At 60.5% G+C, this 115,343-nt stretch carries 98 protein-coding genes, 1 pseudogene and 1 riboswitch (1 of these 100 running past the window's edge); of the genes and pseudogenes, 48 read left to right on the forward strand and 51 right to left on the reverse strand.

Annotated elements, in window-relative coordinates:
* Nucleotides 1-503 carry the 3' portion of an NAD(P)-dependent oxidoreductase gene (locus F475_RS00545; RefSeq protein WP_111452942.1) on the forward strand. The gene continues 322 nt to the left of window position 1, outside the view, so 503 of the gene's 825 nt are visible here — the last part of the coding sequence; the start codon falls outside the window, past its left edge; the stop codon is at nt 501-503.
* Between the two features lie 71 nt (nt 504-574).
* Here F475_RS00545 and gbcB read toward each other — a convergent pair whose 3' ends face one another.
* The gene (gene gbcB / locus F475_RS00550; RefSeq protein WP_018928792.1) at nt 575-1,675 is read right to left on the reverse strand and encodes a glycine-betaine demethylase subunit GbcB; all 1,101 of its coding nucleotides are present in this window, start codon (nt 1,673-1,675) and stop codon (nt 575-577) included.
* 282 nt (nt 1,676-1,957) lie between these two features.
* Between gbcB and gbcA the strand changes: the two genes are divergently transcribed.
* A complete protein-coding gene (gbcA, locus tag F475_RS00560; RefSeq protein WP_064621364.1) occupies nt 1,958-3,253 on the forward strand; it encodes a glycine-betaine demethylase subunit GbcA in 1,296 nt (431 codons plus the stop codon).
* A 48-nt stretch (nt 3,254-3,301) separates the two neighbouring features.
* On the opposite strand, the gene F475_RS00565 is transcribed toward gbcA, so the two are convergent.
* From F475_RS00565 to F475_RS00610, 10 genes are all read right to left on the reverse strand, one after another.
* Entirely contained in the window at nt 3,302-4,546 is a 1,245-nt protein-coding gene (locus tag F475_RS00565; protein ID WP_018928790.1) for a metallophosphoesterase, read from the reverse strand.
* Nucleotides 4,547-4,572: 26 nt separating this feature from the next.
* Nucleotides 4,573-6,441, reverse strand: a complete 1,869-nt coding sequence (locus F475_RS00570) for a hypothetical protein (RefSeq protein WP_111452943.1) — start codon at nt 6,439-6,441, stop codon at nt 4,573-4,575.
* Between the two features lie 191 nt (nt 6,442-6,632).
* Nucleotides 6,633-10,085 (reverse strand): GMC family oxidoreductase N-terminal domain-containing protein, encoded by a 3,453-nt coding sequence (locus F475_RS00575; RefSeq protein WP_111452944.1) that lies wholly within the window; start codon nt 10,083-10,085, stop codon nt 6,633-6,635.
* Nucleotides 10,086-11,725: 1,640 nt separating this feature from the next.
* Entirely contained in the window at nt 11,726-12,292 is a 567-nt protein-coding gene (locus tag F475_RS00580; RefSeq protein ID WP_018928787.1) for a GNAT family N-acetyltransferase, read from the reverse strand.
* A gap of 99 nt (nt 12,293-12,391) precedes the next feature.
* Complete coding sequence (locus tag F475_RS00585) at nt 12,392-13,168, reverse strand: electron transfer flavoprotein subunit beta (RefSeq protein ID WP_111452945.1); 777 nt, start codon at nt 13,166-13,168, stop codon at nt 12,392-12,394.
* 15 nt (nt 13,169-13,183) lie between these two features.
* Nucleotides 13,184-14,404, reverse strand: coding sequence for an electron transfer flavoprotein subunit alpha/FixB family protein (locus F475_RS00590; protein ID WP_111452946.1), 1,221 nt, complete (start codon nt 14,402-14,404; stop codon nt 13,184-13,186).
* Nucleotides 14,404-16,353 (reverse strand): dimethylglycine demethylation protein DgcB, encoded by a 1,950-nt coding sequence (dgcB, locus tag F475_RS00595; RefSeq protein ID WP_018928784.1) that lies wholly within the window; start codon nt 16,351-16,353, stop codon nt 14,404-14,406. The genes F475_RS00590 and dgcB overlap by 1 nt, the downstream gene beginning before the upstream one ends.
* 210 nt (nt 16,354-16,563) lie before the next feature.
* Nucleotides 16,564-18,624, reverse strand: coding sequence for a dimethylglycine demethylation protein DgcA (gene dgcA / locus F475_RS00600; RefSeq protein WP_086944436.1), 2,061 nt, complete (start codon nt 18,622-18,624; stop codon nt 16,564-16,566).
* Between the two features lie 15 nt (nt 18,625-18,639).
* On the reverse strand, nt 18,640-19,170 hold the full coding sequence (locus tag F475_RS00605) for a DUF5943 domain-containing protein (RefSeq protein ID WP_007926354.1): 531 nt from the start codon (nt 19,168-19,170) through the stop codon (nt 18,640-18,642).
* A gap of 79 nt (nt 19,171-19,249) precedes the next feature.
* Nucleotides 19,250-20,227 carry a dipeptidase gene (locus tag F475_RS00610; RefSeq protein WP_007907542.1) on the reverse strand — a complete coding sequence of 326 codons (978 nt, stop codon included), beginning with the start codon at nt 20,225-20,227 and terminating at the stop codon, nt 19,250-19,252.
* Nucleotides 20,228-20,462: 235 nt separating this feature from the next.
* Between F475_RS00610 and F475_RS00620 the strand changes: the two genes are divergently transcribed.
* The 3 genes and pseudogenes from F475_RS00620 (at nt 20,463) to F475_RS00630 (ending at nt 21,553) form a co-directional block, all read left to right on the forward strand.
* Nucleotides 20,463-20,864, forward strand: coding sequence for a lysozyme inhibitor LprI family protein (locus F475_RS00620; RefSeq protein ID WP_018928783.1), 402 nt, complete (start codon nt 20,463-20,465; stop codon nt 20,862-20,864).
* A 7-nt stretch (nt 20,865-20,871) separates the two neighbouring features.
* Nucleotides 20,872-21,105: pseudogene (locus F475_RS00625) on the forward strand (helix-turn-helix domain-containing protein); the annotation flags it as partial.
* A 31-nt stretch (nt 21,106-21,136) separates the two neighbouring features.
* Nucleotides 21,137-21,553 (forward strand): DUF3010 family protein, encoded by a 417-nt coding sequence (locus tag F475_RS00630; RefSeq protein WP_019580672.1) that lies wholly within the window; start codon nt 21,137-21,139, stop codon nt 21,551-21,553.
* A 27-nt stretch (nt 21,554-21,580) separates the two neighbouring features.
* Here the strand turns inward: F475_RS00630 and F475_RS00635 are convergent, their stop codons facing one another.
* A complete protein-coding gene (locus tag F475_RS00635; protein WP_064620848.1) occupies nt 21,581-22,528 on the reverse strand; it encodes a GlxA family transcriptional regulator in 948 nt (315 codons plus the stop codon).
* Nucleotides 22,529-22,738: 210 nt separating this feature from the next.
* Here F475_RS00635 and F475_RS00640 point away from each other — a divergent pair, with 210 nt between their 5' ends.
* The 6 genes from F475_RS00640 to F475_RS00670 all read left to right on the forward strand — a co-directional run bounded on the left by F475_RS00640 (nt 22,739) and on the right by F475_RS00670 (nt 28,261).
* Nucleotides 22,739-23,683 (forward strand): choline ABC transporter substrate-binding protein, encoded by a 945-nt coding sequence (locus F475_RS00640; RefSeq protein WP_007937989.1) that lies wholly within the window; start codon nt 22,739-22,741, stop codon nt 23,681-23,683.
* A 100-nt stretch (nt 23,684-23,783) separates the two neighbouring features.
* The gene (locus F475_RS00645) at nt 23,784-24,671 is read left to right on the forward strand and encodes a 3-keto-5-aminohexanoate cleavage protein (protein WP_019580671.1); all 888 of its coding nucleotides are present in this window, start codon (nt 23,784-23,786) and stop codon (nt 24,669-24,671) included.
* 142 nt (nt 24,672-24,813) lie between these two features.
* On the forward strand, nt 24,814-25,779 hold the full coding sequence (locus tag F475_RS00650; protein WP_018928778.1) for an L-carnitine dehydrogenase: 966 nt from the start codon (nt 24,814-24,816) through the stop codon (nt 25,777-25,779).
* 179 nt (nt 25,780-25,958) lie between these two features.
* Nucleotides 25,959-26,435 (forward strand): thioesterase family protein, encoded by a 477-nt coding sequence (locus tag F475_RS00655; protein ID WP_111452947.1) that lies wholly within the window; start codon nt 25,959-25,961, stop codon nt 26,433-26,435.
* A gap of 13 nt (nt 26,436-26,448) precedes the next feature.
* Nucleotides 26,449-27,612, forward strand: coding sequence for a gamma-butyrobetaine dioxygenase (locus tag F475_RS00660; RefSeq protein WP_111452948.1), 1,164 nt, complete (start codon nt 26,449-26,451; stop codon nt 27,610-27,612).
* A gap of 385 nt (nt 27,613-27,997) precedes the next feature.
* Nucleotides 27,998-28,261 (forward strand): hypothetical protein, encoded by a 264-nt coding sequence (locus F475_RS00670; protein ID WP_018928775.1) that lies wholly within the window; start codon nt 27,998-28,000, stop codon nt 28,259-28,261.
* 161 nt (nt 28,262-28,422) lie between these two features.
* Here F475_RS00670 and F475_RS00675 read toward each other — a convergent pair whose 3' ends face one another.
* Complete coding sequence (locus tag F475_RS00675) at nt 28,423-29,526, reverse strand: GlxA family transcriptional regulator (protein ID WP_007975492.1); 1,104 nt, start codon at nt 29,524-29,526, stop codon at nt 28,423-28,425.
* Between the two features lie 490 nt (nt 29,527-30,016).
* On the reverse strand, nt 30,017-31,393 hold the full coding sequence (locus tag F475_RS00680) for an L-serine ammonia-lyase (protein ID WP_018928774.1): 1,377 nt from the start codon (nt 31,391-31,393) through the stop codon (nt 30,017-30,019).
* Between the two features lie 436 nt (nt 31,394-31,829).
* Between F475_RS00680 and F475_RS00685 the strand changes: the two genes are divergently transcribed.
* The 3 genes from F475_RS00685 to choV all read left to right on the forward strand — a co-directional run bounded on the left by F475_RS00685 (nt 31,830) and on the right by choV (nt 34,864).
* Nucleotides 31,830-32,777 carry a choline ABC transporter substrate-binding protein gene (locus tag F475_RS00685; protein ID WP_018928773.1) on the forward strand — a complete coding sequence of 316 codons (948 nt, stop codon included), beginning with the start codon at nt 31,830-31,832 and terminating at the stop codon, nt 32,775-32,777.
* A gap of 66 nt (nt 32,778-32,843) precedes the next feature.
* Nucleotides 32,844-33,689, forward strand: coding sequence for a choline ABC transporter permease subunit (gene choW / locus F475_RS00690; protein ID WP_018928772.1), 846 nt, complete (start codon nt 32,844-32,846; stop codon nt 33,687-33,689).
* Nucleotides 33,686-34,864 (forward strand): choline ABC transporter ATP-binding protein, encoded by a 1,179-nt coding sequence (gene choV, locus F475_RS00695; RefSeq protein ID WP_018928771.1) that lies wholly within the window; start codon nt 33,686-33,688, stop codon nt 34,862-34,864. Before choW ends, choV begins: the two co-directional genes overlap by 4 nt.
* A 256-nt stretch (nt 34,865-35,120) precedes the next feature.
* Here choV and F475_RS00700 read toward each other — a convergent pair whose 3' ends face one another.
* Nucleotides 35,121-37,070 carry a BCCT family transporter gene (locus tag F475_RS00700; RefSeq protein ID WP_231380631.1) on the reverse strand — a complete coding sequence of 650 codons (1,950 nt, stop codon included), beginning with the start codon at nt 37,068-37,070 and terminating at the stop codon, nt 35,121-35,123.
* 380 nt (nt 37,071-37,450) lie between these two features.
* Here F475_RS00700 and betI point away from each other — a divergent pair, with 380 nt between their 5' ends.
* From betI to yccS, 9 genes are all read left to right on the forward strand, one after another.
* Nucleotides 37,451-38,044, forward strand: coding sequence for a transcriptional regulator BetI (gene betI, locus F475_RS00710; protein WP_018928769.1), 594 nt, complete (start codon nt 37,451-37,453; stop codon nt 38,042-38,044).
* Nucleotides 38,045-38,154: 110 nt separating this feature from the next.
* Entirely contained in the window at nt 38,155-39,627 is a 1,473-nt protein-coding gene (gene betB / locus F475_RS00715) for a betaine-aldehyde dehydrogenase (protein ID WP_111452949.1), read from the forward strand.
* A 154-nt stretch (nt 39,628-39,781) separates the two neighbouring features.
* Nucleotides 39,782-41,479, forward strand: coding sequence for a choline dehydrogenase (betA, locus tag F475_RS00720; RefSeq protein ID WP_064620863.1), 1,698 nt, complete (start codon nt 39,782-39,784; stop codon nt 41,477-41,479).
* Between the two features lie 258 nt (nt 41,480-41,737).
* Nucleotides 41,738-43,180, forward strand: a complete 1,443-nt coding sequence (locus F475_RS00725; RefSeq protein WP_018928766.1) for a TldD/PmbA family protein — start codon at nt 41,738-41,740, stop codon at nt 43,178-43,180.
* Nucleotides 43,180-44,529 carry a TldD/PmbA family protein gene (locus tag F475_RS00730; RefSeq protein WP_111452950.1) on the forward strand — a complete coding sequence of 450 codons (1,350 nt, stop codon included), beginning with the start codon at nt 43,180-43,182 and terminating at the stop codon, nt 44,527-44,529. Before F475_RS00725 ends, F475_RS00730 begins: the two co-directional genes overlap by 1 nt.
* A gap of 184 nt (nt 44,530-44,713) precedes the next feature.
* On the forward strand, nt 44,714-46,141 hold the full coding sequence (gene mdtD / locus F475_RS00740) for a multidrug transporter subunit MdtD (protein ID WP_018928764.1): 1,428 nt from the start codon (nt 44,714-44,716) through the stop codon (nt 46,139-46,141).
* Nucleotides 46,142-46,371: 230 nt separating this feature from the next.
* Complete coding sequence (gene dbpA / locus F475_RS00745; RefSeq protein WP_230139067.1) at nt 46,372-47,709, forward strand: ATP-dependent RNA helicase DbpA; 1,338 nt, start codon at nt 46,372-46,374, stop codon at nt 47,707-47,709.
* Between the two features lie 69 nt (nt 47,710-47,778).
* Nucleotides 47,779-48,957 (forward strand): NAD(P)/FAD-dependent oxidoreductase, encoded by a 1,179-nt coding sequence (locus F475_RS00750; protein WP_111453144.1) that lies wholly within the window; start codon nt 47,779-47,781, stop codon nt 48,955-48,957.
* A 212-nt stretch (nt 48,958-49,169) separates the two neighbouring features.
* Nucleotides 49,170-51,353, forward strand: coding sequence for a YccS family putative transporter (gene yccS, locus F475_RS00755; protein ID WP_086944428.1), 2,184 nt, complete (start codon nt 49,170-49,172; stop codon nt 51,351-51,353).
* Nucleotides 51,354-51,414: 61 nt separating this feature from the next.
* On the opposite strand, the gene F475_RS00760 is transcribed toward yccS, so the two are convergent.
* Nucleotides 51,415-52,152 carry an ABC transporter substrate-binding protein gene (locus tag F475_RS00760; RefSeq protein WP_018928760.1) on the reverse strand — a complete coding sequence of 246 codons (738 nt, stop codon included), beginning with the start codon at nt 52,150-52,152 and terminating at the stop codon, nt 51,415-51,417.
* A gap of 256 nt (nt 52,153-52,408) precedes the next feature.
* Here F475_RS00760 and F475_RS00765 point away from each other — a divergent pair, with 256 nt between their 5' ends.
* The gene (locus tag F475_RS00765; RefSeq protein WP_086944427.1) at nt 52,409-52,861 is read left to right on the forward strand and encodes a GNAT family N-acetyltransferase; all 453 of its coding nucleotides are present in this window, start codon (nt 52,409-52,411) and stop codon (nt 52,859-52,861) included.
* 52 nt (nt 52,862-52,913) lie between these two features.
* Here F475_RS00765 and F475_RS00770 read toward each other — a convergent pair whose 3' ends face one another.
* Genes F475_RS00770 through F475_RS00780 form a run of 3 tightly spaced genes read right to left on the reverse strand, consistent with a single transcriptional unit; the run spans nt 52,914 to nt 55,902 of the window.
* The gene (locus F475_RS00770) at nt 52,914-53,210 is read right to left on the reverse strand and encodes a helix-turn-helix domain-containing protein (protein WP_007937940.1); all 297 of its coding nucleotides are present in this window, start codon (nt 53,208-53,210) and stop codon (nt 52,914-52,916) included.
* Nucleotides 53,211-53,241: 31 nt separating this feature from the next.
* Nucleotides 53,242-53,733, reverse strand: a complete 492-nt coding sequence (locus tag F475_RS00775) for a M48 family metallopeptidase (protein ID WP_007937938.1) — start codon at nt 53,731-53,733, stop codon at nt 53,242-53,244.
* Nucleotides 53,734-53,778: 45 nt separating this feature from the next.
* A complete protein-coding gene (locus F475_RS00780; protein WP_018928758.1) occupies nt 53,779-55,902 on the reverse strand; it encodes a bifunctional diguanylate cyclase/phosphodiesterase in 2,124 nt (707 codons plus the stop codon).
* A gap of 320 nt (nt 55,903-56,222) precedes the next feature.
* Here F475_RS00780 and F475_RS00785 point away from each other — a divergent pair, with 320 nt between their 5' ends.
* On the forward strand, nt 56,223-56,891 hold the full coding sequence (locus tag F475_RS00785) for a polysaccharide lyase family 7 protein (protein WP_111452951.1): 669 nt from the start codon (nt 56,223-56,225) through the stop codon (nt 56,889-56,891).
* Nucleotides 56,892-57,414: 523 nt separating this feature from the next.
* Nucleotides 57,415-57,777, forward strand: a complete 363-nt coding sequence (locus F475_RS00790) for a DUF6124 family protein (protein WP_111452952.1) — start codon at nt 57,415-57,417, stop codon at nt 57,775-57,777.
* Nucleotides 57,778-57,873: 96 nt separating this feature from the next.
* On the opposite strand, the gene fba is transcribed toward F475_RS00790, so the two are convergent.
* From fba to tkt, 6 genes are all read right to left on the reverse strand, one after another.
* Nucleotides 57,874-58,938, reverse strand: a complete 1,065-nt coding sequence (fba, locus tag F475_RS00795) for a class II fructose-bisphosphate aldolase (RefSeq protein WP_064620888.1) — start codon at nt 58,936-58,938, stop codon at nt 57,874-57,876.
* Nucleotides 58,939-59,233: 295 nt separating this feature from the next.
* Nucleotides 59,234-59,566 carry an MliC family protein gene (locus F475_RS00800; RefSeq protein ID WP_111452953.1) on the reverse strand — a complete coding sequence of 111 codons (333 nt, stop codon included), beginning with the start codon at nt 59,564-59,566 and terminating at the stop codon, nt 59,234-59,236.
* A 57-nt stretch (nt 59,567-59,623) separates the two neighbouring features.
* Entirely contained in the window at nt 59,624-59,845 is a 222-nt protein-coding gene (locus F475_RS00805; protein ID WP_064620894.1) for a hypothetical protein, read from the reverse strand.
* A gap of 34 nt (nt 59,846-59,879) precedes the next feature.
* On the reverse strand, nt 59,880-61,043 hold the full coding sequence (locus F475_RS00810) for a phosphoglycerate kinase (RefSeq protein ID WP_007937921.1): 1,164 nt from the start codon (nt 61,041-61,043) through the stop codon (nt 59,880-59,882).
* 17 nt (nt 61,044-61,060) lie between these two features.
* Nucleotides 61,061-62,128, reverse strand: coding sequence for an erythrose-4-phosphate dehydrogenase (epd, locus tag F475_RS00815; protein WP_111452954.1), 1,068 nt, complete (start codon nt 62,126-62,128; stop codon nt 61,061-61,063).
* Between the two features lie 163 nt (nt 62,129-62,291).
* Entirely contained in the window at nt 62,292-64,289 is a 1,998-nt protein-coding gene (gene tkt / locus F475_RS00820; protein ID WP_111452955.1) for a transketolase, read from the reverse strand.
* Nucleotides 64,290-64,562: 273 nt separating this feature from the next.
* Here tkt and F475_RS00825 point away from each other — a divergent pair, with 273 nt between their 5' ends.
* The 4 genes from F475_RS00825 (at nt 64,563) to F475_RS00840 (ending at nt 69,091) form a co-directional block, all read left to right on the forward strand.
* On the forward strand, nt 64,563-65,558 hold the full coding sequence (locus F475_RS00825; protein WP_111452956.1) for a metalloregulator ArsR/SmtB family transcription factor: 996 nt from the start codon (nt 64,563-64,565) through the stop codon (nt 65,556-65,558).
* Between the two features lie 18 nt (nt 65,559-65,576).
* Nucleotides 65,577-66,767, forward strand: coding sequence for a methionine adenosyltransferase (metK, locus tag F475_RS00830; protein WP_007937912.1), 1,191 nt, complete (start codon nt 65,577-65,579; stop codon nt 66,765-66,767).
* A gap of 157 nt (nt 66,768-66,924) precedes the next feature.
* A complete protein-coding gene (gene ligB / locus F475_RS00835; RefSeq protein ID WP_018928749.1) occupies nt 66,925-68,604 on the forward strand; it encodes an NAD-dependent DNA ligase LigB in 1,680 nt (559 codons plus the stop codon).
* A 91-nt stretch (nt 68,605-68,695) separates the two neighbouring features.
* Nucleotides 68,696-69,091 carry a DUF1090 domain-containing protein gene (locus F475_RS00840; protein WP_018928748.1) on the forward strand — a complete coding sequence of 132 codons (396 nt, stop codon included), beginning with the start codon at nt 68,696-68,698 and terminating at the stop codon, nt 69,089-69,091.
* A 20-nt stretch (nt 69,092-69,111) separates the two neighbouring features.
* Here F475_RS00840 and F475_RS00845 read toward each other — a convergent pair whose 3' ends face one another.
* Complete coding sequence (locus F475_RS00845) at nt 69,112-69,561, reverse strand: cytochrome c (protein WP_111452957.1); 450 nt, start codon at nt 69,559-69,561, stop codon at nt 69,112-69,114.
* Between the two features lie 128 nt (nt 69,562-69,689).
* On the opposite strand from F475_RS00845, the gene F475_RS00850 reads away from it, so the two are divergent.
* On the forward strand, nt 69,690-70,862 hold the full coding sequence (locus tag F475_RS00850; protein WP_111452958.1) for a murein transglycosylase A: 1,173 nt from the start codon (nt 69,690-69,692) through the stop codon (nt 70,860-70,862).
* Nucleotides 70,863-70,978: 116 nt separating this feature from the next.
* Here F475_RS00850 and F475_RS00855 read toward each other — a convergent pair whose 3' ends face one another.
* Together F475_RS00855 and F475_RS00860 are read right to left on the reverse strand one after the other, a co-directional pair.
* Nucleotides 70,979-71,365 (reverse strand): MAPEG family protein, encoded by a 387-nt coding sequence (locus F475_RS00855; protein WP_111452959.1) that lies wholly within the window; start codon nt 71,363-71,365, stop codon nt 70,979-70,981.
* A gap of 50 nt (nt 71,366-71,415) precedes the next feature.
* Nucleotides 71,416-72,249 carry an EamA family transporter gene (locus tag F475_RS00860; protein ID WP_111452960.1) on the reverse strand — a complete coding sequence of 278 codons (834 nt, stop codon included), beginning with the start codon at nt 72,247-72,249 and terminating at the stop codon, nt 71,416-71,418.
* 210 nt (nt 72,250-72,459) lie between these two features.
* Here F475_RS00860 and F475_RS00865 point away from each other — a divergent pair, with 210 nt between their 5' ends.
* The gene (locus F475_RS00865) at nt 72,460-73,629 is read left to right on the forward strand and encodes an MFS transporter (RefSeq protein ID WP_111452961.1); all 1,170 of its coding nucleotides are present in this window, start codon (nt 72,460-72,462) and stop codon (nt 73,627-73,629) included.
* Between the two features lie 6 nt (nt 73,630-73,635).
* Here the strand turns inward: F475_RS00865 and F475_RS00870 are convergent, their stop codons facing one another.
* Both F475_RS00870 and F475_RS00875 read right to left on the reverse strand, forming a co-directional pair.
* Nucleotides 73,636-74,523, reverse strand: coding sequence for a formate/nitrite transporter family protein (locus F475_RS00870; RefSeq protein WP_111452962.1), 888 nt, complete (start codon nt 74,521-74,523; stop codon nt 73,636-73,638).
* A gap of 119 nt (nt 74,524-74,642) precedes the next feature.
* A complete protein-coding gene (locus F475_RS00875; RefSeq protein WP_105340847.1) occupies nt 74,643-75,047 on the reverse strand; it encodes an acyl-CoA thioesterase in 405 nt (134 codons plus the stop codon).
* 198 nt (nt 75,048-75,245) lie between these two features.
* Nucleotides 75,246-75,344: riboswitch (S-adenosyl-L-homocysteine riboswitch) on the forward strand.
* A gap of 23 nt (nt 75,345-75,367) precedes the next feature.
* Between F475_RS00875 and ahcY the strand changes: the two genes are divergently transcribed.
* The 4 genes from ahcY (at nt 75,368) to F475_RS00895 (ending at nt 80,814) form a co-directional block, all read left to right on the forward strand.
* Nucleotides 75,368-76,777, forward strand: a complete 1,410-nt coding sequence (gene ahcY, locus F475_RS00880) for an adenosylhomocysteinase (protein ID WP_018928740.1) — start codon at nt 75,368-75,370, stop codon at nt 76,775-76,777.
* A 127-nt stretch (nt 76,778-76,904) separates the two neighbouring features.
* Nucleotides 76,905-77,750, forward strand: coding sequence for a methylenetetrahydrofolate reductase [NAD(P)H] (metF, locus tag F475_RS00885; protein WP_111452963.1), 846 nt, complete (start codon nt 76,905-76,907; stop codon nt 77,748-77,750).
* Between the two features lie 169 nt (nt 77,751-77,919).
* On the forward strand, nt 77,920-78,735 hold the full coding sequence (locus F475_RS00890; RefSeq protein WP_111452964.1) for an ABC transporter substrate-binding protein: 816 nt from the start codon (nt 77,920-77,922) through the stop codon (nt 78,733-78,735).
* 222 nt (nt 78,736-78,957) lie between these two features.
* Nucleotides 78,958-80,814, forward strand: a complete 1,857-nt coding sequence (locus tag F475_RS00895) for a DEAD/DEAH box helicase (protein ID WP_018928737.1) — start codon at nt 78,958-78,960, stop codon at nt 80,812-80,814.
* 142 nt (nt 80,815-80,956) lie between these two features.
* Here the strand turns inward: F475_RS00895 and F475_RS00900 are convergent, their stop codons facing one another.
* Nucleotides 80,957-81,550, reverse strand: coding sequence for a YceI family protein (locus F475_RS00900; RefSeq protein ID WP_018928736.1), 594 nt, complete (start codon nt 81,548-81,550; stop codon nt 80,957-80,959).
* A 32-nt stretch (nt 81,551-81,582) separates the two neighbouring features.
* On the reverse strand, nt 81,583-82,134 hold the full coding sequence (locus tag F475_RS00905; RefSeq protein WP_018928735.1) for a cytochrome b: 552 nt from the start codon (nt 82,132-82,134) through the stop codon (nt 81,583-81,585).
* 282 nt (nt 82,135-82,416) lie between these two features.
* On the opposite strand from F475_RS00905, the gene F475_RS00910 reads away from it, so the two are divergent.
* Nucleotides 82,417-83,346, forward strand: coding sequence for a YncE family protein (locus tag F475_RS00910; protein ID WP_111452965.1), 930 nt, complete (start codon nt 82,417-82,419; stop codon nt 83,344-83,346).
* A gap of 87 nt (nt 83,347-83,433) precedes the next feature.
* Here F475_RS00910 and F475_RS00915 read toward each other — a convergent pair whose 3' ends face one another.
* Nucleotides 83,434-85,302 carry a flavin monoamine oxidase family protein gene (locus F475_RS00915; protein ID WP_111452966.1) on the reverse strand — a complete coding sequence of 623 codons (1,869 nt, stop codon included), beginning with the start codon at nt 85,300-85,302 and terminating at the stop codon, nt 83,434-83,436.
* Nucleotides 85,303-85,524: 222 nt separating this feature from the next.
* Between F475_RS00915 and F475_RS00920 the strand changes: the two genes are divergently transcribed.
* Complete coding sequence (locus F475_RS00920; protein ID WP_018928732.1) at nt 85,525-86,931, forward strand: adenosylmethionine--8-amino-7-oxononanoate transaminase; 1,407 nt, start codon at nt 85,525-85,527, stop codon at nt 86,929-86,931.
* Nucleotides 86,932-87,108: 177 nt separating this feature from the next.
* Complete coding sequence (locus tag F475_RS00930; RefSeq protein ID WP_018928731.1) at nt 87,109-87,828, forward strand: 16S rRNA (uracil(1498)-N(3))-methyltransferase; 720 nt, start codon at nt 87,109-87,111, stop codon at nt 87,826-87,828.
* A gap of 41 nt (nt 87,829-87,869) precedes the next feature.
* Here F475_RS00930 and F475_RS00935 read toward each other — a convergent pair whose 3' ends face one another.
* On the reverse strand, nt 87,870-88,487 hold the full coding sequence (locus F475_RS00935) for a hemolysin III family protein (protein WP_018928730.1): 618 nt from the start codon (nt 88,485-88,487) through the stop codon (nt 87,870-87,872).
* Nucleotides 88,488-88,645: 158 nt separating this feature from the next.
* Here F475_RS00935 and F475_RS00940 point away from each other — a divergent pair, with 158 nt between their 5' ends.
* Nucleotides 88,646-89,560, forward strand: a complete 915-nt coding sequence (locus F475_RS00940) for a LysR substrate-binding domain-containing protein (RefSeq protein ID WP_018928729.1) — start codon at nt 88,646-88,648, stop codon at nt 89,558-89,560.
* A 153-nt stretch (nt 89,561-89,713) separates the two neighbouring features.
* On the opposite strand, the gene madM is transcribed toward F475_RS00940, so the two are convergent.
* From madM to F475_RS00995, 11 genes are all read right to left on the reverse strand, one after another.
* Entirely contained in the window at nt 89,714-90,478 is a 765-nt protein-coding gene (gene madM, locus F475_RS00945) for a malonate transporter subunit MadM (protein ID WP_018928728.1), read from the reverse strand.
* A gap of 1 nt (nt 90,479) precedes the next feature.
* The gene (gene madL, locus F475_RS00950; protein WP_018928727.1) at nt 90,480-90,896 is read right to left on the reverse strand and encodes a malonate transporter subunit MadL; all 417 of its coding nucleotides are present in this window, start codon (nt 90,894-90,896) and stop codon (nt 90,480-90,482) included.
* Nucleotides 90,897-90,962: 66 nt separating this feature from the next.
* Entirely contained in the window at nt 90,963-91,874 is a 912-nt protein-coding gene (mdcH, locus tag F475_RS00955) for a malonate decarboxylase subunit epsilon (protein ID WP_111452968.1), read from the reverse strand.
* A complete protein-coding gene (locus F475_RS00960; protein WP_026286617.1) occupies nt 91,871-92,491 on the reverse strand; it encodes a malonate decarboxylase holo-ACP synthase in 621 nt (206 codons plus the stop codon). Before F475_RS00960 ends, mdcH begins: the two co-directional genes overlap by 4 nt.
* A complete protein-coding gene (mdcE, locus tag F475_RS00965; RefSeq protein WP_111452969.1) occupies nt 92,485-93,288 on the reverse strand; it encodes a biotin-independent malonate decarboxylase subunit gamma in 804 nt (267 codons plus the stop codon). The genes F475_RS00960 and mdcE overlap by 7 nt, the downstream gene beginning before the upstream one ends.
* Nucleotides 93,285-94,136, reverse strand: a complete 852-nt coding sequence (locus F475_RS00970) for a biotin-independent malonate decarboxylase subunit beta (protein WP_111452970.1) — start codon at nt 94,134-94,136, stop codon at nt 93,285-93,287. The genes mdcE and F475_RS00970 overlap by 4 nt, the downstream gene beginning before the upstream one ends.
* Nucleotides 94,129-94,428 (reverse strand): malonate decarboxylase subunit delta, encoded by a 300-nt coding sequence (locus F475_RS00975; protein WP_007941972.1) that lies wholly within the window; start codon nt 94,426-94,428, stop codon nt 94,129-94,131. The genes F475_RS00970 and F475_RS00975 overlap by 8 nt, the downstream gene beginning before the upstream one ends.
* Nucleotides 94,428-95,315 (reverse strand): triphosphoribosyl-dephospho-CoA synthase, encoded by an 888-nt coding sequence (locus F475_RS00980; RefSeq protein ID WP_111452971.1) that lies wholly within the window; start codon nt 95,313-95,315, stop codon nt 94,428-94,430. The genes F475_RS00975 and F475_RS00980 overlap by 1 nt, the downstream gene beginning before the upstream one ends.
* Nucleotides 95,315-96,985 carry a malonate decarboxylase subunit alpha gene (gene mdcA, locus F475_RS00985; protein WP_111452972.1) on the reverse strand — a complete coding sequence of 557 codons (1,671 nt, stop codon included), beginning with the start codon at nt 96,983-96,985 and terminating at the stop codon, nt 95,315-95,317. The genes F475_RS00980 and mdcA overlap by 1 nt, the downstream gene beginning before the upstream one ends.
* Nucleotides 96,986-97,101: 116 nt before the next feature.
* Nucleotides 97,102-97,542: a hypothetical protein gene (locus F475_RS00990; RefSeq protein WP_111452973.1), complete on the reverse strand. Its 441-nt coding sequence runs from the start codon at nt 97,540-97,542 to the stop codon at nt 97,102-97,104.
* Nucleotides 97,505-98,134, reverse strand: a complete 630-nt coding sequence (locus F475_RS00995; protein ID WP_111452974.1) for a nucleotidyltransferase domain-containing protein — start codon at nt 98,132-98,134, stop codon at nt 97,505-97,507. Before F475_RS00995 ends, F475_RS00990 begins: the two co-directional genes overlap by 38 nt.
* A 591-nt stretch (nt 98,135-98,725) precedes the next feature.
* Here F475_RS00995 and F475_RS01000 point away from each other — a divergent pair.
* Complete coding sequence (locus F475_RS01000) at nt 98,726-99,103, forward strand: DUF6124 family protein (RefSeq protein WP_064621365.1); 378 nt, start codon at nt 98,726-98,728, stop codon at nt 99,101-99,103.
* A gap of 153 nt (nt 99,104-99,256) precedes the next feature.
* Here the strand turns inward: F475_RS01000 and F475_RS01005 are convergent, their stop codons facing one another.
* Genes F475_RS01005 through pilG form a run of 6 tightly spaced genes read right to left on the reverse strand, consistent with a single transcriptional unit; the run spans nt 99,257 to nt 109,135 of the window.
* A complete protein-coding gene (locus F475_RS01005) occupies nt 99,257-99,712 on the reverse strand; it encodes a chemotaxis protein CheW (RefSeq protein WP_018928719.1) in 456 nt (151 codons plus the stop codon).
* Nucleotides 99,705-105,608: an Hpt domain-containing protein gene (locus F475_RS01010; protein ID WP_111452975.1), complete on the reverse strand. Its 5,904-nt coding sequence runs from the start codon at nt 105,606-105,608 to the stop codon at nt 99,705-99,707. The genes F475_RS01005 and F475_RS01010 overlap by 8 nt, the downstream gene beginning before the upstream one ends.
* 36 nt (nt 105,609-105,644) lie before the next feature.
* Nucleotides 105,645-107,702, reverse strand: coding sequence for a methyl-accepting chemotaxis protein (locus F475_RS01015; RefSeq protein ID WP_018928717.1), 2,058 nt, complete (start codon nt 107,700-107,702; stop codon nt 105,645-105,647).
* A gap of 40 nt (nt 107,703-107,742) precedes the next feature.
* Nucleotides 107,743-108,297 carry a chemotaxis protein CheW gene (locus tag F475_RS01020; RefSeq protein ID WP_018928716.1) on the reverse strand — a complete coding sequence of 185 codons (555 nt, stop codon included), beginning with the start codon at nt 108,295-108,297 and terminating at the stop codon, nt 107,743-107,745.
* A gap of 10 nt (nt 108,298-108,307) precedes the next feature.
* Nucleotides 108,308-108,673, reverse strand: coding sequence for a twitching motility response regulator PilH (gene pilH / locus F475_RS01025; RefSeq protein WP_007897961.1), 366 nt, complete (start codon nt 108,671-108,673; stop codon nt 108,308-108,310).
* Between the two features lie 57 nt (nt 108,674-108,730).
* Nucleotides 108,731-109,135, reverse strand: coding sequence for a twitching motility response regulator PilG (gene pilG, locus F475_RS01030; protein WP_007897954.1), 405 nt, complete (start codon nt 109,133-109,135; stop codon nt 108,731-108,733).
* A 222-nt stretch (nt 109,136-109,357) separates the two neighbouring features.
* Between pilG and gshB the strand changes: the two genes are divergently transcribed.
* The 7 genes from gshB (at nt 109,358) to F475_RS01065 (ending at nt 115,337) form a co-directional block, all read left to right on the forward strand.
* Complete coding sequence (gshB, locus tag F475_RS01035) at nt 109,358-110,311, forward strand: glutathione synthase (protein WP_018928715.1); 954 nt, start codon at nt 109,358-109,360, stop codon at nt 110,309-110,311.
* A gap of 77 nt (nt 110,312-110,388) precedes the next feature.
* Nucleotides 110,389-111,288 carry an energy transducer TonB gene (locus F475_RS01040; RefSeq protein ID WP_026286615.1) on the forward strand — a complete coding sequence of 300 codons (900 nt, stop codon included), beginning with the start codon at nt 110,389-110,391 and terminating at the stop codon, nt 111,286-111,288.
* Nucleotides 111,289-111,415: 127 nt separating this feature from the next.
* Nucleotides 111,416-111,988 (forward strand): YqgE/AlgH family protein, encoded by a 573-nt coding sequence (locus F475_RS01045; protein ID WP_018928713.1) that lies wholly within the window; start codon nt 111,416-111,418, stop codon nt 111,986-111,988.
* On the forward strand, nt 111,988-112,434 hold the full coding sequence (gene ruvX / locus F475_RS01050) for a Holliday junction resolvase RuvX (protein WP_018928712.1): 447 nt from the start codon (nt 111,988-111,990) through the stop codon (nt 112,432-112,434). Before F475_RS01045 ends, ruvX begins: the two co-directional genes overlap by 1 nt.
* 99 nt (nt 112,435-112,533) lie before the next feature.
* The gene (gene pyrR / locus F475_RS01055; protein ID WP_018928711.1) at nt 112,534-113,037 is read left to right on the forward strand and encodes a bifunctional pyr operon transcriptional regulator/uracil phosphoribosyltransferase PyrR; all 504 of its coding nucleotides are present in this window, start codon (nt 112,534-112,536) and stop codon (nt 113,035-113,037) included.
* A 27-nt stretch (nt 113,038-113,064) separates the two neighbouring features.
* Nucleotides 113,065-114,069 carry an aspartate carbamoyltransferase catalytic subunit gene (locus tag F475_RS01060; RefSeq protein ID WP_007939362.1) on the forward strand — a complete coding sequence of 335 codons (1,005 nt, stop codon included), beginning with the start codon at nt 113,065-113,067 and terminating at the stop codon, nt 114,067-114,069.
* Complete coding sequence (locus tag F475_RS01065; RefSeq protein WP_111452976.1) at nt 114,066-115,337, forward strand: dihydroorotase; 1,272 nt, start codon at nt 114,066-114,068, stop codon at nt 115,335-115,337. Before F475_RS01060 ends, F475_RS01065 begins: the two co-directional genes overlap by 4 nt.
* Nucleotides 115,338-115,343 lie beyond the last annotated feature (6 nt).

The raw sequence follows: 115,343 nt of genomic DNA on the forward strand, positions 1-115,343 counted from the left end.
TCGAACTCAAGCGCTTCGACCTGATGCACCAGATCAACACCCGCGCCGTGCTGCTGTGCAGCCAGGCCGCCCTGCCCTATCTGAAAAAATCCAGCGGCCACATCCTCAACCTGTCACCGCCGTTGAACCTGGCCACCAAATGGTTCGCCCAATACAGCCCCTACACCGTCACCAAGTACGGCATGAGCATGCTCACCCTGGGCATGAGCGAGGAATTCGCCGCCTACGGTATCAGCGTCAACTCTCTATGGCCGCAGACCATGATCGCCACGGCCGCGATCGAGTTTCAGCTCGGATCGCGCGAATCTTTCAAACATGCCCGCACACCCGCGATCATGGCGGATGCCGCCCACGTCATTCTCGACAGCAGCGGTCGCAGCATTACCGGTCGGTTGCTGATCGATGAGGAGATTTTGCGCGAGCAAGGGGTGACGGATTTTGAAGGGTATCGGTATGCGCCTGATTCCACCGACAAACTGATGCCAGACCTGTTTATCGACTGACTGAAGCGCGCCCTCTACAGGCGCTGCCGAAGGCTGCTCCTGTAGAGGTTATTCAGCGATCATCCGACCGATCAATACTCGATCCGCACGTCACCCTTCGGCACGCTGCAGCAAGACAGGATGAACCCTTCGGCTTCGTCTTCCTCGGTAATCCCGCCGTTGTGTTCCATTGCCACTTCGCCGGCAAGCTTCATTACCTTGCAGGTACCACAGATACCCATGCCGCAGGCCTTGGGGATCATCAGGCCCAGCTTGGCGGCAGCGGCGTGGACGGTTTCGCCCGGAGCCACGCGGATGCTCTTGCCGGAGGCGGTGAATTCCACCTGGTGCAGGTCGGCGGCGTCGATTGCAGGGGCGTCGGCCGCTTGTTCAGCGTGTTCCTCTGCATCGGCGATAGCCTCTGGCGGTGTGGCGCCGAAGGACTCTTCGTGGTAGCGCTTCATATTGAAGCCGGCGTTTTCCAGCAAACGCTTGACCGCATTCATGTAGGGCGTCGGACCGCAGCAGAACACTTCCCGCTCAAGGAAGTCCGGGACCATCAGTTCGAGCATCTTGTGGTTGAGATAACCGCGGTATCCGGCCCACGGCTCACCGAAACCGTGTTTCTCGCAGATCAGGTGCAGGCTGAAGTTTTCGATCCGCGCCGCCATGTGCTCCAGCTCGCGGTGATAAATGATGTCTTTCGGCGAGCGGGCGCTGTGGATGAAGGCCATATCGACATTGCCGTTGGTATCGAAGAACCAGCGCGCCATGGACATCACCGGGGTGATGCCCACGCCGCCGCTGAGGTACAGCACTTTCGGGTTCGGAAAGTCGATGGCGTTGAACAGCCCGACCGGGCCGTGCACCGCCAGTTCGTAGCCTTCATGCAGGGTGTCATGCAACCAGTTCGAGACCTTGCCGCCCGGTACGCGCTTGATCGTCACCGAGAAGCTGTACGGCACCGACGGCGAGCTGGAAATGGTGTACGAACGCATGATCTGCTGGCCTTCGATTTCCAGCTCCAGGGTGACGAATTGCCCCGGTTTGAAGAAGAACATGATCGGCTGGTCGGCCATAAAGCAGAAGGTGCGCACATCCCAGGTTTCCTGGATGACTTTGACGCAACGGACAATGTGTCGACCATTGGCCCAGGTCTGGGTGGTTACCGGGTTCAGGAAGTTGTTGGACATGCTGATCTCCACGGCCGACTACCGGCCTTTATGTTGGCGATTCTGCGTATAGCGCAGCCCCGCCATTTACCTATCTGCGACATTGACATACTTATCGCGACCAGCCCCCAATTACCGGGGGTTGGGCGTCGGGAACAGATTGGGCCATGTCGCCCATGGATAAGGTTCCGGGGAGCGCCGGCCCCACACTCGCCCCATACCAAGACACAACCTTTACACCTTGCGTAGCAAACCTGATCAGCCACTTTCGCGGCCACGCAGATGGCCTTGAGGAAACACATGATGGACGTCACCACTACCCTGAGCCTCGGCGATCCACTGGAACCCGCACGCAAGGCCACCGCGCAGATGCTGCATGAGCGCGAGCGCACTTTCTCGCTGCCGCAGCCTTTTTACTCTGACGAGCGGCTGTTTGATATCGACATGCAGGAAATCTTCCAGAAAGAGTGGTTGATTGCCGGCATGACCTGCGAGATCCCGACCAAGGGCAACTACCTGACCCTGCAAGTCGGCAAGAACCCGATCATCGTGATTCGTGGCGCCGATGGCGTGGTCCATGCGTTCCACAACGTCTGCCGCCACCGTGGTTCACGCCTGTGCACCAGTGAAAAAGGCAAGGTCGCCAAACTGGTCTGCCACTACCACCAGTGGACGTACGAGCTGGACGGTCGCCTGCTGTTCGCCGGCACCGAAATGGGCGCCGACTTCGACATGAAGCAATACGGCCTCAAACCGGTGAACGTGAAGACCGCCGGCGGTTACATCTTCATCAGCCTGGCAGAAAACCCGCCGGCCATCGATGACTTCCTGTCGACGCTCAGCCATTACATGGAACCGTACGACATGGAGAACACCAAGGTGGCGGTGCAAACCACCTTGATGGAAAAGGCCAACTGGAAACTGGTGCTGGAAAACAACCGCGAGTGCTACCACTGCGGCGGTTCACACCCGGAATTGCTGAAAACCCTGCTGGAATGGGACGACGTCACCGATCCGCGTGCCGACCAGGCCTTCAAGGACCACGTAGCCGCTTCCGCCGCTGCCTGGGAAGCCGAGAAGATCCCTTACGCCCACGCCAGTTTCGGCCTGCGTAACCGTATCGTGCGCATGCCGCTGCTCAAGGGCACCGTATCGATGACCATGGACGGCAAACAAGGCTGCGCCAAACTGATGGGCCGCATCAAGAACCCGGACCTGGGCTCGATGCGCATCCTGCACCTGCCGCACTCGTGGAACCACTGCATGGGCGACCACATCATCGTGTTCACCGTGTGGCCGATCAGCGCCCAGGAAACCATGGTCACCACCAAGTGGATCGTCCACAAGGACGCGGTCGAAGGCGTGGACTACGACGTGGAGCGCATGCGCCAGGTCTGGGATGCGACCAACGACCAGGACCGTCGCCTGGCCGAAGAGAACCAGCGCGGGATCAACTCCACCGCGTACCAGCCAGGGCCTTACTCCAAGACCTATGAGTTCGGCGTGGTGAACTTCGTGGACTGGTACAGCGAGCGGATGCTGAACAACCTGGGGGCCGAGCCTGCGCCTTACCTCAAAGGTGTTCCGGTTCAGGGTTAATCGAAATCTGATCGTTCCCACGCCAGGCGTGGGAACGATCCTTCCTCGCTAAATTGAAGACCACCGCACCGAACCATCCTCGCCAATAAACGTCTCTTCGATGTTCTCCCCCACCAGCCGCACCTTCACATAACCGTTCAACACCCGATCCGGGTACGCCTCATCCCGCGCATTTTGCGTTTCCGACCACAGCACCCCCGGATGCCCGTTCAGCTCGCTGGCATTGCCATAGGGAATCGCCCCGTGCCCGGCGCAACGTGCATGCAAGCCACCTTGAGTGGCATAGCAGATGCCGTTATGCAAATGCCCCCAATACCAGTAATCCGGCTCGCGCCCCAAGGCATCGCAGACCGGCTTGTACAGCGCGGTCTTGTCACGCCCGGTAATGTCAAAGCCCTGGTGATGACTGAGCACCATGATCTTCTTGCGTTTGGGCAGGTCTTTCATCCAGTCGATCTGCTGCTTGTTCAGCGCGCCGTCCATATACAGGTTGATTGGACTGGAGGCATAAGCCGAGTCGATCCCGACCACCAGCCAGTCATCGTTGTACAACGCAAAATAACTGGTGCCCTGCTGCGCCGGGAAACGTTTGGCCAGTTCCTTGAAGTAGCCATGGGCGCCGCTGTACATCTCGTGGTTGGAGTTGAGAGTGAATGAGCCCTGCTTGCCCATCGGCCAACCGACCATGTCGACGTCTTCCTGGGAGCGGGTGCCGGCGTAATACACATCCCCCAGATGAATGGTGAAGTCGGCCTGGGCCAGTTGCATCTGATCGGCCACCGCCACCGCCGGGGCATGACTGTCGAACGGCCCGGTGCCCCAGTCGCCGGCAATGGCCAGGGTCACGTCACTGTCCATGCGCATCAACGCCGGGTTGGTGGCGAACGGTGCGTGATGCCGCAGGTTCTCGATCCACTTGAGCAACGCTTCGCTCCACAACAGATCCAGCAGCTCCCATTTGCGACAACCGAGCAGGCTGCCATCCTTGAGCACTTGGGTCTGCAGCTCATCTACCGATTGCGGCAAGGGGCTGGCGTTGCCGATGTGCAGGATCGACAAACCGTGGGACAACTCCCACGGCACACTCGGTTGATCGTCCGGCAAGTCACCGTGCTTGAGCACGTATTGCGCCTGATCGTGCCCCCGCTGCAGCAGCGCGACGATGGCTTGGTACTCCTCCGGTTCAAGCTCGCTGACGAGCTTCTTCCAGGCCATTTCCAGCCGTGTGAACAGCCCGTGCAGGCGCACCTTCACCTTGTCGTATTCATGTTCCCAATGTCTGACCAATGACATGTCGCTTTCCTCCATCCGTAGTGGAATCACAGGGTTTTCATGAACTCGATGAGCGCCCGCTTATCGAGTTCCGACAACTGCGTGCCGTACAGGTGGCCACCGTTGTGGTTGCCCTCCAGGCGCGTGTCGTATTTGAAGTCCGCCGAGGCTTTCACCTGCTCGCCACTGGTGATGAAGCCGACCTTGTCCTTGTCGTAAATGTCGGAACCGGTGAAGAACACCTGCGGCCGCAGTTCCGGCGGCTGCAGCAAATCCCACAGGGTCGGCACCGAGCCGTTGTGCAAGTACGGCGCGCGCAACCAGATACCGTCAGTGGGCGTATTGCTGTAGCTCTGGGTCTTGCGGTAGGCACCAAAGTCGAACGGCGGTTTCTTGAAGCCGTGGAAGGCTGTCACTAAACCGGTGGTGAACGAGTTCAGTCGATGGGGATCGGTGCCCAGCTCATCAATCGTGGTGGTGACTTGACCGGTGTCGGTGCGGCCGAAGTCATGGCAACCGGCGCAATTCTTTTCCCAGACCGGCTTGCCCCGGGCGACCTTGGCCTGATCCAGTGCGAACGGCCAGGCCGGTGCCTTGTGGCCCAGCAGCCAATTGGTCACCCGGTTGAAACTGTCCGGCAGCACCGACTCCGGCGTCGCGCCCACGGCCATGGCCGCCGCGTAGTTGCGCTCATGGATATCGTTGTTGTTGCCGTCCCAGTGCAGGTACAGCGACTCCCGGGGTTTCTGGTTCCAGACTTGCGGCAAGTCGACGGTGCCGATGGTCGAGTCATCCGGAAAGCCGAACACCACCATTTTCGTCGGGTTGAAGGTGTCGGTACGCCCCGGCCCTTGCGGTGCACGCAGTTGCTGCCAGGCGTAGGCCTGTTTCTGCTTGATCAGCGCGCTGGTGGCCATCGGGATGATCAGATAACGGTTGTACAGACGCTCGAAGAACCCAAGCTGAAACTTGCTGTTGATCGCAGTCATCACCGCATCAGGCGTGAATTTCGGATCGCTCGCGCAATCGTAGGCGAACCACTGGAAGGCCTGCAGTTGCAGGGTATTGGCCGGCGCGGAGGCCACCGGGGTAGCAACGTCGCTGGCATTGGCGCGGTAGGAGCCGGTGTGGCACAGGGCGCAGTTGGGCTCCACGGTCGGGTAGCCGATCTGCCGCTTGGCCATGCCGATCGGCAGGTCCTTGCCGTTCTCGTAGAGGAAACCGAACACTTCGTAACCCCCGGGCTTCGGCAGTTTCTCCGGGCACATCTGCGGCAACACGGCGAACAGGTAATAGGGAATCCGTGCTTCGATGCCCAGGCCGATGGCGGCGTATTTGTAGTGGTCTTCGTCAGAAGCGTATTGCTCGGCCGGCACCACCCGCAGCATCTGGTACCAGGTTTCGTAACCGATAAACCCCAGCGCCAGCACTACGACCAGCGTGGCGACCTTGAAGCTGTGCCGCCGCCAGCGTCGCGCCCACGCTGCGCACCACTCACGCCAGCCATCGCGAAGCAGGGCGAACGGCCGATTGGCCGGCGCGCTGCCCAGGTACAGCAGAATCCCGAGGATCAGGAACATGCCCAGATCGCCCAGCAGCATCGGCACGAACACCTGGGCCTGGTTGCTGGTGTTGATCAGGTAAATCCAGAACGCCACGGCGACCAACCGCGACAATACGCACAGCCACGAATGCACCACGTATTTGGGGGCATTGAAGCCTGACGGCATGTAAAAAAGGCTGATCCCCACCAGCAACATGCCGGCGTTCTCCAGCCAAGGATCGGAGAGCTGCGGAGGCATCCCGAGCATCGAAGTCAGCAACGCCGGCGCGAACAGCGCCGGAATCGCGAAGACCATGTTCATTGCGATGCCTATCCAGATGAAGCGTTGAAACCAGCGGATGTAACTGTCCATGGCATCCATTTCCTTGTAGTCGCCAATCCCAAGTCAGCACACGGCTTTTGTGGCGAGGGAGCTTGCTCCCGTTCGGCTGCAAAGCAGTCGTAAAACCAGAAAACGCGGTGTATCTGATCGATCGCATCCTCAGGTTTTGGGGCTGCTGCGCAACCCAGCGGGAGCAAGCTCCCTCGCCACAAAAAGCCCGATCAACCGAGGGCGGTTTTCTCCAGGTGCTGCAGGATGATCGGGTACACATCGACCACCGCGTTCTTGCCGAACATGCAGTCGATATGCCCGTAACCCGGCACCACATGCCGGCTGTAGCGTTCCGGTCCATGGATTTTGCACACGCGCTCATAGGTCCTTAGCGTGCTTTCGGGCAAGTAGCATTGGTTGTCTTCGCCACTGATGAAGCAGATCGGCATGGTCAGCCGGTCGAAGTGCGGCATGTAGACGTCCTGGCCCTTGAAGTCCACCAGATGGCCTTTGCGCAGGATCAGCGCCAGGTGCTCGAAGGTCTGTATGTTCGACTCGCCGAACAACTCGTGCAGGTTGTCGTGCAGGGTTTCGTTGAGTGTGTCGTGGCGGTACAGCGACGCGTACATGAAGGTGATGCGGTGGCACACCGGGTTGGTGCAGTAACCTTGAGCCTCGATGCGGGCGTAGATGTTGAGGGCCTTGTCGTAGAGTTTGTTGAACCAGCTCTCCTTGTTGTCGGCATACGCGGTGAGGGATTTGATGCCGATGGCGTCGAGCATCCCCGGCAAATGCAGACCGGCCTTGAGCCCTGTTGCCGTGGCGACCACCGTGTCCGCGGCGATCTGCGAACAGACCACCGAACGCACGCCCTGCAATCCGGCCAGCAGTGACATGAAGAAGGTCGTCGCGCCGTAGCAATGCACCACGCACTGCACGTCAGCGGCGAGGGTGGCCTGCTGGATATGCTCGATGGCGGCCTTGAAGTCGTACTGGGCAATCTGGTCGCCGTTCCATTCATGTTTGCTGGCCGGCAGCAGGATGCTGACCCGGAAATCCAGGAGCCAGACGTCGTACTCGTGCTTGCACAGGTACTCCAGCAGGTTGGTCTGGATGGTGTCGGTGGAGAAAATATTCGAGCCCACACCCAAACCATGCACCAGCATCACCGGCCCCTTGCTGCCGCCCTGATAACGGGTCAGGCGGAGCTGGACGCTGTCTTCGGTCTGGAAGAACTGCACACTCGGCGTCGGCGCATCCAGCGGACGTTTCTGCCGGGGCGGCGCATCGGGGTTGAAGTAGATGTCGCCGGCGAACACCCCGCCGTAGCTCTCCCACAAGATGCCGGCGAAGAACTTGCCGAACCGCGCCAGCCCTTCAATGCGCTCACGTTCGTTGCGCGCGTTGAGCACCTTCATGGTGGTCATCTGCTTGGCAAAATCGGCCGGCTCGATGTGCATCACCCCCGAGCCGATCACCTCGCCTGTCTTGTCTGGCCCGCGATACAGCGTCACATAGAGCGTACTGGTGTCGTGCCAGACGTTCAGCACGCCGTTGTCTTCGGGCACGGTCTTGAATGCGCTGAAGTAATAATCGCTGCCGTCCTCAGCGGTCAGCTTCATGTCGTAATTCATGTGCCGCACGCCAACCTGTTCCTGATATTCCTCGAACAGATTGAACACACCATTGCTGGCGGTCAGTGGTTCCGGCGACAAGCCCGGCGCATCCAGAGAGCCGACCAGTGTCGCGGCATGTTCTGGCTCCTTGATCATGCGATTGAGGTCGTTGGCGGTGATGGTCAAGGTGAATTCGATCGGCGAGTTATCCGACTTGCCGCGTTTGGCCGCCGCTTCGTAGAGTTTGAGATCGGTGCCCTGGGGCTGGGTGAAATCTTTGGAGAAATAGCCCTTCATGGTTTCGGTGAACTGCACGCCGAGGGTCGGTGCCGCCACCGGTTTGCGCGGTGCCGAGGGCAACGTGTAGTCGATGTGCCACCCGCGATCGGCGGCCAGCAGCCCCATGTTGCGCTCGCTCACGGCAGAGATGGTCAGCAACGGATTGACCGCCAGTGAGGTCGGGATCACCGCACCGTCGGCCACGTATAGCCCGGCATAGACATCGGTGCCGCTGACGCCGCTGAACACCTGGCCCTTGTGGTTGACCACGCCTTGCGTCGCATCCTCGCCCATCACACAACCGCCCAATGGGTGCACGGAAACGATGCTGTGTTTGAGCAGCTCGGTCCAGATCGGGTTCTCGACCCAGATCCCGCCCAAGGCCTTGGTGCTCTGGTGCAGGCGCTCGTTGCCGATCTTGACGTTTTCCTGCTCGCCAACGCCCGGCCAGTCGATGCGCAACTGATCCTTGCTGTCGAGCACCATGCGCCCCTTGCCGTCGTCGTGGCTCATGATCAGGTAGGTCTGCATGTTATGCAGCGCGCCGTGATACGGGCCACGCAGGAAGCTTTCGGCTTCGCGTTCGGCATATTTGAGCTTGCCGGTGAAGCTGTCATCGGTGGGTTTGCCGATCAACCCGGCGAATGTGGCCATGCTCGGCACCATGGGCCGGCCGAGTGCGCCGGGGATCGAGCCTTCTTCGATGACCATGCGGCTGCGCCAGTCGCCTTCGGTGCGCATGTCGATGATCGAGGTGATGCACGGGCCGACCGGTTTCATCTCCTTGGCCGGATGGGCACCGAAACCGATGCCGTTGATCGTTTCATCGCAGTTGTGGCCGAAACCGAGGATGTCGCCGTTGCCGCTCATGTTTTCGCCAAGCTGATTGGACGTCGACAGGCCTTTGTCCCGAGAGCGCAGGAGGATTTCGGTGGAACCCAGAGTGCCGGCCGACACCACGACAATGTCCGCCTTGACGAACAGCGTCGGCGCGGAGAATTTCTCGCGGCCGCTGTCCAGGTATTGGAAGTGCACGATCCAGCCATCGCCGTCGCGCTCCAGATGCCGGACCTCGGCCTGGCAGAAAATCTCCGCGCCGTGGTTGCAGGCATCCGGCAGGTAATTCATCAACGTGGTGTTCTTGGCCTTGTTGTTACAGCCCGAAACGCAGTCGCCGCAGTGGTTGCACGGCAATTGCTCGACGCCGACGTGGTTGAGGTTGTTCGGCAGTTTGTCGAAGGTCACGTTGATCGGCGGCTTGTAGAAGTGTGCGCCTTGCTTGAGGTAATCGGCGGACTTCTGGTTAGCCTCGAGTTTGGGCAAGGTCGGAGCGGTTTTCGGATAGGGATTGGGCTTGAGCATCTCCCGAGCCCGGGCGTAACCGTCCTTGAGCAGCGTGTCGCGATGTTCACGCACCGCCAACGGCCAACGCGGATCATCGAACACACCGGGTTCAGGTTCCAGCGCGACGTTGGCGTTGATCAACGACGTGCCGCCCAGGCCGCAACCGACCACTACGTTCTGCTGGGCGTTGACGTGCAGGTCGAACAGCCCGGTGCGCGAGCCGATGTGCCCGTCCGGGTCATGCACTTGCAGCTCTTCAGTGGCCGCCAGCATCGTATTGGGGTATTCGCCGGGCTGGATTTCCCGGCCTCGCTCCAGCAGGCACACCCGCTTGCCGGCCCGGGACAGGCGCGACGCCGCGATCCCGCCGCCGTAGCCGGAGCCAATGACGATCACGTCGTAATGTTCCTTGATATCGCTGATGGGCGTGGCGATCCGTGTCATGGGTCATTTCCTCTCGGGCAGATGGGGCAACTCTGCGGTTGCCTGCAATCGATAGACGAACAAACGCCTGGTCACCGGGCACGGTCGGGCCTCAATGGCAGCGGTGTTATGGCATAAGGGGGCCAGGCGCTATAGACGAGCGCGCTGATTGGCGGCGCGACGATGAATCCGCTTGTGCAACGAGGTGGCGGATGTCGGAACACAGGTCACGCAGGGGCTGGGGTGCGAATGTGGCTGCGAGCGATGTGGCTGGCTATCCATCACGCGTTCTCCCTGAACCAGATGTGGATAAGTGACAGTTGTCCTTATGCGATGAGAGTGAAGACAGGCGACAGATCGAAGTCAAGGAAGTGCCTTAGAACTGTATGAAATCTGATCTATCGCGTTCCGGCCTATACGGGCCGTGGCTTACAGGGTTCAGCGAACAAGTTATCCACATCTCCACCCACAGCAAATGGGGACAACTGTGGGTGACAAGCTAAATCTATTCACAAAAACCGAAGAAAAACCGTGACTTATCCAGAAGCAGGGTTTTAGCCAGGCACTGGTTGTTTTTTAATCAGAAGCTTGCAGGCCACGTTTTACATAGCGTGCAGGGGATGGCGAACACCTTATCCACAGAAGCACCAACAGACTTTGGGGGCAACTTTGCGGTCTCTGTGGAAAACCGCTGAAACCCGCGAGTATTCCGGGTTTACGGGACGATTAGCGGAGGAAAACGCCGAATTGAACAATATTTGATCAACCCACTGAAAGCCGCGATCTGTATGGCCTGTAGCGGACAGCGAACATCTTATCCACAGAAGCGCCAACAGAGATTGGGGGCAAGTGTCGGCCAGTGAGCGACGTTACTCTGTGGAAAAAGCCCGAAAAAACCGTGGGTTAGGCTGGTTGTTTTTTGTACGGAGGGCTGCAGGCTTGATTGGCATGGGGTGTAGCGAGGGGCGAACATGTTATCCACAGAAGCGCTAACAGGGATTGTGGGTAACCCAAGTGCGTTAGGAGTACATATCCGTTTCTGCGGTAACGGCGGCTTATGGTTCCGCTCTTACAGCGGGTCACTTTGGAAAAGCGCCAAAGTAACCAAAACGCTTTTGCCCCGCCATTCGGTGCCTCGCCTAGGCTCGGCATACCCTCACTCCGGCATTGCTCCGGGGGCCCGCCGCCATCGGCCATCCATGGCCGGGGGCGGCTACCGCGGCATCCTTGCCGCGGTGCCCCCTGCGCAACGCCTGCGTTCGGCCTCTGGGAAAGGGGCGTACAGATCAAGATCAAAAACCAAAGCAAAGCAAAGCAAAAGCAAGATCAAAAGATCGCCACCTCGCTTCGCTCGACAGCTCCTACAGGGAAATGCGTGCACGTGAGATCAGGCCGGCCGGTAGGCCGCCTTGCTTTTGATTTTGACGCACCGCCCCCTCGAGAGGCCGAGTGGAGGTTCTGCGCAGTGGGCCCACGGAGCAGGACCGGAACGAGGGCATGCCGAGCCTAGGCGAGGCACCGAATGGAGGGGCAAAAGCGCTTTGGTTACTTTCGCCTGGGCCGGCATTCCGGCTTTTCGAAAGTGACTCGCTGTAAAAGCGAAACCGCCAGCCGCCGTGACCGCAGAAACGGATATGTACTCCATCAAAAACGGGAAGCCCCTAAGGCCGATGCATGAGGTAGGCATCACCCGTCACCCGAATCATCGGATGAGGAACGACCTGGCAAGTTTTGACGATCCCAAAACCATGGCGCTCATAAAAACGCCGGGCCCCGGTATTCGCTGCATAGTCGATCAGGCTCAGGCCGTTGAGTTCCAGTTGATCGGCGCGCTGTTGAGCATGCTCGAGAAAGCGCACACCCAAGCCTTTGTTGCGCCAACCTTCATGCAGGGCCAGGCTTGAAATATAGAGGGTATCGGGGACTTCCATGTCGGCGTAAGGCGCCAGGACCGGATCAGTCACGGGAGCTGCCAACGGATCGTGACGCGTCACGTAACTGTGCATCATGCCGATGACCCGCCCCTGTGCCTGCGCGATAACGCAGTTCTGATAGGAGAAATCGACATCTTCACGGGCGTAACGAATGGCCCCCACTTCCAACAGATCCTGCCCGGGCTCCGCCAGCTGGCTCCAGATGTAATCCGAAGCCCCCTCTGACGAAATCTGGAACAAACGGGCAATCTCGCGCGCATCCGTGCGCAGAGCCGGACGAAATTCAACTTCCATTGATGTAACTCCCCAGAATACGAGCGACCTGCTTAGCGTGCAGGTTGATACGTAACAACCGGCCAGGCCAACGGTTTTACGGCCGGTTGTCGCTGTCGATCAACCCTGACGGACCACGCCTTCTTCAATCAGCAACTTGAGGATGGCTTCGGCGCCCGTCTGCGCGGTCACGCCCTTGAGCACTTGCCCGCCGCCGCCACTGGCCTTGGCCGTCGCGGCCTTCATGCGGTCGGCACCGCTCTTGGCCTTGATCACTTTCAGGCGCTTGGGTCGTGGCTTGGCCGGTTGCAGCGTGGCCACTGCCAGCAGTTCATCGTCGACCACTTCAACTTCATCTGCCTGCAATACCCCGCGTCGCGCCGGACCGTAGGCACTTTGCCGAGGCTTGGGCGCTGCGTTATCCACAGTCGCCAGAAACGGCAGGCGCACTTTCAAGCGACGGCGCTGACCGCGCGGCAAGGCCTGCAGAACCAGCGCCGAACCACCGTCGATGGATTCGACTTGCGCCAAACCCACCACCAGCGGCCAGCCGAGGCTTTCGGCCAGCAGGAACGGCAACATGCCCGAGCCTTCACCGGTTTCCGCCTGGCTGCCGGTCAACACCACCTGCGCCCCGGCGTCACGCAAATAGTCGGTCAACGCTGGCAGCGCATCTGCGCCGACCGGTTGTTCCAGCACATGCAACTGTTCCAGGCCCATGCCCAGATAGGCACGCAGCGCCGGTTCCGCAACGTCGCCAGCGTGCAGCACTTGCAGGTTATCCCCAGCCAGCTGCAGACCCAGCTCAACGGCCCGCGCGTCCTGCTCGGCGCGGCGTGGCCGGCCGGAGGTCGGGTGGGCACCGATGGACACCAGGCTGATGATTTTCGTGCTCATAACCCTTTCCTTCCCTTAAGCCGCATCGCGCTTGGCGTCGTTGCGGTAAGCCTCTACCGCATCGATCAAGGCTTGAAGAATCTCGGCGCTCTCGCCGATCACCGACAGGTCGGCCCGTTTGATCATGTCGCAACCCGGATCGAGGTTGATCGCCACCACCTTGTCGCAGGCACCGATGCCTTGCAGGTGCTGGATCGCCCCGGAAATCCCCACCGCCACGTAAACCCGCGCGGTTACCCAGGTGCCGGACGCGCCGACCTGACGGTCGCGCGCCATGAAACCATCGTCCACCGCCACCCGCGACGCACCTTCGGTCGCGCCCAACGCTTCGGCCGTCCTGTGGAAAAGTCCCCAGTCCTTGACACCGTTGCCGCCAGAGAAGATGAACTCGGCTTCGGCCATCGGAATCGCCGCCGGGTCCACCGCCACCGCGCCCAGATCTTCGATCCGCGACAGGCTGCGAGCGACCGTTGTGGATAACTCCACCGGCAACGCTTCATGGCGGGTTTCGCTGACCGGTTCGGCGCATTCGGCAGCCGCCAGAATCAAGCGGGCCACCGGCCGCGCAAGGTCCTGCAAACCGGCACCGGCACGGCCGATGCATTCCTGATCCTTGACCTGCCAGACCCGTGTGGCCGGACGTTCGCCCAGTGCGGCAGCAAAGCGCCGACCCAGTTCGCCGCCACCACTGCGGCTGTCCGGCAGCAGCCAGTGACGCGGGCTGAACTGGTTATCCACAGCCCGCAGGCCCTGCACGCGTTGTTCCGGTGCATAACCGCTGAATTCGTCGCCTTCCAGTACCAGCAAGCGGTCAACGCCAGCCGTGGTGAAGGCGTTTTCCTTGTGCTCACCGAAGACCACCGCCAGTACCGCGCCGTCCTTGCCGGCCAACTGATGGGCCAGGCCGAGCAAATCGCGGTCGTGGCTGCTCAAGCGGCCGCCGACCATGTCCGGCACCACGCTGATGTAGAACGCGGGTGCAGCCACTTGATGCAGCGGCAATTGCACTTCAACCGTGGCCGAGCGTTTAGTCGCCCCGCCTTGCTGAGCGCCACTGCGGTCGATCCGTTTGATCCCGTTGGGACCGATAAAACCGATCCCGTGGGGATTCTTGCGGATGACGCCGTTAGGCCCCATCCAGCTGTGTTGCACCGGTTGCATGGCCGCGTGCAGCGGGTGCAGACGGTTGCGGGCGATCCATTCAGCGCGAGGGTCGCGGCGGATAATGTCGCTCATCAATGCACCTCCGCAGGTTCACGTTTGGCCGGTGCCGAAGGCTTTCCCGGCGCGGCGTCTTCAAGCAGCGCATCAGCCACCAGTTCGGCGATGTCCTTGATCAATGGCCGTGGCTCGACCACGCCCTCAAGCATCGCGGTGCACTGTGGACAACCCACGGCCACCAGTTCGGCGCCGGTTTCGCGGATGTCTTCCATGCGCATGTCAGGGATCCGTTGCTTGCCCGGAATGTCGGTGATCGGCGCACCGCCACCGCCGCCGCAGCAGCGCGAACGGAAACCGGAACGTTGCATTTCCTTGATCTCGATGCCCAGGGCGCGCAGCACTTCGCGTGGCGCCTCGTATTCGCCGTTGTAGCGGCCGAGGTAGCACGGGTCGTGATAAGTCACGCTGTTGCCTTTGTGCTGACCGAGGTTCAGTGCGCCTTCGCCAATGATCTCCGCCATGTAAGTGCTGTGGTGCTGCACGAGGTAGTTGCCATCGAAGGCGCCGTATTCGTTTTTCAGCACATGGAAGCTGTGCGGGTCGCAGGTGACGATGCGGTTGAAGCGGTATTTGGCCAGGGTCTGGATGTTGCGTTTGGCCAACAACTGGAACGTCGCTTCGTCGCCCAGACGCCGGGCCACGTCACCGCTGTCGCGCTCTTCTAGGCCCAGCACTGCGAAGTCGACCTTGGCCGCTTTCAGCACTTTGACGAAGGCACGCAAGGTGCGCTGGTTGCGCATGTCGAAGGCACCGTCGCCGACCCAGAACAGCACGTCGGTGGTTTTCTTTTCGCTGAGCAGGTTCAGGTTCAGATCCGCCGCCCAGTTCATCCGCCCGCCCGGCGCGAAGCCGCCAGGGTTGTCGGTGGCGATCAGGTTTTCCAGGACCTCGGCGCCCTTGTTCGGGGTCGCGCCTTTTTCCAGGGTCAGATGGCGGCGCATGTCGACGATGGCATCGACGTGCTCGATCATCATCGGGCACTCCTCGACGCAGGCGCGGCAGGTGGTGCAGGACCACAGGGTTTCAGCGTCCACCAGACCGTTGACGATCGGTTGATGCGGATTACCGGCGTGCTCACCGATCGGCTTGCCTGGGTAAGGGCTGCCGGCAAACTTGGCATCCGTACCACCGGCCAGGCCGACGACCATGTCCTGAATCAGTTTTTTCGGGTTCAGCGGCTGGCCGGCGGCGAACGCCGGGCACGCAGCTTCACATTTACCGCACTGCACGCAGGCGTCGAAGCCGAGCAGTTGGTTCCAGGTGAAATCCTTGGGTTTTTCCACGCCCAGTGGCGCGGTCGGGTCGTTCAGATCCAGCGGCTTCAAGCCAGTGGAACGACCGCCGCCAAACCGTTCGGAGCGACGGTGCCAAGCCAGGTGCAAGGCACCGGCGAAGGCGTGCTTCATCGGCCCGCCCCAGGTCATGCCGAAGAACAGTTCCGACACGCCCCACAGCACACCGACGCCGAGAATCGCCGCCAGTACCCAGCCACCGAAGTTTTCCGGAAGGATGCCCGCCACCGGCAGGGTCAACAGGAAGAACGACGCCGAGAATGCCAGCAGGCTTTTCGGCAGGCGCATCCACGGACCTTTGGACAAGCGGGCCGGCGGGTTGCGGCGACGCAGGAAGACAAAGATCGCACCGACGAACATCACTGCCGTCATCAACAGCAGTGCATAACCGAGGATGCGGTTATGCAGGCCGAAACCGTGAACCAGAATCGCCAGCACAATGGACGCCACCGCACCACCGGCCGTGGCGACGTGTGTATTGGCGATGTATTTGTCCCGCGCGACGACGTGGTGCAAATCGACCATGTAACGCTTGGGCATGGCGAACAGACCGCCGATCAGGTCGACTTTCGAAGCCCGGCCCTGACGCCACATAGCCACCCGCCGCAATGCGCCCAGGACAGCCAGGCCCAGGGCAGCGAACAACAGGATTGGAAGAAGGGTGTTCAACATGGTGGAGCTCCCAAAGACCTCGGGGTCATGTGCGTGCCGATGAGAGCGACGCACCTACTTGTGGCGAGGGAGCTTGCTCCCGCTGGAGTGCGAAGCGCTCCCAAAACAGTCTCAGGTGTACACCTGATACACCTCGACTGCAGGTTTTGGGGCTGCTTCGCAGCCCAGCGGGAGCAAACTCCCTCGCCACAGGTGATGGTGGTAAATCCGTTAGAAATCCTTGCACAACCGCAGCGCGTCGTAGATCGCCGCGTGAGTGTTGCGCTGGGCCACGCAGTCACCGATGCGGAACAGCAAGTAGCCGTCGCCCGCCTGGCTCAGCGAAGGTTGTGGCTTGATCGCGAACAGGGCTTCGATGTCCATCTGGCCTTTGTTGCGCGAGCCTTCCTTCATGGCGTAGTAGATTTCTTCGTCCGGACGCACGCCGTTCTCGACGACCACCTGGTCAACCACCCGCTCCTCTTTGGCGCCGGTGTATTCGTTTTCCAGCACCGCCACCAGCTTGTCGCCTTCGCGATAGACCTTTTCCAGCATCATGTCGCCGGTCATGATCACTTCTTTCGGGTACATGCTGCGGTAGTAAGTCGGGAACGACGTACCGCCGATGGCCACGCCCGGCTTGATGTCGTCAGTGACGATCTCGACCTGGCTGCCTTTGTCGGCGAGGAAGTCGGCTGTCGACATCCCGGTGAACTCGCAAATGGTGTCGTAGACCAGCACGTTCTTGCCCGGCGCCACTTTGCCGTCGAGGATGTCCCAGCTGCTGACCACCAGGCCTTCAGCCGCACCCCAGTGCTCGTTCTGCTCCAGGAACGGATGGCCACCAACGGCGAGCACCACGACGTCCGGACGCAGGTCGAGAATGGTCGCCGCATCCGCCGCCACGCCCAGGCGCAGGTCGACTTTCAAACGCGCCAGTTCCAGCTGGAACCAACGGGTGATACCGGCGATCTGGTCCCGTTGCGGGGCTTTCGAGGCGGTGGTGATCTGCCCGCCGATGAATTCTTTCTTCTCGAACAGGGTCACGTCGTGGCCACGTTCAGCGGATACACGAGCAGCTTCCATCCCCGCAGGGCCGGCACCAACGACCACAACTTTGCGCTTCGGCCCGGTGGATTTCTCGATGATGTGCGGCACGCCCATGTATTCACGGGAGGTCGCGGCGTTCTGGATGCACAAGACGTCCAGGCCCTGGTACTGACGGTCGATGCAGTAGTTGGCGCCCACGCACTGTTTGATCTGGTCGACCTGGCCCATCTTGATCTTGGCGATCAGGTGCGGGTCGGCGATGTGAGCGCGGGTCATGCCGACCATGTCGACGTAACCGCCTTCCAGAATACGGGTCGCCTGGTTCGGGTCCTTGATGTTCTGCGCGTGCAGCACAGGAGCTTTCACCACTTCCTTGATACCGGCGGCCAGGTGCAGGAACGGCTCCGGTGGATAACTCATGTTCGGAATAACGTTGGCCAGGGTGTTGTGAGTGTCGCAACCCGAGCCCACGACACCGATGAAGTCGATCATGCCGGTGTCGTCGTAGTACTTGGCGATCTGCTTCATGTCCTCATGGCTCAGGCCATCAGGGTGGAATTCGTCACCACAGATACGGATACCAACGCAGAAGTCCGGACCGACTTCCTTGCGCACAGCCTTGATCACTTCCAGGCCGAAACGCATGCGGTTCTCGAAGCTGCCGCCCCATTCGTCGGTACGCTTGTTGACTCGCGGGCTCCAGAACTGGTCGATCATGTGCTGGTGCACGGCAGACAGCTCGACGCCATCCAGGCCACCGGCCTTGGCCCGTGCTGCGGCGCTGGCGTAGTTGCCGATCACCCGCCAGATTTCTTCCGGCTCGATGGTTTTGCAGGTCGCGCGGTGCACCGGCTCGCGGATGCCCGACGGCGACAGCAGGGTTGGCCAATGCTCACCGTCCCAGCGGGAGCGGCGACCCATGTGGGTAATCTGGATCATGATCTTGGCGCCATGCTTGTGCATGGCATCGGCCAGATTCTGGAAGTGCGGAATAATCCGGTCGTCGGCCAGGTTGACCGACTTCCACCAGCCTTGCGGGCTGTCGATGGCCACGCTGGAGGAACCGCCGCAAATCGCCAGGCCGATCCCGCCCTTGGCTTTCTCTTCATAATACTTGACGTACCGATCGGTGGTCATGCCGCCGTCGGTGGCGTAGACCTCAGCGTGCGCGGTGCTGAGCACGCGGTTGCGGATGGTCAGTTTGCCGATCTGGATCGGCTGGAACATTGCTTCGAAAGCCATGGCGGGTTCCTCGACTTACAACGGCTTGACGGTGAACAAACCGTCGTCGTGGCCTTCTTCGGAGCCACCGTAAACTTGTTCGGCGACGGTGCGGATCTTGCTGCCGCGAGCAGCCAGGATCTGGTCCATGGCGCCGGCGAACCAGCCAGTGAACATGTAGTCGACCTTGCGCCCGACCTTGCCGTACACGTAGACGAATGCGGAGTGTTCGAGCTTGACGCTGGCGGTGCCTTTGTCGAGGTCGATGTCCTGGATCTTGAACAGACCCCAGCCGCGCTGCGACAGGCGCTTCATGTAGTGCTCGAACACCGCGACGCCTTCCAGGCCATGGCATTCAGCTTCTTTTTCACACCAGTGCCAGGCGGATTTGTAGCCGGCCTTGTAGAGGATTTCGGCGTAGGCGTCGGCGCCCAGCACTTCCTCGATGCCCATGTGGTTGTTGACGAAGAAGTGACGCGGCACGTACAGCATCGGCAGGGCATCAGAGGTCCAGACACCGGTTTCGCTGTCGACTTCGATTGGCAATTGCGGGGCGATCTTGGCCATGGAAACTTAACTCCAGAAAATTCGTTGTGTTGCCCCCGGCACGGACGGCCGGGGGAAAGGATTCTTCAGATGCGGCGGCTTATTCGCCCCAAACGTCTTTCAAAACGTTGACCCAGTTTTCGCCCATGATCTTGCGCACCACGCGCTCGGAATGGCCGCGCTTGAGCAGGGTTTCGGTCAGGTTCGGGAACTCGCCCACGGTGCGGATGCCCAGCGGGTTGATGATCTTGCCGAAGCTGGTCAGACGGCGGGCGTAGCCCTTGTCATGGGTCAGGTATTCGAAGAAGTCCTGGCCATGGCCCTGGGTGAAGTCGGTGCCGATGCCGATGGCGTCTTCGCCGACAATGTTCATGGTGTATTCGATGGCTTCGGCGTAATCGTCGATGGTCGAATCGATACCCTTGGCCAGGAACGGCGCGAACATGGTCACGCCGACGAAACCGCCGTGATCGGCTATGAACTTCAGTTCTTCATCGGACTTGTTGCGCGGGTGCACTTTCAGGCCCGACGGCAGGCAATGGGAGTAGCAGACCGGCTTCTTGGATTCGAGGATGACTTCTTCGGAGGTCTTCGAGCCGACGTGGGACAGGTCGCACATGACACCGACGCGGTTCATCTCGGCAACGATTTCACGACCGAAACCCGACAGGCCGCCATCGCGCTCATAGCAACCGGTACCGACCAGGTTCTGGGTGTTGTAGCACATCTGCACAATACCGACGCCCAGCTGCTTGAAAACCTCGACATAGCCGATCTGGTCTTCGAAGGCGTGAGCGTTCTGGAAGCCGAACAGGATGCCGGTCTTGCCCTGCTCCTTGGCTTTGCGGATGTCGGCGGTAGTGCGCACCGGGATCACCAGGTCGCTGTTCTCGCGAATCAGCTTCTGACTGGCGGCGATGTTGTTGACGGTGGCCTGGAAGCCCTCCCACACCGACACGGTGCAGTTGGCCGCGGTCAGACCGCCCTTGCGCATGTCTTCGAACAGCTCACGGTTCCACTTGGCAATAATCAGGCCGTCGATAACGATGCTGTCGGCGTGTAATTCGGCTGGGCTCATCAGGCAGTCCCCTATTAACGATTCATGCGCCGAATCGTGTGCCGGCGCTTTGGGGCCAGCATATGCCTGAGGGACGGTGCAGCCGGGTGCAAAAACGACAGGGGAATTGCCGAAAGCGTCAATCCGCGACAAAGGGTCGCCAACCGACATGATTGCCTACCTGTTCAAGCCCGTTCGCATGGGCCAGAATTCGTCGCATCACCGAATGTTTCACTGAATTAAGGGCGGCGACGCAATGAAATCCATCTTCTTGGCTTTGGCACTGATAGCGACCGGCGTACAGGCGGCCGAAGGGGCCGACGACAACCCCTGTGACGCCGTCGAAAACGAAGTCCAGACCCTGGAATGCTCGGCTTACAGCAGAAACACCGCCGAACAGCTACTGAGCGACAACTACCAAGGCCTGAACGAACGCATGCAAACGCGCTATGGCAGCAACAAGGCGCAACTGGCCGACATCACCGCAAAAATCAAAACTGCGCAACAACAATGGCTGAAGACCCGGGATGCCGATTGCGCAGTGGAAGCTTTCCCGGCGACGAGCGGCAGCAAGGCGTTCAACATTGCGCAAAATGATTGCGTGGCACGGATGAGTGACGAGCGGTCGGAGTTTTTGGAGTCGATTGGGCAGGAATAAAAACATAAAAATGGAGAATCATTTGATCCCACACGAAGTAGTCAGCCGCATCGTCGATGGCGCACCCCCTGTTCGTGCCTGGCGTGAACACCTGAACCTTACGCAGGATGAAGTGGCCAGACGCATGGGCATCTCCCAACCAGCCTTTGCCCAGCAGGAAACGGTTGCCAAGCCCCGCAAGGCCACGCGTGAGAAAATCGCCGCGGCTTTTGGCATCACCGCCAATCAACTAGAGCTGTAAGCTGCACGCCAACATCGGAAAAGGGATTGAAATGAAAATCTGCGGTATCGAAATCAAAGGCAGCGAAGCAATCCTTGCCGTGGCCTCCCTCGACGATCAGGGGCTGACACACGTCGCGCTGGCCACCAAGAAAATCGCCCTCGACGATGACGACGAAGCCGCCAACGTCAAAGTCTTTGCCGCTCAGGTGGCGTCGTTTATTCGTGAGAATTCAATCGACCGCATCGCGATCAAAAAGCGCAGCAAGAAAGGTGAGTTCGCCGGTGGGCCGACCACGTTCAAGATCGAAGGGGTTTTCCAGTTACTGGAAAATTGCGAGGTAACGCTGCTGTCGCCGCAAACCATCAATGCGCAGAACAAAAAGTTCGACTTTGAACTGCCGGCCACGCTGAACAAGTATCAGCACGAGGCCTACAAAGCGGCCTGCTCGGCGCTGATGAAGAAGTAACGACATAAATCCCCTAGGAGGTCGGTTTCAGGCCTTCTGGCTTTGTCGGCGATCCTCCCGCGGGCACCGCTCAAACCTCGCCCGATAACTGCGGGTGAAATACGACGGCGATTCAAACCCGCAGGCGATACTCACCTCCAGCACACTCATGTCCGTCTGGCGCAGCAGCTGCCGCGCCTTCTCCAGCCTTAGTCGCAGATAGAAATTGCTCGGCGTGTCGTGCAGGTGCAGGCGAAACAGGCGCTCTAGCTGACGCCGGGTCACTTTGATCGATTCCGCCAGCTCCAAAGTGCTGAGCGGCGGTTCGCTGTGCTGTTCCATCTCCCCAATGACATGCACCAGTTTCTTGTTGCTGATGCCATATCGCGTGGCGACTTCCATGCGTTGGTGATCTTTGCGCGGGCGAATGCGCCCGAGTACGAATTGTTCGCTGACCTGAATCGCCAGTTCCGGGCCATGGGCCTGACCGATGAGGTCAAGCATCAGGTCGATCGAGGCGGTGCCGCCGGCGGAGGTGATACGCCGTCGGTCAATCTCGAACAGTTCCTGGGTGACGCTCAGCTGTGGATAAGATTCCTTGAAGGCGTCGATCGCTTCCCAGTGCAGGGTCAGGCGATGGCCGTCGAGCAGGCCGGCTTCGGCGAGGATGAAACTGCCGGTGTCGATGGCGCCGAGGGTTACGCCTTCGTTGTCCAGCCGACGTAACCAATGCTCCAGGGCCGGGGTGGCGAACTTCAGCGGTTCGAAACCGGCGACCACCAACAGGGTTGCGCCTTTCTTCAGCGGCTCCAGCGCCGCATCGGCGTTGACCGACATGCCGTTACTGGCCAAAACCGCCCCGCCATCGGCGCTCAACACATGCCAGCGGTACAACTCGCCGCGAAAGCGATTGGCGACCCGCAGCGGCTCGATTGCAGAGATAAAACCGATCGCCGAAAAACCCGGCATCAACAAGAAGTAGAAATCCTGGGACATGGAGCGCACTCGACTGGCAGGCAACGAGAGGGCGGGAAGCGTGTGGACGTTGATACGCCACTTGCCAGCAGCATTCAAGTGCGCAGGTCGCCGCAGTGCAAGAGCTGGTCGCCGCAGTGCGTTTTCACGGGGGCTTTGCTGCGTAACTTGGCATCACCGGCGCATCAGACACCGGAACCCACAATAAACGACCTGCCGAGGAACCCCGACATGAAACGACTGATCAGCAGCTGTGTTCTTGCACTCAGCGGTACCGCTTTCTTGAGCGCCAGTGTCATGGCAGCCGAACCCGCGTCGTGCCAGAACGTGCGCATGGGCGTAGTGAACTGGACCGACGTGATCGCCACCAGCGCCATGACCCAGGTCCTGCTCGACGGCCTCGGCTACAGCACCAAACAAACCAGCGCCTCCCAGCAAATCGTCTTTGCCGGCATTCGCGACCAGCGCCTGGATTTGTTCCTGGGCTACTGGAACCCGCTGATGACCCAGACCATCACCCCGTTTGTCGATGCCAAGCAGGTCAAAGTGCTTGAAGCGCCAAGCCTCAAGGACGCCCGCGCCACCCTCGCAGTACCGACTTACCTTGCCGACAAGGGCCTGAAAACCTTCGCCGACATCGCCAAGTTTGAAAAAGAACTGGGCGGCAAGATTTACGGCATCGAACCTGGCTCGGGCGCCAACACCCAGATCAAGGCGATGATCGCCAAGAACCAGTTCGGCCTCGGCAAGTTCCAGCTGGTCGAGTCCAGCGAAGCCGGCATGCTGGCGGCAGTAGATCGCGCGGTACGCCGCAAGGAAGCCGTGGTGTTCTTCGGCTGGGCGCCGCACCCGATGAACGTCAACGTGAAGATGACCTACCTCACCGGCAGCGACGACGCCCTCGGCCCGAACGAAGGCATGGCCACGGTCTGGACCGTCACCTCGCCGAACTACGCGCAGCAATGCCCGAACGTCGGTCGCCTGCTGAGCAACCTGACGTTCACCGCCGAAGACGAGAGCCGGATGATGCAGCCGCTGCTGGATCACAAGGACGCTTTCGAATCGGCCAAACAGTGGCTCAAGGATCACCCGCAAGACAAGCAACGCTGGCTTGAAGGCGTGACCACATTCGATGGCAAGCCGGCCGCTGAAAACCTGAAGCTGACCAGTAAATAGAACCGAAAGGAACCACCGATTCGCAGCCCGATGCGGGCTGCGAGCGGAATCTCCACGCCCAAGCTCCGCCAAAAAACTCAAGCCTGAAGGAAACCGCCTCATGAACCACGACGTCATCATCACCTGCGCACTCACCGGTGCTGGCGACACGACCGCCAAGAGCCCACACGTGCCGGTCACCCCGAAACAAATCGCTGCAGCCGCCGTGGAAGCCGCCAAGGCGGGCGCTACCGTGGTCCACTGCCACGTTCGCGATCCACAAACCGGCAAGTTCAGCCGTGACGTGGCGCTGTACCGCGAAGTGATGGAGCGCATCCGCGAGGCGGACGTCGACATTATCGTCAACCTCACTGCCGGCATGGGCGGCGACCTGGAAATCGGCGCAGGCGAGAACCCGATGGAGTTCGGCCCGAACACCGATCTGGTCGGCCCACTGACCCGTCTGGCCCACGTTGAAGAGTTGCTGCCGGAAATCTGCACCCTGGATTGCGGCACCCTGAACTTCGGCGACGGCGACACCATTTACGTCTCCACCCCGGCGCAACTCCGGGCCGGCGCGAAGCGAATTCAAGAGCTGGGCGTCAAGCCTGAGCTGGAAATTTTCGACACCGGTCACCTGTGGTTCGCCAAGCAGATGATCAAGGAAGGTCTGCTGGATAACCCGTTGTTCCAGCTGTGCCTGGGCATCCCGTGGGGTGCGCCAGCGGATACCACCACCATGAAAGCCATGGTCGACAACCTGCCGGCCAATGCGGTCTGGGCGGCGTTCGGCATCGGGCGCATGCAGATGCCGATGGCGGCGCAAGCGGTGCTGCTCGGTGGCAACGTGCGGGTCGGCCTGGAAGACAACCTGTGGCTGGACAAGGGCGTACTGGCGACCAACGGCCAACTGGTCGAACGCGCCTCGGAAATCCTCAGCCGCCTCGGCGCCCGCGTTCTGACCCCGGCAGAAGGCCGGGCAAAAATGGGCCTGACCAAGCGCGGTTGAAACAAATCACCCTTTCCCCCTGTGGGAGCGAGTTTGCTCGCGATGACGGTTGTCCTGCCGCAGATAACGCATCGGTTGTACCGGCGTCATCGCGAGCAGGTTCGCTCCCACATTTTTTTTGAGCCCAATTCAGGAAGTCGCCATGAGCTTTATCACTGATATCAAAACCTTCGCAGCACTGGGCAGCGGTGTCATCGGCAGCGGCTGGGTGTCCCGCGCCCTCGCCCACGGCCTCGATGTGGTGGCCTGGGATCCGGCACCCGGTGCCGAAGCGGCGCTGCGCAAACGTGTCGCCAATGCCTGGGGCGCGCTGGAAAAACAAGGCCTGGCACCCGGCGCATCGCAGGATCGGCTGCGCTTTGTCGCCACCATCGAAGAATGTGTTCGCGACGCGGATTTCATTCAGGAAAGCGCCCCTGAGCGCCTGGACCTGAAACTGGAACTGCACAGCAAAATCAGCGCGGCGGCCAAGCCCAATGCGTTGATCGGTTCCAGCACCTCGGGACTGTTGCCGAGCGAGTTTTACGAGAGTTCGACGCACCCGGAACGCTGTGTGGTCGGGCACCCGTTCAACCCGGTTTATCTGCTGCCATTGGTGGAAGTGGTCGGCGGCAAGAACACCGCGCCAGAAGCGGTGCAAGCGGCGATGAAAGTCTATGAATCCCTGGGGATGCGCCCGCTGCATGTGCGCAAGGAAGTACCGGGATTTATCGCCGACCGTTTGCTCGAAGCCTTGTGGCGTGAGGCGCTGCACCTGGTCAACGACGGCGTGGCGACCACGGGTGAAATCGACGATGCGATTCGTTTTGGCGCGGGTCTGCGCTGGTCGTTCATGGGCACCTTCCTGACTTACACCCTGGCGGGCGGCGATGCCGGGATGCGGCACTTCATGGCGCAGTTCGGACCAGCATTGCAGCTGCCCTGGACGTACCTGCCGGCACCGGAGCTGACCGACAAGTTGATTGACGATGTGGTGGATGGCACCAGCGATCAGTTGGGCACACACAGCATCTCGGCACTGGAACGCTATCGTGACGATTGCTTGCTGGCGGTGCTGGAGGCGGTGAAAACCACCAAAGAGAAGCATGGGATGGCCTTCAGCGAATAAACACACACCCTGTGGCGAGGGAGCTTGCTCCCGCTCGGCCGCGAAGCGGTCGTAAAACCAGCAAACGCGATTTGACTGATACCTCGCATCCACCGGTTTTGGGACTGCTTCGCAGTCCAGCGGGAGCAAGCTCCCTCGCCACACATGTGTACACCAGCGATTATCTGTGGAGTTCCACCATGCCCACCCTCACCACCTACCAAACCAGAATCATCCCCGATTGGGTCGACTACAACGGCCATCTGCGCGATGCCTTCTACCTGCTGATTTTCAGCTACGCCACTGACGCGTTGATGGATCGGCTGGGTATGGACAGCAACAACCGCGAGGCTAGCGGCCACTCGCTGTTTACCCTCGAACTGCACCTCAATTACCTGCACGAAGTGAAACTCGATGCCGACGTCGAAGTGCATACGCAGATCATCGGCCACGACCGCAAGCGCCTGCACCTCTACCACAGCCTGCATCTGGTGGGCGGTGACAAGGAGCTGGCGGGCAATGAACAGATGCTGCTGCACGTCGACCTCGCCGGACCGCGATCCGCACCGTTCAGCGAAGCAACCTTGAGCAAGCTACAGGCCATTGTCGCTGATCAAGCCGACTTGCCCGCACCCGCCTGGATCGGCCGAGTGATCGCATTACCCCCCGAAAAATAACAAGGAGCCCGCCATGAACACCGCCGCCGCTTTTGCCGATTTCCGCACCTATCCATTGATCAGCGCGTTGACCGCCGTGCACACCCTGGCGGACCGCATTCAAGTGAAGTGGGCGGACGGTCGGGTCAGCCCTTTTCATCATCAATGGCTGCGGGACAACTGCCCGTGCCCACAGTGCGTCTACACGGTGACGCGTGAGCAAGTGCTGGAAATCGTCGATGTCGCAGAGCACCTGATGCCTGAAAACGCCACCGTCGATGCCGAAGGCTGCCTGTGCGTCGATTGGCAGGATGGCCACCTCAGCCGCTTCGATCCGGGCTGGCTGCGGGCCCATGCCTATGACGACGAGTCCCGCGCCGAACGCCAGGCCGGGAAACCGAAAGCCAGGCTTTGGCATAGCGATTTGCAGCTGCCAGTGTTCGAATACCAGGCCCTGATGGAGAACAACGACGCTTTGTTGCAATGGCTGCTGGCCGTGCGCGATATCGGCCTGACTCAAGTGCGCGGAGTACCCACCGAGCCAGGCTCGCTGAAGCTGATCGCCCAGCGGATTTCGTTCATCCGCGAGAGCAATTTCGGCGTGCTGTTCAACGTGCAATCCAAGGCCGATGCCGACAGCAATGCCTACACCGCCTTCAACCTGCCACTGCACAGCGATTTGCCGACCCGGGAGTTGCAACCGGGGCTGCAATTTCTGCATTGCCTGGTGAATGACGCCGACGGTGGCGAGAGTATTTTCGTCGACGGTTTTGCCATCGCCCAAGCTTTGCGTCAGGAAGACCCCGTGGCGTTTCAAGCCTTGTGTGAAATCCCCGTGGAGTTCCGCAACAAGGACCGCCACAGCGACTACCGCTGCCTGGCGCCGATCATCGCGCTGGATGCATTCGGGCAAGTGTCGGAAATCCGCATGGCGAACTTTCTGCGTGGGCCATTCGATGCTTCAGTGGAGCAGATGCCCAGGCTGTATCGCGCTTACCGGCGTTTCATTGCGATGACCCGCGAGCCGCGCTTCCGGGTGATGACACGGCTCAACCCCGGCGAGTTGTGGTGCTTCGACAACCGCCGCACCCTCCACGCCCGCAACGCCTTCGACCCCGCCACCGGCGCCCGGCACTTCCAGGGTTGCTATGTCGACCGGGATGAATTGCTGTCGCGCATTCTCGTTTTACAACGCTAGACCGCGTCATCGTTCATCGCGGGCAAGCCACGCTCCCACAGGTTACTCACGACCCCTGTGGGAGCGTGGCTTGTCGGATCGCCGCACCGCCGCGATGGCGTGCGCACAAACAACACAAATTCTGGATTCGCAGGCAAAAAAAACCCCGATCAAGCCGTGACAAGATCGGAGCTGAGGAGGGTACTGTTGAGGAGCTGTTGCGCGAGGGTGACCAAACCTTCGTGGAGCCAGCTGAGTCCAGTGTGCCTACTCCCATCTTTCGCAAGTTAGCCGAAAGCGACCTGTTCATAGGTATTGCGGCCATTGCGACAAATCGTCCTTGCCGACACCCACAGCCCCTACCAGAATCGAACCACGACACCGTTCCCTGAAGAAGGATTGCGTCATGATGTACGCCGATTTGATAGACCAGGAAGACCTGTTGAGCCAGCTGAAAGCGTTGGGGTTTTCAGTGCCCCCCGGCGCAACCGCCGAGCAAGCCTGCGAATGCGCAGTACGGGGCTTGAACAACGAGCGGGCAATCGAACTGCGGACCATGGTCAAGCAGATGTACACCAGCAGCGCGTCAATCCAGCCGGCCGTGCGTCAGGCCATTGACAAGCAACTGTTACCGGCATTGGCGCAATACCAACAGAGCCATAGCGCCTGATTTCCGGGGTGTGAACACTTTGTGGCGAGGGAGCTTGCTCCCGCTCGAGCGCGAAGCGGTCGCAAAACCGGTACATGTGAATGAAGAATGCATGTACCGGTTTTGGGGCTGCTCCGCAGCCCAGCGGGAGCAAGCTCCCTCGCCACAATAGTTTGCCGGGTTTAGAGCCTTACGCTGGCAAACGTCGATTCATTACGCGCCTGGCTCAACGCCGACAGCGGCCCGGACAACGGCGACAGCACCAAGGCTTGCGGCAGCGGCATCATCGCCACTTGTTGCGTGGTATTGGAGCCTACGCGCTCGTCACGCGGCGGAATGCCGAAGTATTCGCGGTAGCACTTGGAGAAGTGCGGCGTGGACACGAACCCGCACACCGACGCCACTTCGATGATCGACATCGGCGTTTGCTTGAGCAATTGCCGAGCACGGATCAGGCGCAGTTTCAGGTAGTAACGCGACGGCGAGCAGTGCAGGTATTTCTGGAACAGCCGCTCCAGCTGACGACGCGAAACGGCGACATAAACCGCCAGTTCATCGAGGTCGATCGGCTCTTCGAGGTTAGCCTCCATCAGCGCCACGATTTCCTGCAGTTTCGGCTGGTTGGTGCCGAGCATGTGCTTGAGCGGCACGCGCTGGTGATCCTGCTCGTTGCGGATGCGCTCGTAGACGAACATCTCCGAAATCGCGGCCGACAGTTCACGACCGTGATCGCGGCTGATCAGGTGCAGCATCATGTCCAGAGGCGCAGTGCCGCCGGAGCTGGTGAACCGGTTACGGTCGAGGGTGAACAGACGGGTACTCATGGCCACCCGCGGGAAAGCTTCCTGCATAGCGGCCAGACATTCCCAGTGCACGCTGCAATCGAAACCGTCCAGCAGGCCGGCGCACGCCAGCGCCCAGCTGCCGGTGCAGACCGCGCCGAGACGACGGGACTGACGCGCCTGGCTTTGCAGCCACGACACATGCTCACGGGTTACGGTGCGCTGAATGCCGATGCCGCCGCAGACAATGACGGTGTCCATGGGTGGTGCTTTGTGCATGGAGGCGTCGGGGGTGATCTGCAGGCCGTCACTGGCCCAGACCTGACCGCCATCGACGGTGAGCGTGGTCCAGCGATACAGCTCGCGGCCGGACAATTGGTTGGCCATGCGCAGGGGTTCTACTGCGGAGGCCAGAGAAATCAGCGTGAAATTGTCCAGCAGCAGAAAGCCGATGGATTGAGGCGCACGGTTCTGGGGTTGGGCCCCGGAGTTGAACGTCGTCATCGCGGTATCTCCTCACACAAAGCGGGTGATGGCCTCAGGCGGAGGCTCTTTTTATTGCCATCGTTCTCGCGTGGGAGACGGGCTTTGTAATGACAGAGCAATTGCCATGCCTAAATTGAATGCGCGTTCAATAACTCCTGAAAACGACGTCGCGATGCGTCTAGATATGGCGCGCAGAGATAAGAGGTTAAAAGTGCCATCAAAGGCCCCAAACCCGTGCCCCCGTTGCGTGTGAGCAAATCGGTAGCACTTGTGGGAACAGGTCTGCGACGCGGCGGTCAAGAGTGTCACCGCTGGCACAGGTGACGAACGGTCAGGGTTTGAATTTGATCCCCGACCGGGGAGCCGGGCTTGCCTGTTTGCGACGCGCCAAAACGTGGCGCGTTTTAGTGCGCGTGTTCACTTGGTGCGCAGTTTTGACTGGTCTGGTGTAGCACATGAGGTCTTTGTGGAGAGCAGGCTTGCCCCCTCTCCACAGGTCAACTCGGTTTCAGCACTCCACCGCGCTAACCGCCAAGCCACCGCGCGACGTCTCTTTATATTTGTCGTGCATGTCGGCACCGGTATCACGCATGGTGCGGATCACCCGGTCCAGCGAGATAAAGTGCTGGCCGTCACCGCGCAGCGCCATCTGCGCGGCGTTGATCGCTTTCACCGCAGCAATCGCATTGCGCTCGATGCACGGCACCTGCACCAGCCCGCCCACCGGGTCGCAGGTCAAGCCGAGGTTATGCTCCAGGCCGATTTCCGCCGCGTTACACAACTGCTCCGGCGTGGCACCAAGAACCTCCGCCAACCCGGCCGCCGCCATGGCGCAAGCCGAACCGACTTCACCCTGGCAACCGACTTCGGCACCGGAGATCGAGGCGTTCTTTTTGCACAGAATCCCTACCGCCGCGGCACTGAGGAAGTAATCGACCACATTGGCGTCGGTCACTGCCTCGCTGAATTTCATAAAGTAGTGCAACACCGCCGGAATGATCCCCGCCGCACCGTTGGTCGGCGCCGTTACCATGCGCCCGCCGGCAGCGTTTTCTTCGTTGACCGCCAACGCGAACAGGTTGACCCACTCCATCGCGCTCAAGGTCGAGCCGATCACGTTGGGCTTGTTCAGCTCTTGCAAGCTGCGGTGCAACTTGGCCGCGCGACGGCGCACATTAAGACCACCGGGCAGGATGCCTTCGTGCTTGAGGCCTTGCTCCACACAATCCTGCATGGCGCGCCAGAGCTTCATCAGACCGCTGCGGATTTCTTCTTCGCTGCGCCAGACTTTCTCGTTGGCCATCATCAATTCGGCCACGCGCAGGTTGTGCTTCTTGCACAGGCTGAGCAATTCGACGGCACTGGAGAAGTCGTAAGGCAGCACGGTGTTATCCAGATCCACCACACCGCTGGAAGCTTGCGCCTCGTCGACGACAAAACCGCCGCCGATGGAATAGTAGGTATCGCGATGCAGCTCGCCGTGATCGCCTTCGGCGACCAGGGTCATGGCGTTCGGATGGAACGGCAGGTTCTCGTCGATCAGACGCATGTCCCGGGCCCAGATGAACGGGACCGACAAGCGGCCGTCGAGCAATAGCGTGTGAGTTTCACGCAAGGCTTCTATACGGATGCCGATTTGCGACGGATCGATCGCGTCGGGCCACTCGCCCATCAACCCCATGATCACCGCGTTGTCGCTGCCGTGGCCGATGCCGGTGGCCGAGAGCGATCCGTATAGCTGAACTTCGATGCGACACACCTGCTCCAGAAGCCCCCGCTCGCGCAAACCTTGCACGAACAGCGCCGCGGCGCGCATAGGCCCCACGGTGTGCGAACTGGAAGGGCCGATGCCGATTTTGAACAAGTCGAAAACGCTGATAGCCATTACTGCTGAACTCCTGGATGTGCCTGCTCCAGGCGCAAAAGCGCCCAGTGACGGAGCTGCTACGCTCAAGCTGCAATCCGTCGAGATGGCCGCATCATCAGGCTTTTACCATGTCGTTCAACGTCTCACACCGACGCACTCATGCCCACTAGCGCCGCAGGTCTCTTACGCAATGTTTTCGCCGTTTTTTTGCGGATCAGCGGGGCAAATCGGGCTGAAAAAAGCTGTAAACGACGTCACCGACACTGGATGCGACCATCCCTGTACTGGTTACGACGCACCCTGTAGGCGTCAGATTTTCACTGGTACATGATCGTATCGACTCGATTGCAAGGCGCTGTGGTAGAGCTGTCTCCAAAACGCCATCCAACCGCAACAGATAAGTGCGGTGGTCCAGTCGGAACACTGCCAAAAAAAACACTTAGGAGTCGCCCCTATGAAAGGTTCCCCGTCGTTGTTGTTGGCCGCCATGCTGAGTCTGCCGTTCCTGGCTCAAGCCGCAGAGCCGGCCCAATGCAGCACCGTAAACTTCTCCGATGTCGGCTGGACGGACATTACCGCGACCACCGCGACCACCAGCGTTGTGCTCAACGCCCTCGGCTACAAGACCAAGACCACGATGATTTCCGTGCCGGTGACCTACAAGTCCCTGGCCGACGGCAAGAACATGGACGTGTTCCTGGGTAACTGGATGCCGACCATGGAAAACGACATCAAGGCCTATCGGGATGCCGGCACCGTGGAAACCGTGCGCACCAACCTCAAAGGTGCCAAATACACCCTCGCCGTACCACAAGCGCTGTACGACAAAGGGCTGCATGACTTTGCCGACATCGCCAAGTTCAAGAAAGAACTCGACGGCAAGATCTACGGTATCGAGCCAGGCAACGACGGCAACCGTCTGATCCAGAGCATGATCGACAAAGACGCCTTCGGTCTCAAAACCGCCGGTTTCAAAGTCGTCGAGTCCAGCGAAGCGGGCATGCTGTCGCAAGTCGACCGTGCGCAAAAACGCGACACAGCCGTGGTGTTCCTCGGCTGGGCACCGCACCCGATGAACAAACGTTTCAAGATTCAGTACTTGACCGGTGGCGATGACTTCTTCGGCCCGGATTTCGGTGCTGCCACCGTTGCGACCAACACTCGCAAGGGGTATACCCAAGAGTGCAGCAACGTCGGCCAACTGCTGAAAAACCTGGAGTTCACCGTCGACATGGAGAGTACGCTGATGGGCAACATCCTGGACGACAAGATGAAGCCTGAAGCGGCCGCCAAGGCCTGGCTGAAAAAGAACCCACAGGTGCTCGATACCTGGCTCGCTGGCGTGACCACCATTGACGGTAAACCAGGCCTGGAGGCCGTGAAAGCCAAGCTCGCGCAGTAATCGCTTACGCCGGGCAGGCTCGCCTGCCCGGGCTGTTTATTTCCTTGCATGCGGACGTTCACTACCATGCTGATTGATCAGAAAATACCCTTAGGCCAGTACATCGCGAGCTTCGTTGAATGGTTGACGCAACACGGCGCCAGCACCTTCGACGCCATCGCCGTGTCACTGGAAACGATGATCCACGGCGTGACTTTTGCGCTGACCTGGTTCAACCCGCTGGCATTGATCGGCCTCATCGCACTACTGGCACATTTCATCCAACGCAAATGGGGCCTGACCGTTTTCGTCATCGCTTCCTTTCTGCTGATCCTCAATCTGGGGTACTGGCAGGAAACCATGGAAACCCTCGCCCAGGTGTTGTTCGCCACCCTGGTCTGCGTAGTGATCGGCGTGCCGTTGGGTATCGTCGCCGCGCACAAACCGATGTTCTACACACTGATGCGGCCGGTGCTCGATCTGATGCAGACCGTACCGACTTTCGTGTACCTCATTCCTACCCTGACCCTCTTCGGTCTGGGTGTGGTCCCGGGTCTGATCTCGACGGTGGTGTTCGCGATTGCCGCGCCCATCCGCCTGACCTACCTGGGTATCCGCGATGTTCCGGACGAACTGATGGACGCCGGCAAAGCCTTTGGCTGCTCGCGCCGTCAGTTGCTCTCGCGCATCGAACTGCCCCACGCCATGCCAAGCATCGCGGCCGGTATCACCCAGTGCATCATGCTGTCGTTGTCGATGGTGGTGATTGCGGCACTGGTGGGCGCCGACGGCCTGGGCAAACCTGTGGTCAACGCACTGAACACTGCTGATATCGCACTGGGCTTCGAAGCAGGCCTGGCGATCGTATTGCTGGCGATCATGCTCGACCGTATCTGCAAACAACCCGAAGCCAAAGTAGGGGGTGACGCATGAGCATTATTCGCTTCGAAGACGTGGACGTGATCTTCTCCAAAGATCCACGCGCCGCTCTCAAACTGCTCGACCAGGGCATGACCCGCAACGAGATTCTGAAAAAGACCGGGCAAATCGTTGGTGTCGAAAAGGCCAGCCTGGACATCGAGAAAGGTGAAATCTGCGTACTGATGGGTTTGTCCGGCTCCGGCAAATCCAGCCTGTTGCGCTGCATCAACGGCCTCAACACCGTTAGCCGTGGCAAGTTGTTCGTCGAACACGAAGGCCGGCAGATCGACATCGCGTCCTGCACCCCGGCGGAACTGAAGATGATGCGCACCAAGCGCATCGCGATGGTGTTCCAGAAGTTCGCCCTGATGCCTTGGCTGACGGTGCGCGAGAACATCAGCTTCGGTCTGGAAATGCAGGGTCGCCCCGAGAAAGAACGCCGCAAACTGGTGGACGAGAAGCTTGAGCTGGTGGGCCTGACCCAGTGGCGCAACAAGAAACCCAATGAGCTCTCCGGCGGCATGCAGCAACGTGTCGGCCTGGCCCGTGCGCTGGCGATGGACGCCGACATCCTGCTGATGGACGAACCGTTCTCGGCCCTCGACCCGCTGATTCGCCAAGGCCTGCAAGATGAACTGCTGGAACTGCAAAACAAGCTGAGCAAGACCATCGTCTTCGTGAGCCACGACCTCGATGAAGCCCTGAAGCTGGGCAGCCGTATCGCGATCATGAAGGACGGCCGGATCATCCAGTACAGCGTGCCGGAAGAAATCGTCCTGAACCCTGCGGACGATTACGTGCGCACCTTCGTCGCCCACACCAATCCGCTGAACGTATTGTGTGGTCGCAGCCTGATGCGCACCCTGGACAACTGCAAACGCATCAACGGTTCGGTGTGCCTGGATCCGGGCGGCGATTCGTGGCTGGACCTGGCCGAAGGCAACACCATCAAAGGCGCGCGCCAGAACGGCTCGAGCCTGGATCTGCAGAAATGGATACCTGGGCAAGCGGTTGAAGCCCTGGGCCGTCGACCAACGCTGGTGGACTCCAACATCGGCATGCGCGATGCGCTGCAGATTCGTTACCAGACCGGCAACAAGCTGGTGCTGCACGACAACAACAAAGTGGTCGGGATCCTGGGCGACAGCGAGCTGTACCACGCGCTGCTCGGCAAGAACCTGGGGTAAGCAAGACAGCAGACACAAAAACGCCGCGAGATGATCGCGGCGTTTTTGTTTGTGCAGATATCCGGTCTGGAATACCGACAACTGTGGCGAGGGAGCTTGCTCCCGCTGGGTTGCGGAGCGACCCCAATCCAGACACCACGGTATTTCAGATAGATCGCGTAACCAGGATCTACGACTGCTTCGCAGCCGAACGGGAGCGAGCTCCCTCGCCACAATGGAGATGCGGTGCATTCACTGCACCGCATCACCTCAAACCTCAGCTATAAACCCGGCCTAGCAGCTGCCGATGGCTTTCAAACTGATCGAGCACGTCACGGGTGATCTGATCCTGAGTGAAGCCCATCAAGTCATAGTCCTGGCTGCCGTTGTGCAGGTACACCTCAGCACGGTAGTAACGTGCGCGCGGTTCATCGGCACTTTCGGCCGACACCGCTTCACTCGCCGCCGCCAGATAACCGTCCAGGCTCACTTCGTAGACAAAAGGGTTGCCCTCTTCCATCTCGATCCGCAGGCCCATGCAACGCTTGGCTTTACCCAGCAACGTTTGCACGTCCAGGCCCTTGCCGCGCAGTTGAACCACGGCCTCTTCCAGCGCCGGGCTGACTTGTTTGTCCATGAAACGCTGAACAATCGACTGATTCGGCTGCAGATCCAGCTGGGTCAGACGCTCGCTGAAACCACGACGACCACGCGCCGCCAGTTCCGCTTGCTCCTGTTCGATCTGCACGTCCTGGCGCATGGCCTTGTGCAAGCCGAACATGAAGAATACCAGCACCACCGAGAACGGCAGCCCTGCCAGCACCACCATGGTTTGCATGGCTTCGAAGTTACCGGCGAACAGCAGACCGATGGTCACCAGGGTGATCACCACCGACCAGAAAATCCGCAGCCAGTGCGGCGCGTCTTCGTCGACGTTGCCGCCCTTGCAGGAAAGGTTGGCCATCATCACCGCGCCGGAGTCCGCCGGGGTCAGGAACAACACGAAGCCAACAAAAATCGACACGCCAATGACAACTTTCGACGCAGGGTAATGCTCAAGCAACTGGTAGATCGCCATCGATGGCTGTTCCAGCGCCGTCTTCCCGAGCTCCACCGCCCCATGGTTCATCACCAGGTCCAGGGCCGAGTTACCGAAGATCGACAGCCATGCCAGGGTGAAACCCAGCGGGATCAGCAGCACACCGGCGACCAGCTCACGCACCGTGCGACCACGGGAAATACGCGCGATGAACATGCCGACAAATGGCGCCCAGGAAATCCACCAGGCCCAGTAGAACAGGGTCCACAGGCCCAGCCAGCGGTCAGACTTCTCACTGTCGCCTTCATACACGTAGAGGTCGAAGGTCTTCAGCACCACGCCATTGAGGTAGTCACCGATGTTCTGCACAAAGCCGTTGAGCAGGTGCAGAGTCGGGCCGAACAACAGCACGAAAATCAGCAGGCCGCTGAACAGCACGATGTTCAGGTTGGACAGACGGCGAATGCCGTTTTCCACGCCGGACACAGCGGCGATGGTCGCCACGGTGCTCATCACGATGATCACGATCAGCAGGTTGGTGTTGCTGTGTGCCATGCCGAACAGGTTTTCCAGCCCCGACGACACTTGCAGCGAACCGATCCCCAGGTTCGTCACCAGCCCCAGCAGGGTCACGAACATGCCGAAGCCGTCCACCGCATGACCGGCCGCGCCTTTGACCCAACGCTCGCCGACCAACGGATAAAGCGCCGAACGCAATGCCAACGGCTGGTTATGACGATAAGCAAAGTACGCCACGGCCAGGCCGACCAAGGCGTAGATCGCCCAGCCATGCAGGCCCCAATGCAGGAACGTCAGCTGCACTGCCTGACGTGCGGCAAGGTTGCTGCCGGCGACGCCTTCCGGCGGGTTGAAGTAATGGTCCAGTGGCTCGGACGCACCGAAGTACAACAGCGAGATGCCGATACCCGACGAGAACAGCATCCCCGCCCAGGCGCCGTAGCTGAAGTCCGGGGTATCGTCCTTGCTGCCCAGCTTGAGCTTGCCATAAGACGAAAACGCCAGGCCAACCACGAACACCAGGTAGGCGGCGATCACTACCATGTAGTACCAGCCGAAGCTGCGGGACAACCAGGCCTGGGCAATGCCGAGCATTCTGCCGGCCTCTTGCGGGGCGATGATCAGAATGGCGGTCAACAACAGAATCAACGCGGTAGAGGTGTAGAACACCCAACCGTTGACCATCACCTTCTCGGGTGGGGTCTTTATTAGAGAGGCAGAACTCATGGCACAGATGCTCCGGGCAGTGCGAGAGAAGAACACAAGGCAACGCGGTACCCGACCAATCGATTAGTTGGCAGCCGACCGGCGGGTGATATAAAGACACCCCGAAAAAAGCCCGAAACCCCTGGAACGCGTCTGCGTATGGGTTTCGAGCATTTTTGGATGTCGGTTTATCGTCATTTACACGTAGGAAAAATCTGTAAGCAGCGACGAATTGTCGCAGATCTTATTCTTTGTTGATTGAACGTTCAATCAAAACAAAATAGACTGGCCCTCAATCCGGTAGGCGTATTTCGTCCACCGGGAGGCCTAAGGAGATGTGCAAGATGCCCAAGGTCGGTATGCAACCCATCCGCCGCCAGCAATTGATCGAAGCCACGCTACAGGCCGTCGATCAGGTCGGCATGGGGGACGCCAGCATTGCGCTGATCGCCCGTTTGGCCGGTGTCTCGAATGGCATCATCAGTCACTATTTTCAGGACAAGAATGGCCTGATCGCCGCCACGATGCGGTATCTGATGAGCGTCCTCAGCGAGAACGTCACCGCACGCCGTCAGGCGATGGCAGATGACAGCCCACGGGCGCATCTGCAGGTGATTATCGAAGGCAACTTCGACGCCAGCCAGGTCAATGGCCCGGCAATGAAAACCTGGTTGGCCTTCTGGGCCACCAGCATGCACCAGCCGTCTTTGCACAGGTTGCAGCGGATCAACGATCACCGTCTGTATTCCAACCTGTGCTGCCAGTTCCGCCGTGCGTTGCCGCTTGATCAAGCGCGCAGCGCCGCCCGGGGCCTGGCAGCCCTCATTGACGGTTTGTGGTTGCGCGGCGCGTTGTCGGGAGATGCTTTCGACACCGAGCAGGCGCAAAGAATCGCTTACGAATACATGGATATCCAATTGGCCAAGCAGGTGAGTTAGAGCACACATAAAACCGCTCAGCCCCTGAACGCCACTGATCAGCGTCGCCAACGCTACACGGCACGTCCCAGTGGTTAACGCCAACCAACTTATGCACTTGCGAGGACTTTATGGCCCGTTTCGAACTGCAAAAACTCTACATCGACGGCGGCTACAGTGACGCCAGCAGCGACGCCACCTTCGAAGCCATCAACCCGGCTAACGGTGAAGTCCTCGCAACCGTACAGCGTGCGACCAAGGAAGACGTCGAGCGTGCAGTGGTCAGTGCCGAAAAGGGCCAGAAAATCTGGGCTGCGATGACCGCCATGGAGCGTTCGCGCATCCTGCGTCGTGCCGTCGACATCCTGCGCGAGCGCAACGATGAACTGGCCGCCCTGGAAACCCTGGACACCGGCAAGGCGTACTCCGAAACCCGTTACGTCGACATCGTCACCGGCGCTGACGTGCTGGAATACTACGCAGGTCTGGTACCGGCCATCGAAGGCGAGCAGATTCCACTGCGCACCACCTCTTTTGTCTACACCCGTCGCGAGCCGCTGGGCATCGTGGCCGGTATTGGTGCGTGGAACTACCCGATCCAGATCGCCCTGTGGAAATCCGCTCCAGCCCTGGCGGCCGGCAACGCGATGATCTTCAAGCCAAGCGAAGTCACCTCGCTGACCACCCTGAAACTGGCCGAGATCTACACCGAAGCCGGCCTGCCGGCTGGTGTGTTCAACGTGTTGACCGGCAGCGGCCGTGAAGTCGGCACCTGGCTGACCGAACACCCACGCATCGAAAAAGTCTCCTTCACCGGCGGCACCGACACCGGCAAGAAAGTCATGGCCAGCGCTTCCGCTTCCACGCTGAAAGACGTGACCATGGAACTGGGCGGCAAATCCCCGCTGATCATTTTCGACGACGCCGACCTCGATCGCGCCGCCGACACCGCGATGATGGCCAACTTCTACAGCTCCGGTCAGGTCTGCACCAACGGCACTCGCGTGTTCGTCCCGAGCCACCTGAAAGCCGCGTTCGAAGCCAAGATCGTTGAGCGCGTTGCGCGCATCCGCGTTGGCAACCCGGAAGACGAAAACACCAACTTCGGCCCGCTGGTCAGCTTCGCCCACATGGAAAGCGTGCTGGGTTACATCGCCAAAGGTAAGGAAGAAGGTGCTCGCCTGCTGTGCGGCGGCGCTCGTCTGACCGACGGCGAATTGGCCAAAGGCGCATTCGTGGCGCCGACCGTGTTCACCGACTGCACCGACGAGATGACCATCGTGCGCGAAGAAATCTTCGGCCCGGTGATGAGCATCCTGACCTACGAAACCGAAGAAGAAGTGATCCGTCGCGCCAACGACACCGACTTCGGTCTGGCTGCCGGCGTCGTTACCAAAGACCTGAACCGCGCGCACCGCGTGATTCATCAACTGGAAGCCGGTATCTGCTGGATCAACGCCTGGGGCGAGTCCGACGCCAAGATGCCGGTCGGCGGCTACAAGCAGTCGGGCGTGGGCCGTGAGAACGGCATCAGCTCACTGAACAACTTCACACGCATCAAATCGGTACAGGTCGAACTGGGCGATTACGCCTCGGTTTTCTAAGGCACCCGCGCACAACCTGTAGCAGCTGCCGAGGCACGAGGCTGCGTTGCGGTCCGAAGGGCCGCCCTCGGGGGGCCGCTGCGCAGCCCAACGCAGCCTCGTGCCTCGGCAGCTGCTACGGGCGACCTGACCAACTTCAAAGAGGGTGCATTCAATGTCCCAAGTATTCGATTACATCATCATCGGTGCCGGCTCCGCCGGTAACACCCTGGCGACCCGTCTGACTGAAGACGAAGGCGTCACCGTCCTGCTGCTCGAAGCGGGCGGCCCGGATTACCGTCTGGATTTCCGCACACAAATGCCGGCGGCTTTGGCGTTCCCGCTGCAAGGCCGTCGCTACAACTGGGCGTACGAAACCGATCCAGAGCCACACATGGACGGTCGCCGGATGGAATGCGGTCGCGGCAAGGGCCTGGGTGGTTCTTCGCTGATCAACGGCATGTGCTACATCCGCGGCAACGCCATGGACTACGACAACTGGGCGAAACTGCCAGGCCTGGAAGACTGGACTTACCTCGACTGCCTGCCGTATTTCCGCAAGGCGGAAACCCGTGACATCGGCCCGAACGACTACCACGGTGGCGACGGTCCGGTCAGCGTGACCACGCCCAAAGCCGGCAACAACCCGCTGTTCAGCGCGATGGTCGAAGCAGGCGTGCAGGCCGGTTACCCGCGTACCGAAGACTTGAACGGTTACCAGCAAGAAGGTTTCGGCCCGATGGACCGCACCGTGACGCCGAAAGGCCGTCGCTCCAGTACCGCTCGCGGTTACCTGGACATCGCCAAGAAGCGTTCGACCCTGACCATCGTCACCCACGCCCTGACCGACAAGATTCTGTTCGAAGGCAAGCGTGCAGTCGGCGTGCGTTACCTGATCGGTGCCGCCGAAGAACGCGTTGAAGTCCGTGCCCGCAAAGAAGTGTTGCTGTGCTCCGGCGCCATCGCGTCGCCGCAGATCCTGCAACGCTCCGGTGTCGGCCCGGCCGAACTGCTGAAAAAGCTTGATATTCCGGTGGTCCACGACCTGCCGGGCGTCGGTGAAAACCTGCAGGATCACCTCGAGTTGTACCTGCAATACGCCTGCACCCAACCGGTCTCGCTGTACCCGTCGCTGCTCCTGCACAACCAGCCGGCCATCGGTGCCGAGTGGCTGTTCAACGGCACCGGCATCGGCGCCAGCAACCAGTTCGAAGCCGGCGGTTTCATTCGTACCCGCCCGGAATTCGAATGGCCGAACATCCAGTATCACTTCCTGCCGGTAGCGATTAACTACAACGGCAGCAACGGCGTGAAAGAGCACGGCTTCCAGGCACACATGGGTTCCATGCGTTCGCCAAGCCGCGGTCGCATCCAGGCCAAGTCCAAGGATCCGCGCGAATACCCGAGCATCCTGTTCAACTACATGGCTACCGAGCAGGACTGGCAGGAATTCCGCGATGGCATCCGCCTGACCCGTGAAATCATGCAACAGCCGGCGCTGGATGCCTTCCGTGGTCGCGAAATCAGCCCCGGCATCGACGTGCAAACCGACGAGCAGCTGGACAAGTTCATCCGTGAGCACGCCGAAACCGCGTTCCACCCGTCCTGCTCGTGCAAGATGGGCACCGACGAAATGGCCGTGGTCGATGGCGAAGGTCGTGTGCATGGCATGCAAGGCCTGCGCGTGGTCGATGCTTCGATCATGCCGATCATCACCACCGGCAACCTGAACGCACCAACGATCATGATGGCCGAGAAAATCGCCGACAAGATCCGCGGTCGCAAACCATTGCCGCGCAGCAAGGCCAAGTACTACGTGGCCGGCGGTGCACCGGTGAAGGGCAAGCCGTTGCGGGATGTGAGCGCTCAGTAAGCCGTAACACCGAGGCGCGGCCTTCGCGGGCAAGCCTCGCTCCTACAGGGAATCGCATTCGCCCTGTAGGAGCGAGGCTTGCCCGCGAAAGCGTCCGCCCAAGCAATAGATAAATTCCTGACTCACCCAACCTCAACTCTTCCTACACCGCTCTTCACTTGATCCTACCCCCCACGCAGGCCTAATCTAGCGCCACGCAAACGTTTCCCCCCCTCGCAACACCGATTCGCCGCCACTCCATACCAAGGAGGTTCCCGAATGTTCGATTTCCACCCCCAGCTCAAGCAGCGCTTCGCTGCGTTGCGCACGGGCGCTGAATTCTTTTCGCTGCGTTATGTTCGCGAATCCGGTCAGTATCTTTCAGTGCGCAAGAACGTCGCCGAACCACCGAGCCTGAGCCGGGACGAAGGTGCGATGCTGACCGTTCGGGTCAACGGCGTCGAAGCCTATGCCGCGACCAACGACTTGTCCCAGTCCGGGCTGCAAGCCGCGCTGGAGAAGGCCGAGCAACAAGCCCGTCGACTCAAGCCACACGCCCTCCTCGACTTGCGTGAGCAAGCGGTTTCCAGCGAGCGCGCCGACTATTTCTCGCCGAGCCTCGACCAACCCTTCCCGTCTCTCAGCGATTGCTACCAACTGCTCGGCGCCGAATCTGCCGCCGTGCCCAAGGACGAACGCCTGGTGAACTGGCAGGCGAGCATCGGTATCACCAACGTCGAGCAGATCTACCTCAACAGCGCCGGCGCCGAACTGCGCCAGGCCCAGCGCTTCGTCTACCCGAGCATGGACGTCACCGCCTACGACGGTAGCGACAGCCAGACCCGCACCCTCGGCCGCGAGAATTTCGGTCAGCAGGGCGGCTTTGATGTGATCAGCCGCTGCGGCCTGATCGGCGCCGGCCCGAAAGTCGCCGACCAGGCGTTGCAATTGCTGCTGGCACCGAACACCCCGCAAGGCCCGCGCGACCTGTTGCTGATGCCCGACCAGATGATGCTGCAGATCCACGAGTCCATCGGTCACCCGCTGGAACTGGACCGCATCCTGGGCGACGAGCGCAATTACGCCGGCACCAGTTTCGTCAAGGCGCAAGACTTCGGCCGCCTGCAATACGGCTCCGAACTGCTCAACGTGACATTCGACCCGGACATCCCCGAACAGCTCGCCAGCTACGGCCATGACGACGAAGGCACCGCCGCCAGCAAGCAATTCCTGATCAAGCAAGGTTTGCTGCTGCGACCATTGGGCGGCGCGCTCTCGCAGTTCCGGGCCAGCCTCGACGGCGTGGCCAACAGCCGCGCCTGCGGCTGGAACCGTCCGCCGATCGACCGCATGGCCAACCTCAACATCGAGCCCGGCGATCAGCCGCTTGAGCAACTGATCGGCAACATCGAGCACGGCATTTTGATGAGCACCAACCGTTCGTGGTCCATCGACGATGCGCGCAACAAATTCCAGTTCGGTTGCGAATGGGGCCAGTTGATCGAAAACGGCGAACTCAAAGGCGTGGTGAAGAACCCGAACTACCGGGCGATTTCCGCGCAATTCTGGAAGAGCCTGCGCGCCGTCGGTGACGTCAGCACCTTCAAGGTGCTGGGGACGCCGAACTGCGGCAAGGGCGAACCGAACCAGGTGATCCGTGTCGGCCATGCGTCGCCGGCCTGTGTGTTCAGCAACGTTGATGTGTTTGGGGGAGATGCCTGATGAGTACGTCCACGAGCACTTCAAAAAACCAGGCCGATTCGTTCAAGGCCTTGGTCGACTGGCTGCGCGATGCACTGCGCACGCCTGAGCAGTTCACCCTCAGCTACGCCGCCGAATCGTCGGCCTTCGTGCGCTTCAACCACGCCAAGGTGCGTCAGGCCGGGCAGGTGCAGCAGGCAAGCATCGGCTTCAAACTGATCAACGACGGCCGCCACGCCGACCTCGATATCACGTTGTCGGGCGATCCGGAAGTCGACCTTCAGCGTCTGGCCGAGGGGCTACAACAGTTGCGCGAAACCCTGCCGTTGCTGCCTCAGGACCCGTACCTGCTGCTCAACCATGACGACTGGCAGAGCAACAACGTGCAGGATCATCCGCTGCCGGACACCGAGCAGGTGGTCGCTGAAATCACTCAGGCCGGCGAGGGGCTGGATCTGGTCGGTTTCTATGCCGCCGGGCCGATCAGTCGCGGCTTCGCCAGCTCCTCGGGCGCGTTCGGCTGGCATCAGGCCAATAGCTTCAACTTCGATTTCAGCCTGTTCCATGAAAACGGTCAGGCGGTGAAAGCCAGCTATGCCGGGCACGACTGGAACAGCGAAGGCTTTGCCCGGCGTTTCCAGCAGGCCCGCGAGCAGTTGGCGTTTCTCGGGCGGCCATTGCGCACGCTGGCGCCGGGTCAGTACCGCGCCTACCTCGCGCCGGCAGCCCTGGAAGAAATCATGGGCATGCTCAGTTGGGGCGGGTTCTCGGCGCAGTCGATTGCCAGCAAGAGCAGTCCGTTGCAGAAGCTCTACGGTGGCGACAGCTCGTTCAGCCCGTTGGTGTCCCTGGATGAAAAAGTCAGCGGCTCCCTGAGCCCGGCGTTCTCCGGTGAAGGTTATCCACGCAGTGATCTGCGGCTGATTGTTGAGGGCAAGGCGGGCGAGCAACTGGTCGGTTCACGCAGCGCCGCCGAATACGGCCTGACCGCCAACGGCGCCGGCGGCGGTGAAGCCCCAAGTGCATTGAACATGGCGGCCGGCTCTTTGCCTGACGCCGAGATTCTCAAGCAACTGGGCACCGGTCTGTACATCAGCAACCTGTGGTACCTGAACTACTCGGACCAACCGGCAGCGCGCCTGACCGGCATGACACGGTTCGCGACCTTCTGGGTCGAGAACGGCGAGATTCAGGCACCGGTCAGCACCATGCGTTTCGATGACAGCGCCTACAGCCTGCTCGGTTCGCAGCTGGAAGCGTTGACCGAGGAACGCGAGCTGATGTTGTCGGCCAGCACCTACAGTCAGCGGAACACGTCTTCGGCATTGCTGCCGGGAGCGCTCGTCAGCCGACTGACCTTGACCCTGTAAACACAAAAACCTGTGGCGAGGGAGCTTGCTCCCGCTGGGCTGCGAAGCGGCCCCAAACCTGCCAACGCGGTTCAGCAGACAGACCGTATAGCCCGGTTTACGACTGCTACGCAGCCGAGCGGGAGCAAGCTCCCTCGCCACAGGGTTCAGCGCCAGCCACGAATCTGCATTAACAAGAGGCCCCATGCCCAACCGCCCACCTCTCGACGCCGTCACCGCCCGCTGGTTGCCATGGGTCGTGGCCATTGCCTTCTTCATGCAGTCCCTCGACGGGACAATCCTCAACACCGCCCTCCCCGCCATGGCCCGGGACCTGGCCGAAGACCCGCTGCGCATGCAGGGTGTGATCATCGCCTACATGCTCACCGTCGCCTTGCTGATTCCCGCCTCCGGCTGGATCGCCGACCGTTTCGGCACCAAGAAAATCTTCTTCGGCGCCATCCTGTTGTTCAGCATCGGCTCATTGCTCTGCGCCTTGTCGAGCACCCTGAGCATGCTGATCGGCGCCCGGGTGATCCAGGGCCTGGGCGGCGCCTTGATGTTGCCGGTCGGACGCTTGGTAGTGCTGCGCGCGTATCCGCGCTCGGATCTGGTGCGGATCATGGGGTTCATCACCATTCCCGGCCTGCTCGGCCCGCTGATCGGCCCGACCATGGGCGGCTGGATGGTGCAATACCTGACCTGGCACTGGATCTTCCTGATCAACCTGCCGGTGGGCGTTCTCGGTTGCTACGCGGTATGGAAATTCATTCCCGACCTGCGCGGCAGTGAACGCACCCGCTTCGATAGCCTGGGCTTCTTGCTGTTCGGCGCGGCGATGGTGCTGATCACCATCGCCATGGAAGGCCTCGGCGAACTGCGTCTGCCGCACTTGCGGGTGATGTTGCTGTTGTTTGCCGGCATGGCCTGTCTGGCGGCCTATTGGCTGCGGGCCGGGCACATCGACAATCCACTGTTTGCGCCATCGCTGTTCAAGACCCGGACCTTTGCCGTGGGCATCCTCGGCAACCTGTTCGCCCGGTTGGGCAGCGGCGCATTGCCGTTCCTGGTGCCGTTGCTGCTGCAAGTGGCGCTGGGCTATTCGCCGTCACAGGCCGGGATGAGCATGCTGCCCCTGGCTGCGGCCGCGATGGTCGCCAAATCGGTGGCGCGGCCGTTGATCGAACGTTTCGGCTACCGCATCGTGCTGACCGGCAACACATTGGCGCTGGGGATCATGCTGGCGAGCATGGGCCTGGTCAGCGAGCAGACACCGTATTGGCTGTTGCTGGGCCAGTTGGCGATTCTGGGGGCGATCAACTCCTTGCAGTTCACCGCGATGAATACCGTGACACTGATCGACCTCGACGACGCCAGCGCCAGCAGCGGCAACAGTTTGCTGTCGGTGGTAGCGCAATTGTCCCTGAGCCTGGGCGTGGCGTGCGCCGGTGCGCTGCTCGGCGGATTCACGGCGGAGATGGGCAATGACGACGTGGACACGGTGCTGGGCGCGTTCCAGCTGACGTTTGTGACGGTAGGAATCATGGCGATGCTGGCTGCAACGATCTTCTCGCAGCTTTCACCAAAGGATGGCCGACGGATGGTCAGCCGTGAGCACGATATCGAGCACTGACCCGTAGCAGCTGCCGAGGCACGAGGCTGCGTTGGGCTGCGAAGCGGCCCCCCGGGGCGGTCCTGCGGACACGCAACGCAGCCTCGTACCTCGACAGCTGCTACGGCTATTCGTCCAGAATTTGCAGGTGGAGAGCCTGGGACTGATACACTGCGCGACATTTTGTTTTGCAGGCCAGTCCCGTGACCACCATCGCCACCGCTTTTAATACTTTGCCGCTGTCCGCCGCCATGCTGGCTAACCTCGACTCCCTCGGTTATGCCCAGATGACGCCGATCCAGGCGCAAAGCTTGCCGGTGATCCTCAAGGGGATGGACCTGATCGCCCAGGCCAAGACCGGCAGCGGCAAGACCGCCGCCTTCGGTATCGGCCTGTTGAACCCGATCAATCCGCGCTTCTTCGGTTGCCAGGCACTGGTCATCTGCCCGACCCGTGAGCTGGCCGACCAGGTCGCCAAGGAAATCCGTCGCCTGGCCCGTGCCGAAGACAATATCAAGGTCCTGACCCTGTGCGGCGGTGTGTCTTTCGGCCCGCAGATCGGCTCGCTGGAGCACGGCGCACACATCATCGTCGGCACTCCAGGGCGCATCCAGCAACACCTGCGCAAGGGTTCGCTGGTGCTTCACGGCCTGAACACGCTGATCCTCGACGAAGCCGACCGCATGCTCGACATGGGTTTCTACGATTCCATCGAAGAAATCATCGCCCAGTGCCCGGAACGTCGCCAGACCCTGCTGTTCTCCGCCACCTATCCGGTGGGCATCAAGCAGTTGGCGTCGAAGTTCATGCGTAATCCGCAGCAAGTGAAGGCCGAGGCGTTCCACGACGACACGCAGATCGAGCAGCGCTTCTACGAAATCTCCCCGGAAGAGCGCATGAGCGCGGTGACCAAGGTGCTCGGCCACTTCCGTCCGGCGTCCTGCGTGGCGTTCTGCTTCACCAAGCAGCAGGTGCAGGAAACCGTCGATCACCTGACGTCCAAAGGCATCTCCGCCGTCGGCCTGCACGGCGATCTGGAACAGCGTGACCGCGACCAGGTGTTGGCCATGTTCGCCAACCGCAGTACGTCGGTACTGGTCGCCACCGACGTCGCCGCACGCGGCCTGGACATCGATGCGCTGGACATGGTGATCAACGTCGAACTGGCCCGTGACTCGGAAATCCACATTCACCGTGTCGGCCGTACCGGTCGTGCCGGTGAGAAAGGCATCGCGATCAGCCTGGTCGCACCGTCCGAAGCGCATCGCGCCCAAGCCATCGAGCAACTGCAGAAGTCGCCGTTGAATTGGGATCAGGTGGATAACCTCACGTCCCAGGGCGGCGGTCCGCTGCTGCCGCTGATGAGCACGCTGTGCATTGGTGCGGGCCGTAAAGACAAAGTCCGTCCGGGTGACATTCTCGGTGCACTGACCGGCGAGGCGGGCATTCCCGGCGCCCAGGTCGGCAAGATCGCGATTTTCGACTTCCAGGCCTATGTGGCCGTGGAACGCGGGATCGCCAAGCAAGCCTTGCAGCGCCTGAACGACGGTAAAATCAAAGGTCGTTCGCTGCGCGTTCGCATCCTGTAAGAACACTGTATTTCCCTGTGATCGTTCCCACGCAGAGTGTGGGAACGATCAATGTGTGAGGACACCGTTTTGCGCTCTACCGAAGTCGTGATCATTGGCGCTGGCGCCGCAGGGTTGATGTGTGCGCTGACCGCCGCCGGGCGCGGGCGCAAGGTGATGTTGCTTGACCATGCCAACAAGGCCGGCAAGAAAATCCTCATGTCGGGCGGTGGCCGCTGCAATTTCACCAACATGTACACCGAACCGAGCAATTTCCTCTCGCAGAACACCCATTTCTGCAAATCTGCGTTGGCGCGTTACACCCAATGGGACTTCATCGGTCTGGTGGCCAAACACGGCGTGCCGTACCACGAGAAAAAACTCGGCCAGTTGTTCTGCGATAACAAATCCAGCGACATCCTCGACATGCTGCTCGAGGAGTGCAATCAGGTCGGCGTCAGCCTGCATCTGGACACCTCGATCCAGACCATCGAGAAGCTCGAAAGCGGTTATCTGCTAGATACCACGCTGGACCAGATCACTTGCCAATCCCTGGTGATCGCCACCGGCGGCCTGTCGATTCCGACCCTCGGCGCCACCGGTTTCGGCTATCAGGTGGCCAAGCAGTTCGGCCACGACCTGCTGCCGACCCGCGCCGGTCTTGTACCGTTCACCATCACCGATCAGCTCAAGGAGCTGTGCACCGAGCTGTCCGGTACGTCGGTGGATTGCCTGGTGAGCTGCAACGACCAGAGTTTCCGCGAGAACATCCTGTTCACCCACCGCGGTCTCAGCGGCCCGGCGATTTTGCAGATTTCTTCGTTCTGGGAATCCGGCGACACGGTAGAGATCAACCTGATGCCGGATCACGACGTACCGAGCTGGCTGCAACAGCAGCAAGTCGAACGCCCGAACAGCGAGTTGAAAACCCTGCTCGGTGAGATCTTCACCAAGAAGATGGCCAACTTGCTGGCAGACAACTGGTTCGTCTCCAAACCGATGAAGCAATACACCCACGCAGAAATTGCAGACATCGCTGAAAAACTGGCGAGCTGGAAAGTCGTGCCGGCCGGCACCGAGGGCTACCGCACGGCCGAAGTGACCCTGGGTGGCGTCGACACGCGCGAAGTGTCATCCAAGACCATGGAGTCGCTGAAAAGCCCCGGCCTGTATTTCGTCGGTGAAGTGCTCGACGTCACCGGGCATCTGGGTGGTTTCAACTTCCAATGGGCCTGGGCCTCCGGTTACGCGGCGGCGCAATACGTCTGACCGATCGCGTTATCGTTCTTCGCGGGCAAGCCTCGCTCCTACAAGGGTCACCTAAATCCCTGTAGGAGCGAGGCTTGCCCGCGAAGACGTCCTGACAGGCAACACAGAACGAGGAAGGAACAGATTTTGCTGTCTGATGTGATCGGCGCCATTGCGTCGGCGTCATTAGTGGCTCAATTTAGCGTCATTGCCTCGGAAGGCCTTCGCACTTCATGTCATCGACCACATTTCGGCAGTCTCTGCGTCGCCTCTGGGCGCTGGATAAATTCAGTTACAGCGTTCGGGTATTCATCGCCCTGACCGGCACCATGGCGCTGTGTTGGTCTCAGGATCAAATGGGGCTGCTGATCCCGTTGTTCCTGGGGATCATCGCCAGCGCCCTGGCCGAAACCGACGACAGTTGGCAGGGCCGCCTCAACGCACTGGCCGTGACGCTGGTGTGTTTTATGGTCGCCGCCCTGTCCGTCGAACTGCTCTTCCCCTACCCCATCCTCTTTATCATCGCCTTTGCCCTGGCCAGCTTCTGCCTGACCATGCTCGGCGCGCTGGGCGAGCGTTATGGCGCGATTGCGTCAGCGACGCTGATTCTGTCGGTCTACACCATGATCGGCGTGGACCAGCGCGGCGGCGCAGTCACTGATTTCTGGCACGAGCCGGTACTGCTGGTGGCGGGTGCGGCGTGGTATGGCTTGCTCTCGGTGTTGTGGCAGGTGCTGTTTTCCAACCAGCCGGTGCAACAGAGCCTGGCGCGGTTATTCCGTGAACTGGGTTATTACCTGAAACTGAAATCGTCGTTGTTCGAACCGATCCGGCAGTTGGACGTGGAAGCGCGCCGCCTGGAACTGGCCCAGCAGAACGGTCGGGTGGTGGCAGCCCTGAACGCCGCCAAGGAAATCATTCTGCACCGGGTCGGCGATGGCCGGCCGGGGGCGAAACTCAGCCGTTACCTGAAGCTGTACTTCCTCGCCCAGGACATCCACGAGCGCGCCAGCTCCTCGCACTACCCTTACAACGCGCTGGCCGAGGCGTTCTTCCACAGCGACGTGCTGTTCCGCTGTCAGCGCCTGCTGCGCCAACAAGGCAAGGTGTGCCGCGCGCTGGCCGAATCGATCCAGATGCGCCAGCCGTTCATCTATGACGCCAGCTTCGCCGAAGCCCTGAGCGACCTGCACGCCTCCCTCGAACACCTGCGCATCCAGAGCAATCCGGCCTGGCGTGGTCTGTTGCGCTCGTTGCGGGCATTGGCCGCCAACCTCGGCACCCTCGACCGTTTGCTCAGCGACGCCAGCAACCCCGATGCGCTTGCAGACGCCACCGACAGCAGCCTGCTCGACCGTTCGCCACGCAGTCTCAAGGATGTGTGGATTCGCTTGCGCACACAGCTGACGCCAACGTCCTTGCTGTTCCGCCACGCCCTGCGCCTGCCCCTGGCATTGAGCATCGGCTACGCGATGGTGCATTTGATCCACCCCTCGCAAGGTTACTGGATCATCCTCACCACGTTGTTTGTCTGTCAGCCGAACTACGGCGCCACCCGCCGCAAACTGGGCCAACGGATCATCGGCACCGCCATCGGCCTGACCGTGGCCTGGGCGCTGTTCGATCTGTTCCCCAACCCGTTGATCCAGTCGAGCTTCGCCATCGTCGCCGGGGTGGTGTTCTTTACCAACCGCACCACCCGCTACACCCTGGCGACAGCCGCCATTACGATCATGGTGCTGTTCTGCTTCAACCAGGTGGGCGACGGTTACGGGCTGCTTCTGCCGCGACTGTTCGATACCTTGCTCGGCAGCCTGATCGCCGGCCTGGCGGTATTCCTGTTCCTGCCGGACTGGCAGGGCCGACGCCTGAACAAAGTGCTGGCCAATACCCTGACCTGCAACAGCATTTACCTGCGCCAGATCATGCAGCAATACGCCGCCGGTAAAAGCGACGACCTGGCTTACCGCCTGGCCCGACGTAACGCGCACAATGCCGACGCGGCGTTGTCGACGACACTGGCCAACATGCTGATGGAGCCGGGGCACTTCCGTAAGGAAGCCGATGTCGGGTTCCGATTCCTGGTGCTATCGCACACCCTGCTCAGCTATTTGTCGGGGCTTGGGGCACACCGTGAAACCCAACTGCCGTCGGATGTGCGCGAGCACCTGATCGACGGTGCGGGCGTGAGCGTGGCCGCCAGCCTCGACGACATTGCCCAGGGCCTGGCGAGCAAACAGCCGATTGCGATTCAGAGTGATGAGGAAGAAGCACTGGCCAATGCGCTTGAGCAGATGCCGGATGAAATCGATGAAGGCCAGCGGCTGGTACAGACACAACTGGCGTTGATCTGTCGGCAACTGGGGCCGTTGCGGACGTTGGCGGCGCATTTGATCAAGGACACTAACGAAGCCTGAAATGTGCAGTGACCGGGCTTGCCCGCGAAGGCTTCAGCTCGGACACTGCAGGCCTTTCAGATCACATCCCATGCTGCCTGAGCAACTTCTCATAACTCCCGTCAGCCTTCATCGCCGCAATCTCGCGATCGAAACCGGCGACGATCTGTTCATGCTCCGGGTTCTTCAGGCTCACCAGAATATGCAGACTGTTCTCGCTCAACGGCTTGGGCAGGAACTCCACGGCATTGCGCACTTTGGGTGATTCCCGCGCCAGGTAATACCGGGCGACGAACTCGTCTTCCAAAGTCAGCTTGACCCGATCGGCCGCGACCATGCGCACAGCCATGGCGAAGTTATGCACCGGGACTTTCTGCAACGACACATCCTCATCAAATTCCTGCGAATAGGCATAACCGCGTACCACCGCTATCGGGTAGGTGTGCAGTTGTTGCAGGTTGTTGTATTCGATTGGCGTGTCTTTGCGCTTGAGAAAGCGCACGCGGTTGAGCAGGTACTCGCCGGAAAATTGCCCCAGCTTCGTGCGCTCGTCGGTGTACCAGGTGTTGACCAGTACGTCGTAACGTCCCTCGCCCACCCCAAACAAGGCCCGGGCCCACGGCACTTGTTCGAAATCGCTGGCGTAACCGGCCCGGGCCAGCGCGGTGCTGACGATGTCCGTGGCCACACCGCCATTGACCAGCGTGGCGTCGGTAAAGGGTGGCCAGGCATCGGCGACCAGACGCAGCTTTTCCGCAGCCTCGGCCTGTGTCAGCAACAGCAATCCGATCAAAGCAAACGCTCGATGAAACCGCGGCATGCCAGAAATCCTTAGCGGGCGGGCTGCCCGACGTGTTTTTCAGCCAAAACTCCAAGATTCCTCTACCGGCGAACCCAGGTCCTAACATTAGCTCATTGAGGCCATTGCACAGCGCTTCATCGCAGATTACACAAAGAAGACAACTTCGCGAGAAATGAATGATGGCATTTTGGTCTTTATCACAGATTCCCTGCGATAAAGACATCCCGCCTCAGGGCGCTTAGTATCGGAACAACGTTGTTCAAGGAATGTGAAGATGACAATCGATTGGGTCTGCAAACACCACAGCGATCTGGGTAAAGAGCAGCTGTATGCCATTTTGCAACTGCGCGCCGAAGTGTTTGTCGTCGAGCAGAAATGCGCTTATCAAGACATCGATGGCCAGGACCTGGAAGGTGACACTTGCCATTTGATGGGCTGGGACGGGGATCGGCTGGTGGCCTACCTGCGATTGCTCGACCCGCAATTGCAGGGCGGCGACGTGGTGATTGGCCGGGTGATCATTGCACCCCAGGCACGCGGTGCCGGGCTTGGGCATGAGTTGATGAGCCAGGCGTTGAAACAGGCCGAGAAGCACTGGCCCGAGGTGCCGATCTACCTCTCGGCCCAGGCGCATTTGCAGGGGTACTACGGGCGGTACGGGTTTGTGGTGGTGGGTGAGGAATACCTCGAGGATCAGATTCCGCATATCGGGATGCGCCGTTCCTGAGGCCCCTATGAGCGTTCCCACGCTCCGCGTGGGAATGATCGGGGTCGGGAATTCAGGGGTATTCAAGCACCGCTTTGATCTGCCGCAGATTACGCTCGATCCACCCCCGATCAATCGCCCCCCACTCGCGAATCCGATAGCGCCCCGCGTGGTTACGTGCGCCTTCTTCCTGCTCGAATTCACAAACGATATCCAGATCCGCCAACGCCGCGATGGTGTCCTGAGCCGTGCGTCGGGGCATGCCGGTCACCTCGGTCAATGCAGGGACGTTACTGGCCAGCCCGCTGTCGATCAGGTACGCCACGTACAATCGGCGGTAGAAGCTGCTCTTGGTCTTGCTCACGTCCATCCATGCACTCCTTGTAGAAGATCTTGGTCTGTCAGTGCATATCCCGCCATGTCAGGTATACCCGCAAATCGAACTCCACCTGGTGATACCCCGGCAACATGTGCTCGCACAGCTTGTAGAACGCCTTGTTGTGATCCGACTCTTTGAAGTGCGCCAGCTCATGCACCACGATCATCTTCAGAAACTGCGGCGCCGCGTCCTTGAACAGCGAGGCGATGCGAATTTCTTTCTTGGCCTTGAGCTTGCCACCCTGCACCCGTGAGATCGCGGTGTGCAGACCGAGCGCGCGGTGGGTCAGGTCCAGACGGTTGTCGAACAACACCTTGTCGATGGCCGGGGCGTTACGCAGGTATTCCTGCTTGAGGTCCAGGGCATAGGCGTACAGCGCCTTGTCGCTCTGCACCCCGTGTTTTTCCGGATAGCGCTGGCTCAGGTAATCGCCCAGCCGACCTTCGGCGATCAGTTGGCGCACCTGGTCCTGCAACGCGGCAGGATAAGCCTGGAGGTATTTCAACACAGTCATTGGAGCGGCAACACGCATCACGAAAAGGTTGCCAGTGTAGCGAATTCAACTCGTCAGCGCGCCCCAGTCGAACGGCTCGACAAAGTGACCGGTGTCCTCGGCCATCAACGGCCGCGCCACCAGGAAACCCTGCACATACTGGCAACCGTTGGCTTGCAGCCACTCATATTGCGCCACCGTTTCAACCCCTTCGGCGATCACCAACAGCCCTAACCGGTTGCACAAATCGATGACACTGCGTGCCAGCGCCGCATCCCGTTCGGACCCTGGCAACCGGGCGATCAAATGCCGGTCGAGCTTGAGCGTGTCCAGTTCCAGGTCGCGCAAATGCGCCAGCGAACAAGCCCCGGAGCCGAAGTCATCCAGCGCCACCCGTACCCCCAGATTGCGCAGCAAACGCAGTTGCTTGCGGGTCTCGTCGGGGTTAGACATCAAGGCCTCTTCCGTGACCTCGACTTCCAGCTGCTGCGGCTTCAGGCCATGGCGCTCCAGCACCTGACGCAGCTCGGTGACCAGGTTGGGCAACCCGAATTGGGTGCTGCTCAAGCTGACGCCCAGCACCAGATCTTCGGCAAACAAGGTTTCCCAGGCTTTGCGCTGTTTGGCCCCGCGATGATAAATCCAGCTACCCAGGCGACTGATCAACCGCGCCTCTTCCAGCAACGGCAAAAACAGCCCCGGCGGTACATCGCCGACACTCGGATGCTGCCAGCGCAACAACGCTTCGAACCCGCGGATCTGCCCATCGGCAATCGCCACCTGGGGCTGATACACCAGGTTGAAATCGCGGTTCTCGATAGCCGTGCGCACGCTCTCTTCAAGCATCAGCCGCGAGCGTGCCCGGCCGTTCATTTCGTGATCGTAGAAGCGATATTGCTGACGCCCGGCGCGCTTGGCTTCGTACATGGCAATGTCGGAGGCGCGCATCAGCCCGTCCAGATTAGACCCGCAATCGGGATAAGTGGCGATGCCGATGCTGGCACCCAAGGCGATGTCCATGCCTTCGATCTGCTGACAAATCGACACCCGCTCGATGAGCTTCTCGGCAATCTTTGCCGCCTGCTCGGGGAGCTCAAGATCCAGCAACGCAGTGAACTCATCGCCCCCCATCCGCGCCAGAATATCGAAGGGCCGCAGGCACGCCTTCAACTGCTCGGACACCCAACGCAGCACCCGGTCGCCGGCATCGTGGCCGAGGGAATCATTGACCCGCTTGAAGCCGTCGAGGTCCAGGTACAACAGCACCCAAGTGCTGTCGGAACGTTCGCCGCGCAGCAGCAGGTTTTCAACGGTCTGGTAAAAACCCCGGCGATTGAGCAGCCCGGTCAGCGGGTCGGTCACCGCCTGGAACTCCAACTGCTGATGCAGATGGCGCACCACCGACATGTCCAGCACCGTCACCACCATCGCATGTTGTTCGGCGGGCAAAGGCGCGCAAGACAACGCCACCGGCACTTGCTGGCCGGGCGCGGTACGCAGCAGCGCATCGTGCAAGCGCAGGGTTTCACCGCGTTTGTAACCGGCAAACAACTCGGAATCGGCCCAGATCGGAATGTGCGGTTTTTGCAGGAAATCCAGAAACTCCTTGCCTTGCAGGTCGTTCACCGTGGCATTGAGCAAGCGAGACATCGCCGGGTTGGCGAAGCGAATCAGCCCGTCCTCACTCACCACCAGAATGCCTTCGGCGGCGTTATCCAGCACCGAGGCATTGAAGGCCCGGGCGACTTCCAGATCATGGCTCAACCGCTGCAAGGCACGGCGATTACGCTGGTGTTCCAACAACGCCTGGACTTTGGGTTTGAGAATTTGCGGGTCGAACGGTTTGAACAGGTAATCCACCGCGCCACTGGCGTAGCCCTTGATCACCGCGTCCTGGGACTGTTCGTTGGCGGTAAGAAAAATGATTGGCGTAAGACGGGTTCGCTGGCTGCCGCGCATCAAGCGCGCCACTTCAAAACCATCCATGCCCGGCATCTGCACATCCAGCAGCACCAGGTCGACATCGTGTTCGAGTAACAGGCCAAGGGCTTCAAAACCGGAAGCCGCGGTCATGACCTGCCAATCCTGGCGCTGTAATAACGCGCGCATGCTGATCAGGTTTTCAGGGTAATCATCAACAATTAACAGGATTGAGTTGCCTTCAGCTGGCTTAGATTGTGCGCATTCCATGCTGCATCTCTTGTTCGGGGCCTCAGGCCGGCCTTTTGTTAAAACCGGTCACCTATTGCGACTTCACTCTAGACCCGGATCCCTTAAAGCAGAAGCCGCTCGTATCCCATCACTTCGGTAAAGTTTCATATAGCCGACTAACGGTCAGCCCTGCAGGCCTTATAAACCGGGAAGGATGGCATTTCGACAGGTTGTTGACGCCAATCATCTGCCAGAAGGGCATTAACAAAGAGGCCTTCTACGCTTATAAAGACCCACCCGAAGGCGCGAGCTAGAGCTTCTGGCACGCACGTGCAGTAAAAAAAGTGGAAGCTTGAATTATGATCGATCTCGCAACCTGGAACCTCAGCGTTCCTGTCGGCAGCCCGCCGTACACCGTCGAAACCACCAAGCTGGTGGACGGCTTCAAGGATCAATACTTCCACTCCGACACCGGCACTTTATTTTTCTGGTCCCCGGTCACCGGCTCCAAAACCGAAAACGCGATCTACCCGCGCACCGAACTGCGCGAAACCTACAGCAATGGCACGCTGAAGAACTGGTACTACCCCGACGCAGACAACTTCCTGCGTGCCACCCTCTCGGTCAGCCAGGTGCCCAGCTCGGGCAAGATTGTCATTGGCCAGATCCACGCCTTCAACAGCCAGAAGCCCATGGTGAAGGTCGAGTATCAATACAAGGACTACAGCGCGACCGGCAACATCGTCGCCAAAGTCCGCATGCACCCCGACGACGACACCGCCCGGGTCATCACCATCGCCACCGGCGTGAAACTCAATCAGGAATTCTCCTACCTCATCCACCTCAGCCCAGGCGGTGCATTGGGCATCAGTGCGGCGGGGTACCAGTGGGATACCGACATCAGCACGATGTGGCGTGATAAGCCGCTGTACTTCAAGGCCGGGGTTTATGTGCAGGACAACACCGGGTACACCACTGAAGGCGGGGAAGTGACGTTCAGCAAGCTGGATATCGATCACGATACGTAATCCCTGAAAGACCGCAGGAATCCACCCTTTGTGGCGAGGGAGCTTGCTTCCGTTGGGCTGCGCAGCAGACCCTCTTTTTGGGGGCCGCTTCGCGGCCCAGCGGGAGCAAGCTCCCTCGCCACAGGTTCTTTATGTCCAACTCCATCTCTTCACTGACCGGCATCAGCCCCCACTTAAACGCCCACGTTTAAAGACACGCAGCGTTACTTCATGAGACCTACAACGGCTTGCGTCACCGCCTACAGGTACGCCAGAATCCGCCGGCTTGTGCGTCTGGGAGGCCATCGGTAACTTGATTCGTGTCACTGATTCGCAGTGATCGGGTTTAGTAGCCCGTGGTTTCGAGCTTGGTGCACAAGCATCTGTCAGTCAGGGATTTCGATTCCTGCGCTTGATGGTAACTGTGCGCAGGGCACCTTCGGGTGCGCCGGCTTGCTCGAAACCCCGGTCTACTAACCTGCGTACAGTTGCCTCCACTTTGATTAGTAGCCAGAGAGGGGCACTCCAATCAGGTTTCGAGCAAATGACTAAATCAACGCCGCATCCGCCGGTCACAGACCCGGCATCCCCCTACGAATCCCCCGATTCAAAGAAATTCCACGAAGCCGCCGAGCGCGCCCTCGACCATTACCTCAACCCGGCCGCCAAAATCATGGCCACCACCCACGAACCCGAGCCCATGTACCTCGCCAATCCGAAGTACAACACCGAAGCCCTGCTGGCCAACGCCAGCGAAACACTCGGCTCGGCCACCCTCATGCTCAACAATTTCGCAGCATTGCTGGAGACCTCACATCGCAAGACCCTATTGGGCATTGCGCAAGTGGTCATGCTCAGTGAATTGGCGGTGAATCAAGCGTTGGATCATGTCGAATTGAAGGAGTAATCGCGGCTAGGTTGGTGCAAGGCGAGCAAACTTTCTTCCAATGAAAAAACCCGCCTCTCGGCGGGTTTCTTATTCAACGCAGCTTAACGCTCAGGCTCAGTTAACCTTAGCGTTCAACTCGCCTTTCAGGTAACGCTGGAACATCGCTTCCAACGAAATCGGCTTGATCTTCGAAGCATTACCGGCAGTACCAAACTGCTCATAACGCGCAATACACACGTCACGCATCGCAGTAACAGTCGCGCCGAAGAATTTACGCGGGTCGAACTCGCTCGGGTTGGTGGCCATCAGGCGACGCATCGCACCGGTGGACGCCAAACGCAGGTCGGTGTCGATGTTGACCTTGCGCACGCCGTGCTTGATGCCTTCGACGATTTCTTCAACCGGTACGCCGTAGGTTTCTTTGATGTCGCCGCCGTACTGGTTGATGATCGCCAGCCACTCTTGCGGAACCGAAGACGAACCGTGCATCACCAGGTGGGTGTTCGGGATGCGTTTGTGGATTTCCTTGATGCGGTCGATGGCCAGCACGTCGCCGGTAGGTGGCTTGGTGAACTTGTAGGCCCCGTGGCTGGTGCCGATGGCGATGGCCAGGGCGTCGACCTGGGTCTTCTTGACGAAGTCTGCGGCTTCTTCCGGGTCGGTCAGCATTTGGCTGTGATCCAGAACGCCTTCGGCGCCGATGCCGTCTTCTTCACCGGCCATGCCGGTTTCCAGCGAACCCAGGCAGCCCAGCTCGCCTTCCACCGAGACGCCGCAGGCGTGAGCCATGGCCACGGTTTGTTGGGTAACGCGAACGTTGTAGTCGTAGTCGGTCGGGGTCTTGCCGTCTTCGCCCAGGGAACCGTCCATCATCACCGAGCTGAAGCCCAGTTGAATGGAACGCTGGCAGACGTCAGGGCTGGTGCCGTGGTCCTGGTGCATGCACACCGGGATGTGCGGGAACTCTTCGATGGCCGCCAGGATCAGGTGACGCAGGAACGGGGCGCCTGCGTATTTGCGAGCACCGGCCGAAGCCTGGACGATCACCGGGGAGTCAGTCTTGTCAGCGGCTTCCATAATGGCGCGCATCTGCTCAAGGTTGTTGACGTTGAAGGCTGGAACGCCATAGCCGAACTCGGCTGCGTGGTCCAGCATCTGGCGCATGCTGATAAGTGCCATTGTGTGTGTCTCTCCCGGTTGAGGGTCGTTAATCGTGCCAGCCTGCCGTAGCGGCGGCGGCTATTCAAGTTATTGCAGATCGGGGGTTGGCCCGGGCTACGAATTCGGTACAACAAAAACCTGTGCGTAACGAAGAACCTGTGGCGAGCGAGCTTGCTCGCGTTCGGCTGCGAAGCAGTCGTAAACCCGTCGACTCGGTCCTTCTGAAACACCAAATCGACTGGCTTTGGGACCGCTTCGCGCTCCAGCGGGAGCAAGCTCCCTCGACACAACAATAGTCCTGCGATCGGCGTTGTTACTGCGCTTTACAACCGCGGCCGATCAAATCATTGGTGGCGACCCAGTACACCAGGCCTTCCTCACCTTTTACGTGAAACGCCAGCATGTCGTTGCTGTACAGCGAGCCTTCGGCGCCCGGTTCAAGCTTCAGGCGGTAGACCTGATCGGCGCCGCCCAAACGAACATCGACTGCCTTGCGGCTCACATCAGTGTAGCGCCAGAGCACTTTGGCCTGGCTGTCGCAGGTCCAGGTGGTCCAGTTGTCCGTTGATTCGGCAGGCTTGAACAGGTCGAAATTCGAACAACCTGCCAGCAATGCCACTGCCGCAACGGCAATAAAGCGTTTCATCCGTGTTCCTCGACTGACAGCACACGCCGCCAGCCCTGAGTTAAAGAGTCAGACCCGTCAAGGGCAGCCATGTTCCTTGGTCGGGGTCTGTGTCTCGTATTTGTCCAGGCCATCGGGCCCGGACCGCTTGTTGATCACCGGGTTGGTTTCCGCTTGCCAGTCAGCCTGGTAGCAGCCTTTATCCGACGCGGATGGCGCGGGCTCCGGCGTGGCTTTCGGGTTACTCCCGCAAGCCGCCAGCATACCCGCGGCGATCAACAGCATTAATGTCCTGACCATCTGAACACTCCTTTGCCTGGTCAAATGAGCGGCCTCAGGCCTTGGCCCGGCTTTCCAGGACTTCAACGGCCGGCAGCACTTTGCCTTCGACGAATTCGAGGAACGCGCCGCCGCCGGTAGAAATGTAGGAGATTTGCTCGGCAACGCCATATTTATCGATGGCCGCCAGGGTGTCACCGCCGCCAGCGATGGAGAACGCCGAGCTTTCCGCGATGGCTTGGGCCAGCACTTTGGTGCCATTACCGAACTGGTCGAATTCGAACACGCCCACCGGGCCGTTCCACAGGATGGTCTTGGACGACTTCAGCAGCTCGGCGAAATTCGCCGCGGTCTGTGGGCCGATGTCCAGGATCATGTCGTCTGCAGCCACGTCGGCGATCAGCTTGACAGTCGCGGTCGCGCTTTCAGCGAACTCCTTGGCGACCACCACGTCCACCGGCAATGGCACGCTGACTTTCGCCGCGATTTCACGGGCAGTGTCCAGCAGGTCCGGCTCGTACAGCGATTTGCCAACCGGGTGACCGGCAGCGGCCAGGAAGGTGTTGGCGATGCCGCCACCAACGATCAGCTGGTTGCAGATCTGGCTCAGGCTGTTGAGCACGTCGAGTTTGGTCGACACTTTGGAGCCGGCAACAATGGCGGCCATTGGCTGGGCCGGGGAGCCCAGGGCCTTGCCCAGTGCGTCCAGTTCGGCGGCGAGCAACGGGCCAGCAGCGGCGACTTTGGCGAATTTGGCCACGCCATGGGTCGAGCCCTCGGCACGGTGAGCGGTGCCGAAAGCGTCCATTACGAACACGTCGCACAGAGCGGCGTATTGTTTGGCCAGTTCGTCGGCGTTCTTTTTCTCGCCCTTGTTGAAGCGCACGTTTTCGAACAACACGATATCGCCGGCTTTCACGTCGACGCCGCCCAGGTAATCGGACACCAGCGGCACTTCACGGCCCAGGGCCTTGCTCAGGTAGTCAGCCACTGGCTTGAGGCTGTTCTCGGCCGAGAACTCGCCTTCGGTCGGACGGCCAAGGTGCGAGCAGACCATCACTGCCGCGCCTTTTTCCAGGGCCAGCTTGATGGTCGGCAGCGAAGCCAGGATACGCGCATCGCTGGTGACAACACCGTCCTTGACTGGGACGTTGAGGTCTTCGCGGATCAGTACGCGCTTACCTTGCAGATCGAGGTCGGTCATCTTCAACACGGTCATGGGTCGCAATTCCTGGGTTACTGTTTTTGAAAGACAGATTGTGGAGTAGTAGCGGCTTGCAAATAGTGCTCTGCAACGTCCAGCATTCGATTGGCAAAACCCCATTCGTTGTCGAACCAGGCCAGGATGTTCACCAGCCGTGGGCCGGAAACGCGGGTCTGACTGGCATCGACAATGGCCGAATGGGGGTCATGATTGAAATCACAACTGGCGTGAGGCAACTCGGTGTAGGCCAGAAGGCCTTTGAGCGGGCCATGGGTGGCGGCCTCGCGCAGAATCCGGTTGACCTCGGTGGCGTCGGTATCGCTTACGGTCTGCATCGTAATATCGAGGCAGGACACGTTAACCGTCGGCACCCGCACGGCTTTGGCCTGAATTCGCCCGGCAAGTTCCGGCAGCAAGCGTTCAATGCCTCGCGCCAGACCAGTGGACACCGGAATCACCGACTGGAACGCCGAACGGGTGCGGCGCAGGTCTTCGTGGTGATAGGCGTCGATCACCGGCTGATCGTTCATCGCCGAGTGGATGGTGGTGATCGACACGTATTCCAGACCAATGGCCTGATCCAGCAGGCGCAACAGCGGCACGCCGCAGTTGGTGGTGCAGGACGCGTTGGACACCAGCAGCTCGTCACCGGTCAGGCAATCCTGGTTCACGCCGTAGACGATGGTGGCGTCGACATCCGCCTCGCTGGCCATCGGCTGGGAAAACAGCACCCGTGGCGCACCGGCGTCGAGAAAACGCTGGCCATCCTGACGGGTGTGATAAGCGCCGGAGCACTCCAGCACCAGATCGACGCCCAACGACGCCCAATCGATGCCTTCGGGGGTGGCACTGCGCAGGACCTTCACGCAGTCGCCGTTAATATGCAGACAATCGCCCTCAACCCTCACTTCACCGGGAAACCGCCCGTGAGTGGAGTCGAAGCGTGTCAGGTATTCGATGCTGGCCATATCGGCCAGATCGTTGATCGCGACAATTTCAAACCCAGCCGTCGAGCCTCGCTCAAACAACGCACGCAAGACACAACGACCAATCCGGCCGTAGCCGTTGAGTGCAACTTTGTAAGGACGCGGTTGAGGCATGGGGTTCTCGATAGTCGCGGCAGACGAATTCTTGCTAACAACACAAATCCCTGTAGGAGCTGTCGAGTGAAACGAGGCTGCGATCTTTTAAGATCAAAAGATCGCAGCCTGCGGCAGCTCCTACACAGGGAACGCGGTGGCCATAAAACCACCGCGGCGTGCCTTAGTCTTCCAGCAGCTCTTCAGCCTGACCCAGGATGTTTTCCAGGGTGAAGCCGAACTCTTCGAACAAGGCCGGCGCAGGCGCCGACTCGCCGTAGGTGGTCATGCCGATCACGCGACCTTCCAGGCCCACGTACTTGTACCAGTAGTCCGCGTGGGCGGCTTCGATGGCGATACGCGCGCTGACCTGCAATGGCAGAACCGATTGCTTGTAGCCGGCGTCCTGGGCTTCGAAGACGCTGGTGCATGGCATCGACACCACACGAACCTTGCGGCCTTGCTCGGTCAGTTTGTCGAAGGCTTGAACGGCCAGGCCGACTTCCGAACCGGTGGCGATCAGGATCAGCTCAGGCTCGCCTGCGCAGTCCTTCAACACGTAACCGCCACGGGCGATCTCTTCGATCTGGATCGCATTGCGGGTTTGGTGCTGCAGGTTCTGACGGGAGAAGATCAGCGCCGAAGGACCGTCGTCACGCTCCAGGGCGAACTTCCAGGCCACCGCCGATTCAACGGCATCGGCCGGACGCCAGGTGTCGAGGTTCGGTGTGCAGCGCAGGCTGGCCAGTTGCTCGATCGGCTGGTGAGTCGGGCCGTCTTCGCCCAGACCGATGGAGTCGTGGGTGAACACGTAGACGATGCGTTTCTTCATCAGCGCCGACATGCGCACTGCGTTGCGGGCGTATTCCATGAACATCAGGAAGGTCGCGCCGTAAGGCACCAGGCCGCCGTGCAGGGCCACGCCGTTCATGATCGCGCTCATGCCGAACTCGCGAACGCCGTAGTACATGTAGTTGCCGCTGGCGTCTTCGGCGGTGACGCCTTTGCAACCTTTCCACAGGGTCAGGTTGGAGCCGGCCAGGTCAGCCGAACCACCGAGCAGTTCAGGCAGCAGCGGGCCGAAGGCGTTCAGGGCGTTCTGGCTGGCTTTACGGCTGGCGATGGATTCGCCTTTGGCCGCGACTTCAGCGATGTAGGCCTGGGCCTTCTCGGCGAAATCGGTCGGCAGATCACCGCTCAGGCGACGAACCAGTTCGTTGGCCAGCTCAGGGAAGGCGGCGGAGTACGCAGCGAAACGCTGATCCCACTCGGCTTCGGCAGCGCGACCGGCTTCCTTGGCGTTCCACTCGGCATAGATATCAGCCGGGATTTCGAACGGGCCGTAGTTCCACTTCAGCGCTTCACGGGTCAGGGCGATTTCCGCGTCACCCAACGGGGCGCCGTGGCAATCTTCCTTGCCTTGCTTGTTCGGCGAACCGAAGCCGATGGTGGTCTTGCAGCAGATCAGCGTCGGTTGTGCGCTTTTGCGCGCAGTTTCGATCGCGATCTTGATTTCTTCCGGATCGTGACCGTCGACATTGCGGATCACTTGCCAGTTGTAGGATTCGAAACGCTTCGGCGTGTCGTCGGTGAACCAGCCTTCGACTTCACCGTCGATGGAGATGCCATTGTCATCGTAGAAGGCGATCAGTTTGCCCAGGCCCAGCGTACCGGCCAGGGAACTGACTTCGTGGGAAATGCCTTCCATCATGCAGCCATCACCCAGGAATACGTAGGTGTGGTGATCGACGACATTATGGCCAGGACGGTTGAACTGCGCCGCCAGGACTTTTTCCGCCAGGGCGAAACCGACCGCGTTGGCCAGGCCTTGGCCCAGTGGACCGGTGGTGGTTTCAACGCCCGGGGTGTAGCCATATTCCGGGTGACCCGGGGTACGGCTGTGCAGCTGGCGGAAGTTTTTCAGGTCATCGATCGACAGGTCGTAGCCGGTCAGGTGCAGCAGCGAGTAGATCAACATCGAGCCGTGACCGTTGGACAGCACGAAGCGGTCACGGTCGGCGAACGATGGATTGCTCGGGTTGTGCTTCAGGTAGTCACGCCAAAGTACTTCGGCGATATCCGCCATACCCATAGGGGCACCGGGATGGCCGCTGTTGGCTTTTTGCACGGCATCCATGCTGAGGGCACGAATGGCGTTGGCGCGCTCACGACGGCTGGGCATCGCTGATCTCCTGCGGATATTGAATCGAGAGTGAATAAAACGAAACGGAAAAAAGGCGAGCATTTTCCCTCACCGACCCGCCTCGGGGCAATGAGAGATAGTCATCCGAAGGCGTTTTTCCAATGGATAACGGCGTATTCGACTGATGAAACCTTTCCGCTGTTGGTTTGTGGACTGAATCTAACGTTAAGAAGTGCCATCTATCGACCAATATCAAAACTTTTTGATATTGCTCTTGCGGTGTTTTCTGACCGTCACTAGACTGCTGGCCTTATGAATCTGCGCGTGCCTTCCATTCAACATGACGATTGCGATGAGCTGGCGGCCCTGTGCAAGGCCGGCGGCGATCCTCTGCGGCTGAATGTATTGCGCGCGCTGGCCAACGATTCGTTCGGCGTACTGGAACTGGCGCAGATCTTCGGCATCGGTCAGTCCGGCATGAGTCATCACCTCAAGGTATTGGCCCAGGCCGACCTGGTGGCGACCCGCCGTGAAGGCAATGCGATTTTCTACCGTCGCGCCCTGCCCCACACCGACCTGTTGGGCGGCAAGCTGCATGCCGCGCTGCTCGAAGAAGTGGACAACCTGACCCTGCCGACTGACGTCCAGGCGCGGATCGCTCAGGTCCACGGGCAACGCGAGGCGGCCAGCCAGGACTTTTTCTCACGGGTCGCGGAGAAGTTTCGCGCCCAGCAAGACTTGATCGCCGGCCTGCCGCAATACCGCGAAAGCGTGGTGGCCCTGCTCGACAAGCTGAGTTTCGGCCCCGGCGCCACGGCCATCGAAGTAGGCCCCGGCGATGGCGCATTTCTGCCGGAGCTGGCGCGTCGCTTCACTCAGGTCACGGCGCTGGACAACAGCCCGGCGATGCTCGAACTGGCCCGCCAGGTCTGCGAACGTGAAACGCTGGCTAACGTCAGCCTGCAATTGGCCGATGCATTGAACGGTGTAAACCTTCAGGCCGACTGCGTTGTATTGAACATGGTGCTGCACCATTTTGCCGCGCCGGCCGAAGCGCTCAAGCACATGGCCGGTTTGCTGCAACCAGGCGGTAGCCTGTTAGTGACAGAGTTATGTAGCCACAACCAGAGTTGGGCCAGGGAGGCCTGCGGTGATCTCTGGTTGGGGTTTGAACAGGACGATCTGGCCCGTTGGGCCACCGCTGCGGGACTCGTTCCCGGGGAAAGCCTCTATGTAGGCTTACGTAATGGTTTCCAGATACAGGTCCGCCATTTTCAGCGACCGGCTGGCGACACTCACCATCGGTAAATTCAGGAAAAAATCGAGATGAGCGAATACTCCCTCTTCACCTCCGAGTCCGTGTCTGAAGGGCATCCGGACAAAATCGCCGACCAGATTTCCGATGCGGTGCTGGACGCCATCATTGCTGAAGACAAGTTCGCCCGCGTGGCGTGCGAGACTCTGGTGAAAACCGGCGTGGCAATCATCGCAGGTGAAGTCACCACGTCGGCCTGGGTCGATCTGGAAGACATCGTCCGTAACGTGATTCTCGACATCGGCTACAACAGCTCCAATGTCGGTTTCGACGGCGCGACCTGCGGTGTGATGAACATCATCGGCAAGCAGTCCCCCGACATCAACCAGGGTGTTGATCGTGCCAAGCCTGAAGACCAGGGCGCCGGCGACCAGGGCCTGATGTTCGGCTACGCCAGCAACGAAACCGACGTGCTGATGCCAGCACCGATCACCTTCTCGCACCAACTGGTTCAGCGCCAGGCCGAAGCCCGCAAGTCCGGCCTGCTGCCTTGGCTGCGTCCAGACGCCAAGTCGCAAGTGACCTGCCGCTACGAAAACGGCAAGGTTGTCGGTATCGACGCCGTTGTACTGTCGACCCAGCACAACCCGGAAGTGTCCTACAAAGACCTGCGCGAAGGCGTGATGGAACTGATCGTCAAGCACGTGCTGCCTGCCGAACTGCTGTCCAAGGACACCCAGTTCCACATCAACCCGACTGGCCAGTTCATCATCGGTGGCCCGGTGGGCGACTGCGGCCTGACCGGTCGCAAGATCATCGTTGACAGCTACGGCGGCATGGCCCGTCACGGCGGCGGCGCGTTCTCCGGTAAAGATCCATCGAAGGTTGACCGTTCGGCGGCCTACGCCGGTCGTTATGTGGCCAAGAACATCGTGGCTGCCGGCCTGGCCGAGCGTTGCGAGATTCAGGTTTCCTACGCAATCGGCGTCGCTCAACCGACTTCGATTTCGTTGAACACCTTCGGCACCGGCAAGATCAGCGACGACAAGATCGTCAAACTGGTCCGCGAAGTGTTCGACCTGCGTCCATACGCGATCACCACCATGCTCGACCTGCTGCACCCGATGTACCAGGACACCGCTGCGTACGGCCACTTCGGTCGCACCCCGGAAACCAAAACCGTGGGCGACGATACGTTCACCACGTTCACCTGGGAAAAAACCGACCGCGCCGACGCTCTGCGTTCTGCTGCCGGCCTGTAAGACTTCTCCGGTTGTGCAAAAAGCCCCGCACGGTTCGCCGTGCGGGGCTTTTTCATGAAGAAGATCCCACCTCGAAACACGCAGAATTACACCTCTGCACTCCACACTCGAAACCTGACTAGCCTTGAAAGCATCCCAACGAGCAAGGACGCTCTCGATGCTGCCCAACCTGCGCCTGTTTTTCGGTTTCCTGCTGACCCTCACCTGCCTGACCGCCAATGCCGCCGACTGCCCCGATTGGCCGCCGGCCCGCGCTCTGGACGAAATCAACGCACTGCAAAAGCGAATCGACCTCTGGGACGACAGCTATCATCGCGAAGGACGCTCTTTGGTCGCCGATGAACTCTATGATCAATCCCGCATACGACTAAGCGAATGGCGCGAGTGTTTTGACTCAGGCCCTTCAGCCGAACCGTTGCGCACTGCCGGTGGCACGATTGCTCACCCCATCGCCCACACCGGCCTGGAAAAACTGCGCGATGGGCGCGCCGTCGAAGCCTGGCTGAAAAATCGGGATGAGGTCTGGATTCAACCCAAGGTCGACGGTGTGGCTGTGACGTTGATCTATCGCAACGGCTGGCTGCACCAGGCGATCAGTCGTGGTGACGGGATAACCGGCCACGACTGGACTGCCTCAGCGCGCCAGATCGCCGCCATCCCTCAAAAACTTCCACAACCGCTCGACCTGCTGTTGCAAGGCGAACTCTATTGGCGCCTGACCGAACACGTGCAAGCCGAGGCCGGCAGCCTCAATGCCCGCGCCACGGTGGCCGGGTTAATGGCACGCAAGACGCTGAACCCCGAGCAAGCCGCCGGTATCGGCGTGTTCGTCTGGGACTGGCCACAAGGCCCGAAAAGCCTGCCCGCCCGCGTGGCGGCTCTGGATGAGCTGGGATTCCCGAGCACCGCGCCCTACAGCCAGCCGATCGAGGCATTCGCCGATGCCGAACGCTGGCGCGATTACTGGTATCGCTCGCCCCTGCCCTTTGCCAGCGACGGCGTCGTTTTACGACAGAACCAGCGCCCACCCGCCGAGCGCTGGCAGGCGAAAACGCCTTTCTGGAGTGTCGCCTGGAAGTACCCCTTCGCCCAGGCGTTGGCCGAGGTGCGCAAGGTCCACTTCAAGATTGGACGGACCGGCCGGATCACACCGGTGCTGGATCTGGCACCGGTGATGCTCGATGACCGGCAGATCAAGCGTGTCAGCGTCAGCTCCCTGCAGCGCTGGGAAGCGCTGGACATTCGTCCCGGCGATCAGGTCGCCATCAGCCTGGCCGGGCTGACCATCCCCAGGCTCGACGGTGTGGTATTGCGCAGCACCGAACGTCCTGAATTGAACGCACCGCTAGCAGCAGATTTTCATCCGTTGAGTTGCTGGCAGCCGACACCCGGATGCGAAAGCCAGTTTCTCGCACGGCTGGCCTGGCTCAGCGGCAAACAGGGGCTAGCCTTGCCGCATGTCGGGCCGGGCACCTGGGAGAAACTGCTCAAGGCCGAACGTCTCGACAACCTGCTCGATTGGTTGACCCTCGATGAGCAAGAGCTTGCTAACATTGACGGCTTCGGCGAACGCAGCAGTGCTCGTCTTTTGAACAGTTTCAACAGCGCCCGGCAACGACCGTTCGCTCGCTGGCTCAAAGCCCTGGGCTTGCCGCCGACCGGCCAGGCACAGCTCGCCGATTCATGGCAGGTGCTGGCGCAACGAAACACCGAACAATGGCAGGCCGAAACCGGCATCGGCCCGGGACGCGCGGCGCAACTGAGCGCATTTTTCCGCGACCCGCAGGTCCTGGCCTTGAGCGAGACATTACGTGTTGCCGGGATTGACGGTTTTTAGCAGCCGGCGACGCCCGTCAGCCTGGGAACCCATAGGTACCGATGCGCTCAAACAGCCCATCGCTACATCGATTTTTTCACCTGGAGCCTTTATGAAACTTCTTTCACCGCTCGCCTTGTTGACCCTGTGCAGCGTGATGGCCGCTCCATTAATGGCCGACGAAGACGCCCCGGGCCTGACCGGCTGCGCCGCAAAAAAACAAGGCATCATCAACCAGATTGAACTGGCCAAGTCTCACGGCAACGCCGATCAACAGGCTGGCCTGGAAACCGCCCTGAGCGAGGTCACCGCCCATTGCACCGACGCTTCCTTGAAGAAGGAACGGGAAAACAAGGTGCTCGACGCCAAGCACGAAGTCAGCCGGCGTCAGGCCGACCTCGACAAGGCGATGAAAAAAGGCGACGCCGAGAAGATCAACAAGCGCAAAGACAAACTGGCTCAATCGCGCAAGGATTTACAGGACGCGCTCGACGAGCTGGATAAGTAATCCGGTTTGAACACGCCGCCTCAATGATCCCGAAACTCTTTATGGCAGGCACTACAGGCGTCTTCGACTTTCTGTACTGCCGGCCCCAGATTGCTGGCCTTGTAGGGTTGAACCTGGCTGGCGATCACCAGTTCACCGGTGGCGCCTTCAAGGGTGCGAGCCATTTCCTGGAAGCGTGCCTGCTTCTGCCAGACATCGTCCTTGGCGCTGGTGTGATCTTCTTCGCGCACCTGCGGGAAATGTTTCCACGGCTCATGGGACAACGCATCGAGCTTCACGGCACCGTCGGCGAATTTCAGGCCATCGAACGGAATACGCCCACGCAACATGCCACCCAGGTCTTCGCCGGTCTTGAGCATTTGCTTGAAGATCGCCTTGCGCTGGCCCAGAGGCGAGTTCGGGTCGACACCGCCGCAGGCGGACAAGGTCAGGCAGGCCAGCAATACAACAGAGAGTCTTTTAAGAGTCATGGTGGCTTCAGATCACTGGAAACGGCAGCCAGTATCCTCGCGTCACCGGCAAAGACCAATAGCCCTATTATCAATACGGGTTGTTTGAGCGCATGGAGCACTCAGGCAACCGGCAAAGGAATTACTCCATGAACAGCCGTTTCAAGGCGTGGCGTCACAACCTGGCCTGGACCCTTCCGATGGTGGCCATACTTGCTGGCTGCACCGGTGGCGACAGTAGCAAACCGAAAACCCACGCACTGGCGACCTACTCCAGCGCTACCTGGGAAGCCCTTCCAGCGGTGTCCGACAATGACCTCGTCACCGGTTTTGGCTCGTGGCGCAGCGCCTGCAGCCGACTCAAGGCCGACCCGGTCTGGGGTGGCACCTGCGCCGCTTCCGCCAATGTTCAGCCAACCGCCAGCGAAATCCGCGGCTTCCTCAAGCAAAACCTCGATGTTTACGGCTTGCGCGCCGCCAATGACAACCCCAACGGCCTGATCACCGGTTACTACGAACCGGTGTATCCCGGCAGCCTGACCCAGACCAAGCAAGCGAACATCCCGGTGTACGGCGTGCCCGAGGACATGATCATCGTCTCGCTGGACAGCATTTACCCGGAACTCAAAGGCAAACGCCTGCGCGGACGACTCGAAGGTCGCGTGCTCAAGCCTTATGACGATGCGGCAACCATTGAAACCAAAGGCGTGAAGGCGCCAGTGATTGCCTGGCTGACCGACCCGATGAACCTGCAGTTCCTGCAAATCCAGGGTTCGGGGCGCATCCAGCTCGATGATGGCCGTCAATTGCGCATTGGTTATGCCGACCAGAACGGCCACCCCTATCGACCTATCGGCCGCTGGCTGGTGGATCAGGGCGAGCTGAAGAAAGAAGAGGTAACCATGAGCGCCATCGATAACTGGGCCAAGGCCAATCCGACGCGCATTCCCGAACTGCTCGGCAGCAACCCCAGCTACGTGTTCTTCAATCGCAACCCGGACAGCAACGAAGGGCCGCGCGGTTCGCTGAATGTGCCATTGACCGCAGGTTATAGCGCGGCAGTGGATCGCAAGGTGATTCCGCTCGGTAGCCTGTTGTGGTTATCGACGACGCGACCGGACGGCAGCGCACTGGTGCGTCCGGTGGCCGCTCAAGATACCGGCGGCGCGATTGCCGGCGAGGTCCGCGCGGACCTGTTCTGGGGCACGGGCGAGGCGGCCGGGCAATTGGCCGGCGACATGAAACAGCAGGGGCAGATCTGGATGCTCTGGCCTAAAGGGGCGGCGTTGCCTCAGGTGCCGCAGGTGGCTGACAAACTTTAGAAGCAAAAGATCGCAGGCTGCGCCAGCTTCAACATCGAGAGCGTTCGTCGCAATATCGCGAATGAACATCGATCCCTGCAGGGAATGGCGCAGCCTGCGATCCTTTGATCTTGCTGTTAAACAGACACCACAAAGAAACTGACAATCAGCCCCATGCCAATGGCCCACACCAGCGACCGCAGAATCGCCCAGTCCGCCAGATAGCAAATGATGTACAGCAGCCGACTGGTGATGAACAGCACCGACAGCACATTGATCGTCACCAGTTCGGCATTGCCGGCCAGATGCGCCACGATCACCGCCGCGGCAAACGCCGGGGTCATTTCGAAGCTGTTCAACTGCGCCGAATGCGCACGCCTGGCCACGCCTTCGAGCGAATCCAGAAACGCCCTTGGGTCGTGACTCTGTTTCAGCCCGAACTTGCCATTGCTGAACTTGGCGACGCCTGTGCACAGATAAGGCAAGCAGATCGCAATCAAAATGCACCACAGAGCAACCGTCATAACGCAGTCCCTTCTTCAAGTTGTAGAGAATCGAATTCCATCAGCGGCGACTAAAACTTCATCACCAACATGCCGATCAATACCAGTCCACAGGCTAAGAGCCGTGGCCTGCCAAAAGGTTCTTTGAGGTAGCGCATGCCGAACAGCACCACCAGAATCACGCTGATCTCGCGCAGCGCCGCTGCCTCGGCAATCGATCCGAGCTGCATGGCCCAAAGCACCAGAGCGTAGCTGAACAATACGCAGAACCCGACCGCCAACCCCAACCGCCACTGCTCACGCCAGAACAGCATGAACGCCGGGCGTTTGCGCACCAGCGCCAGCAATGGGAACGGCCAGGCACTGAGCACGGTGACCCATACCAGGTAATCCAGCGGATGGGACCAGCGCCGCAAGGCCTGGCCATCGATGAAGGTGTAGCAACCGATGCACAACCCGATCAGCGCCACCACCGGCAGCATCGACCACGGCAGGCGCACCCCGCCACCACCCTGCCAGAGCAGGCACACCATGCCGAACGGGATGAGCAAAATCCCGAAGATCTGCTGAGCCGTCAGCGCTTCTCCGGCGAAGATCAGCGTCAGCGCCAGCACCACCAACGGTGACAGGCCACGCATCAACGGATAGACCAGGCCGAGATCGCCGACCCGATAGGCCTGGATCAACAGGTAGCGATAGAGCAACTCGAATGCCGCCGACGCAAGAATCCACGGCCACATATCCAGTGGCGGCAGCGCCACGAAGGGCAGCATCAGCGCGACAAACAGCAACGCCACGCTGTCCATGCAGGCCACCACCAACAGCCGCTCCGCGCTGAACTTGATCAGGGTATTCCACGCCGCGTGCAACAGCGCCGCCACCAACACCAGAATCGTCGCAAGCACGGCACACTCCTTGTATTGCCCCTACATCGCGGGACAGAGATTTGATTCGCCATATGTCCGCAGCTGTTTATACTGCAAGCGACCACGCCGCACTCAGTTGCGCACAGACTAATTCCAATAATTCCTGCCTCTGCCCGCTCTCATCGAGAACGGTCGTCGGCCTGCGTATGCCTGATCAAAGCGTCAAGACTACCGACAGAGACCTTGCGCATGCCACTCGCCTTGCTTGCACTGGCCGTTGCCGCTTTCGGCATCGGCACCACTGAGTTCGTCATCATGGGCTTGCTGCCCGATGTCGCCCGCGATCTCGCCGTGAGCATTCCTCACGCCGGCCTGCTCATCACTGGTTACGCCCTTGGCGTGGTGTTCGGTGCGCCGATTCTCGCGGTCGGCACCGCCAACATGCCGCGTAAAGCGACACTGCTGGGCATGACGCTGATGTTCATTCTCGGCAACATCCTCTGCGCCCTGGCGCCGAACTACACCACATTGATGGCCGCACGAGTGATCACCGCGCTGTGCCATGGCGCGTTTTTCGGCATCGGCTCAGTGGTCGCTGCCAGTCTGGTGGCACCGAACAAACGAGCCCAGGCGATTGCCATGATGTTCACCGGCCTGACCTTGGCCAACGTACTGGGCGTGCCATTGGGCACTGCGCTGGGGCAATACGCCGGCTGGCGCTCGACCTTCTGGGCAGTGTCGGTGATTGGCGTGATTGCGGCCATTGCGCAGTGGGTCTGGCTGCCCAAGGAAATCCCCATGGACAAAGCCAACCTGGCCAGCGAATTCAAAGTGCTGGGCAAGGTCAATGTGCTGCTGGCGCTGGGCATGAGCGTGCTGGCGTCCACCAGCCTGTTCAGCGTGTTCACTTACATTGCGCCGATCCTGCAGGACATCACCGGCGTCAGTCCGCATGGCGTAACCATCATGTTGCTGTTGTTCGGGGTCGGCTTGACCGGGGGCAGCATGCTCGGCGGCCGATTGGCGGACAGTCGTTTGCTGCCTTCGCTGGTGGGGATGACATTGGCCGTGGCCATCGTGCTGGCCGCCTTCAGCCAAACCAGCCATTCAGTGATACCGGCGGCGATCACGCTGGTGTTGTGGGGCATCTTCGCCTTCGCGCTGTGCCCGATCCTGCAATTGCTGATTATCGATCAGGCCCATGAGGCGCCAAACCTCGGGTCGACGTTGAATCAAAGCGCATTCAATCTCGGCAACGCCGCCGGGGCGTGGATTGGCGGGCTGGTGGTGGCCAGTGGCACGGACCTGGCGGACTTGCCGTGGACCGGCGCACTGGTCAGCGTATTCACGCTGCTGACGGCGCTGTTCTTCATCTACCTGCAACGTCGCAGTGCTGCCGCAATCAACGTCTCTGGCTGACATTGATCATTTTTTGATCTTCTGCGGTTCGGATTCCTGAGCCCGCTTCGCAGAGGTCTTCGGCGGCCCGCTTTCACTGCGAATCTGCGCGTGACTGATCAGCGCGAAGATAAAACTGCCGCCAATAATGTTCCCCACCAGCGTGGGACCTGCGAACACCCACCAGAAATCCTTCCACGGCAACTCGCCGGCAAACACCAGGTAAGAAACCTCGACCGATCCGACCACGATGTGGGTGAAGTCGCCCAGCGCCATGAAATAGGTGATGAGGATGATGATCCACATCTTGGCGCTTTCCATGGACGGGATCATCCAGACCATGGTGGCGATCATCCAGCCGGAGATGATGCCTTTGGCGAGCATCTTGCTGGCATCGTTCTCCATGACCTTGCGCCCGATCTCAAGGAAGGCCAGATCGGTCTTGCTGTCGAAAATCGGCAGGTGCAGCATCACATACGCCACCAGCAAGGTGCCGCAGAGGTTGCCCACCAGCACCACCGTCCACAGCCGCAGCAACCGACCGACATTACCCAGCGTTGGCTTGCTCATGATCGGCAGCACGGCGGTCAGGGTGTTTTCGGTGAAGAGTTGCTGACGGGCGAGAATCACCGCGAGAAAACCGGCGCAATAACCGAAGCTGGCGATCACCTTGTAGCCTTCGCCGTCCGGCAGGCGCGAGTTGAGCAATCCCATGCCCATCAGCGACAGGCCCATGGTCAGGCCGGCAGCCAAGGCCGACCACCACAGCGCCGCAACGCTACGCTCGAGCTCCTGATCGCCTTGGGTGCGAATGATTTCGTGCAGCACCGCCGCGCGCGGGGGCTGGTTTTTATCGACCTCGCGCTGTTCCTGTGCCGAGAGGTCCGGGGTCTTGCCGTCTTTGGGCGTGTCCATAGATTTCCTGAACCGGCTGCGTGTCTAGGTACGACACGCAGGGTTCAGAGCTGTTCAGTGGTCCGTTAAATCATCGCTGACTGATAGACCGCTTTCGCGAGATCACCGCACCGCCGATTTCACCCGCCGATGTCATCATCCTTGAACTGGTCTTTGACGTACCTGATCTCGGTCCGACCGTGCGGCATGGGCAGGCCGTCTTCGCCCAGGTTCACGAACACCATCTTCTCTACCGTCAAAATGCTCTTGCGAGTGATCTTGTTGCGCACTTCGCAGGTCAGAGTGATCGAGGTGCGACCGAACTCGGTGGCGGTGATGCCCAGCTCGATGATGTCGCCCTGACGCGAAGCGCTGACGAAGTTGATTTCGGAAATGTACTTGGTGACCACGCGCTGATTACCCAACTGGACGATGGCGTAGATCGCCGCTTCTTCGTCGATCCAGCGCAGCAGGCTGCCGCCGAACAGCGTGCCATTGGGGTTGAGGTCTTCGGGTTTTACCCATTTGCGGGTGTGGAAATTCATACTCACTCCTGACCGTCTTGCCGATTGATGCCGGCCATCATGGCAGAGCCCGGACTAGAGCTCTATCAAGCATCGACTATGGTCTCGATTACCGTTCGGACATTGACCAACAGAAACGCTTTGGAAGATCAGCATAGCCCGCTATAATCGCCCCCGTTTCAAAACGGTCGTCTTTGATTGATACCGTTTTCCCGCCACCTGTCCGAGGGGCGCTGCAGCAGGTTCGACCTGTCAGGCTCGGATGGGGCGTTGACTGGCCACGGCCAGACACTAAACGCACAACGGCGCCCATTCGCATACATTACGAATGGAGGCTCTTCATGAGCGCTGTTATCACGCCTGCAGATTTTAACGATTACAAAGTCGCCGACATGTCCCTGGCTGCCTGGGGCCGTCGCGAAACCATCATCGCCGAATCCGAAATGCCAGCCCTGATGGGTCTGCGCCGCAAGTACTCCGTTGAGCAACCGCTCAAGGGCGCGAAGATTCTCGGCTGCATCCACATGACTATTCAGACTGCCGTGCTGATCGAAACCCTGGTTGCCCTGGGTGCCGAAGTACGCTGGTCGTCCTGCAACATTTTCTCGACTCAGGATCAGGCCGCCGCTTCCATCGCCGCTGCCGGCATCCCGGTTTTCGCCTGGAAAGGCGAGACTGAAGAAGAGTACGAGTGGTGCCTGGAGCAAACCATCCTCAAGGATGGCCAGCCTTGGGATGCCAACATGATCCTCGACGACGGCGGCGACCTGACCGAGCTGCTGCACAAGAAGTACCCACAAGTACTGGATCGCGTTCACGGCGTCACCGAAGAAACCACCACCGGCGTTCACCGTCTGCTGGACATGCTGGCCAAGGGCGAGCTGAAAATCCCGGCCATCAACGTCAACGACTCGGTGACCAAGAGCAAGAACGACAACAAGTACGGCTGCCGTCACAGCCTGAACGACGCGATCAAGCGCGGCACCGACCACCTGCTGTCCGGCAAGCAAGCGCTGGTCATCGGTTACGGCGACGTGGGCAAGGGCTCGGCCCAGTCCCTGCGTCAGGAAGGCATGATCGTTAAAGTCTCCGAAGTCGACCCGATCTGCGCCATGCAAGCCTGCATGGACGGTTTCGAACTGGTTTCGCCGTTCATCGACGGTATCAACAACGGTACCGAAGCGAGCATCGACAAAGCGCTGCTGGGCAAGATCGACCTGATCGTGACCACCACCGGTAACGTCAATGTTTGCGACGCAAACATGCTCAAAGCCCTGAAGAAACGCGCAGTGGTCTGCAACATCGGTCACTTCGACAACGAAATCGACACCGCTTTCATGCGCAAGAACTGGGCATGGGAAGAAGTGAAGCCGCAGGTTCACAAGGTTCACCGCACCGGTCCAGGCGCTTTCGACGCTCAGAACGACGACTACCTGATCCTGCTGGCCGAAGGCCGTCTGGTTAACCTGGGTAACGCCACTGGTCACCCAAGCCGCATCATGGACGGTTCGTTCGCCAACCAGGTTCTGGCGCAGATCTTCCTGTTCGGCCAGAAGTACGCCGACCTGTCGCCAGCCCAGAAAGCCGAGCGCCTGACCGTTGAAGTACTGCCGAAGAAACTCGACGAAGAAGTGGCCCTGGAAATGGTCCGCGGTTTCGGCGGCGTGGTCACTCAACTGACCAAGCAACAGGCTGACTACATCGGCGTTACCGTCGAAGGCCCGTTCAAGCCGCACGCTTACCGCTACTGATACGCTGATTGACCGCTCTGCGCAGGAGCTGGCGAAGCCTGCGATCTTTTGCTCTTAAAAGATCGCAGCCTAAGACAGCTCCTACGGGGGGCCAGCGTCCGGCTTACGTGTTTCCAAGGATATGACCATGTCCCAAGAACGTCGCTACAGCTTCGAATTCTTCCCGACGAAGACCGATGCTGGGCATGAAAAACTGATCGCCACTGCCCGTCAGCTGGCGACCTACAATCCCGACTTCTTCTCCTGCACCTACGGCGCTGGCGGTTCGACTCGTGATCGCACCCTCAACACCGTGTTGCAGCTGGAAAGTGAAGTCAAAGTCCCTGCCGCTCCGCATCTGTCTTGCGTGGGTGACAGCAAGAACGATCTGCGCGGCCTGCTGACCCAGTACAAGGCAGCCGGCATCCAGCGAATCGTCGCGCTTCGCGGTGACCTGCCCTCGGGCATGGGCATGGCCAGCGGCGAGTTGCGTCACGCCAATGACCTGGTTGAATTCATTCGTGAAGAGACTGGCGATCATTTCCACATCGAAATCGCCGCTTACCCGGAAATGCATCCGCAAGCGCGCAATTTCGAAGACGATCTCAACAACTTCGTGCGCAAGGCCAACGCCGGTGCCAACAGTGCGATCACCCAGTACTTCTTCAACGCCGACAGTTATTTCTACTTCGTCGAGCGTATACAGGCGAAGGGTGTGAACATCCCGATCGTGCCGGGGATCATGCCGATCACCAACTACAGCAAGCTGGCGCGCTTCTCCGACGCTTGCGGTGCGGAAATCCCGCGCTGGATCCGCAAGCAACTGGAAGCCTACGGCGACGACACCCAGAGCATTCAAAGCTTTGGTGAGCAAGTCATCACCGAGATGTGCGAACGCCTGTTGCAAGGTGGCGCACCGGGGCTGCACTTCTACACACTGAACCAGGCTGAACCGAGCCTGGCGGTGTGGAACAACCTGAAGTTGCCGCGCTAATAGCCGTTAACGCAAGATCAAGAGATCGCAGTCTTCGGCAGCGCCTCCAGGGGAATATGTACCTCTGCAGGCGCCGCCGAAGGCTGCGATCTTTTGCTTTTAATGCCCGATCCAGAGCTTCTGGATCCGGTTTCTGGCTCTTTATGATTTCTCGTCGTAATCTCAAGCCATGCCCCTGATCACCCAGTTACTGACCGTGCTTCTATTCACTTGCCTGAGCTTCACCGCTCGCGGCGAGAAGCTGCGTATTGTCACCGAACCCTGGGCGCCCTACGTCTATGAAGAAGGCGGCAAGAACCTCGGGCTCGACTACGAAACCACGGCCATCGTCTTCAAACGTCTCGGAATTGACGTGGAATGGCAATTCCTGCCGTGGAAGCGCTGCCTGTCGATGCTTGAGCAAGACCAGGCGGACGGTGTGCTGGATATTTTCCACAGCGATGAACGCGAAGCGACCCTGCTCTACCCCAGCGAACCGCTCTCGCAAGTCGAATTCGTGATGTTCTACGCCAATGAACGGCCGTTCCCGTTTCGCACCCTGGACGACCTGAAAGGCCTGACCATCGGCACCTCGCCGGGCTACCTGTACAGCAAGGACTTCAGCGAATCGACGTTGTTTACCCGGGAACCGGCGCCTACCCATGAAGCCAACTTCGGCAAACTGGTGCGCGGGCGGATCGACCTGTTGATCACCGATCGCCGGGTCGGCCAGCACTTGCTCGATCAACTGGACATCCGCGACAAGATCACCGAGAACCCGACTGTCATCAGCCAGCAAAGCCAGTATCTGGCGGTGCGCCGCAATGCCGGGATGGATTTGTTGGTGCAGCGTTTCGGCGCCGAGCTCAAGCGCTTCAAGCGCGAACCGGCCTATGCCGAACTGAGCGCCCGCTATGGTGCCGGTCCGGCTAGCGAAGCCCGGGCCACCAACGCCACCGCAACCGGCGAAAAAACCGTTGAGCAGCAGGAAAGCGGCGCACAGTGATTGCTCTGTTATACTCCGGCCTTCCCGCCAGGCTCACGCCCGGACGCTCGGACTTGTTCAAGGCATCTCGATCCCGCTACAGCGCAGCTTTTCAGCCCGCGCGAGCGCTCCAGACGAGCCTTCGAGGCCCAGCAGGACCGGACGGGATTGCGTCCTCTTAAACGCCATTCGCGCCAGGCAAGACTCCCATTGGGCCAAGCCCTAACTAAAACAGGATTACTCATGTCCTTTGCTTCCCTCGGTCTCTCCGAGGCTTTAGTCCGCGCCATCGAGGCAGCGGGCTATACCGAGCCTACTCCGGTGCAACAGCGGGCCATTCCCGCCGTGTTGCAAGGTCGCGACCTGATGGTTGCGGCTCAGACAGGTACTGGTAAAACCGGTGGCTTCGCCCTTCCGATTCTGGAGCGGTTGTTTCCCAACGGTCACCCGGACAAATCCCAGCGTCACGGCCCGCGTCAACCACGCGTACTGGTCCTGACCCCAACCCGCGAACTCGCGGCTCAGGTGCACGAGAGCTTCAAGGTCTATGCCCGTGACCTGAAGTTCGTCAGCGCCTGCATCTTCGGTGGCGTCGGCATGAACCCGCAGGTTCAAGCCATGTCCCGTGGTGTCGACGTGCTGGTGGCCTGCCCAGGTCGCCTGCTCGACCTCGCCGGCCAAGGCAGTGTCGATTTGTCCCACGTGGAAATCCTGGTGCTGGACGAAGCCGACCGCATGCTCGACATGGGCTTTGTCCATGACGTGAAAAAGGTCCTCGCCCGCCTCCCGGCCAAACGGCAGAACCTGTTGTTCTCGGCGACGTTCTCCAAAGACATCACCGACCTCGCCGGCAAGCTGCTGCACAACCCGGAACGCATCGAAGTCACGCCACCGAACACCACGGTCGAGCGGATCGAACAACGCGTATTCCGTCTGGCCGCCAGCCACAAGCGTTCGTTGCTGGCGCACCTGATTACTGCCGGCGCCTGGGAACAGGTGCTGGTATTCACTCGCACCAAGCACGGCGCCAACCGCCTGGCCGAGTACCTGGACAAACACGGCCTCACCGCCGTCGCGATCCACGGCAACAAGAGCCAGAACGCCCGCACCAAGGCCCTGGCCGACTTCAAGGCCGGTGAAGTGCGCATCCTGGTCGCCACCGACATCGCTGCTCGTGGCCTCGACATCGACCAGTTGCCTCATGTGGTCAACTTCGAACTACCAAACGTCGACGAAGATTACGTGCACCGTATCGGTCGTACCGGCCGTGCCGGTCGTTCGGGCGAGGCGATCTCGCTGGTCGCTCCGGACGAAGAAAAACTGCTGAAAAGCATCGAGCGCATGACCAAGCAGAAAATCGCCGACGGCGACCTGATGGGCTTCGACTCCAGCGCTGTGGAAGCCGAGAAACCGGAAGTCCGCGAGCGTCCGGATGTGCGTAACCCACGCGCCCCACGTGGCCCACGCGGCGACGGCCCGAACGGCAGCGGGGGTGGTGGCGGTCGTAAAGACAAAGGCAAGGACAAGGGCGGCAAGGAAAAGCCTGCCGCTGGCCGTGGCGAGCGCCCGGCCCGTGAACACAAGCCACGCGAAGGCACTCCGGCCCGCGAGCAACAGCGCCCGGCCCCTCGCGCTGCCGCCGACCGTGCTCCGGACGAGTTCCTGGACGACGATATCGATAACTTCGGTAACCGCGTCGACTACGTGCCTCAAGCCAAACCGGCTCAGGGCCGTGGCCGCCGTCCGGGCGCACCGGCACAAGGCGCTGGCGCTCCGCGCGCCGGTCAGCCACAAGGTCGCCAGAACGGTCCGCGCAACAGCAGCGGCGCAACCACCGGCACCCCACCGGCCAAGCGCAGTGGCCCACGCAACGGCGCTCCACGTGACGGCCAGGCCCGTCGCGAAGAGTCCCGCAACCGCCGTCCGGCCCGTGACGACCAGTCTCGTTCGGAACCGGCCGTGCAGAACCCGCGGAGCCCGGCACCGAAGATCATTCACAAGGAATCGAAAAGCGATCGCTTCCCGACCCCTGAGCAACTGGATCAACTGCCAGGCCGTCCGCGCGGCGAAAAACCAGCATTGCTGACCCGCAACCGCTGAGTTAGCACCGTTATAAAAAATGCCCTGATCTTGCGATCGGGGCATTTTCATTTCAGTTGAGAACATCCCTGCAGATTTTCTCCGACCATAAAAAACGCCCGCGATCGTGAGATCGGGGGCGTTTTTGTGTCAGGTGCGAAGATTATTTCGCTTTGACACCTTCAAACGTCACGTACAGATCGACCGCGTCGGACGCTGGGCCCAGGTCTTTCTGCTTGCCGAAATCGGAACGCTTGATGCTGGTGGTGCCTTCGAAGCCGGCACGGTAGCCGCCCCATGGATCCTTGCCTTCACCCAGGAACGTGGCTTTGACCACGATTGGCTTGGTCACGCCCAGCAGGGTCAGGTTGCCGGTCACGTCGGCAGTGTCTTTGCCGGCGGCGTTTTTGCCGGTAGGTTTGACGCTGGTGGAGACGAACTTGGCGTCGGCGAATTTGCCCACGTTCAGGAAGTCACCGCTGGCGATGTGCTTGTCGCGTTCGGCGTGGTTGGTGAACACGCTGGCGGTGCGCACATTGAACTCGATCTTGCTGTCTTCAGGCTTGGCAGCGTCGAAGCTGAACTTGCCGTCGATATCCTTGAAGGTACCGATGATGTAGCTGTAGCCCAAGTGGCTGATCTTGAAGTCAACAAAGGCGTGCTGGCCTTCTTTGTCGACCACATAGTCGGCCGCCATCACGTTAGCCGACAGCAGAGCAGAACCGATTGCCAGAGCGGCGAGCGTCTTTTTCAACATGCTTTCTATTCCTTTGGAGTCGAGGTAGAACATCAGGCTTTGCGCCCCAGCATTCGCGTCAGGGTCGCATCACGATCGATAAAGTGGTGCTTCAATGCAGCCAACGCATGGAAACCGGAAAAAATTACCAGCAGCCAGGCCAGGTACAAATGAATCACACCCGCGGTGTCTGCCTGGTCCGGTAGTCCGGAAACCAGTGCAGGAATTTCAAACAGGCCAAACACCGGAATCCCGACACCGTCTGCGGTGGAAATCAGGTAACCGGCGATCATCACAGCGAACAGACTGAGATAAAGGAACGAATGGCCGAACTTGGCGCCAAGGCGGGTCATGCGGCTATAGCTTGGCAAGAGCGGCGGCGGTGGGCTGATGAAGCGCCACACTACCCGCAGCAACATCACGGCAAATAACACCAGACCAATGCTCTTGTGCAGATCCGGCGCGTCTTTACGCCAGGTGCTGTAGTAATCGAGACCGACCATCCACAACCCCAACGCAAACAGGCCGAAGACGGCCAACGCCACACCCCAGTGCATAAAGATGCTGACCCAACCGTAGCGGGAAGAAGAGTTACGTAGCTGCATTGCCCAAATCCTGTAAGAACTGCGCCCAAGACTATCGAGTTATCTATCGATTTAAAGCGGAAAATTTCGCTCTGAAATATCGAGAAATACGATCAAGACCTTGGGGCCGGGAGGTTAAGAGAGTGTTAACCGAAGGAAAAAACCTTCACGCACCCTCCTTATATTCATTTATGAGCCGATACCACTCGTCAGAACTGTCACATTTAACAGTGGCTTTCATTGCAGGTCATTGATGAACTTGAACTTGGACGTCAGTCCAAGTGTCTGAACAGGAGTTCTACCATGAGTCACAATTCGAGTTCATCCCCCGTGATAACACGCAGTCAATCCAATTCAATACCCGTAGGGGAAGGACCGCGAGGGATGGCCATCAGCAACGATGGATCACGTGTATTTGTTTGCAATTACATGTCGGACAATGTGTCCGTCATCGACACCCGGAACAAAAAGGTAATCCGCACCATCGCCGTGGAGCAGTATCCCCGAAGCATTGCCCTTGGCCATGAGGGGAAAAGAGCTTACGTGACCAACTACGGTTCAAGTTCGGTTTCGGTTATTGATACCGAAACATACGCGGTGGGTAACATCACGGTGGGTAGACACCCTTGGGGAGTCGTCGCGAGCCGGGACGGGAGGCATGTTTACGTCACCGTACGGCAGGATAAAGAGTGGCTGGCGATAATTGACGCTCGCACTTATGTGGTGAGCAGAGTCCGAGGGTTACCTTCACCGTCCATAAGTGTGGACATCAGCCAGGACGATTCGCGTCTCTATATTTCCAGTACCGATTCCCCTGGTCGCCCTTTTCAGGACGCGCTCACGGTCATCAGCAGCAAGACGTTCGAAGTCATCAACATCATCAAAACCGAAAAATATCCGTCAGCCGTTACTGTCAGTCCCGACGGTAGAAAAGTGTATATCGTGGGTCTGGACGCTCGAAGACTGACCGTGTTGGACACCCGGTCACTGACCACCCGGCATTTCGATTTTGTGGCTTGCGAAGGGGAAATAGTGTTTAGCAAAAAGAACGCTTACGCCGTTGATCACACCGAAAAAGAGGTCGTGGAAGTGAATACCGCCACCCATAAGATTGTTCGCAGGTTTCCCATCCCTGGGGCTATCGACCCGCATCATATGGTTCTTGATCATCATAACTGTGCCTATATCAGCGACTACCAAGGCGACGAAGTCCATATCGTCGATCTGCCTTAGTACCAAAGCATCAGCCGGCCTCTACGAGGGGGCAAAGACATAAAAAAAGCGCGGCATCACTGCCGCGCTTTTTTTTGATCCCAAGACTTACTGTGTCTTGGTTTCAGTCGCCACCGGGGCCTTCGCAGCGGTACTCACCACTGGTTTCTTCACTGGTTCAGCCTTTTTCGCCGTTGCCTTGGCCGGAGCCTTTTTGGCCTCGGTTTTGGCAGCAGGCTTTTTCACTGGCGCTTTGGCCGGTGCTTTCTTCACCGGCTCGGCTTGCGCCGGCACCACTGGCTTCGGTGCCTCAACCGGTGCAGGTGCCGGGGCCGGCGCAGCAACTGGCGCGGGTGCCGGAGCAACGGGGGCCACGGGTTCTGGCGCCTTGGCCGGAGCCTTGTCGGAGCCACCACCAAACATCCGCGAGAAGAAGCCAGGCTTGGTCTCTTCAGCTTTCGCTTCAACCTTCGCAGGTTCTGCCTTGTCGGCCGCTTTATCGGACGAACCACCGAACATGTTGCTGAAGAAGTTGCCTTTCTTCGCCACTGCCGCGCCTGCCGCCGCAGCGGTCGCTGCCGGCACAACTTTCGCCGGTTCAAACGATTTGCCCGCTGCCAGGTCTTCCAGCTGACTGGCTGCACGCTGACCGGTGCGCAAGGCGCCTTCCAGGGTGCCTGGGTACAAGGTGTCAGTGTGTTCGCCGGCAAAGGCTACACGTTGCAGCGGACGCTCCCACAGGCGCCAGTATTTGCTGATCTGCCCCGGACCGAAGGCCAGGTAAGCGCCGCCCATCGATGGGTCAGTGCTGTAGCGGCGGATTTCATAACCGGTGAACGAACCGCGTGCCTGTGGATAAAAGGCGTGCAGACGAATCAGCACCTGATCGGCCATTTGCTTGTCGCCAAAGGCCTGCATCACCCGCGCGTTGTCGCCGGAAATGTTGATCACCACGTTGGCGCCGCCCTTCAAGGCCGGCTCGATCCACAACATGCCCAGACCGGCGTTGCTGTAGATCTCGCCAGACATGCGCGCCTTGCTTTCCCACACTGGCGTCTTGAACTTCAGCATGATCTGGTCACGCCAGCCGTAGTTGGTGCCCTTGATGGCGCCCATGTGCTGGGCGTCCAGCGCCGGAGTCATCTGGATCTTGCTCAGTGCGCGCAACGGCACGGCCAGCACGACGTAGTCCGCCTGATAGCCAACGCTGCCGACCTTGACACTCACGCCATCCTTGTCCTGGGTAATGGACGAAACCGGGGAACTGGTCTTGATGGTTTTCAGTTGCTTGACGAAGGCCTGGGCCAACACCGGACTGCCGCCGGGCAGGCGCGAGGCGCGCAGATCACGGTCAGCAATGCCACGGTAGACGCGGCTTTGTTGGGCAAAATACAGCAGCGACAGGCGCGAAGGTTCGTCGTAACGGGTACGAATCTCCTGATTCACCAACTGACGCGCAGTGGCTGGCAGATTCAGGCGATCGAGCCAGTTGGCCACGTTGATCTGGTCCAGGGCGAACAGCGTGCTGTTGGCGGCCGGGTTTTGCGGGTCTTCGATCGAGCGCGCCAGGTCATCCAGAGTCTTTTCGTAGCGTTTCAGCGCGTCGCTGGTGGCCGGCTGTTTAGTCGCCAGATCGGCGGCGCTGAAGTATTCACCGTCGATCAGGTAACCCGGGGTCCGCACGAACTCGGGGGCTGGCGTGGTGCTCAGCTTGAACGTCGAGATGTACTTGTTCAAAACCGGTTGGGTCTTGTCGTTGCCGATCCACTCGCTGGTGGCCATGCCGGAACGACCGCCCAGGGTCGGTTTGGCTTCCAGCAAGGTGACCTGCCAGCCTTTGCTCTGCAGTTCGTACGCCGCGGTGAGGCCCGAAAGCCCGCCGCCGACCACGATCGCTGTTTTATCCTTGGCCAGCGCCGAAACGCTGAACAGTCCTAACATCACCAGCGCACAGGCGCGCAGCCAACCAGCAGACATTCAGAGAACTCCGGAAATACACGAGGAAATAGCGGTTTTACGAGTCAGACGACTCAAAGAGCCGCGAAGAATACGTCAGCCATCAAAACGCCGCCAGCGACGTCTATCGTCCTATACAAAGTAGCTCAATCGACACAATGGGTTGTCCCCGTGACGCGCATTGCATAGGCTTGCGCGATTGTTTACCCGCCTACGTCACGGGTAGCCTCGAGGAGACAGAAAATGGGCCTGAATAAACAGTGGATGGAACGCGATCTCGCCGTGTTATGGCATCCCTGCACCCAGATGAAAGACCACGAACAGCTGCCGCTGATCCCGATCAAGCGCGGTGAAGGCGTATGGCTGGAAGACTTCGAAGGCAAACGCTACCTCGACGCCGTCAGCTCCTGGTGGGTCAATGTGTTCGGCCACGCCAACCCGCGGATCAACCAGCGCATCAAGGATCAGGTCGATCAGCTGGAACACGTGATCCTCGCCGGTTTCAGCCATCAGCCGGTGATCGAGCTGTCCGAGCGTCTGGTGAAGATGACGCCCGAAGGCCTGACCCGGTGCTTCTACGCCGATAACGGTTCGTCGTGCATCGAAGTCGCGCTGAAAATGAGCTTTCACTACTGGCTCAACCGCGGCCAGCCGAACAAGAAACGCTTCGTCACCCTCACCAACGGCTACCACGGCGAGACCATGGCGGCGATGGCAGTGGGCGACGTGCCGCTGTTTACCGAAACCTACAAAGCCCTGCTGATGGACACCATCAAGGTGCCGAGCCCCGATTGCTACCTGCGCCCCGAGGGCATGAGCTGGGAAGAACACTCACGCAACATGTTCGCCGCCATGGAGCAGACCCTGGCCGACAACCACGATACCGTGGCCGCCGTGATTCTGGAGCCGCTGATTCAGGGCGCCGGCGGCATGCGCATGTATCACCCGGTGTACCTCAAGCTGCTGCGCGACGCCTGTGATCGTTATGGCGTGCACCTGATCCACGATGAAATCGCCGTCGGCTTCGGTCGTACCGGCACAATGTTCGCCTGCGAACAGGCTGGTATCCGCCCGGACTTCCTCTGCCTGTCCAAGGCCCTGACTGGCGGTTACCTGCCGTTGGCGGCCTGCCTGACCACCGATGAGGTCTACAGCGCGTTCTACGACGACTACCCGACCCTGCGCGCCTTCCTGCATTCCCACAGCTATACCGGCAATCCACTGGCCTGCGCGGCGGCATTGGCGACGCTGGATATCTTCGAAGAAGACAACGTCATCGAGAACAACAAGGCCCTGGCCCAGCGCATGGCCTCCTCCACCGCGCACCTGGCCGATCACCCGAACGTCTCTGAAGTGCGCCAGACCGGCATGGTGCTGGCGATCGAGATGGTCAAGGACAAGGCCAGCAAGACCGCTTACCCGTGGCAGGAACGTCGCGGTTTGACCGTGTTCCAGCATGCACTGCAACGAGGTGCTTTACTGAGGCCGTTGGGCAGCGTGGTGTATTTCCTGCCGCCTTACGTGATTACCCCGGAGCAGATCGATTTTCTGGCCGAAGTGGCCAGCGAAGGCATCGACATCGCCACCCGTGACAGCGTCAGCGTGGCGGTACCGAAGGACTTTCATCCGGGCTATCGCGATCCGGGCTAGCTGCCACTGAGTAGTAACCCTGTGGCGAGGGAGCTTGCTCCCGCTGGGCTGAGTAGCAACCCCAAAACCTGGCACTGAGGAGTGTCAGGCAAACCTTGCGACCGCTTCGCGCTCGAACGGGAGCAAGCTCCCTCGCCACAAAAGCAACTCGATCCGAACTTACCGTAGAGACCCAAGATGAGACTGTCCCGCTTCTTTATCGACGCCCCTTTGAGCACCGGCGAACACGAGCTGCCCGAAGCCCAGGCGCATTACATCAGCCGTGTGCTGCGCATGGCCGAGGGTGATGCGGTGCAGCTGTTCGACGGCTCGGGCCACGAGTTTCGCGGCACGCTGGTGGAAGTCGGCAAGAAGCGCGTGGTGGTGCAAATCGATGAAAGCTTTACCGGTCAGGTCGAGTCGTCGCTGGCGGTCCATCTCGGCCAGGGTTTGTCCCGTGGCGAGCGGATGGACTGGGCGATTCAAAAAGCCACCGAACTGGGCGTCACCGAAATCACCCCGATTTTCACCGACCGCTGCGAAGTCCGCCTCAAGGACGAACGCGCCGACAAACGCCTGATGCACTGGCGTCAGGTGGCGATCAGCGCCTGCGAGCAGTGTGGGCGCTCACGGGTGCCGGTGATTCATCCGCCATTGCTGTTGGCTGACTGGTTGAAGCAGACCGCGGCCGAATTGAAACTGGTGCTGCATCCGGTGGCCGAGCCGCTGGTGAGCCACGCCAAACCTGCAAGCCTGGCGTTCCTGATCGGTCCGGAGGGCGGCTTGTCCGACGTCGAAGTCGAACAGGCCAAGGCTGGCGGTTTCCACGCCGCCCGCCTCGGCCCGCGCGTGCTGCGCACCGAAACCGCGCCGGTGGTGGCATTGGCGGTGGCCCAACAACTCTGGGGTGACTTCTAGGGACTTGTGGCGAGGGGCTTGCCCCCTCGCCACAAAAGCAGTCACAAGACGTAGAACCAAATCGCCACAAAGTGCAGCAAACTCCCGGCTATCACGAACAGATGCCAGATCCCATGGGCGTGGCGCAGACGATGGTCGAGGGCAAAAAAGATAATCCCCACGGTGTACAACACCCCGCCCGACGCCAGCAAGGTAAAGCCGACAGGGCCCAGTGCCGCCAGTAACGGCTTGACCGCCACCAGCACGATCCAGCCCATCACCGCGTAAATCACGACCGACAGAATCCGTGCTTCCGAGCGCGGTTTGATCTCTTGCAGGATACCGATCAGCGCCAGCCCCCAGACAATCCCGAACAAGGTCCAGCCCCATGGCCCGCGCAGGGTCACCAGGCAGAACGGCGTGTAACTACCGGCAATCAGCAAGTAGATCGAAAAGTGATCGACCTTCTGCATGATCGCTTTCTTGCGCCCACGCACGCTGTGGTACACGGTCGAGGCGCTGTAGAGCACCAGCAAGGTAAACGCGTAAATCGCCACACTGACGATCTTCCACGGACTGCCATCCATACTGGCGATCACCAGCAGCCACACGCCCCCGACCAATGCCGCCACCGCCCCAACCAAATGCGTCCAGGCGTTCAATCTTTCCCCGTGATACATGTGTTGCTCACCTCTACGTTCATTACCGCCGCGCGCAAGGCTCAGGCCTCAAGGTTAAAAGCGCAATGTTTCAGAACACAATGCCCCCCTACGAAAGCCATCGAGCCAAACGTTAGCCAATTGGGCACAATCGAGACATACGAATAAGAGTCTGGCCCATGTTGATCGATGAAGAGTTGACCCTGAAAAAACTCGAAGTGTTCCTGGCCTTCATGCGCACCGGCAACCTGGCCCGCGCCGCCGTCGAGTTGCAGACCAGCAACGTCAGCGTGCACCGCGCCATCCACTCCCTGGAAAGCGCCCTGCGTTGCCCGCTATTCAAGCACGAAGGGCGCAACCTGACCCCGTTGGAAAGCGCTTATGTGCTGGAAGAGCGGGCGCAGAAGCTGATTCAGGACGTGCTCGAAACCGTGCGCCTGACCCGCGAAGCCGCCGGGTTCTCCGCCGAACGCTTCAAGCTCGGCTCGCTGTATTCGCTGACGGTGAAGACTGTGCCGCAGCTGATCATGGGCCTGAAAATCCGCCGCAGCGAACTCAATATCGACCTGATCCTGGGCTCGAACATCGACCTGCTGTACAAGCTCAAGAACATGGAAGTCGACGCGATCCTGGTGTCTCTGGACGACAGCGTCAACGACCCGGACTGCGAGCAGATCCCGCTGTTTTCCGATGACATCTTCCTCGCCACCCCGGCGGACTCGCCCTTTGCCCAGCGGAGCGAAGTCGACCTGGCCGAGGTTCGCAACGAAACGTTCATCACCTTGACCCAAGGCTTCGCCACGCACCAGGACGGCATTCGAGTGTTCAAGCAGGCGGGGTTCGAGCCGAAGGTGGCGATGCAGGTCAACGACATCTTCACCCTGCTGAGCATGGTCAGCTCGGGGGTGGGTTATGCGTTGCTGCCGGGGCGGATTGCGGCGGTGTATGAGAACCGGGTGAAGCTGATTCCATTGCAGGAAAAGTACCGGTTGCAGCAGCACATTGGCGTGGTATTTCTCAAGGCCAAGGAACGTGACCCGAATTTGCTGGCGCTGTTGGCGGAGTGCCGGATGTATGCCAATCGCCAGGCTTGAAACCTTGTGGCGAGGGCGCTTGCTCCCGCTCGAGTGCTGAGCGCCCGCAAAATCAGGCCACCGGATTTACCTGATACACCTCGGTGGTAGAAGTTGGGGCTACTGCGCAGCCCAGCGGGAGCAAGCTCCCTCGCCACAAGAAGCAGTCATCCGTTAACCAACAATCCCGCGAACAACGAAGTACAGCAACGAAGGCCCAAGCAAGCATCCAAGCCCGGTATGGAACGTCGCCGTCAGCGCTCCATACGGCACCAACCGCCGATCCGTCGCCGCCAACCCGGCAGTCACACCACTCACCGTCCCGGCCAAGCCGCCAAATACCATCGCCGAGCGCGGGTTATCCAGGCCCATCCAGCGCGCCGCCACCGGCGTGCCGACCATCACCAGAATCGCCTTGATCAACCCGGTGGCAATCGACAGCGCCATCACATCGGATGAGGCCCCAATCGCAGCACCCGTCACCGGCCCGACGATGTACGTCACCGCACCCGCGCCAATGGTGGTCATGCTGATCGCATCGCGATAACCGAACACCCAGGCAATGCTCGCCCCGACAATGAACGGCAGAATCGTGCCCAGCAGCAGCGCGATGACGCCAATCATCCCGGCCTTTTTCGCTTCGGTGGCCTGCACCTCGAACGCCGTGGCAACGATGGCGAAGTCACGCAACATGGCGCCGCCCATCAAACCGATGCCGGAAAACAGTGACAGATCCGCCAGGCCTTTTTGCCCGCCGGTCATGGTGCCGCCAACCCAGGCCAGCACCAGGCCGATGACGATGGCAATCGCCGAGCCATGAATCCGCCCGAAAGTCAGGCGCTTGGACAGAATCACCGACACCCACATGATTACGCCAACAAACGCGAATGCCGTGACCAGACTGTTATTTACCAGGCCTTTCTCAATGAGTTCCCACATATCAGCGACCTCCTACTGGCGTGCCGACCGGTGTTATGTCCACCGGTTCATCGGGCAAGGGTTCGCCTTTGTGGGTTCGGCTGATCAACGCAATGGTGCAGCCGCAGAGCACCACCGAACCGATCGCCGCCAGCACCGCCACCGGGCCGCCGTGCAGGGCGGTGACCACGTTCTGTTGCGCCGCCATGGCAACAACCACCGGAATGTACATGGCGCCCCAGAAGCCGACGCCCATCTCGCAATCCTTGGTCATGCCGCCGCGTTTTTGCATCCACAACCGCGCGCAAATCAGCAGGATCATCGCGATCCCGACCCCGCCGACGTTGGATTTCACACCCAGCAACACGCCGAGCATGTCACCCATGATCACCCCTGCCAGCGTACAGATCGCCAACAGCGCCACACCGTAAATAATCATTGTTGTAGTCCTCAAAGTGCATCGTCGGAATTGTTGTTTTTGTAGTTCGCAACCTGAGTCGGTGATCTAGGGTTGGCGGCTTCCCTCCTCACGCAACAGTGCCTGCAAGGTATCGAGCCGTGCACCGTCATAGGCAATCACGGTGCCCTGCTCGAACACCCGGCGCGCCAGCCCGGTCAACACCGCACCGGGCGGCAGTTCGATCTGTAGACGCACGCCGCGCTCGTAAGCGCTTTGCACCGTACCGCGCCAATCGACGACGCGGCACATGTTGAACGCCAGGTCATCGCGCAAGGCGTCAGTGTTGATGACAGGCCGTGCGCGACTGCCGCTCAGGTAACCCAGGGTCGGCGTTTTCAATTGCACCTTGGCGAAGGCTTCGGCCAGGGTTTTCGCCGGTGTTTCCAGCAGCGGGCAATGGGACGGCACGCTGACCGCCAGACGCTTGGCCAGACCGGCGCCACGGCTGCGCGCCAGGTCGGCAACTGCTTTCATCGCCGAATCACTGCCAGCAATCACCACCTGGTTATCGGCGTTGATGTTGGCCAGGTAAACCGGCGTGTCAACACAGTGAACCTGCGCCAGCAACCCCTCCACCGTGGCCAGTTCCAGACCGATGATCGCGGTCATGCCGTAACCCTGAGGATATGCCTGCTGCATCAGCTCACCGCGCAGGCTGACCAGATGCAGTGCATCACTGAAACTCAAGGCGCCCGCAACCACCGCCGCCGGATAGGCACCGATGGACAGTCCCGCCACGTAATCCGGCGCCATGGATAACTGGCGTGCAGCGGCGACGCCGGCAATCAGCAGGCACAGCTGAACCGCCCTTGTCGACTGCAACGCCTCGGCAGAATCGAGCAGCAAGACGTCTTCGCCAAGCACCTCGCTGGCCTCGATCAGCGTTTCCCGAGGCAAGCGATGGAGCATGCCCGGCTGCTGCGCGCCCTGACCGGGGAACACCAGCAAGCTGCTCACGCTGCTTGCTCCTGCGGGTTCCACGGATCGGACACCAGGCACGCTTCATGGGCGTTCTTGAGTAGAACCCGTTGCGACGGGCCAGCCCATTCGCGCAGGGCAACAGCGCCATTGGGCGTCTGCAACTGCATGTCCACCAGACACTCGGCGCTGCCGAGAAGCATCATCAATGCCCGCGCTTGAGTACGGCTCAACGGCTGCGGTGTACGCAGGATCAAGTCGAGGTCGCTGCGCTCATGGAGCGCCGTAAAACCGCTGGCCAATTCGAACCCGGCGCTACCGCTGACACCCCACACCCAACCGCAGGCGTCGAGCATCGGCCGCAAGTGCGCCAGCGTTCGCAGGGCCGGCAGGTCGCGAGTCGACTCGACATGGCAAAGCTCTTCCGGCTGTACCCGATGAGAAATCGCAGCAGCGACCATCGACGTTGCATAACGCTGCTCACGCAAGCGCCCACGCACTCCGACCGCGATTTGACCCGGCGCGGTGATCGCGCGCCGGACTACCACCGGCTGACCCGCGCTGATCGACTCGACCACCCACCCAGGCGCATCCGCCGGCAACTGCTCCGGGGTCATCCCCCAAAGCAGGTCGTGGGGCAGAAACCTGTTCACCACTGCGCTCTCAGCAACTGGCGAACCTTGCTCGACGCGGCGCGGTTACTCGCCCCCTGGCGGCGGCTCAGATCGCGACCGTTGGCAGCGACATCGCCAATCGCCTGGCTCAGGCACTCCGTCACGCGAGCCAGATCCGCCGTCGTCGGCTGCTCGATCTGATCCACCGACAAGGTTTCCCAGAGCAACCCCAGGCTGGCATAGCTGTCGATGTCATAGGCCATCGGCGGCACGCTGGCGGCCAACGCCTCCAGCTCTTCGACGCTGCGCAACGTCACCCGCGCCGCCGACGCCTTGCCCATCGCATGCACCATCACCCCCGGATCGCGCAACGCGATCAGCCGGTTGGCCTGATACCCGTGAGCCAGAAACGCCCCGGACATCGCCTTGCCCACCAGCAAACCGATCACCGCATGCCCGGCCAGTCGAGCGCGGGCATAACTGTCCGCCGCACCGGCCAGGGCTTGATGAATGCCAAGGGCTTCTTCGCGCCGACCGTAAGCCTGGCTCGGCACATCGACGACGGCGATCAACGCCCGTTTGTGCGGTGTATCCCGATCGGCTTCGATCACCTCATCCACCGCTTTGGCCAGCCCCCAACCTTCCAGCAGACCAACCTCGCCATTGCGGGCGCGGACGAAGCGGTTGTCGGGGTCGGCCACCACCGCAATAAACCGCACGGGCTGATCGCCCAGTACACCGTCGGCGACTTTCAACGAAGCCGGCAAACCCTCGACCGATTTCGCGCCAGCGCGCAAGGCGTTGAACCAGTTCAGGCCTCTCAGGGAATACGAACTCATGAGCGCTCTCCTTGATACAGATCGCGAACCACTGACGGCTCGATTTGCGGTTCGGCGTCCAGACGGGCCAGCCGTTGCAAGAACCACTCGGCCTGACGGCTGCGTTGTTGACTCGGCAAACCTTGCTTGAACAATTCGCCGACCTGCTGCTGAATCTGCGCCACGTCGTCAGCGACGTAGCGATCCACCAAGCCACTGGCGAAGCGTTGCTCGCCGCCGGTCAGGCTCCAGATAAACGGGCGATCACGGGAGTCGTATTCCTCAAGCCCGGCTTCCTGCTCGATCACCTGCGGGCCGTTGAGGCCAAGGCGTGCTTCCTGAGTCACCAGCAAATAACTGCACAACCCGGCGGCAATCGACATCCCACCAAAACAGCCGACGCTACCGGCGACCACGCCGATTACCGGTTGGTACTGGCGCAGATCGACGATCGCCGCATGAATATCGGCAATCGCCGCCAGCCCGAGATTGGCTTCCTGCAAACGCACGCCGCCGGTTTCCAGCAGCAACACGGCACGGGTGGGAATGCCTTTGCGGTTGTCCTCGGCGGCCAGTTCCAGCGCACCGGCAATCTTCGCCCCGCCGACTTCACCCAGGCTGCCGCCCTGAAACGCGCCTTCGATGGCCGCGATCACCACCGGCAAACCGCCAATGCTGCCCTTGGCGATCACCACGCCGTCATCGGCTTGCGGCACCACGCCCTGGCGCGACAGCCATGGCGACATGACGCGCTGAAACGGGTCGAGCAATTCGCGGAAGGTGCCAACGTCGAGCAAAGCCTTGGCGCGTTGCCGCGCACCGAGTTCGACGAAGCTGTGTTTATTCAACAAGGCTGCGCTGTCAGTCATGACCGATCTCCTCAAAGCCCTGTTCCAGACGCAAGCGCACTACGCCGGGGGTGGCGCCGAAATCGTGGATATCGATCGCCATCGCGGGCGGTGTCTGGCCATCGAACATCCGTGCGAACAGATGCTGCCAGCGTTGTTCGCTGCCATTGACCGAGGTCTGCACCTGGATCGTCAACTTGCCCGCCAGCCCTGGTTCGATCAGCACTTCCAGATCGCCCGAGCCCACACAGCCCACCAGCGCCCTGCCCCGTGGCGGCTGCCCGGCGGGGAATTCAAAGGATAAGGTTTCCATCAAAACGCTCCCTGGGAGATGCCGTCGCGCGACTCAATGCGGTCGATGAACAGGCAGGCTGCGAGCAAGTCCGCAGCGCCACCGGGCGAGGCATTCAACGCGATTAATTGTTGGTCCAGCTCATGCAAACGGCGGCGACCGGCGAGGCTGGCGCTGCCGCCGGCATCGAGCACGGCTTGAGCGCCGAGTTGCATGGTGTGCAGGCCGGTTTCGCCGGCGCGGTAGAGCACGCAGGTGTCGGCCAGTGTCGTCATGATCGCCAGCAAGGCGTCGAGCCGGGCGTTCTGTTCGGCATGGCCTGCGTCGCGGCTGCGTTTGAGTTGCGGCAGTGCGCGTTGAATCACCGCCGGGAAACCGAGCTGTGCTTCTTCACGGGCACCGCGTGCGCCGTAACGCTGTGCGACTTGCGCGCCGTGGCTGAGCGAACGCGGGGCGTAACGGTCGTCGAGAAGGGCCAGGCGCGCAGCGCGCAAGGTGATGGCGCTTGCGGCACTGGACTCAGGTTCCAGCGCAACGGCCGTGACCAGAAGCCCCAAGGCCCAGATCGCCCCACGATGGGTGTTCACACCGCCCGTAGTAGCGAGCATCACTTGCTCGCCTTCACGACCAATGCACCCGACAGCTTCACGCAGGGGCAGGCCGACTTCACCGAACTCGATGGCCGCGTCCGCCATTGCCTTGAACGCCGGCCACAGGGACAACGCCGAAGCGTGCATCAGCCCGAGGTGCAAATCGGTGTGCGCACCATTGCCGCGACGGTCCACCAGCGCCGGTTTCGGCGACAGGTCCGCTTCGTCGATCAGCGCGTCCACCGCCAGGTCCGCCAGCCGTTCGGGCATCGACAAGGGCTGGGTTAACGTTTTCGGTTGCAGGTTGAATGCGTGCATTACCAGCTCCTGAACTTGGCGGGCGGGTTGTAGAGGCCACCGGACCATTCCACCAGATCGGCCACGCTTTTCGCTGCGAGCAGTTCGCGAGTGGCGTCGGTGCGGCGGATGCCGAGGTCTTCGGGCAAGGCGATCAGGCCTTCGCGGCGCATGCGCGCGGTGTCTTTGGGGTTGTGGCGCAAGCCGATGGCGGTCACCCCGGCGACAGCAGCGATCATCGCCTGGCGCTCTTCGAGGGAGCGAGCCTTGTACAAGTAGGCAATGCCTTCTTCGGTGAGCAGATGGGTGACGTCGTCGCCATAGATCATGATCGGCGCCAGCGGCATGCCGCTTTTCTTCGCCACCTCCACCGCGTCGAGGGTTTCGACGAAGGTCGGTTTGCCGCCCTCCTGGAAGGTCTCGACCATCTGCACCACGAGTTTCTTGCCGCGCTCGAGCATCGGCTCGGCCGCGTCGGTGTGGCGCATGTCGAGCCAGGCTGGCGTGCCGTGACGACGCCCGCGCGGGTCGTGCCCCATGTTCGGCGCACCACCGAAACCGGCCAGGCGACCGCGAGTCACTGTCGAAGAATGACCATCGCCATCGACTTGCAGGGTCGCGCCGATGAACAGGTCCACCGCGTATTGCCCGGCGAGCTGACTGAACATCCGGTTGGAGCGCAAGGAGCCATCGCGACCGGTGAAGAACACGTCAGGCCGGGCGGCGATGTAGTTTTCCATGCCCAGTTCGGTGCCGAAGCAATGCACGCTTTCGACCCAGCCACTTTCGATGGCCGGGATTAGGGTTGGATGCGGATTGAGCGTCCAGTTGCGGCAGATCTTGCCCTTGAGGCCGAGGGACTCGCCGTAAGTCGGCAGGATCAATTCGATGGCGGCGGTGTTGAAGCCGATGCCGTGGTTCAGCGACTGGACGTTGTGTTTTTCGTAGATCCCACGGATCGCCATCATCGCCATCAACACATGCACAGGCTTGATGTGGCGTGGGTCGCGGGTGAACAACGGTTCGATGTAGAACGGCTTGTCCGCCACCACCACGAAATCGACCCAGGACGCGGGGATATCCACGCGCGGCAACTCGCTGACATCGTCCACCAGTTGATTGACCTGGACGATGACGATGCCGTCGCTGAACGCCGCCGGTTCAATCAATGCGGGCGTGTCTTCGGTGCTTGGGCCGGTGTAGATGTTGCCCGCACGGTCGGCCATGAAACCGGCCGAGAGCACGACGTTGGGGATCAGGTCCACCACCAGCCGCGCATAGAGCTCGATGTAGGTGTGGATCGCGCCGATTTCCAGCAAACCGTCTTCGAGCAACTGGCTGATGCGCAGGCTCTGGGTGCCGGCGAACGAGAAGTCGAGCTTGCGGGCAATGCCGCGCTCAAACAGATCCAGGTGCTCGGAGCGCCCGACGCTGGGCATGATCATGTGCAAGTCATGCAGCTTGCCCGGATCGGCCTTGGCCAGGGAGCGGGAAAGGAAATCCGCCTGCTTCTGGTTATTGCCCTCCAGCACCACACGGTCGCCGGGCAAGATCAACGCCTCCAGCGCCGCCACGATCTTGTCGGTGGGCAACACCACACCATCGGCAAGCCCCTTCACCAATTCGAGACGCCGCTGCTTTTCGCTGCGCCGCCGCGTCCATCGCGAGTCGGGGGATATTGTTGTTGTCATGACCACTCCACGGGTTCGCTGTCGTGGGAGTCACCTTAGGAGTGTTGGGTGGGGGGCATCAATCAAGCAGAGAGACGGATCGTTACGCTGACCGTAATGATCGAACACCGCCCCGATCAGGTCCGCGATGAACTGAAGGACGCCATCTGTTCCTGCACTCGAATCAGAAGCTGTTCAGCACTTTCCAACAACTGCGCCAACAGCGCCGGATCTTCATCCATATAGCCTTCGTACTCCGCCAGGTTTCGTCGCTCATGACACAGGGCGAATAGCCGAACCTGTACTTTGCCAATATCAGCGGTATGAACCAGGCACTGAAACACCAGATAGCGTTTGTCTGAACGGTAGCCGCACAAACGAAGAGCCGTCAGTGCAAGGGCATGGGCAGCGTTGTATGCCAGGTCGAAACGACTCGCGAAGGAAAGTGAAGACGTTTGGGCGTCCTTCAATCGATCCACAGCCGAACGCATCAGCCCTTCGCATTCCTTGCGATCCGGCGGCTCAGCTTTCAGTCCACCACTACGTAACAGGTTTTCCAGGTTCTCGTTGCTGCCCATCCTTGGACTCCAAAGGGTTTCCCCCCATCAGATTGATCTTGTCCTGCTGCGCTACCCGCACGACAAAACTATTTTCAGCCGCCAGTTTTGCGGCCCAGTCGTCGGGGGTGTAGAGCGTCGGGTTGAGGACGCGGCCCAACTGCTCCTCCATTGGTATAAGCCGCTCCATCACTTCACTGTAGTGCAGGCCCTCGCCGATCAGCATGAGATCAATGTCACTGGATGCGTTTGCCTGATCCTTGGCGATAGAGCCGTACACAAATGCCCAGGTGATCTGTTCGGCAAAGGGTTGAAGCGCCTGACGCAGAGGCTCTGTAATACCAAAGGTTTTGCGGGCAATGCCCAGCAGTTCGGCATAGATCGGGCAGTCGGGATTGGCTTGATAGTGGGTCTGGTTGCCCTGACGGGTCATGGTCAGCACGCCTGCCCGCTGCAACCGATCCAGCTCGCGCATGAGGCTGCCTTTACCCACTTGAGCCCAGCGGGCGATCTCGTTGGCGTAAAAACTTCGGTCGGGTTTACCAAACAGCAGGCCGAGCACTTTTTGCTGGGTGGTGGTGAACAAGGCTTCGCTCAATGACAGGTTTTTCACGGCAACGACCGATAAGTCCCAAAAAAGGAACGATAGGTCCCTTTTTGGGAATCTTCAACCTAATGCAGAAACCTTTGTGGCAAGGGGGCTTGCCCCCGTTGGGTTGCGAAGCAGTCGTAAAACCATTGTTCTCGGTGTACCTGATACACCTCGGTTGCAGGTTTTGGGGCTACTTCGCAACCCAACGGGGGCAAGCCCCCTCGCCACAGGGAGGTCCGACAGCCTGGGGTTTTGTGTTTAAAAGTTTGTCGGCAGGAACGGTGAGAGGCTACACAGTCGTGCGTTGCTGCCTACAGCAATGCCGGAAGCCGCTGACTGGTGAGGTTTTGCGTTGATCTTTATCGTTTGTGTGTCGCTGACAACCTCAGCGACCGGGCCTGGAATCCCGAGGTGTTAACGAGGCAAAAGCGCCTTTCATAACGTATGCTTGCGCACCTTTAATGTGTGCACTCCGTTATGGCGGCTGTGCGCGGGAGACCTTAGTGTCTGCCGGGTTTTGTCCGTTTGCCCGGGTTCCAGCCTGCGTACAGCTGCCACCCCTTCGGCTGGAACCGAATGGAGCAGCTGAAACTCATTAAATGGAGCTTCACTATGTTCAAAGCTACTCCCAATCCCCCGGAAACCGACACTGATTCCCAAGCATCCCTCGATGCAGAAAAAATGAAGGAAGCCGCCGACCGCGCCTTCTCCCATTACTTCCCTCCGCTCCACGAAAAACCGGCCAAACGCCGCAAACTCCGCCTCTTCAGCGTCTCCCCCGACATCGACACCGAAGCCCTTCTGGCCAATGCCTCCGAAGACCTGCTGTCCATCAGCGCCATTGCTGCCGATCTCGCGGACGATGTGGAAGGCTCACGCCGCTCTGTAGCCTTGGCGCTCAGCCGTTTGGCCGATGGCGTGCAGTTGTTGGTGGAGCGGGTGCTGGATCATCATGAGTCGTTGCAGATGAAGGCTCGGGCCGGGGTTTAACGCACAACCCCCTGTGGCGAGGGAGCTTGCTCCCGTTCGGCTGCGAAGCAGTCGTAAAACCATTGTGCTTGGTGTACCTGACACACATCGATGACAGGTTTTGGGGCCGCTTCGCGACCCAGCGGGAGCAAGCTCCCTCGCCACAGGGTCCGGTCAGACCAGACCCGCATTCACAAGCAGGTCTTCCAGCGCGAGCAAGTCAGGCACCTTGGCCACTTGCTCCCCCACCTGCACCGCCGCCTTCTCCAGCGAACACAACGGCACGTCAACATAACTCAACTGACTGTCGAGCTTGTAAGAACGCGGAATCCCCTGCACCAGCAGCGCAATGAACTTCAACTCAGGCCGCCCGCCGAGGGCGTTGAGGATGACGATCCGCGCCCGCTCGCCGATCACCACTTTGTTGCCACACGCCGACTCGAAACTGAGCAGTGGAATCTGCCGTTCGCGCCAGGTCACCCGCCCCAGGTACCACGGCGGTGTATCGAGATCGAAAGCCCCCGGCTGATAGTCGATGAGTTCGGCGACGGCAACGTTGGGCAGAATCAGGTTGCGGTCGGCCAGGGGCAGCAGCAACCCCGTAAGGTTGCTGGAGCGGTGCTCATGCATGGGTTTTGCTCCAACGGGCGATGCTGTCGAGCAGCACCGATTCCTGATACGGCTTGCCGAGGTAGTCGTTGACGCCGATGGCCATGGCGCGGTCGCGGTGTTTCTGGCCGGTGCGGGAGGTGATCATGATGATCGGCAGATGCTGCAAGCGCTCGTCGGCGCGCACTTGGGTGGCCACTTCAAAGCCATCCATGCGCGGCATTTCGATGTCCAACAGCATCAGATCGGGCATGTGTTCTTCCAGCAGTAGCATGGCGTCGACACCGTCCTTGGCGGTCAGTACGTTCATGCCGTGGCGCTCCAGCAGACGGCTGGTGACCTTGCGCACGGTGACCGAATCATCGACCACCAGCACCAGCAACGGCCGTTGCGCCTCGGGCTCGACGTCCTGTGTCACCGGTCGTTGCGGCACCTGCGCTTGCATCGCGCGGATCGGCGCCAGCAAGTCGAGAATCAGCACCACCCGACCATCGCCGAGAATCGTCGCACCGGACAAACCCTGCACTGCGGCAAATTGCGGGCCGAGGCTTTTGACCACGATTTCCCGGGTGCCGGCCATGGCGTCCACCTGCACCGCAACGTGCCGTTCGTTGCACTGCACCAGCAATACCGGCAACGGCAGGCTCTGGCCCAGCAGTTTCGGGCGGGTACTGGTTTTCAGCAGATCGCCGAGGTAGCACAGCTCATAGCGTTGCCCGGCGTATTCGTAGCTCGGTGGATCGAGCCGGTAATGCCCTTCGAGTTCGTTGGGCAGCACGCGAACGATGCCGTCGATGGTGTTCAGCGGGATCGCATATTGATCCTCCCCGCACTGCACCATCAGCGCGCGGTTGACCGACACGGTGAACGGCAGGCGAATCCGGAAATGCACACCCTGCCCCGACGTCGAGTCGATGCTCATGGTGCCGCCGAGCTGCCGGACTTCTTCGTGAACCACGTCCATGCCGACGCCACGCCCGGAGATCTGGGTGATTTTCTCGGCGGTGGAAAACCCCGGTTGCAGGATGAATTGCAGCACGTCGCGGTCGCTGATGTCGCTGTCCGGGGCGAGCAAGCCGCGCTTGATCGCCTTGCGCCGCACGGCGTCCAGCGGCACGCCGGCACCGTCGTCGCAGATGTCGAAAATGATGTCGCCACCCTCTCGCGACAAGTCGAGGGTGATCTTGCCCTGGGCCGGTTTCCCGGCCGCGATCCGTACCTCGGCCGATTCCAGCCCATGGTCGACGGCGTTGCGCAGCATGTGTTCCAGCGGCGCGGCCATGCGCTCGAGGACGTTGCGGTCCATCTCGCCTTCGGCGTTGCCAACGATGAACTCCACATCCTTGCCCAGTTCGCTGGAAACCTGACGCACGATGCGTTTCAAACGCGGCAGCATTCGCTCGAACGGCACCATGCGCGTGCGCATCAGGCCTTCCTGCAATTCGGTGTTGATGCGGCCCTGCTGTTGCAGCAGATTTTCCGCATCCTGATTGCGCCGGTCGAGGGTTTCCTTGAGGTCAAGCAGGTCGGAGGCGGACTCGAACAATGCCCGCGACAGCTGTTGCAACTGCGAGTGACGGTCCATCTCCAGCGGGTCGAACTCTTCATAACCCAGGCGTTCGGCCTCGACTTGCTGACGGCTGAGAATCCGCCCCTGGGTTTCGGTATCGAGGCGGCGCAACTGGTCGCGCATGCGCTCGATGGTGGTTTCCATTTCGCTCAGGGCCACCCGCGCATCGTTGACCTGTTGTTCGATACGGCCACGGAAGATCGAAGTCTCCCCGGCCAGGTTGACCAGGTCGTCGAGCAACTCCGCCGAGACCTTGACCGTGTCGGCGCCTTCGGGTTGCAACGCGGCTGGCTCGGCTTTGGGCGCTGCGGGCATCGCCACCGGTGTCGGTGTTTCGGGCACCGCCGGGTGGCTGAAATTCTTGATCGCCTCGATCAGCTGATCGGCCGGTGGAAGTGGCTGACCGGCGCGGGTGGCGTCGAGCATCTGCGCCAGTCGGTCATGGCTGCTTTGCAACAGCGTGAACAGCGCCGCGGTCGGTTGCAGCGCGCCAGCGGACAAGCCTTCGTAGAGGAATTCCAGCTCATGGGCCAGGTCGCCGATCGTCGCGATTTCCACCATTCGCGCGCCACCCTTGAGGGTATGCAGGTCGCGCAGCAGGGTTTCCACTTCCTGACGATTCGAAGGCTCGGCCTGCCAGCGCAACAATGCTGCGCCGGAGTTTTCGATGATGTCGAAACCTTCTTCGAGGAAGATTTCCAGAAGCTCGGGATCATGCCCCGGCGAGTCGTTGCTGGCCGCCGGTTCGATCACCTCGGCACTGCCGGCATTACCCAGACGAAACTCACGAATGGCCTCGATCAATTCGCCCGGATCGCCCAACGGACGGTTGTGCTGCAACTGTTCGAGGAACACGGCCAGTCGGTCATGGCTCTGTTGCAGCAACTGCGCCAGCGCTTCGCTGTGGCAGTAACGGCGGTCCACCAGGCCTTCATAAAGGCTTTCCAGCTCATGGGCCAGATCGCCGACCGGCTCGACCTCGGCCATCCGCGCACCGCCCTTGAGGGTGTGCAAATCGCGCTGTAAAGACAGTAGCGGCGCGGCGTTTTCCGGGTCGCTCAACCAGCGTTGCAAGGCCTGGCCGGCGCTTTCAAGGATATCCACCGCTTCCTCAAGAAAGATCGAAACGATTTCGTCGTCCAGATCCACCTCAGTCGCGGCCTGCTCCAGCTCGGCCGTGGCGCCGCCCAGTTCTCGAATACTCAGGGTGCGGCTGCCATCACTGCGAATCAGGCCCATGGCGGATGGGTCGAGACTCTCATCCAGCAAGTCGCGCAAGGCCCGCACCCGCTGCGGTTGCGCAGTGACTTCCTGGCCGGCAGCCAGTTCATCGAGCATGTTGATCAGCGCTTCGTGGGCACTTTGTGCTTCGTGGAAAAACCTGTCGCTGACCGCCAGGCTGCTTTCTTCTACAGCGCCATAGAGATCGAGCAAGGCTTCACAGAGTTCATCCACCGGATGCAGGTCGGCCAGGTGCGCGCCTTCGCCGAGGGTGGTCAATTCGTCCAGCAGCGCGCTGAGTTCCTGGCGCTCGCCGGGATGCTGCTGCCAGCGCTGCAACAGGCTTTCGGCGTCCAGCAGGATGTCCATGCCCTGGGCGAGGAAGTTGTTGATCAGTTGCGGGTCGCGTTTGATCCGCAGCCCCGTGCCGGGCGCGCTCGACAGGCTTTGCAGATGTTCGGCCAGCAATGTCCGGGTGCGTTCAATCAACGAACGGGCGCCGGGGATTTCGGCCAGCGGGTCGCTCTTGAGCTGTCGCAGCCCCAGGCGGAACAAGCCTTCGGCTTCCAGCAGCAACTCGACTTCGTCCAGGTCGAGGGCAATCCGGTGCGCCTTGTACTCCCGGGCCAGTTGATCCAGCGACGCCGCCAGCTCGGCAATCGGCAGCACGCCGGCCATCGACGCGCTGCCCTTGAGGGTGTGCAAGGCTCGCTGCAACTCGTCACTGGCCTGCAGCGGTACGTGCTCGGCAGCCTGATCGAGGAAGCGATTGAGGCTGTTCAAATGGGTTTCGGCTTCGTTGCGGAAGATCTCCAGCAACAGCGGATCGAGCGCCGCGACATCCTGCGCGTCCTCATCGGACAGCGGCTCATCACCCTTGGCGAGGGCATGGGCGCGGGCAGCCAATTGATCGACATCGTTGCGCTGGCGCTGGGCGTTGGCGGCGAACTCGGCCACCAGTTCCGGCAGCAACTTCAGCGCGTCGCCCACCAGTTGCTGCACTGCAGGCAAAGGTGCAACGCTGTGTTCAAGCACGCGGTTGAGCAGGTTTTCCACCGCCCAGGCCAGCTCGCCCAGCACCAACGCGCGGACCATCCGGCCACTGCCCTTGAGGGTGTGGAAGGCGCGGCGTAATTCACTCAAAACCGATGTGCTGTCGGGATTGGCCGACCAGCGCGGCAGGTACTCCTGGAGGATTTCCAGAACCTCGTCGGTTTCTTCGAGGAAGACTTCCCGCAGTTCATCGTCCACCGGTTGTTCATCGGCGGGCGGCGGCAACAGACTACCGGGCATCGTCAGTGCCGGCGGGTTGACGGACGACACCGGGCTGGCCAGTACATCGGCCAACGACTGGACGGTTTCGGGGTCGTCCAGCTCCTGCATGTCCTGCATCACCAGGGCTTCACTGGGGCTGAGCACATCCTCAAGCTTCGGCACGTGCTGTTCGCTGGGGAAACAGCCGAGTGCGGCCAGGCCTTTTTCCGCAACGTCGAGCAGTTGTTCACCGGGCGCTTCGGGGTCGTCGCTGAGGCGCTCCAGGTAATACTCGATGCTGGTGATGACGTCGGCCAGGCTGTCCAGTTGCTGCCAGCCGGGCTGCCCCGGGTCCACCAATAGATGCTCGCGGATGAAACCGTTACAGGCCTCGACCAGGCTCGCCGCGCGGGCCAACGGAATCATCGCCAGCGCACCGCGCACTTGGGTCAGCAATGCCGGCAACGGTTGCAAATGCTGACGGTCCCAGTCGGCGTCGATGTAGTCGACGATCATGTCCTTGGCCTGCTGCAGGCAGATGCGCGCTTCCTTGATCACGATCTGGTGGATCTGCGTCAGGTCGGTGGTCGGCAGACGGCTGTCTTCCTGGCTTTCCGGCTCCACGGTGCCGACCATGCCGGCCAGGGTCGCTTCGACGTAGAGCAAGGCCCCGGCGACGTCCATGAGGGTCGCGTCGTTAGGTTCGCGCTGGCCCTGGGCGAGGCTCAGCACCACCGCCAGTTGATCGATGATGACCTTGCGCGGCTGGCCGAAACCGAGCACCGCCAGGGTGTCGGCGATTTGCCGCAGCGGCGCCAGCAGGCTTTCGAGGTCCGAGGTGTGCTGGCGGTCGCTGCGCACGAACAGGTCCAGGCGCTCCTTGACCCGCACCAGCTCTTCGCACAACGCCGCCAATACCGAACGCATGGCATCGCGATCAGGGCCGGCCAGCCTCGCCCGTTCTTCATCGACCATCGCACTGTCGGGTAGCGCGTCGTCCAGTGAGTAGCGATCTTTCATGGTCAGCATCTGCCCGGTGGGGTGTTCGGCCTTGGCAATATAGAACAACAAACTCTTGAGCAGCTCTGGCGGTGCCGGTTGATTGATCGCGGGCATGCCTTGCTCGAGCAGACGCTTGAGCTCTTTGTCGGCCTCCTTGAACAGGCTGCGCAACGCGGGGCTGTTGGCGATCGAGCCATTGCGCATGCCTTCGACCAGCGCCGAAGCGACGTGCCATAACGGGCTCAGCGGCGCATTGCCGCACAGCCCTTCAAGGCGTGCAAAAACCCTGGCCAGGTAAGCCAAGTGGGTTTCGTCATCCTGCTCACGCAGCAAGCCGACCAGCGCCATCTGCAGCATTTGCCGCAACTTGCGCAGCACATTCGGCAAGTCGGACGGCTCCAGCAGCGCCAGGGCCTCTTCGCTCAGGGGCGGCAGTTCCGGGAGTTGCGGGCTGAACAGGCTGGTTTCCGACAACAGGCTTTCGCCACGGGCACTGCGCAGATCGTTGATCAGCGGCAACACCACCAGCGGCAAGTCACGCCGGGCGCCCTGCACCCGGTCGAGGTAAGTCGGCAATTGTCCCAGGGCATGCAGCAGCAAACGAATGGCCTCGTCGCGATGGCTGATGCGGTTCTGCTGCAAGGCGCTGGTCAGTTGCTCGATCTCTTCGGCGAGCAGCGCCGCGCCGTAGAACTCGACCATCTGCAAACTGCCGTGCACCTGATGGACACAGGCCAGGCACTCTCTCAGCGCGTGCGTCGCCTGCGGGTCGTCGATCAGGGTTTCGATCGCCCGATGAGCCTGCTTCAGCGTTTCGGCAATCTCGCCCTTGACCCATTCGAGGGCCACATAGTCGTGCCGATCACCCATAACTACTCCAATCAAATGCATACGCCCTGAGGCGGTTCAAGCGTTGTCCGCAGCTTGCGCAGGCTTGGCCGGCAAGGTGAAACCGGACACCGAACGCCGCAGCTGGCTGGCCATTTTCGCCAGGTTGCCAATGCTCTCGGCAGTGGCGGTGGAGCCGGACGAGGTCTGCGTGGTGATCTGCTGGATCACGTTCATCGTCAGGGAAATCTGGCCGGCCGAAGACGTCTGTTGCTGCGCGGCGTTGGAAATACTCTGGATCAATGCCGCGAGGGTCTTCGATACTCCTTCGATTTCTTCCAGGGCCACTCCGGCATCCTGCGCCAGACGCGCGCCGCGCACCACTTCGGTGGTGGTCTGCTCCATGGAAATCACCGCTTCGTTGGTGTCGGTCTGAATTGCCCGCACCAGCGTTTCGATCTGCCGGGTCGCCGCGGACGAGCGCTCGGCCAGCCGCTGTACTTCGTCGGCCACCACCGCAAAACCGCGCCCGGCGTCACCGGCCATGGACGCCTGAATGGCCGCGTTGAGGGCGAGGATGTTGGTCTGATCGGCAATGTCATCGATCAGGCTGACAATGTCGCCGATTTCCTGAGAAGACTCCCCGAGGCGCTTGATGCGCTTGGCGGTGTCCTGGATCTGCTCGCGAATATTGTCCATGCCGTGGATGGTGTTGTGCACCACTTCGTTGCCCTTGTTGGCAATTTCCACCGAGCGCTCGGCCACCGCTGAGGATTCGGCGGCATTGGCCGAGACCTGATCGATGGACTCGGCCATGTCGTTGATCGCCATGGAGGCCTCGGAAATCTGCTGCGCCTGATGCTCCGAGGCCTGGGCCAGGTGCATCGCGGTGGCCTGGGTTTCCTGCACGGCGGCGGCGACCTGGCCGGCGGTGAGGTTGATGGTCGCCACCAGATCGCGCAACTGGTCGACGGAATAGTTGATCGAGTCGGCGATGGTCCCGGTGAAGTCTTCGGTCACCGAGGCGGTCACGGTCAGGTCACCGTCGGCCAGGTCTTCAATTTCGTCCAGCAGGCGCATGATCGCGCTCTGATTGCGCTCGTTCTTCTCAGCGGTTTCACGCAACTGACGGTTGGTTTCGCGCACCATCACCAGGCCAATGAGAATGATCGACATCAACGCGAGCAAACCCAGCACGTAGCCGCCGATGGTATCGGTGTTGCGCCCGCCGGCGAGGTTTTCGAAACGGCTGGCCAAGTGCGAAGCTTCATCGAGCAGGGTTTGCGACAGGGTAAAAATGTTGCTGGCCGATTCGCGGACCTTGAACAGCTCCGGCGAGGTTTCGAGGATTTCGTCCACCGAACCCGAGACGAATTCGAACAGTTCGGAAATCTCGGTCAACCGGGCACGGGCATCGCGGTCTTCGACCTGGCTGATTTTCAGGGCCGCATTGCCTTGAAGCATGCCGTTGAGTACCTGGCCGAAACGCGCCGCGTCGCGACCGAAGGCGTCGGCGGCCTGCTGCGAGTTTTCGTCGCCGGACAGCACGGTGTTCACTGCACCGAGAATCCGCTCGGCCAGCAGCGACTGACGCTGGGCCATCGCCACCTGAGCGGCCGGGGCGCCACGTTGCAGGAGGGTTTCGACGACCTTTTCGTACTCGACCTGCAATTGCGGCACGGTTTCGGCCAGCGTCGCGGCGACTTGATGCAATGACAACACGGTCTGTTCGCTGGAGAGAATGGCGTCGGTGTTTTTCAGCAGCCGCTCCCAATCCAGCTGTACCGCGCGCATTTCCGGGCGCACGGTGGACGGTGCCGGCGGCAGGCCGGTGGAGGGATCGCCTTTCTTCAGATAGCCCCAACGCAGGGCGAAGTCGTTGCGCGCATCGCTGAGCAACTTGAACGCCGCGGCCTTGCCAGCGGCGGCTTCGGTGGCGTTCTTGGCGATGCGTTGCGACAGCACCCGCAGCTCACCGGCGTGGCCGATGTACTGCTTGTCGTAATTCGCCTGGGTGTTGAGGTACGCGAAGTTGGCGAACAGCAGCATGATGAAGATGATCAGCGCGATGAACAGCACGATGATCTGCGACCGGCTGCGCGACCCTTCCGGCGTACCTGCGTTTGCTTTAATCATCGGTCCTCGCCTGTCCTGCCCAATTCAACCTACTCCCCGGCTACAGCGCTACATTCATGAAACCTTGCGACTGCGCCAACGCAAACGGGCTGAACACCTGCCAATTCTGTTCACGCTGAAAGCGGCCTTTGACGAACGGCGCGATCGGCCCCTGCAGCTCGTCCATGGGCACCGGCTCCAGGCTGTCCTGGGCAAAGTGCTGCAAGCCGAAGACCTCATCGACCAGCAACCCGGCGAACACGTCGTTGTGCTCCACCACCAGTATCCGCCGCTGCTTGCGCAGGGCCGACAGTTCATGGCCGGCCTCATAACCATAAAAGAAGCCGTACACATCCATGATCGGCAGCAGCCGCCCACGCAGGTTCGCTACGCCCTTGACCCAGGGCTTGACCCCCGGCATTTGGGTAACGCGCGGTTCGTGCAGGACTTCGCTGACTTCGCCCATGGGCGCGACGTACCCGTGCTCGCCCAAGCGAAAACCGATACCGCTCCAGCTGTCCTGTCGAGTCGGCTGGGACGGCAGGTCCGCCGCCAGCAGACGACAACGTTGATCAATCTGCAGCAGCAGTTCGAAGGCCGTCAGCGACTCGGTCATGGCCGGACGATCAACCGGCCAGCACGTTGTTCAGCGTCTTGATCAGGGTGTCTTCATCGACCGGTTTGGTCAGGTAGTCCTTGGCGCCCTGGCGCGTGCCCCAGACTTTGTCGGTTTCCTGATCCTTGGTGGTGATGATGATCACCGGGATGTGCCCGGTTTCCGGGTCTTTGGTCAGCTGACGGGTCGCCTGGAAACCATTGAGGCCGGGCATGACGATGTCCATCAGTACCGCGTCGGGTTTTTCCTGGCGGGCCAGGGCCACGCCGTCGGCGCCGTTTTCGGCTTTCAACACTTCATGACCGTGCTTTTCGAGCATGCCGGTCAGTTTGTACATTTCGGTCGGCGAATCATCGACGATCAGAATACGTGCCATGGTCTTCCCCATTCTTGTCGACGCAAGGCCCACTGGCCGAGCGTCACTGTGCGTGTCCTACTGCGGCGAAACGACAGCAAAGCCCGGTACGTGGGCCTGAATCGCGTTCAGCAGTTCTTCCTTGCTGAAAGGCTTGGTCAAAAACTGGTCGGAGCCGACGATCCGCCCCTTGGCCTTGTCGAACAACCCGTCCCTGGACGACAGCATAATCACTGGCGTGGACTTGAACGCACTGTTGTTCTTGATCAACGCGCAGGTCTGATAGCCATCCAGACGCGGCATCATGATGTCGACAAAGATGATGCCTGGGTGATTGTCGGCAATCTTGGCCAGGGCATCGAAACCATCGATTGCGGTGATGACTTCACAGCCCACGTTTTTCAACAGCGTTTCGGCGGTGCGACGAATCGTTTTCGAATCATCGATCACCATGACCTTCAAGGCGCTGGAATGCTGTTCCATAGGGGCTCTACCGTCGCCTTTGTGAATCAATTTGTCCGTTTGCGGCCCGAAACCCTTGATACTCAAGGGCCAAGACGGCATGGCAGCCTTTTTAGCACAGTCTCCCCGTCCAATCTATCGGGTGACCTGTGCGGTGGTTTTTCCTTGACCGGGAACCCACTCAGCGCCACTCTGACGCCACTTTTTCATCGCACTTTCCACCCCAATTTCGAGGAAAACCCCATGAGCGTTCGCGTCGGGATTGTCATGGATCCTATCGCCAGCATCTCCTATAAAAAGGATAGCTCGCTGGCCATGCTGTTGGCCGCGCAAAAGCGTGGCTGGGAACTGTTCTATATGGAACAGCGCGATTTGTATCAGGCCGAGGGCCAGGCGCGCGCGCGGATGCGTCCGCTGAAAGTCTTCGCCGACCCGCACAAGTGGTTCGAGCTGGGCGCCGAATCCGACGCACTGCTGAGCGACCTGGACGTGATCCTGATGCGCAAGGATCCGCCGTTCGACATGGAGTTCGTCTACTCCACTTACCTGCTGGAGCAAGCCGAGAACGCTGGCGTGCTGGTGGTCAACAAGCCGCAAAGCCTGCGTGACTGCAACGAGAAGCTGTTCGCCACGCTGTTCCCGCAGTGCACGCCGCCGACCATCGTCAGCCGTCGCCCGGACGTGTTGCGTGAATTCGCCGACCATCACGGTGACGTGATCCTCAAGCCGCTGGACGGCATGGGCGGTTCGTCGATCTTCCGTCATACCGCCGGCCACCCGAACCTGTCGGTGATTCTTGAAACCCTGACCCTGCATGGCAAACAGCAGATCATGATCCAGGGCTACCTGCCGGCGATCGTTGATGGCGACAAGCGCATCCTGATGATCGACGGCGAGCCTGTGGATTATTGCCTGGCGCGGATTCCGGCAGCAGGCGAAACCCGCGGCAACCTCGCCGCTGGCGGCCGTGGCGAAGCCCGACCGCTGACCGAGAAAGATCGCTGGATCGCCGCGCAAGTCGGCCCGACCCTGCGCGAGAAGGGCTTGCTGTTCGTCGGTCTCGACGTGATCGGTGAGCACCTGACCGAAATCAACGTCACCAGCCCGACCTGCATTCGCGAGATCGATAACGCGTTCGGCACCGACATCGGCGGCCAGTTGATGGATGCCATCGATCAGAAGCTCAAGGCTCGTTGATCGAGAACAGCCAAGAGACAACCAACATTGCGTTATCATCGCCGGCCTGTAAAAAACGCGATGTTGGTTTTCTTGTCATGACACTCCCGTCCGATCTGCCCCCTGAACTCGCCCATCGTGGCGTGCGCCCGGCCGATCGCCTCGGTTTTACCCTGTTTCTCGCGGCGCTGATTCACCTGGCCTTGCTGTTGGGCGTCGGGTTCACCATGGTCGAACCCAAGCAAATCAGCAAAACCCTGGAAATCACCCTCGCCACCTTCAAAAGCGAAACCAAGCCGAAAAAAGCCGATTTCCTCGCTCAAGAGAATCAGCAAGGCAGCGGCACCCTGGATAAAAAGGCCATTCCCAAGACCACCGAGGTCGCGCCCTTCCAGGACAACAAGGTGCAGACGGTCACTCCGCCGCCAACCGCCAAACCCCAAGTGCAGGAAGCCGCGCCCAAGGCCGCCGTGACGACTGTCGCGCCGAAGCCGAAAAAAGCCGCGACCAAGCAGGAAGACGTCAAGACCGAGACCAAGCCCAAGGTCGAAGCACCGACCTTCGACAGCTCACAGTTGTCCAGCGACATCGCCAGCCTGGAAGCGGAACTGGCCAACGAGCAACAGCTGTACGCCAAGCGCCCGCGCATCCACCGCTTGAGCGCCGCGTCGACCATGCGCGACAAGGGTGCCTGGTACAAGGACGAATGGCGCAAGAAGGTCGAACGCATCGGCAACCTCAACTACCCCGACGAGGCCCGACGCAAACAGATTTATGGCAATTTGCGCCTGATGGTCTCGATCAACCGCGACGGCTCGCTGTATGAAGTGTTGGTGCTGGAATCGTCCGGCCAACCGCTGCTGGATCAGGCGGCGCAGCGCATCGTGCGGCTCGCCGCGCCGTTCGCACCGTTTACCGGGGATCTGTCGGACATCGACCGCCTGGAAATCATCCGCACCTGGAGGTTTGCGCGCGGGGACCGGTTGTCCAGTAATTAGCCGGAAGATTTGCAGTGATCGAGCCAATGCCTTCGCGGGCAAGCCCGGATCAAAAAGACACCTGCACAGGCATTTCCTGTGCATCCTCAGCTTGTCAGTTCGCCCCTCCAACGCCACACTAGCGCTCATGAAGAACGTCAGCCCCAGCTACCTCAAGCATCACTTCCTGATCGCCATGCCTCACATGGCCGACCCGAACTTTGCGCACACCTTGACCTACATCGTCGAGCACACGGCCAATGGTGCCATGGGTCTGGTGGTCAACCGTCCGCAGGATCTGAACCTGGCCGATATCCTCGAGCAATTGCGCCCCGATATCGAACCGCCAGTGCTCTGCCAGCACGTGCCGATCTTTATCGGCGGCCCGGTGCAAACCGATCGCGGCTTTGTCCTGCACCCGTCGGGAAAAACCTATCAGGCTACCGTTGATCTGGATGGCGAGTTGTCGCTGTCGACCTCCCAGGACGTGCTGTTCGCCATCGCCGATGGCGTCGGCCCCGCGAAAAGTTTGATCACCCTCGGCTATGCCGGTTGGGAAGCCGGGCAACTGGAAGCCGAACTGGCCGACAACGCCTGGCTGACTTGCCCGTTCCATGCCGACATCCTGTTCAACACCAGCAGCGAGTTACGTCTCGAAGCGGCGGCCAAGCACCTGGGTATCAACCTCAGCCTGCTCACCAGCCAGGCGGGGCACGCCTGATGGCCCTGCGGCTGATTCTGGGTTTCGACTACGGCACCAAGCAGATCGGCGTTGCGGTCGGCCAGGTGATTACCGGCCAGGCCCGCGAGCTGTGCACCTTGAAGGCACAAAACGGCATTCCCGACTGGAATCAGGTCGAAGCCCTGATCAAAGAGTGGAAACCCGACGCCGTGGTGGTCGGCCTGCCGTTGAACATGGACGGCACGCCCAGCGACATGTGCCTGCGGGCCGAAAAATTCGCCCGGCGCCTGAACGGCCGCTACAACCTGCCCTTCTATACTCACGACGAACGCCTGACCACCTTCGAGGCCAAAGGCGAACGCCTGGTCCGTGGCGGCCAGAAAGGCAGTTACCGCGACAACCCGGTCGATGCCATCGCCGCCGCCCTGCTACTGCAAGGCTGGCTCGACGAAAACACCGCACTGTTCGAATCCTCAAGCACCTGATCCTGACGAGTCGCTGCGCGTCTCTTTTAGCTACAACCCGAGCCCCCACCCAGGCGCTATACCCCAAAAGCAGGGCTCGGGACCAAGAAGGAGCAAACCATGAGCCTGCCTAATCCCGCCGAACTGATCAGCCAGATGGCGATCCGTCTCAAGGCTTACCTGGAAAACCGTGGCATCAGCGAACCGCGTTATATCGGTATTCGGACCGGTGGCATCTGGGTCGCTCAGGCGTTGCTCAAGGAGTTGGGCAGCGACGCGCCGCTGGGCACCCTTGATGTGTCCTTCTACCGCGACGACTTCAGCCAGAGCGGCCTGCACCCGCAAGTACGCCCTTCGGCGCTGCCCTTCGAGATCGAAGGCCAGCATCTGGTGCTGATCGACGACGTACTGATGAGTGGTCGGACCATCCGCGCCGCGATGAACGAACTGTTCGACTACGGTCGCCCGGCCAGCGTGACACTGGTGTGCCTGCTGGACCTGGACGCCGCTGAGCTGCCGATCCGCCCGAATATAGTCGGAGCGACCCTGTCACTGGCGGCCCACGAACGGGTGAAGTTGTCCGGTCCGGAACTCAAGCTCGAACTGCAAGACCTCGCCCTTTAATTCGCCCTATTGAGAGTCCCCCTCGCGATGACGCCTCTAGAAACCAAGCGCCCGCTGCAGCTCAATGATCAGGGCCAGCTACGCCACTTCCTCTCGCTCGACGGTTTGCGCCGCGAGTTGCTGACGGAAATCCTCGACACCGCCGACTCGTTCCTCGAAGTCGGCGCCCGGGCAGTGAAGAAAGTCCCGTTGTTGCGCGGCAAGACCGTGTGCAACGTGTTTTTCGAGAACTCCACCCGCACCCGCACCACCTTCGAACTGGCGGCCCAGCGGCTGTCGGCCGACGTGATCACCCTGAACGTGTCCACGTCATCGGCGAGCAAGGGCGAAACCCTGCTCGACACCCTGCGCAACCTCGAAGCCATGGCCGCCGACATGTTCGTCGTGCGTCACGGTGATTCTGGCGCGGCGCACTTCATTGCCGAACATGTCTGCCCGCAAGTGGCGATCATCAACGGTGGCGACGGCCGTCACGCGCACCCGACCCAGGGCATGCTCGACATGCTCACCATTCGTCGGCACAAGGGTGGCTTCGAAAACCTCTCGGTGGCCATCGTCGGCGACATCCTGCACTCGCGGGTAGCACGCTCGAACATGCTGGCCCTGAAAACCCTCGGCTGCCCGGACATCCGCGTGATCGCGCCGAAAACCCTGCTGCCGATCGGCATCGAGCAATACGGTGTGAAGGTCTACACCGACATGACCGAAGGCCTGAAAGACGTCGACGTGGTGATCATGCTGCGCTTGCAGCGTGAGCGCATGACCGGCGGCCTGCTGCCGAGCGAAGGCGAGTTCTACCGCCTGTTCGGCCTGACCACCGCGCGCCTGGCCGGCGCCAAACCCGATGCCATCGTGATGCACCCGGGGCCGATCAACCGTGGGGTGGAGATTGAGTCGGCGGTGGCCGACGGCCCGCACTCGGTGATCCTCAACCAGGTGACCTACGGCATCGCGATTCGTATGGCCGTGCTATCCATGGCCATGAGCGGGCAAACAGCCCAGCGCCAATTCGAGCAGGAGAACGCCCAGTGAAGCTCAGCATTCTCGGCGCACGCGTTATCGATCCGGCCAGCGGCCTGGATCAAGTGACTGACATCCATGTTGAAGCCTGCAAGATCGTCGCCCTTGGCGCTGCTCCGGCCGGTTTTGTTGCCGTCGACACCATCGACGCCAAGGGCCTGGTGGCCGCCCCGGGTCTGGTTGACCTGAACGTTGCCCTGCGCGAGCCGGGCTACAGCCGCAAAGGCTCGATCGCCAGCGAAACCCGCGCAGCCGCCGCCGGCGGCGTGACCAGCCTGTGCTGCCCGCCGAAAACCAAACCGGTGCTGGACACCTCGGCCGTGGCCGAATTGATCCTCGACCGTGCTCGTGAGGCCGGCAACACCAAAGTTTTCCCGATCGGCGCCCTGAGCAAAGGCCTGGACGGCGAGCAGCTGGCCGAACTGGTCGCCTTGCGCGATGCCGGCTGCGTGGCCTTCGGCAATGGCCTGGAGAGCTTCCGCAACACCCGCACCCTGTGCCGGGCGCTGGAATACGCGGCGACGTTCGACCTGACGGTGATTTTCAACTCGCAGGATCACGACTTGGCCGAAGGTGGCCTGGCCCATGAAGGCCCGACCGCAAGCTTCCTCGGTCTGCCGGGCATTCCGGAAACCGCCGAAACCGTGGCCCTGGCCCGGGATCTGCTGCTGGTCGAGCAAAGCGGCGTACGTGCGCACTTCAGCCAGCTCACCAGCGCGCGCGGCGTAGCGCTGATCGCTCAGGCCCAGGCTCGCGGGCTGAAGGTCACGGCGGATGTGGCGTTGTATCAACTGATCCTCACCGACGAAGCGCTGATCGACTTCAGCAGCCTCTATCACGTCCAGCCGCCCCTGCGCACCCGTGCCGACCGCGACGGCCTGCGGGCAGCGGTGAAGTCCGGTGTGGTATCCGCCATCTCCAGCCATCACCAGCCCCATGAGCGCGACGCCAAGCTGGCACCGTTCGGCGCGACCGAACCGGGCATCAGCAGCGTTGAACTGCTGCTGCCGCTGGCGATGACCTTGGTGGAAGACGGTTTGCTCGACCTGCCGACGCTGTTGGCACGCCTGAGTGCCGGCCCTGCCGAGGCGTTGCGCCTGCCGGCAGGGAAATTGGCAGTAGGTGGCGCGGCAGACATCGTGCTGTTTGACCCGACGGCCTCGACCGTGGCCGGTGAAACCTGGCTGTCCAAGGGCGAAAACTGCCCGTTCATTGGCCACAGCCTGCCGGGCGTGGTGCGTTACACCCTGGTGGATGGGCGGATCAGCCACCAGACGTAGAACCCT

This window comes from Pseudomonas sp. URMO17WK12:I6, from assembly GCF_003253625.1.
Taxonomy (GTDB): domain Bacteria; phylum Pseudomonadota; class Gammaproteobacteria; order Pseudomonadales; family Pseudomonadaceae; genus Aquipseudomonas.

Coding starts and splice junctions, on each gene's coding strand:
- F475_RS00975 (WP_007941972.1), bottom strand. CDS start 94,428: ATGGAAACCTTATCCTTTGAATTCCCCGCCGGGCAGCCGCCACGGGGC.
- F475_RS00640 (WP_007937989.1), top strand. CDS start 22,739: ATGAAACGACTGATCAGCAGCTGTGTTCTTGCACTCAGCGGTACCGCT.
- F475_RS00900 (WP_018928736.1), bottom strand. CDS start 81,550: ATGTTGAAAAAGACGCTCGCCGCTCTGGCAATCGGTTCTGCTCTGCTG.
- F475_RS00790 (WP_111452952.1), top strand. CDS start 57,415: ATGACTAAATCAACGCCGCATCCGCCGGTCACAGACCCGGCATCCCCC.
- yccS (WP_086944428.1), top strand. CDS start 49,170: ATGTCATCGACCACATTTCGGCAGTCTCTGCGTCGCCTCTGGGCGCTG.
- F475_RS00935 (WP_018928730.1), bottom strand. CDS start 88,487: ATGTATCACGGGGAAAGATTGAACGCCTGGACGCATTTGGTTGGGGCG.
- F475_RS00785 (WP_111452951.1), top strand. CDS start 56,223: ATGATCGATCTCGCAACCTGGAACCTCAGCGTTCCTGTCGGCAGCCCG.
- F475_RS00635 (WP_064620848.1), bottom strand. CDS start 22,528: ATGTCCCAGGATTTCTACTTCTTGTTGATGCCGGGTTTTTCGGCGATC.
- F475_RS00660 (WP_111452948.1), top strand. CDS start 26,449: ATGAACACCGCCGCCGCTTTTGCCGATTTCCGCACCTATCCATTGATC.
- betB (WP_111452949.1), top strand. CDS start 38,155: ATGGCCCGTTTCGAACTGCAAAAACTCTACATCGACGGCGGCTACAGT.
- F475_RS00910 (WP_111452965.1), top strand. CDS start 82,417: ATGAGTCACAATTCGAGTTCATCCCCCGTGATAACACGCAGTCAATCC.
- F475_RS00675 (WP_007975492.1), bottom strand. CDS start 29,526: ATGACGACGTTCAACTCCGGGGCCCAACCCCAGAACCGTGCGCCTCAA.
- F475_RS00915 (WP_111452966.1), bottom strand. CDS start 85,302: ATGTCTGCTGGTTGGCTGCGCGCCTGTGCGCTGGTGATGTTAGGACTG.
- F475_RS00770 (WP_007937940.1), bottom strand. CDS start 53,210: ATGGACGTGAGCAAGACCAAGAGCAGCTTCTACCGCCGATTGTACGTG.
- mdcE (WP_111452969.1), bottom strand. CDS start 93,288: ATGAGTTCGTATTCCCTGAGAGGCCTGAACTGGTTCAACGCCTTGCGC.
- dgcA (WP_086944436.1), bottom strand. CDS start 18,624: ATGGCTTTCGAAGCAATGTTCCAGCCGATCCAGATCGGCAAACTGACC.
- F475_RS00850 (WP_111452958.1), top strand. CDS start 69,690: ATGAACAGCCGTTTCAAGGCGTGGCGTCACAACCTGGCCTGGACCCTT.
- madL (WP_018928727.1), bottom strand. CDS start 90,896: ATGATTATTTACGGTGTGGCGCTGTTGGCGATCTGTACGCTGGCAGGG.
- mdcA (WP_111452972.1), bottom strand. CDS start 96,985: ATGACAACAACAATATCCCCCGACTCGCGATGGACGCGGCGGCGCAGC.
- choW (WP_018928772.1), top strand. CDS start 32,844: ATGCTGATTGATCAGAAAATACCCTTAGGCCAGTACATCGCGAGCTTC.
- F475_RS00920 (WP_018928732.1), top strand. CDS start 85,525: ATGGGCCTGAATAAACAGTGGATGGAACGCGATCTCGCCGTGTTATGG.
- pyrR (WP_018928711.1), top strand. CDS start 112,534: ATGAGCCTGCCTAATCCCGCCGAACTGATCAGCCAGATGGCGATCCGT.
- F475_RS00895 (WP_018928737.1), top strand. CDS start 78,958: ATGTCCTTTGCTTCCCTCGGTCTCTCCGAGGCTTTAGTCCGCGCCATC.
- F475_RS00655 (WP_111452947.1), top strand. CDS start 25,959: ATGCCCACCCTCACCACCTACCAAACCAGAATCATCCCCGATTGGGTC.
- F475_RS00650 (WP_018928778.1), top strand. CDS start 24,814: ATGAGCTTTATCACTGATATCAAAACCTTCGCAGCACTGGGCAGCGGT.
- F475_RS00780 (WP_018928758.1), bottom strand. CDS start 55,902: ATGGAATGCGCACAATCTAAGCCAGCTGAAGGCAACTCAATCCTGTTA.
- pilG (WP_007897954.1), bottom strand. CDS start 109,135: ATGGAACAGCATTCCAGCGCCTTGAAGGTCATGGTGATCGATGATTCG.
- F475_RS00570 (WP_111452943.1), bottom strand. CDS start 6,441: ATGGACAGTTACATCCGCTGGTTTCAACGCTTCATCTGGATAGGCATC.
- ruvX (WP_018928712.1), top strand. CDS start 111,988: ATGGCCCTGCGGCTGATTCTGGGTTTCGACTACGGCACCAAGCAGATC.
- F475_RS00870 (WP_111452962.1), bottom strand. CDS start 74,523: ATGGACACGCCCAAAGACGGCAAGACCCCGGACCTCTCGGCACAGGAA.
- F475_RS00800 (WP_111452953.1), bottom strand. CDS start 59,566: ATGAAACGCTTTATTGCCGTTGCGGCAGTGGCATTGCTGGCAGGTTGT.
- F475_RS00845 (WP_111452957.1), bottom strand. CDS start 69,561: ATGACTCTTAAAAGACTCTCTGTTGTATTGCTGGCCTGCCTGACCTTG.
- F475_RS00565 (WP_018928790.1), bottom strand. CDS start 4,546: ATGTCATTGGTCAGACATTGGGAACATGAATACGACAAGGTGAAGGTG.
- F475_RS00840 (WP_018928748.1), top strand. CDS start 68,696: ATGAAACTTCTTTCACCGCTCGCCTTGTTGACCCTGTGCAGCGTGATG.
- pilH (WP_007897961.1), bottom strand. CDS start 108,673: ATGGCACGTATTCTGATCGTCGATGATTCGCCGACCGAAATGTACAAA.
- F475_RS00805 (WP_064620894.1), bottom strand. CDS start 59,845: ATGGTCAGGACATTAATGCTGTTGATCGCCGCGGGTATGCTGGCGGCT.
- gshB (WP_018928715.1), top strand. CDS start 109,358: ATGAGCGTTCGCGTCGGGATTGTCATGGATCCTATCGCCAGCATCTCC.
- F475_RS00810 (WP_007937921.1), bottom strand. CDS start 61,043: ATGACCGTGTTGAAGATGACCGACCTCGATCTGCAAGGTAAGCGCGTA.
- dgcB (WP_018928784.1), bottom strand. CDS start 16,353: ATGTTGAACACCCTTCTTCCAATCCTGTTGTTCGCTGCCCTGGGCCTG.
- gbcB (WP_018928792.1), bottom strand. CDS start 1,675: ATGTCCAACAACTTCCTGAACCCGGTAACCACCCAGACCTGGGCCAAT.
- F475_RS00890 (WP_111452964.1), top strand. CDS start 77,920: ATGCCCCTGATCACCCAGTTACTGACCGTGCTTCTATTCACTTGCCTG.
- F475_RS00905 (WP_018928735.1), bottom strand. CDS start 82,134: ATGCAGCTACGTAACTCTTCTTCCCGCTACGGTTGGGTCAGCATCTTT.
- dbpA (WP_230139067.1), top strand. CDS start 46,372: ATGCTGGCTAACCTCGACTCCCTCGGTTATGCCCAGATGACGCCGATC.
- F475_RS00730 (WP_111452950.1), top strand. CDS start 43,180: ATGAGTACGTCCACGAGCACTTCAAAAAACCAGGCCGATTCGTTCAAG.
- F475_RS00580 (WP_018928787.1), bottom strand. CDS start 12,292: ATGGAAGTTGAATTTCGTCCGGCTCTGCGCACGGATGCGCGCGAGATT.
- betA (WP_064620863.1), top strand. CDS start 39,782: ATGTCCCAAGTATTCGATTACATCATCATCGGTGCCGGCTCCGCCGGT.
- epd (WP_111452954.1), bottom strand. CDS start 62,128: ATGCCTCAACCGCGTCCTTACAAAGTTGCACTCAACGGCTACGGCCGG.
- F475_RS00775 (WP_007937938.1), bottom strand. CDS start 53,733: ATGACTGTGTTGAAATACCTCCAGGCTTATCCTGCCGCGTTGCAGGAC.
- F475_RS00685 (WP_018928773.1), top strand. CDS start 31,830: ATGAAAGGTTCCCCGTCGTTGTTGTTGGCCGCCATGCTGAGTCTGCCG.
- betI (WP_018928769.1), top strand. CDS start 37,451: ATGCCCAAGGTCGGTATGCAACCCATCCGCCGCCAGCAATTGATCGAA.
- F475_RS01005 (WP_018928719.1), bottom strand. CDS start 99,712: ATGCATGAGCACCGCTCCAGCAACCTTACGGGGTTGCTGCTGCCCCTG.
- choV (WP_018928771.1), top strand. CDS start 33,686: ATGAGCATTATTCGCTTCGAAGACGTGGACGTGATCTTCTCCAAAGAT.
- F475_RS01000 (WP_064621365.1), top strand. CDS start 98,726: ATGTTCAAAGCTACTCCCAATCCCCCGGAAACCGACACTGATTCCCAA.
- F475_RS00585 (WP_111452945.1), bottom strand. CDS start 13,168: ATGAGCACGAAAATCATCAGCCTGGTGTCCATCGGTGCCCACCCGACC.
- F475_RS01045 (WP_018928713.1), top strand. CDS start 111,416: ATGAAGAACGTCAGCCCCAGCTACCTCAAGCATCACTTCCTGATCGCC.
- F475_RS00610 (WP_007907542.1), bottom strand. CDS start 20,227: ATGAGCCCAGCCGAATTACACGCCGACAGCATCGTTATCGACGGCCTG.
- F475_RS00760 (WP_018928760.1), bottom strand. CDS start 52,152: ATGCCGCGGTTTCATCGAGCGTTTGCTTTGATCGGATTGCTGTTGCTG.
- fba (WP_064620888.1), bottom strand. CDS start 58,938: ATGGCACTTATCAGCATGCGCCAGATGCTGGACCACGCAGCCGAGTTC.
- F475_RS01020 (WP_018928716.1), bottom strand. CDS start 108,297: ATGACCGAGTCGCTGACGGCCTTCGAACTGCTGCTGCAGATTGATCAA.
- ligB (WP_018928749.1), top strand. CDS start 66,925: ATGCTGCCCAACCTGCGCCTGTTTTTCGGTTTCCTGCTGACCCTCACC.
- metF (WP_111452963.1), top strand. CDS start 76,905: ATGTCCCAAGAACGTCGCTACAGCTTCGAATTCTTCCCGACGAAGACC.
- F475_RS01010 (WP_111452975.1), bottom strand. CDS start 105,608: ATGGGTGATCGGCACGACTATGTGGCCCTCGAATGGGTCAAGGGCGAG.
- F475_RS00725 (WP_018928766.1), top strand. CDS start 41,738: ATGTTCGATTTCCACCCCCAGCTCAAGCAGCGCTTCGCTGCGTTGCGC.
- F475_RS00590 (WP_111452946.1), bottom strand. CDS start 14,404: ATGAGCGACATTATCCGCCGCGACCCTCGCGCTGAATGGATCGCCCGC.
- metK (WP_007937912.1), top strand. CDS start 65,577: ATGAGCGAATACTCCCTCTTCACCTCCGAGTCCGTGTCTGAAGGGCAT.
- F475_RS00765 (WP_086944427.1), top strand. CDS start 52,409: ATGACAATCGATTGGGTCTGCAAACACCACAGCGATCTGGGTAAAGAG.
- F475_RS00620 (WP_018928783.1), top strand. CDS start 20,463: ATGAAATCCATCTTCTTGGCTTTGGCACTGATAGCGACCGGCGTACAG.
- mdtD (WP_018928764.1), top strand. CDS start 44,714: ATGCCCAACCGCCCACCTCTCGACGCCGTCACCGCCCGCTGGTTGCCA.
- F475_RS00970 (WP_111452970.1), bottom strand. CDS start 94,136: ATGACTGACAGCGCAGCCTTGTTGAATAAACACAGCTTCGTCGAACTC.
- F475_RS00990 (WP_111452973.1), bottom strand. CDS start 97,542: ATGGGCAGCAACGAGAACCTGGAAAACCTGTTACGTAGTGGTGGACTG.
- F475_RS01060 (WP_007939362.1), top strand. CDS start 113,065: ATGACGCCTCTAGAAACCAAGCGCCCGCTGCAGCTCAATGATCAGGGC.
- F475_RS01015 (WP_018928717.1), bottom strand. CDS start 107,702: ATGATTAAAGCAAACGCAGGTACGCCGGAAGGGTCGCGCAGCCGGTCG.
- tkt (WP_111452955.1), bottom strand. CDS start 64,289: ATGCCCAGCCGTCGTGAGCGCGCCAACGCCATTCGTGCCCTCAGCATG.
- F475_RS00645 (WP_019580671.1), top strand. CDS start 23,784: ATGAACCACGACGTCATCATCACCTGCGCACTCACCGGTGCTGGCGAC.
- F475_RS00575 (WP_111452944.1), bottom strand. CDS start 10,085: ATGACACGGATCGCCACGCCCATCAGCGATATCAAGGAACATTACGAC.
- F475_RS00865 (WP_111452961.1), top strand. CDS start 72,460: ATGCCACTCGCCTTGCTTGCACTGGCCGTTGCCGCTTTCGGCATCGGC.
- F475_RS00980 (WP_111452971.1), bottom strand. CDS start 95,315: ATGCACGCATTCAACCTGCAACCGAAAACGTTAACCCAGCCCTTGTCG.
- gbcA (WP_064621364.1), top strand. CDS start 1,958: ATGGACGTCACCACTACCCTGAGCCTCGGCGATCCACTGGAACCCGCA.
- F475_RS01040 (WP_026286615.1), top strand. CDS start 110,389: ATGACACTCCCGTCCGATCTGCCCCCTGAACTCGCCCATCGTGGCGTG.
- F475_RS00930 (WP_018928731.1), top strand. CDS start 87,109: ATGAGACTGTCCCGCTTCTTTATCGACGCCCCTTTGAGCACCGGCGAA.
- F475_RS00875 (WP_105340847.1), bottom strand. CDS start 75,047: ATGAATTTCCACACCCGCAAATGGGTAAAACCCGAAGACCTCAACCCC.
- F475_RS00605 (WP_007926354.1), bottom strand. CDS start 19,170: ATGGCCAAGATCGCCCCGCAATTGCCAATCGAAGTCGACAGCGAAACC.
- F475_RS00630 (WP_019580672.1), top strand. CDS start 21,137: ATGAAAATCTGCGGTATCGAAATCAAAGGCAGCGAAGCAATCCTTGCC.
- F475_RS00670 (WP_018928775.1), top strand. CDS start 27,998: ATGATGTACGCCGATTTGATAGACCAGGAAGACCTGTTGAGCCAGCTG.
- F475_RS00825 (WP_111452956.1), top strand. CDS start 64,563: ATGAATCTGCGCGTGCCTTCCATTCAACATGACGATTGCGATGAGCTG.
- F475_RS00680 (WP_018928774.1), bottom strand. CDS start 31,393: ATGGCTATCAGCGTTTTCGACTTGTTCAAAATCGGCATCGGCCCTTCC.
- F475_RS00855 (WP_111452959.1), bottom strand. CDS start 71,365: ATGACGGTTGCTCTGTGGTGCATTTTGATTGCGATCTGCTTGCCTTAT.
- ahcY (WP_018928740.1), top strand. CDS start 75,368: ATGAGCGCTGTTATCACGCCTGCAGATTTTAACGATTACAAAGTCGCC.
- F475_RS00940 (WP_018928729.1), top strand. CDS start 88,646: ATGTTGATCGATGAAGAGTTGACCCTGAAAAAACTCGAAGTGTTCCTG.
- madM (WP_018928728.1), bottom strand. CDS start 90,478: ATGTGGGAACTCATTGAGAAAGGCCTGGTAAATAACAGTCTGGTCACG.